The organism is Micromonospora sp. NPDC048839 (genome assembly GCF_040649915.1).
Lineage (GTDB): Bacteria > Actinomycetota > Actinomycetes > Mycobacteriales > Micromonosporaceae > Micromonospora.
Map to the genome: position 1 here is coordinate 113768 of NZ_JBEZGL010000012.1, position 115343 is coordinate 229110.

The window sequence follows — 115343 nt, forward strand, 5'->3', positions numbered from 1 at the left end:
GATCACCACGTCGTACGTCTCGTCGTCGGGCAGCCCGGCCGGGCCGCCCACCACCAGGTGGGCGGCTCGCTGGGCGAGCGCGACCGCGTCCGGGTGGCTGCGCAGCAGGACTGTCACCTCGGCGTGGCCGAGCTGGTCGAGCAGGGCCGGGTCGTGCGGGCCGGCCACCAGCACCCGGGCGGCGGGTGGCACGAGCCGGGCGGCCAGCGCGGCGAGGGGTCCACCGTCGGCCAGGCGCTGCTGCGGCAGGTCGGACCAGGCCAGCATCTCGCCGCCGGGCAGGGTGATCCGGCCGGCGGGTGCCGTCGCAGAGGCTGTCGGGGAACCTCGCAGCGGCTGCGACGGGCCCAGCCGACGACCGGCGGCGTTGGAGGGTGGTCCGGATACAACACCGGTATCCGGACCACCCTCCGCCTTGCCGGATCGCCGCCTGGACTCCGCCTCGCTCGCCCCGGGGTTCCCCGACAGCCTCTCAGTCGTCACTGTGGTCCTCTTCCTCCTGGAGGTTCGCCCAACCGAGCAGCTCGCGCAGCTCTGCCGGCGCGCAGCGGTGGTCGGTGCCCAGTTCGGCGCGGGCGATCTCGACCGCGGTGGGCAGGTCGACCTCGGTGCCGTGCAGCTGCGGCCACTGCCGTCGGATGCGGGCCGTCCCGCCGAAAGTCGGGTCCTCGTTGGACAGGATCATCGGGTCGCCGTAGACCGCCGGTTCGCAGCCGGCCGCGATGCCGTAGAAGATCGCGCTGGTCAGCCGGTTGGATGCTACCCGCCGGTGTCGACGCAGCTCGGTCAACTGTTTGTCGAGGAACTCCGGGTCGGTGTCCTTCCACCAGTGTCCCCGGTAGCCGTGGCAGATCACCCGGAAGCCGGCGCGCTCGTAGAGTCGGCGGACGCTGCGCATCCGGTGCTCGTGCCAGTAGAGGCAGACGGTGACCGGGCCGGGCTCGGTGTCCTGGATGAGCGCGATCAACTTCCGGTGGTCACCCTTGACGTGCTGGCCCTCCCAGCCGTGGAACGGGTACCAGATGGTGCCCTCCCGCTCCTCGGCCGCCGGTTGCTCGGGGCGCAGGGCCAGCAGGTAGGCGAACGGCGCGCCGATGACCACCACGTTGCGCCGCCCCACCGACCAGGCCCGCCGGCGGGTCTGCTCGGACCAGAGCAGGCTGGGGGAGCGCTCGGCGTACGGGTGACCGGGGGCGAGGCCGTCGCCGATGTTCCAGCCGTGCTGCACGTACCCGTTGATCCGCGGTGGGTGCCGGTCGCCGAGACCGGCGTAGCGGGCCAGGACGTGCGCGTGGCCGTAGAAGTGGTTGGCGTGGTGCATCAGGTTCCCATCAGGCGGCGGAACGCACCGAGCCGAACCGCAGGGCCGTGGTCAGCGCGTCGATGACGCGATCCTGGTCGGTGTCGCTGAGTCCCGGGTAGAGCGGCAGGGACAGCTGCTGGGAGTAGAACGACTCGGCCACCGGGCAGGACCCGCGCCGGTAGCCGAGGTCGGCGAAGGCCGGGTGCCAGTGCACCGGGATGTAGTTGACCTGGACGCCGATGCCGGCGGCGCGCATCCGGTCGTACACCTCGCGGCGGCGCCCGTCGAGCACCCGGATCGGGTAGAGGTGCCAGGCCGGGTCGGCCCACGACCTGCGGTTCGGCCGGAGTACGCCGTCGAGGTCGGCCAGTGCCTCGTCGTAGCGGGCGGCCAGGGCGGCCCGTCGCGCCGTGAAGTCGGCGAGCCGGCGCAGTTGACTGCGGCCCAGGGCGCAGAGCACATCGGGCAGGCGGTAGTTCAGCCCGAACTCGTGCACCTCCTGGTGCCAGCCGCCCTCGTCGGCGAAGCGGAACTCGTCGCGTTCGCGGACCATCCCGACACCACGGAAGCGGCGGGCCCGCGTGAGGACCCGCGGATCGAGTGCCGCGACGGCGCCGCCCTCGGCGGTGGTCAGGTTCTTGGTGGGGAAGAACGAGAACGTGGTCAGGTCGGCGAGCGAGCCGACCGGCCGACCGTGGTACGTCCCACCGATCGAGTGTGCCGCGTCGGCGAGCAGCAGCGCGTCGCTGCCGTCGACGGACTTGCGGAGAGCGTCGTAGTCGGCGGGGTGGCCGGCGTAGTCGACCGCGGCGACGACCTTCGTCCGCGCGGTGACGGCGGCGGCGGCCGCGGCCGGATCGAGGCAGAACGTCTCGTCGTCGACGTCGGCGAACACGATCTTCGCGCCGAGGGCGACCGCGCTGCTGGCGGTCGCCACGAAGGTCATCGGGGGGACGACCACCTCGTCGCCCGGTCCCACGCCGGCCGCCGCGTACGCCACGTGCAGCGCGGCGGTGCCGTTGGAGACGGCGGCGACGCCGACCCCGCCGGTCCAGGCCGCGAGGTCGGCCTCGAAGGCGTCGACCTGCGGGCCGGTGGTGAGCCAGTCGCCGCGCAGCACGTCGGCGACTGCGGCGATGTCGTCCTCGGTGATCGAATGCCGGCCGTACGGGAGCATCCCCGTCATGCGGTGAGGCCGAGCATGTCGCGCAGCTGCTCGACGGTGAGCCACTCGTCGTTGGTGTCCGACTGGTAGGCGAAGCCGTCCGGCACCGGGTCGCAGTCGACCGGCGGCTGGTAGCCCCAGGTGGCGATTGTCGGTTGGACGATGAACCGGCCGTCGGCGCGCAGCGTCCGGCGGCTGTCGTCGGGCGCGATCATCTCCTCGTGCAGCTTCTCGCCCGGGCGGATGCCGATCTCGTGGGTGGTGGCGTCCGGGGCCACGGCCTCGACCAGGTCGAGGATGCGCATGCTCGGGATGCGGGGCACGAACAACTCGCCGCCCTGCATCTGGTCGAACGAGTCCATGACGAACTGCACGGCCTGGTCGAGCGTGATCCAGAAGCGGGTCATCCGCTTGTCGGTGATCGGCAGGCTCTTGCCCTCGGCGGCCAGCCGGCGGAACAGCGGGACGACCGAGCCGCGGCTGCCCACCACATTGCCGTAGCGCACCACGGAGAACCGGGTCGGGTGCTGGGCGGCGTAGTGGTTGGCCGAGACGAACAGCTTGTCGCCGACCAGCTTCGTCGCGCCGTACAGGTTGATCGGGCTGGACGCCTTGTCGGTGGAGAGCGCGATGACCTTCTTGACGCCGGCCTCGATCGCGGCGTCGACGACGTGCTGGGAGCCGGTGATGTTCGTGGCGATGTACTCGGAGGGGTTGTACTCCGCGGTGTCCACCTGCTTGAGCGCGGCGGCGTGCACCACGTGGTCCACCCCGTGCATGGCCCGGGTGAGGCGGTGGCGGTCCCGGATGTCGCCGATGAACCAGCGCAGCCGGGGGTCGTCGCCGAGTTGCTGGCGCAGCTCGTACTGCTTGAGCTCGTCGCGGGAGAACACGACCACGCGGGCGGGGTCGGCCGCGGTGAGGATGTGCCGGAGGAACGTCCTGCCGAAGGAACCCGTTCCCCCGGTGATCAGAATGGACGATCCATTCAACTCACTCAATTTGGTGCTCCCGTGATCGTGGATGAACGGGCGGCCCTCGGCCGGCCGACCGGGGTGAGACGCTAGCCAGGGCGGGTTAACTCCCCGACGCTCGCGGGTTAACCGCGCCCGGTGCTCCTGTGAATGCCGAGCACCGCGTAGGCGAACACTTCCCTGCGGCCCGTAACCGGCCTGACCTGGCCACATTGGGCCGTTACAGTGACCGCGCGAGTGACCCGCCAGCCCTGCGCGCGGCCGGTTCCGCGTTCACCCGACATCCGCATCGGCTCGGTGCGAGCGGGTCACCCCACGTGTCACCAGCGCGGGCCGACGGCCCCGGCCGGTCCACGCGGGGACCGGTCCGGCCGGCAGTTCTGGAGGCGTTGATGGCATCCGGTAGCGACGTGATCGAACGGCCGGAGGTGGTGGCGGCGACGACCGACGCCGCACCGGCGCGGCGCTGGCTGGTGCCGGTGCTGCTCGTCATCGGTTGGGTGCTCAGCGTCGCCTGGCGGATGTGGCTGTCCCGGCACGTCGTGCTGCCGATCGCGCACACCGACGAGGACAGCTACCTGAACACCGCCCGGGCGCTGGCCGGCGGGCCGGGCGGGTTCAGCAGTGAGAACGACCTGCTGCGCCGGGTCGGCTACCCGATGCTGATCTCGCCGGCGTTCCTCGGGGACCGGGACTTCGGCGACAGTTACCGGATCGTCCAGCTGATCAACGCGATGGCGAACTCGACGCTGTTGCCGTTGGCGTACCTGCTCGGTCGCCGCCTGCTCGGGCTGCGCCGGTCGTACGCGCTGCTCGGCGCGGTCGCGGCGGCGACCCTGCCGGCCACCGCCTTCTACGCGGGCATCGCCATGATCGACACGGTGATGGCCCCGCTGGTCGTCGCCTGGCTGCTCGCCGTGCACCGCTGGATCTCCCGGCCCGGCCCGCTCGCCGCCGCCACCGTCGGCCTCCTGGTCGGCGGGTTCCACCTGCTGCACTCGCGTGGCCTGGTGATCGTGGCGGTGCACGCCGGGTTGGTCCTGCTGCTGCTGGTCCGTCGCCGGATCGGCCCGCCCGCGGTGCTCGCGGCGCTGCTGCCGGTGCTCGCCATGGCGCTGCTCAACGCCGCCGTCATCCACCACCTCGGCGACAAGGTCTACCTGCTGGGCAGCACCCCCGGCGGCGGCACGGTCGAGGCGGTCGCCTCCGTGCAGGGTGTGGTCCGCGTGGGCGCGGGCGTGGCCACCCAGCTCTGGTACCTCGTGGTGATCACCTTCGGGATGGCGGGAGTGGCCTGGGCCGCCGCCGTGCGCGAACTGTGGCGTCCCCGGCACGGCGACGCCGCCCGCTGGACGATGGGCGTGGCCCTTGTGGTGACCGTCGGGGTGGCCGGCGGGGCGTCGGTGATCCTGGCCGGCATCACCGGCAAGCCGCTGGACGCGATCTACGGCCGCTACGTGCAGATGCTGGCGCCGTTCTGGCTGCTGGTCGGGCTCGGGGTGCTGCTCACCGCCGGCCACCGCGTGGTGCTGCGCCGGGCGGCCGTCGCGGTGGCCCTGCTGGTCGGCGGCGGAGCGCTGATCGCCGCCCGCCTCGCGTACGTGGCCAGCCAGGGCCACCGGTTGCGCTACGGCGGTTTCAGCGCGCCGGACCTGGTGGCGATGACCGGGGGTTGGCGGGAGATGCGCCCGGTGCTCGGGTCACTTGTCGGGATCGGCGGCTGCCTGCTGCTGGTGGCCGCCGCGCTGGTGCCCCGACTGCGGTTGCCGATGTTCGGCGTGCTCGTCGCGGCCAACCTGGTCACCATGCAGGTCATCGAGCACCGCATCGTCCGGCCGGCCGTCGCGAGGACCGCGCCGACGCCCTGGGTGGCCGACGTCGGCGTACGCCCCGGCGAGCGGGTCTGGGCCTCGACCGGCGTGGACTACGTCCTGCGGTTCAACCTGAGCCACCAGGTGACCTGGACCGACGTCCGGTGGTTCGGCGAGCAGCCGCCGGCGGCGGCGCAGGTGGTGTTCGCCCGCTGGGCGCCCGGTCAGCCGGACGACTGGGACGGCACCGCGTACGGCTTCGTCCGGCTCGGCGGCAACCCGGTGCAGCACTGGGCGGCCTGGCGGCGGGGCTGACCCCGGCCGGAAACCGCTATTCGTGAACGGCGGATGTCCACCGGCAACACCATCGGTTAATGATTCGGGTCCATTACCCGAATGGGTTCGACAATCAGCGCTGGCGGCGGTCGGCCCGAGCCAGGGAAATCGGGATGACGGTGATTTCCCGACCGTCGGACAGCTCCTGTCTCGGGGTGCCCTCGACGAATCGGAAACGCCGGTTCATCTGTCGTACGACGGAATTGTGACCGAGCACCTCGCCGTCGAGTCGGTCCAGGTGCAGCCCGTCGAACGCGTACTCGACGGCCTCCCGCATGACCCCCAGCCAGGCGGGCAGCGTCTCGTCCCGCCCGGCCAGCCCGTCGGCGTCCAGATAGAAGCCCCACGCCCCGGTGCGAGGGCCGTCGAACCGCAGGTCGAAGAAGGTGACCACGCCACAGGGCCGGTCGTCGCGGACGTACACCAGCACCCGCCGGGACCTGTCGTCGCGGACCGCCGACCACCACCGGGCGTGCTCGTCGGCGGTGATCTCGTGGCTGGTCTTGCTGACCTGTCGGTTGGTTTCCTGGTTACGCCAGGACAACATCAGGTGAACGTCGTCCGCCGTCGCTTCGCGCAGCACGTGCGTCTCGCTTTCTTAGCTGTTCACATCCGGTCGGAGCACCTTACCCGGGCACACCGGGAAAGCGGATATGCATTCGATGGGTTGTAGACTGCGCCGCATGAACGAATTGAGTCGCGCGCAGATCCGCGACCTCATGGCTCAGGTGCTGAAGAACCAGGACAAGGAGCTGCCCGCGGACGACGCGGCGCAGTTGCGGGAGATCGGTTTCCGGTCGCTCGACTTCTCCGAGTTGGCCCTGCGGGTCGAGGACGAGACGGGGGAGGAGCTCAACTTCGACGCCCCCGGCCTGCGCCGCATCGCCACCGTCGGAGACGTCCTCGACTTCCTCGTCGAGCTTCAACACCAGTGACAGTCGCGACGGCGCGCGACCGCGCAACCGCGCCCCGGGAGCCGGCGGGCGTCGACAACCGGATCGTCGTCGGTGGCGCCGCGCTGACCTGGCGGGCACTGCCGACGCCGACGCTGCCCGATCCGGCGGCGGTGCTCGCCCACCGTGGCGTACACGCGCTCGCCGCCGCTCGGCAGCACGCCGGGCACGGCACCGAGCTGCTGCTCAGCACGCCGAGTCGAGTCGACGCGGCGATGCGGACGGAGTTGCTGGAGGCCGGGTTCACCGTCGGCGTCCTCGACGACGACGGCGTGCAGCCGAGCGTGCCGGCCCGGCCCCGAGCCGCCGAGCCCGGCCGGCTGTGGCTGCTGACCTCGGGCTCGACGGGGCGTCCCAAACGGGTCGGGCACACCCTCGACACACTGACCACGGTGCGGGCCCAGCAGCCCGACCGGACCTGGCTCTGCCCGTACGCGCCCGGCACGTACGCCTGGTGGCAGGTGGTCACCCTGTCACTGACCCAGCCCGGCCAGCACCTCGTGGTGGTCGAGCCCGACGAACTGGACGACTGGCCCACCGTCGCGGCCGCGCACGGGGTGGACGCCGCCTCCGGCACCCCGACCTTCTGGCGTCGCACCCTCTACCGCGACGCCGCCGCCCTGGCCCGGGTGCCGCTGCGTCAGCTCACCCTCGGCGGCGAGCCGGTGGACCAGGCGATCCTGGACCAGCTCCGGGAGGTGTTCCCCACCGCCCGGATCTCCTGGATCTACGCCTCGTCCGAGGTGGGGGCGTCCATCGTGGTGCACGACGGGCGGGCCGGCTTCCCGGTCGACTGGCTGGACCGAAAGACCCCGGGCCGGCCGACGCTCTCAGTTGTGGACGACGAGCTGGTGGTCACCTCCCCGCACCACGGGGTCGGACTGTCCGGCCCGATCCGCACCGGGGACCGGGTGCAGGTCCTCGACGACCGGGTGCTGATCACCGGCCGCCTCGACTCGGACGAGATCAACGTCGGCGGCAGCAAGGTCTCCGCCGGGGTGGTCCGCGGTGTGCTCGCCGGGCATCCGGCGGTGGCCTGGGCCCGGGTGACCGGACGCCGTGCCCCGGTGCTCGGCCGGATGGTGGTCGCCGAGGTGGTCCTCAACCCCACCGACACCGCCGGCCCGACTTCGGTCGCCACCGGGGTGCCCGACGAGGCCGCGCTGGTCCGCTGGTGCGCGGACCGGCTTCCCGAGTACGCGGTGCCCCGCCGGATCCGCGTGCTCACCGAGATTCCCGTCAAGGAGACGCTGAAGAGCGATGTCTGATCCCGTCGTCACCCCACTCGTTCCGCCCAGCACCGTGGTCCTCGTCTCCGGCGGCTCCCGTGGGCTGGGCCTGGCCATCGTCACCGACCTGCTCGACGCGGGCGTACGGGTGGCGGCGTTCGCCCGTACCGTCACGCCGGAGCTGGCGAAGCTCGCCGCCGAGCATCCCGACCGGGTGCACGTCGGCTCGGTGGACGTCACCGACCTGCGGGCCGCGCAGAGCTTCGTCCGCGAGGTGGAGCAACGCCTCGGCCCGATCGACGGCATCGTCAACAACGCCGCCGTCGGGCAGGACTCGCTGCACGTGCACACCGCCACCGACGACATCGCCCGGATCATCGAGACCAACCTGACCGCCCCGTTGCAGCTGACGCGGCTGGTGGTCCGCCGGATGCTCGGCAAGGGCATGCGCGGGCGGATCGTCAACATCACCTCGATCTGCGGGCAGCGCGGTTTCCCGGGTCTGGTCGCGTACTCGGCCACCAAGGGCGGCATGGACGCCGCCACCCGCTCGCTGGCCCGGGAGTTGGGCGGGCGGATGCTCGTCAACTCGGTCGCTCCCGGCTTCTTCGCCTCGGAGATGTCCGCGGTGCTCGGCCCGACCCAGCTCGACCAGATCGTGCGCCGCACGCCGACCGGTCACCTGACCGAGCCGGCGGAGGTCACGCCTGTGGTGCGGATGCTGCTGCGGGAGCAGACCAACATCAACGGCCAGGTGATCGTGGTGGACGGTGCCGCCGCCATCTGACCTGGACCGGCTGCTCCGGCCCCGTCCGGTGCCGGGGCTGCTGGCCGTCGCCGAACGACACCTGCGCATCGGTGCTCCCGCCGCCCTGACCGATGCGGTGACCCGCAGTCACCTGGACGACGGACGCTGCGTCGGCTGGTACGGCCCGCGGACGCCGGGGTGGCGGGTGGCCATCGACGCGGAACGGGCCGACGCCCCGGTGCCCCCGGCGCTGGCCCGCCGGTTCGGCGTGGAGGACTTCTGGGCGCGGTGGACCCGCGCCGAGTGCTGCTGCAAGCTGACAAACGTGCCGGTGGCGGCGTGGTGGCGTCGCCACGGACTGAGTACGCCGGCCGACGGGTCCGCGGTCTGGCGGACGCTCTGGTTGGCCGACCTGGTGGTCACCGTCGGCTTCGTGCCCGACGGTCGGGCGGCGGCTGCTGCTGCTGGCTGCGTCCTGTAGAGCTGCCCCACGTGTGGGGCAATGCCCGCCGTGGAGTCCTCGAACGGATGGGTGCTGTTGGTGGTGGCTGCGTCCTGTAGAGCTGCCCCACGTGTGGGGCAGCGCCTGCCGTCGCATCCCTGGGACGGGTGCGTGCGGTGGCCGGCTGCCCGTGCCCCAGATCTGGGGCAGCTCTACAGGGCGCTCAGGGGAGTGCACCGGGCCGGGCCGCACCCACTCGGCGACCCGGCCTCGGACGACGGTCAGACGACGGTCAGACGACGGTCAGATCAGATCCCAGCTCAGGGGAGTGCCGCGGGAGACGTCGGTGGTGAAGGTGCGGCCCAGCACCCGGTCGATCTCCACGGGGGGCAGGCCGCCGGCCGGCCGGATCGACCGCACGTTCTGCGCGGACACCTGATCACCGGCACGGACGTCCTCGACCACGAACAGGGAACGGCGGAACCGTAGCCCCTCCCGCTCGGCCGGGGTCGGGCCGATCGCGGTGCCACCCAGCGCCTCGTACGCCCGGCCGGACTCGGCGACGAGCGCCGTCAGCTCCGCCGGGTTCAGCGAGAAGTCCGAGTCCACGCCGCCGTCGGCCCGGTCCAGCGTGACGTGCTTCTCGATGAAGCAGGCGCCGAGCGCCACCGAGGCGACCGCCACCCCGATGCCGGGCGTGTGGTCGGAGAGTCCGACCGGCACGTCGAAGGCGCCGGCCAGCACCGGCAGCCGGCGCAGGTTGCTGTCGGCCGGCGGCGCCGGGTAGGACGCGGTACAGGCCAACAGGACGATGCCCGCCGCGCCGCCGGCACGGGCGGTGCGCACCGCGGCGTCGATCTCGGCGACCGTCGCCATCCCCGTGGAGATCACCATCGGCTTGCCGGTGCTGGCCACGAGCCGGATCAGCGGCAGGTCGACCAGCTCCGAAGAAGCGATCTTGTACGCCGGCGCGTCCAGCGACTCCAGCAGTCGCACGGCGGTCGCGTCGAACGGTGACGAGAAGACGGTCAGCCCGCGCTCCCGCGCCCGCTCGAAGATCGGGGCGTGCCACTCGTACGGGGTGTGCGCCCGCTCGTAGAGGCGGTACAGGTTCTCCCCGCCCCACAACTCGTGCCCGCCGGAGATCCGGAACGCCGGGGTGTCGACGTCGATCGTGATCGTGTCCGGCCGGTACGTCTGGAGCTTCAGCGCGTGCGCCCCGCTCTCGGCCACCGCGTCGACGATGGACAGCGCCCGGTTCAGGTCACCGTTGTGGTTGCCGGACATCTCGGCCACCACGAACGGTCGCTCCCCGGCACCGACCAGGTGCGGTCCGATCTTGATTGTCGCCGTCATTCCGACCTCTGCTCAGGTATGCCCGCACCCGCGTGCGGTGGTGCTGCTGTCGTCGTCCACCCGGCGGGCGAACGACCTGGACAACCACTGCGCCGGGAGTCGATCCGGCCCCCGGCGTGGTGTGCGCTGGTCGCGGTCACGGCAGTCGGCCACCGGCCAGCGCGTCCCGCCGCTCCGTCGCGATCCCGCCGCCCCGCGTCGTCGCGACGTCCGCCCCTCGACCCGGGTCCTCGTCGGCGGTGACCGGGCCGGCTCCGGGGGCGACCCCACCGGCCGGGCCGCTGCGGCGCAGGCGACCGGCGATCCGGTGCGCCTGGCGCAGCGCCGAGTACGCCAGCCAGTCGCCGCGCCCGACGAGGCGGTGCTTGAGCCCGCTCGCCCCGGCGGGCAGCGGATAGCCGCCGATGGGCAGGTACCGGCGGTAGTGCTCGGCGGCCCGGTGGAAGAAGTCCCGCCGCAGGTGCGGGTGCAGCCGGTCGTAGTTGCCCACCACCACCAGGTAGTGGCTGATCATCAGCTGGAACAGCTCGGCCTGCAACCGCTCGTCCGGGTGCCTGCGGGCGACCCAGTCCAGCAGGCGCTCGTACTGGGCGAACGCGTCGAAGTGCCGGCCACTGCGGGTGGAGGTGATCGCGCCCTGCCGGCCCTGCCGGTACAGGTAGCAGACCCGGTTCAGCACGGAGATCTTCTCCGCGCCGATCAGTAGCGGATGGCTGAACGGGATGTCCTCGTACCAGCCGGGGAAGAACCGCAGCTCCAACCGGTCCAGGAAGTCCCGGCGGACCACCTTGTTCCAGGCGGTGTGCTGCACCCGCAGCAGCTGCGGCTGGTCGTCCAGGCGGGTCACGCCAGCGATCCCGTGCAGCAGGTGACTGCTCGCGTCGATCTCCCGCCGGCCGTCCTCGTGCACCCGCAGGTGGTCGAGCATCAGCACGTCGGGCTGGTGCTGGCGCAGCCGGTCCAGCACGGCCGCGATCGTGCCCGTCGGCACCCAGTCGTCGCTGTCGATGAACCAGACGTACCGGCCGGTGGCCACGTCGAGCCCGGCGTTGCGGGCCAGCCCCAGACCCACGTTGCTGCTCAGGTGCACGACGCGGACGCGGTCGTGGCCGGCGGCGTACGAGCGGAGCATGTCGCCGCAACCGTCCGGGGAGGCGTCGTCGACGGCGATCAACTCGACCGCGTCCGACTCGCCGGCCGGGATGTCGGCCCGGATCGACTCGAGGCACTGGTACAGGTACGCCTCGACGCCGTACACGGGCACGACGATGCTCAGCAGCGGTGCGTGCGTCGGCTCATTGACCACGCCCGCCACCTTCGACGACCCGGATGGCCGGCCCCGGAACCGCGCGTGACCGCGGATGGTGGAGTCGTTGAACTCCCGCCCAGCAAAAGGTTAACGCCGGCCGGCGGGACCAGGCCCGCGACGGGCGGGACACGTCCGGTTCACCCGGGAGTGACCCGGTAGGGTGCCCCGGTGCGGCCCCGCCGGGCCGTCGCGGGCGTCACCGTCGTGCCGTCCACGCCGCGTCGAGGAGGATACGAACGTGCTGGTGACCCTGCCAAGCCTCGGTATCCGCCCATGACGAGCGCCGCCGCGGCGTCGACCGCCCGGCCCGTCTCCGCGCCGCCCCGGCTGCCCTCGCTGACCGGGCTGCGCTGGATCGCCGCGCTGCTGGTCTTCGGGTTCCACGCGGGCACCATGCGGATCATCGCCGAGCCGGACGTCAAGGCCGTTGTCGACAAGGTCTTCAGCCTCGGCCTGTCCGGGGTGCAGTTCTTCTTCATCCTCAGCGGGTTCGTGCTGGTCTGGTCGGCCCGCCCGGGCGACTCCCGGCGCACCTTCTGGCGGCGACGAGTTGCCAAGATCTACCCCAACCACCTGGTGCTGTTCGGGGCGACGGTGCTTGTCGCCTGGTGGTTCGCCGACCCGGTCCTGCCTGCCGCCGCGTTGGAGAACCTGCTGCTGTTGCAGGCCTGGGACCCCCGGCCGGGCTGGTTCTACAGCATCAACACGGTGAGCTGGTCGCTCTCCTGCGAGTTCTTCTTCTACCTCTGTCTACCGCTGGTGCTGCCGCTGCTGCGCCGGGCCCGACCGAAGCTGCTCTGGGCGCTGATCGTCGCGTTGCCACTGCTGATCCTCGCGCTCTGGCCGGCCCAACACCTGGTGCCGGAGGTGAGCCGGTGGTGGTTCACCCAGATCTTCCCGCCGGTGCGGTCGCTGGAGTTCTGGTTGGGCGCCGTGGCGGCCGAGCTGATGCGCCGGGGTCTCTGGCGTGGCCCCGGGCTGACCTGGGCCAGCCTCATCTTCGTGGGCGTCTGGGCGGCGGCCGCGCAGTGGATTCCCGCGGAGCTGTGGACCACGCTGCTCGCGGTCGCGTACCTGCTGGTGATCACCGCCGCCGCGGACGCGGACGTGCGGGACCGGCGGTCGCCGTGGCGGTCGCGCCCGCTGGTCTGGCTCGGCGAGGTCTCCTTCGCCTTCTACCTGGTGCACGTGCTGGTGATGACCAGCGTGCTGCGCTTCACCGGCGACTGGGGGACCGGCTTCAGGGGATGGCGCGGCCCGGCCGTGGTGCTCGGTTTCCTGCTGGTGACCCTGCTCCTCGCCGGGCTGCTGCATCGCTACGTCGAAACCCCGATGATGCGCCGGCTCGCGCCGCGCCGCCCGGCCCGATCGGCGTCCGTCCCCGGACAACGCACGGCCGGAACCCGGGCCCCCGGCGACGCCGCCCCCGAAACCGGCGGACCCGACCAGACCGACAGTCGATCAACGTACGCGGACACCCGCTGACACCGTCCACCCTGGTCAGAGGGCTCGGCGCGGCGCGCGTCGACACGCCAGCGGTCGATGCGCCCGGGTCGGCACGACGGTAGCGTGAGGACGTAGCTTCCGGTCGCGCTCACCGTGGCCAGGTGGCCGACGGGGCTCCCCATCGCTCTGCTTGCCCAGCGAGGTGCCGACCATGGAGACCACCGTCTTCTACCAGTTCGTAACCGAGGTACCGCAGGCCGCTGCCATCTGGTCGGCCCTGTTCCTGCTGGCGCTGGGCGTGCTCGCCGTGCTTGTCGCCCGGCCCGAACGGGACCGGCCCACCGGCGACCCGTCTCCCGCCGTGCCGACCGCGCGTGAGGTGGCCGCGGCCGCGATCGTCGACAGGCGTCGGTACGCCGAGGAGGTGGCCGTCGCGGCGGCCGGCGCGACCCGGACGGCCCACCGGCGACGCGATGCCTGGCTGGCCGGTCAGGAGCAGGCCGAACGCGCCTGGGCGCGCTACGACGAGGCGGACACCGCCGCGCGCCGCTTCGCGGGGTCCGGGGCGCTGCCCACCCCGGCCACGCCCCGCACCCCCGCCGAGTACGCCGCCCGGGAGCGCTACCTGCACCGCGCGGCGACGGCGGCGTACTGGCGGGGCGACCTGAACATGGCGCAGCTCAGCGACGTGTTCGGGCACCGGCACGGCTGGGATCCCCGGCGGCACCCGGTCGAGCAGGAAGCGCTGCTCAGCCGGTCGATCCGGGACGCGAGACGGGCCGAGCACCAGGCCGCCGCCAGCGCGGAGCAGGCCGCCTGGCGGGCTGCGGAACTGGCCGCCGAGTCGGCGCGCACCCTTGCCGAGGAGGCGTGCGCGGCAGCGGCCCGGCTGCGGCCGAGTCGGGCACCCGCCCGCCGGCTGGTGCGCGGGGCGGCCCGTCCCGCCGTCGTGGCACGCTGGCGCCCGGCCCGTGCGGGTTGAGTCCGATCCGTTGTGTGAGCCCGGTCACGGGATTGCGAAATCGGGCGTCCGGCACGTCCGGCGCGATTCTTCCCGGGATTCTGACCGCAGTTTCGGCGACCTGTCCGGTTGTCGCCCATAGGCGTCACCGTAACCGCTTGTCCCATCGAGTCACGTCAGCGGCAGAACGCGCAGAAATTGCCGCGCCGATTCGGGTTTACGCAGGTGAACCTGGCTTGGCATGGTGTGAACGGGCCAGTAGTGTCGTCCCGTCCGGTGCGGTAACCGATCGCAACAGGCGACGCCGCGCCGACCCGCTCAATCGTGATGAACGAACCGGGGACCCATCAGTAAGTCCGGGGTGAATCCGCGAGCCACGGCCCGCGGTAGGGCGATCTTCCCGCCCGAATCCGTCAGCTAACCCGGTAGGCGGTGTCGGAAGGAGTTCCATCCTCGTGCAGCACCTCTCCACCCCTCGGCTGTTCCCACGCCTCCACGGCGCAGCGGTGCCCCCGCTCATCCGTCACGAGACGGTGAGCTGACCCCCCGGGTCATCGCCTCACCGCCCGGCCCCGCCGGGCGTTTCCCCTGAGCGGTTCACCACCCGCGGACCATCGTCCGCGCGCTGGCGCCTGCCCGGATACCGGTCCGGCCCCGGTGTGCCGCTCTCCCCCCGACCGTGGAGGACCCCGTGAAGCACACCATGCAGCGTCAGCTCCGCCGCATCGCGACCGAGCGCCCGTACCAGATCGTCGCCGCCTCCGCCGCGGCCCTCGTGCTCGCCGCCACCACCGGCACCCTGCTCGCCACCGCCGACGACGCGCCCGCCGGCCAGCGCACCGCGACCACTGTCGCCGAGATGCGCACCGACGTCGCCGCCTCCCGGGGCGAGGTGCGGGACGCGTCACCGTCGGCGAGCGCCGCGCCGAGCAGCGCCGCCCCGGCCACCAGCGCCGCCGCGCCCGCCGCCAAGGCCAGCAGCAACCCGGACCTGACCCGGAAGCCGGAGCGGCCGAAGCCGCCCGCGACAAAGGTGCTCGACTACGAGTACGAGGCGCAGAACACGTACTACAACTGCGGCCCGGCGGCCACCCGCAACGCGCTCAGCGCCACCGGGATCGACCGTACCCAGGAGGAGCTCGGCGCCGAACTGGGCACCACCGAGATGGGCACCAACTCGGCCGAGGACACCACCCGGGTGCTCAACGCCGAGGTGAAGGGCTCCCCGTACCGGACCCGGATGTTCGCTGGCGCGCCCAGCCCGGCGCAGATGGACCGCCTCCAGGCCGACGTCGTCAAGGCCATCACCGACGGCCGTGGCGTGGTCGCCAACGTCGTCGGGGACGCCACCGACACCGACGGCGGCTGGCACTCCTACGGCGGCGGGCACTACATCGCCGTCGTGGGTTACAAGGACAACGGCCGCACGGTACGCATCGCCGACTCGGCGAACCCGGCCGACCCGTCGTACTGGGTCACCACCATCGACCTGGCCAACTGGATCGCCAGCCGGGGCTACTCCGCCTGACCCGGCACGCTGACCGCCACGGGCGCCGTCCCTCACGAGGGGCCGGCGCCCGTCGCGTCGTCCACGGCGGTACGCCCCCGTCGACGACTCTCGTCCCTGGCGCTGAACCGTGGGAGACTGCGGCCGTGGTGGATGAATCGGGTGGTCACGCCGGTCGACGGCCGGTCCTGCTGCTGTTGCACGGCATGGGGGCCACCGGCGACGTGTGGTTGCCCTGGGCGCCGTACCTGGAGCAACACTGGCCCGGCCGGTGGCTGGCACCGGACCTCGCGGGCCACGGCTGGGCGTCGCCGCTGCCGTCGTACTCCTTCGCCGGCTTCGCCGAGCGGATCGCGCCGACCCTCGCCCCCGACGACCGGCTCGTCGTGCTCGGGCACTCGCTGGGTGGCGTGGTGGGCCTCGCGTTGGCCGCGCGCGACGCCGGGATGCCGGTGGACGCGGTGGTCGGCTTGGGGATCAAGGCGCTCTGGTCACCCGGCGAACTGGAACGGGCCGCCGAGTTGGCCGCCCGCCCGGTGAGCTGGTTCGCCAGCCGTACCGAGGCGGCCCGCCGCTACCTGCGCGTCTCCGGGTTGGCCGGCCTGCTCCCGCCGGACCACCCGGTGGTGGACGCCGGCCTTCGTCAGGTCGACGGCCGGTGGCGGCTCGCCATGGATCCGAACGCCTTCGCCGTCGGCGAGCCCGACCTGACCGGGTTGCTGACGGCGACCGACGTGCCGGTGCTGCTGGCGCGCGGCGAGCACGACCCGATGGTCACCGACGCGCAGCTCAAGGAGTACGGCGTGCCGGTCGCCACGCTGCCCGGTCTCGGGCACAACGCGCACGTGGAGAATCCGGCGGCCGTGCTGGCGCTGCTGGACGCGTACCGCTGAGGTTCTGGGCGGACAGTCCGGGTCAGGCGAGGGGGGAGAGCTGCGGCGAGCGTTCGGCCGCGGGGTCCTCCGTCGCCGTCAGCTCCCGGCGCGCGGCGGTCAGGAACGCCTCGGCGTACGACGTGGCGGGGAAGTCACCCAGGTAACGCCGGCGGGTGGCCCAGCGCTCCGCGGCCAGCGGATCGGTGTCCAGCATTGCGGTCAACACCTCGTCCACGTTGGACAGGTCCCGACGCAGCACGTAACCCGACGCGGCCAGCGGGAACCGCTCGGCGAACCGGTCGCCCTCGTCGCCCATGTCGGTGACCGCGTACGGCTTGCTGGAGTAGAGGTAGTCCGAGATCACCCCGGACACGTCGGAGATCAACGCGTCGGACCGGTTCACGCACTCGGTCAGGCTCAGCTCGCGGGCCGCCGCGCCGACGACGTGCTGGCGTCCGCTGCGGGCACGATCGGCGACGAGCACCTCGGTCAGCCGACCCAACTGCCGTGCCGAGGCCGGGTTCTGCGCCGTGTACGGGTGGGCCCGCAGGATCACCGTCGCGCCGCGCTCCAGCAGCCGCCGCAGCAGCCCCTCGGCGACCGGGAGCGAGCAGTAGTCGGCGTCGGCGTGGTGCCCGGTCCAGGTCGGGGTGTAGAGCACGGTCGGCGTCGCCAACCCCCGGGCCGGCTCGGGGCGTACCTCGATCGACTCCACCTGCGGGCGGCCCACCACCACGAACTTGTCCGCCGGGATCCGCACCCCGGCGCGGGCGTACCTGTCGATCGCCGCCGGGCCGGCCACGAAGATCCGGTCGAAGATCCCGGACACCGGGTTGGCACTCGGCGCCTTGTCGCTGTCGCCGTGGTGCAACTGGACGTGGGTGAGCTGGGTGAAGCGGATGCAGTGGCTGTTCTTCGCGCCGTGGTTGACGTAGAACGCCGCCCGCAGGCTCGGCACCAGCGCCTCGTCCATGGCCCGCAGGGTGGGGCAGTAGACCACCGGCGCGTCGGTGGCCGCGGCGATCGGGGCCAGGAACTCCGGCTCGCGCAGCACGACCAGGAACGGCCGGCCGATTCGCTCCAGGTACGGCAGCCACATGGTGACCTGGTATTCCGAGCCGGGCGGCGCCGAGAAGTAGAGCAGGAACTCCGGTTGGTGCCGGCGCAGTGCCCGGGCCACCGGCCCGCCGCCGGCTCCCGGCCGGAACCGCCGCCGGGCCAGGTCCAGGGCGACCACTCCGGTGCCCGCGGCGACCAGCAGGCTCGCGGCCAGCGCCACGCCGGCCGGCAGGATGAGCGCGCCGGCGAGCGCAAGGACGGCGAGCAGCCCGAGCAGGGCGGTGCCGAGCCGGTCGGCGATCAGTGGCGTCCAGGCCCGGACCGGCAGGTTGGCCGTGCGGATCTCCAGGCTGCCGGCGGTACGCAGGGGCCCCACCAGCAGCACCAGTCCCAGCAGGACCAGGGCGGTGGCGACGAGCGTCAGGTTGAGCCCGTCGTCCAACCGCCGGGAGTAACCGACCAGGATCGCGGCCGCGATCAGCGTCGTCTCCGCGACGAGGTCGGCGTTGGGCCGGATCCGCTGCTCGGCGGCCGAGGCGGCCAGCGCGGCGACGGCCAGCGCCAGCCCCCAGCCGGTGGCGCCGGTGAGCGCCAGCACGACAAAGGCCAGCACGGCCAATCCGGTGCTCAGGCACCGGGCGGCCAGCTTTCGGACCAGGTCGCCGCGCATGTCGCTCCGTTCGTGGTTCCGCCGCCGGTCGGTGTCAGTTCGTCGACGCCGCGCCGACCGGCGCGTCGACCTGACCGCTCTGGGCCGGCACGCTCGGCGTGGGACCGTCGCCAGGCGCCCGGCGTACGTCGATGACCTGGCCGGTCAGGTCGGAGATCAGCACGTCGAGGGACGACTGGGCGACGGCCTCGGCGGCGAGCAGGGTGTGCTCCGGCTCCTCGCCGAAGGCCCGCGTGCGCATCGGCGTGGCGGTGCGCTCCGGGTTGATGCAGTTGACGCGGACGCCGACGTCGGCCCACTCGTCGGCGAGCGCCTGGGTGAGGTTGACCAGAGCCGCCTTGGTAGCCGAGTACAGCGCGTAGCGGGCCCGCCCCCGGGTGTAGGAGCTGGACGTGTAGAGCAGCAGTTGGCCCTTGGTCTGCTGGAGGTAGGGCAGCGCCTGCCGGGCGATGGTCACCGGGCCGACGAAGTTGACCTGGAGCACCCGGTCCATCGTCTCCTCGTCCATCTCGGCGAGGGCGCCCTTCTCCAGCACCCCGGCGGTGACCACCACATGGTCGATCCGGCCGGTGGCCTCGAAGGCGGTCGTCAGCGCGGCCTCGACGTCGGCGGCCCGCTCCACGTGGGTGCCGGTGCTGGAACGGCTGAACGGGAAGACCTGCGCGCCGTAGCGTCGGGCCAGCTCGGCCAGCTCGTGGCCGATGCCGTAGCTGCCGCCGAACACGACGATGGTGCGGCCGGTCAGCTCCTCCGAGTAGCTGCGGTGGTCGGTCAGCCGGGGCGCCTGCGCCGCGGCGAGCTGGAAGAGCTTGTCCGCCAGGTGCACGTCGACCGGGTGGGTGACCTTGATGTTCTCGTCCGAGCCGTCGATCACCTTGATCGGGGTGCCCGGCAGGTAGCGCAGCACCACGCCGCAGTCGTCGGTGGCGGCGAAGTCCTGGTCGTTCTCGGCGATCCGGTACGCCTCCCGGATGGTGGGGGAGCGGAACGCCTGCGGGGTCTGCCCGCGGCGCAGCCGGGAGCGCACCGGGATGTCGGTGATGCAGTCGTTGTCGTCCACCTGGATGATCGTGTCGGCGGACGGGATGGCCACGTCCACGGCGTCGTACGTCCAGAGCGCGTTGACGCACTCGCGCACGATCCGCCCGCTGAGCAGTGGGCGTACCGCGTCGTGGAAGAGGATGTTGCAGTCCTCCGGGCCGACCGCGTCCAGCGCGATCCGGGTGGTGGCGTTGCGGGTGTCACCGCCCTCGATCACCTTGGTGACCTTGCGCAGGCCGGCCTTCTCGACGATCTGCCGGGCGTCGTCGACGTGGCCGGTCGCCATCAGCACGATGATCTCGTCGATCTCCGGTGCCGCCTCGAAGACCGCCAGGGTGTGCTCGATGATCGGCTTGCCGGCGATCTTGAGCAGCTGCTTGGGGATGCCGAGGCCCAGCCGGGTCCCGGTGCCGCCGGCCAGAACCACGGCCACCGTCCGCGAGGGCCGCCACGGCGTCGGTGTCTCCGCTGCGGCGTCCGGGCCAGTGGTCTGGTCCTGCGTCATTGCCGGATCCTCACTCTCAGGGATGCGTTAACGGAAGGTTCCGCCCGAGCGGCGACGGAATGAACCTTAACGCGCGGACCGCGCCGCCCCAACGCGGGCGACGCGGTCCAGGGCGCCGTGTCGATGCCGGGTGTTCGCCGGCGGTCTACTTGCTGTTCGCGAACGCCTCGTAGGCCCGGATGACCTCGTCGGTGGGTCCGTCCATCCGCAGGACACCCGATTCCAGCCAGATCGTTCGTTCGCAGGTGTCCCGGACGGAGGAGAGCTGGTGGCTGACGAGGAACACCGTGCCCGCGCCCTCCCGCAACTCCCGTACCCGCTGCTCGCTGCGCTTGCGGAAGCCCTTGTCACCGGTGGCGAGCGCCTCGTCGATGAGCAGCACGTCGTGCTTCTTCGCGGCGGCGATGGAGAACCGCAGCCGGGCCGCCATCCCCGAGGAGTACGTCCGCATCGGCAGGCTGGCGAAGTCGCCCCGGTCGTTGATCCCGGAGAACTCGATGATCCCGGCGGCCTGCTGGGCCACGTCGTCCGGGTGCATGCCCATGGCCAGGCAACCGAGGGTGACGTTGCGCTCGCCGGAGAGGTCGTTGAGCAGGGCGGCGTTCACACCCAGCAGCGACGGTTGCCCCTGGGTGTGGATCGCGCCCCGGTTGACCGGCAGCAGGCCGGCGATGGCCCGCAGGATGGTGGACTTGCCGGAGCCGTTGCTGCCGATCAGCCCGATCGCCTCGCCCCGGTACGCGGTGAAGGAGACACCCTTGACCGCGTGCACCTCCCGGATGTTCGGGGCGTGGGTGCGCTTGACCAGCCGGCGCAGCGCGGCCACCGGGGTGGTGCCACCGCCGGCGCCCTGGTGCACCCGGTAGATGATGTGCGCGTCGTCGACCACCACGGTCGGGATGCGCTCCTGCGTCGACGTCATCGTCGCGGTCGCCTCGGTGGGGGCCTCGAAGTGCTCAACCACGGCCGTACTCCTGTTCGCCGCGCCAGAAGTAGATGAAACCGCCCAAGCCGGCGAGCAGTGCCCACCCGCCGCCGACCAGCCAGAGCTGGGCCAGCGACTCGTTGAGCAGCGGTGCTTCCTCCAGCAGCGTGTACCGCGCGAGCTCGATGTAGACGAGCAGCGGGTTGTACTGCACGAGCGTCGTCGCCCAGCTCGGCAGCTGCTCGAAGAGGCTGACGCTGTAGAGGACGCCGGAGCCGTACATCCAGGTGCGCATGATGAACGGCATGACCTGCTTCAGGTCGCTCGACTTGCTGCCCAACCGCGCTGCCACGAGGACGACGCCGGCGTTGAACACCGCCTGCAGGAACAGGGCCGGCACCAGCAGCAGCCACTCCAGCGTGATCGGTTCCCCGGTGACCAGCACGATGCCGATCAGCACCACCATCGACGCCAGCAGTTGCTGGAACTGGGTCATCGTCGTGGACAGCGGCAGGCTGGCCCGGGGAAAGTGCAGCGCCCGGATCAGCCCCAGGTTGCTGCTGATCGACTGGGTGCCGGCCAGGACCGCGCTCTGGGTGAAGTTGAAGATGAACAACCCGGTGGTCAGGTAGGCGATGTAGTTCGGAATCTCGTTCTGACTCAGCACCACCCCGAAGATCAGGTAGTAGACCGCCGCGTTGGTCAGCGGGGTGAGCACCTGCCAGAGCTGGCCCAGCTTGGCGTTGCTGTACGAGGCGACCAGCTTGGCGTTGGCGTACGCGGCGATGAAGTGCCGGTAGGCCCACAATTGGCGGCTGTACTCGACGAGGGTCGGTCGCTCACCGGCGACCCGTAGCCCGTGCCGAGCGGCCAGCTGCGCCTGGGTCAGGCCCGTGTCGGGGTCGACCAGCGCGGTGGTGGCCATGGAAATGGCACTCCGATCTTTCGTGCAGACGGGTGGCTCACGACGATGGAATCCTAGTGGGAGATGTGCGCGGGGCGCCGCCTCGTCGCTGCGAGGACAGTAGTCCGAAACACGTCGGGACGCAACCGTATCGTCGTTGCGCTACCCTGGGCACCGTGACCTGCAATAAGAGTCCCTGGTGACGACCGAGAAGAGGCGCGCCCCGGCCGGTGCGGCAGTGCTCCGTGGGGAGATCACCACGGCCATCCGGCGTGCGCTGACGCAGGAGCTCGCCGAGGTCGGCTACGGCCGGCTCTCCATCGAGGCGGTGGCGCGTCGCGCCGGTGTCAGCAAGACCGCGATCTACCGGCGGTGGAACTCCAAGCTCGACCTGGTGCTGGAGATCGTCGCCGCGGCGGCCCACGGCAAGCTGCCGGCCCTGGACACCGGCACCCTGCGCGGCGACCTCGCCCTGCTGTTCCAGGCGGTGGCACACGCGCTGCGCCACCCGCTGGCGTCGCAGATCATCCCGGACCTGCTGGCCGAGGCGGCGCGTAACCCCAGCATCGACACGACCCTGCGTCAGGTGCTGCACGCCCGTCAGCAGGAGATCGGCGGTCGCCTGGTCACCCGCGCCGTGCAGCGCGGCGAGCTGCCCGCCGACACCGACCCGGACGCGGCGATCGACCTCATCGTCGGCCCGCTCTACTGGCGGCTGGCCATCGCCCGTCTCCCGCTCACCGACAGCTACCTCGACAACCTGGTCGAATCCGTGGCCGCCGGGCTCGGCGCCGACACCGCCCTGCCCCGTCCCCGGGCCACCCCGATATCGGGGTGACCAGCCTCCGACACTCCGTCGCCCGCAGCGGCGGTCGCCCGGTCCGATTCCGCTACGCTGCCCCCGGGCACCCGGCCGGGCACCGTGCCGAAAGCCTTCATCCGTCTGACGAGTAAGGACGACCGTGGCCAACGTCGACAGCATCGCCGTAGCGCCCGCCGACCCGGACCCGACCCGGCCCGCGCCCCGTCCGGTCGACCGCGGCGCGGCGACGTCCCGGGTGCGCAGGCTGGTGGCCGTCGCCCCGGCGGTGCTCACCGATGGTGCCGTGCTCGCGTTCGCGCTCTTCACCGTGATCTACCACCTGGCCTTCCTGGGTGACCTGCGTCCGTCGGTGACCTTCCGGATCTGGCTGGTGGCCTGCGTGGTGCTCGCGGGCGTGGTCCTGCTGCGCGCCCGCCGCCGGTTCGCCGACTCCCCGGCCGGCACCGAGCGGGCGGCGCCTGTCGACAGCGCACCGGCCGAGCCGGACGGCGCGCGGCCCGCCGTCGACCGCCGCCTGCTGACCGGGGTGCTGGTCGCCGCCGGGGTGGCCGCCGTCTCCGCCGGTGTCACCGCCGGGACCCGGGTCAGCGTGGGGTGGTGGATCCCGGCGGTGGCCGGCCTGCTCGCGGCGATCGGCGGAATGCTGCTGGTACGCCAGATCTGGCTGCGCGGTCCGGTGTCCACCACCGTCGCCCCGGCACCCACCGCGGCCCAGTCGGCGTACGCGCTCGTGGTCTCGGGGCTGGTCGGCATCTCCTCGTTCTTCATGGCCCGCAACACCCCGGACGACGTCTACTACGTCGGCAAGTCGGTCTGGATCGCCGAGCGTGACCTGATCCCGATCAACGACTTCCTGTTCTCCGAGAACGTGCTGCCGGCCATGGGCTCGCAGCCGCCGATCCCGTCGATCGAGGTCTTCGACGGCGCGTTCGCCAACGTCGTCGGCATCCACGCCAGCTCGGCCCTCTGGTACGTGCTGCTGCCGATCATGGCGGTCCTCGCCGCGCTGGCGCTCTGGCGGCTGACGCACCGGTGGGCTCCGCGCCGTCCCGTGCTCGCCTTCGCCGTGGCGCTCGCGTACCTGTACCTCGTCGCCGGCGGGGACGCCGCGCTGGGCACGTTCCACCTCCTGCGGCTGCACGAGGGCAAGGGCATGTTCGTCTCGGCGGTCATTCCCCTGATGTGGCTCTACCTGACCGAATGGTTCGACACCCGGTCGCGGCGCAGCCTGGTGCTCATCGTGGCGCTCTCGATCACCGCGATCGGCCTCACCAACACCGCGGCGATCATCCTGCCGATGCTTGTCGGCGCGGCCGGCTTCGCCATGCTGCTCGTCGGCCGGTGGAAGGACGCCGCCATCGCGGCCGTCGCCGCCCTGGCGTACCCGATCGGTTCGCTCGTGGTCTCCCGTCTGCTGCTCGGCGGGATGACCGCCGAGGGCGCGGACGACGCCTTCTTCGACGCGGCGTACACCTACCGGCGGACCCTGCTGTTCGGGGTGGTGGGGGTGATCAGCGGCCTGGCGTTGTGGTGCGGCCCACTGCTGGCCCGCCGACGTACGCCCGCGCTGCTCGCCGCAGGCGCCACGCTGGCGCTGAGCGTGATGTTCGTGCCCGGCGTGCTCGAGGTGATGAGCGCGTTGAGCGGGATCTCGGTGGTGCTCTGGCGCGTACCGTGGCTGCTCGCCCTGCCGACGCTCATCGGTCTGCTCGCCACCGTGCGCGTGCCGACGCCGCGACCGGTCCGGTACCGCGCGGCGGCCGGCGGGATCGCGGTGCTGCTGGTCGCCTCGTTCGCGCTGTTCGCCACCCCGATGTGGTCGCCGAAGAGCTGGGTCGACGTGCACGAGCGCCCCACCTGGAAGATTCCGCAGCAGCGTCAGGCGATCTCCTTCTGGATCAAGGGCCTGGACCGTCCGCAGGGCATGCTGCTCGCGCCGAAGACGATCATGCGGACGGTGCCGATCGTCACCAGCGAGGTCCGGGTCGTCCTACCCCGTGACTTCTACCTCGTCGAGTACGACCTCACCTCCCAGTTCGCCAAGGACCGGCTGCTACTGGCCGACTTCGCCGACGGCACGGCCAGCCCATCGCCGGCCGAGTTGACGCCGGCACTGGACCGCCTGGACGTCGGCACCATCTGCGTCTACAACGGCAACCACTACGCCCGCGACACCGCGCCGCAGCTCGGCTACCAGGAGTTCGCCAAGCGCAAGGCGCCCGGGGCGATGACCTGCTTCGGGCGGGCCGACTGAGCGCTGCGCCCGTTGCCGAGCACCCGACGCGGGGCGGGGGCGGGTGCGCCAGGCACGCACCTTTGCCCGAAATGGTGCGGGATACCCGAGCGACACCGAGCTGTCCCTTCGCGTTAGGGTCGCAGTCATGCGCGGCCGGCTGCGGTTGACCCGCCGCGCCACGGGGGAGTGACATCGGCCCAGCACGGGCGCAGCCCGCACCGGAATCGTAGGGAGCGAACTCGTTTTGTTCGGCACGTTGACAGGACGCCTCGGAGTAGCCGCCCACAGTGCGCTACTGGTACTGGCCTACCTGGTCATGCTCATCGGTGGCGTGTTCGGCTGGGTCGGCCTGTTCGCCGTCGCCGGGCTCGCCGCCATCCTCGGCGAGTTCGCCGTCGCCCGCTGGTCACCCCCGTCGCAGCTGCTGCTGGAGAAGGTGGGCCTGCACTGGTCGTACCGGCAGCTGACCCGGGACCTCGCCGCCGTGTTGCTCGTCGCCGCCGAGGTACGGCTCAGCGGCGGTGAGCTGACCCTGCTGCTGGCGCTGCCCGCCGCGGTGTGGGTCGTCTCGGTCTTCGCCGGGGCGCTCTCCGTCATGATCGAGCGTCGTAACCCACTCTCCGCCATGGTGCGCAACATCGAGCTGGGTGAGCTGCGCACCGCTCCGCAACTGCCGGGCTGGGTGGCGACGGTGGCCGGTGACCGGATGCCGCTGCTCAACCTGCTGCTGGTCCCGGCCGCCGTGGCCGCGGCGGTGCGGCACGACCTGACGCCGTTCTTCGCCGCCGCCGCGGTGGCGGTCGTGGCGACCGGTGTGGTGGGCGCCATCACCGCGCTGACCTGGCTGCGCGGTCGGGGCCGGAGCACGGGGGAGGGCCCGCTGCTGCCCGCCGTGCAGCGGTGGCTGGACAACTACCGGCCCGAGGTGGCGCTCTACTTCGCCGGGCCGGCCAAGGACGTCTACCAGGCCAACATGTGGCTCGCCCCGACCGAGGCGCTCCAGCAGCGCGCGGTGGTGCTGCTGCGCAGCCGGGACGCGTTCCTCGAGTTGGCCGACACCCGGCTGCCGGTGATCTGCGTACCGACAGGTGTCGACTTCATGAACCTCGATCTGCGCAACATCCGTGCGGCGCTCTACGCCGCGAACGTCGGCGCGAACATCCACATGCTGCGGGAGCCGAGCACCAAGCACGTCTTCGTGGGGCACGGCGACAGCGACAAACAGGCGAGCGTCAACCCGTACAGCAAGGTGTACGACGAGGTCTGGGTCGCCGGCCTGGCCGGCCGGGAGCGTTACGCCCGAGCCGGTGTGGGTGTCCTCGACTCGGACATCGTCGAGATCGGCCGCCCGCAGCTCGCCGGGGTGCACACCTTCGGCGCCGAGTCGGTGGACCGGCCGTTCACCGTGCTCTACGCCCCCACCTGGGAGGGCTGGCTCGACGACGACCCGTACCACACCTCGCTGGTGCTGATGGGCGAGCGGATCGTCAAGGGACTGCTCGCCACGACGCCCCGGCTGCGCCTGATCTACAAGCCGCACCCGCTCACCGGGTCGCGGTCCCGGGCGGCCAGGGCGGTGCACGACCGGGTCGTGGCGGCCATCCGCGCCGCCGGCGGCAACCCGGACGCGTCCTCCCTGGACGGCACCGCGCACCTGGTGGTCACCGGTCGCACCCCGGCGCTGTTCGACTGCTTCAACCAGACCGACCTGCTGATCAGCGACGTGTCCTCTGTGGTCTCCGACTTCGTGCAGAGCCAGCGGCCGTACGTGGTGGCCAACCCGTCCGGCCTGTCGGAGGACGACTTCCGCCGGGAGTACCCGACGGCTCGGGCCGCGTACCTGCTCTCCAAGGACTGTGGTGAGCTGGAGAAGATCGTGGCACTGACCCGGGCCGGCGACGACCCGATGACCGAGGCCCGCCGGGAGTTGAAGACCTACCTGCTCGGTCCGGCCGAGGCGAACCCGATGGACCGGTTCCAGGAGGAGATCTCCCGGCTCTGCCGCTGAGCGGCACGTAGCGGCTCTGCCGCTGAGCGGCGTAGCGCGTTGCGCCCGGTCCGACACCGCTCGGGCCGGGCGCGACCGGGTCAGCCCAGCAGGGCGGCCACCGCGTCGGCGGCCGGAGTGTCCGCCGGCAACGCCTGCGCCGCGACGACCGCCGCGACCGGCAACGGACCGTACACGTGCGGAAAGAGTTGCCCGCCGCGCGACGGTTCCCACCGCAGCGCGTCACCCAGTCGCTCCTCCTCGACGCTGAGCAGGGTCAACCCGGTGGCCCCGGCGAAGTGCCGCCGCGCCGTCTCCACCACCTGGTCACCGCCGGAGAGGTGGATGAAGCCGTCCTGCCGGTCGACGGCGGATCCGGCGAAGGCGCCGGTGGCGAGGGCGTCGTCCCATTCCGTGGTCGACAACAGTTTGTAGATCACCACCGCAGCCTACGGGGACGCCGGCGGCACGCTCGCCCGGTTTTCGCCGGTACCGCCGCGCCCGTCGCCCCGGGCCGGGCATGCTCAGGTCACGGGCCGTGGAGGGATGGGCGATGCAGAGCTACGACGACGACTGGACCGACAGTCAGCGCGCGCTGTACGACGAGTGCTACCGGGCTGGCGGCGAGTGGGCCGAGGACCCGGACACTCCGTCCGATGACGTACAGCACGTGATCAACCTGGCCGAGGCGGACGACGACGCCTTCAACGACGCCGAGATCGACTACCCGCCTCTGGTCGACGCGGTCACCCAGGCCAGCGGGGTCACCGTCACCAGCGTGCCGGCCAGCCACGAGGACCCGGGTTTCCGCGGCTTCACCGACGGTGTCCGGGACGCCACCGCCGACGACGTCTTCGGCTTGTAGGTCCGACCCGACACGCGGCTTCCCGCCGGGCGTGCGCTTCTGCCACCATTCGCAGAACAGCGCTGCGACGAACGGGGGCACGGGTGCGGATCCTGCTGGTGGAGGACGACCGCCGGGTGGCCGCCGCGCTCTCCTCCGCCCTCACCCGCCGGGGCTACGAGGTCGAGCACGCCGCCACCGTCGCGGCCGCGCTCTCCGCCGCCCCGTGTGACCTGGTGCTGCTCGACCTGACCCTGCCCGACGGCGACGGCACCGACCTGTGCCGGGAGCTGCGCCGGCGGAGCAGCCAGCTCGGCATCATCGCGGTGACCGCCCGCGGTGAGGAACGCGACCGGGTGCTGGGCCTGCGTCTCGGCGCCGACGACTACGTCGTCAAGCCGTTCTCGATGGTGGAGTTGCAGGCCCGGATCGAGGCGGTGCTGCGCCGGGCCGCGAACGCCGCACCGGAGCGGCACGTCATCCAGGCCGGTTCGGTGCGCATCGACGTGACCGCGCGGACGGTGACCGTGGACGACCGCACCGTCACGTTGACCCGTAAGGAGTTCGACGTGCTGCTCTCGTTGGCCCGCCAACCGGGGGTGGCGGTGCCCCGCGACCGCATCCTGCTGGACGCCTGGGGCACCACCTGGGCCGACCGGCACACCGTCGAGGTGCACGTCGGGTCCCTGCGCGGCAAACTCGGCGACGCCCGCCTGGTGGAGACCGTCCGTGGCGTCGGCTACCGGCTGCGCGACGCGTGAGGGGCTGACGTGCGTCGTCGACTGGTGATCAGCTATCTGCTGCTGATGGTGCTCGTCCTCATCGCCCTGGAGACGCCGCTGGCGGTCACCATGGCCAGTCGCGAAACCGAACAGGTCCGGGCCGACCGGCTCGCCGACGCGACCCGGTTCGCCTCGCTGGCCGGGCCCGCGCTGCGCGACGGTGGGCCGGGTCCGATCGAGTCGGAGCTGACCAGCTACGACGACCTGTACGGGATCGGCGCCGCGATCGTCGACCGGGACCGGAGCACCCTGGTCACGTCGCCCCGGTACCAACCCGGCCCGGGGACCGCGGCGACACTGGACATGGCGCTGGCCGGGCAGCAGACGAGCGCCCCGGAGTCGGTCTGGCCGTGGAGGACCGGCCCGGTGGTGGTGGCGGTGCCGATCAACGACGGTGGTGAGGTGCTCGGCGCGGTGGTGATCGTGACCCCGGCCGACCCGATCCGCCGGGAGGTCGCCGTGTGGTGGTCACTGCTCGCCCTGGCCGGCCTGCTCGCCGTGCTGGCCTGCGTGCTCACCGCGTTCGGGCTGGCGGGTTGGGTGCTGCGCCCGGTCACCGAGCTGGACGCGGTCACCCACGAGATCGCCGAGGGCGACCGGGGCGCCCGGGTGCAGCACCGCCTGGGTCCGCCGGAGCTGCGTCGCCTCGCGGCCAGCTTCAACCACATGGCCGACGTGGTCTCCGACGTGATGGACCGGCAGCGCGCCTTCGTCGCGCACGCCAGCCACCAACTGCGCAACCCGCTCACCGCGCTGCGGCTGCGGGTGGAGGAACTGGGTCCCAGCCTCACCGACCCGGAGGGCCGCGCGGAGCACCGGCTGGCCCTGGAGGAGACCGATCGGCTGGCGCTGGTGCTCGACGCGCTGCTGACCCTCGCCCGCGCCGAACGGGAGGAGAACGAGAGGGTGACCGTGGACGCCGCCGCGGTGGCCGCGTCCCGGGTGTCGGCGTGGGCGCCGCTGGCCCGGCACCGTTCGGTCGCGTTGCGGCTGACCAGCACCGACGCCCCGGCGTACGCGCAGACCGTGCCGACCGCCGTCGACCAGGCGTTGGACGCGCTCATCGACAACGCGGTGAAGTTCAGCGGGGCGGGCGGGGCGGTGACGGTGACCGTGGCCCGCCGCGACAACGGGGTGGCCCTGGAGGTGCGCGACTCCGGTCCGGGCATGACGGGCAGTCAGCTCGGCCAGGCGACCGAGCGGTTCTGGCGGGCGCCGGACGCGCAGAACGTGGAGGGCGCGGGGCTCGGCCTGACCATCGCCGCGGTGCTGGTGGACGCGTCCGACGGGCGGCTCACCATGCGTCCGGGGGAGACGCGCGGGCTGGTCGCGGCCCTGTGGTTCCCCGCCCCGGACCAGGACCCGGCAACGGAGCCGGTGGAAGACGAGCCGGTGGAAGACGAGCCGGTGGAAGACGAGCCGGTGGACGGCGAGCCGGTGGACGGCGAGCCGGTGGACGGCGAGCCGGCCACCGACCGCCGGCCCACCCTGACGCGGTAGCACCCGCCGTCAGGGTTTGTCCTCCCGGTACCAGGCGGCGGCGCCGGGGTGCAACGTCAGCGGCGCGGTGGCGATCGCCGAGCGGGGGCTCATCCGCCCCGCCGCGGGATGCGCGGCGGCCAGCTCGGCCCGCCCGTCCATCAGCAGGCGGGTCACCTCCCGGACCAACGGCTCCGGCAGGCTGGCGCTGACGATCAGATAGTTCGGGTCGGCCACCGTGGTCACCGCGTCCACCCCGTACACCGAGCTGGGGATGTCGCGGGAGACGTACACCTGGCCGTAGCGCGAGCGCAGCCGCTCGGTCCAGTCGCTGAGGTCCACGATCCGGGTGGCACGCTGCCGGGCCAGGTTCTCGATGCCCCCCACCGGCAGCCCACCGGAGAAGAAGAACGCGTCGATCTGCCCGGAGCGCAGCGCCGCCACCGAGTCGTCCAGCCCGAGCCGCGTACGGCGTACCGCGTCGCCGCCGAGGTCGGCCACGTCCAGCAGTCTCGTCGTGGTGATCTCGGTGCCCGATCGGGGTGCGCCGACGGAAACCCGTCGGCCCCGCAGGTCGTCGAGTGTGCGCACCGGCCCTCCACTCGTGGTGACCAGGTGGAGCTGGTCGTCGTACACCCGGGCGATCGCCTTGACCGAGCTGCTCTCCTCGGCGTTCGCCGGCAGCACGTCGGCCTGGGTGAAGCCCAGCTCCGCGCTGCCGGACCGGACCAGTTGGACGTTCTCCGCGGAGGCGGCGGTGACCACCACGCGGGCGTCGACGTCGGGCAGTTCCCGGTTGAGGATGGCCGCCAGCGACTGCCCGAACGCGTAGTAGACGGCGGTGGGACTGCCGGTGGCGATCCGGATCAGCACCTGCTCGGTGGGGGCGTCCTGGCAACCGGCGGTGCTCGCGGTCGTGGTCAGCAGCACCGTCAACAGGGCCGCCAGCCCCGCAGCGGGACGCCGGGGCCGGCGGGATGAGGTACGTCTCACGCGGTGCACTGTGCGCCGTCGGACCGGTGCGCGCAAGCTCCGTGCCGACAGGTGTGCCGAGTGGGTGTGGCCCGACGCCGATCAGCAGGCCGGGCGCGCCGGCTCCACCGCCGCGTTGCGCAGGATCCGCGCCCGGTCCGGGCCGTCGGCCACGCTGACCAGAAAACAGCCCGTGCCCGCTCGTAGCCGGGCCGGGACGTCGAGCACGGCGGCGCTGCGAATCAGCACGGCGGCCAACTCCCGGTCGGCGAGCCGCACGCCGAGGATGTGCCGGCGGACGTGTCGGCCGGCGGCCAGCAGCGCCGATCGCCAGGCCGCCGCCGCGAGTCGGGTCACCAACTGCCGGCGGGCCGGCGAGGTGCCGGGGGGCGGGCCACCGAGCAGCGCGCGCCGCCCCTGCCACCAGCCCGCCTCCAACAGCCGGGCGTACGTGTCCTGCTGCTCCTGGGGCACCCAGAGCCGGTGTAGTTCGTAGCGGCGGCGCAGGCCCCCGACGGCGACCTCGTGCGTGACCGGAATATCCAGGCGGGCGAGCAACTGCCGCATCCGCTGCGCGGCGTCCTCCCGGTTGAACTCCACCCCCGGCGCGTGCGCCGGGTGCGGCCGGGCGGCGGTCGGCGGCGGCGTGCAGCGCAGCAGGCAGGCGGCCTCGAACGCGTCGCCGAGCGTCAGCCAGTCCAGCGGGGGCGGCGGCGCCGACGAGCGCGGCCGGTCGAGCAGGGCGGGTTCGCGGGTCAACGAAGGCTCCCTCGTCGGAGTCTGGGTGCCCCTACCGTGGCCCCTGCTCCGCCGTTCCGGAACTCTTCCGGCCCAGCCTTGAGCAAATCTTGCGGCTGCTCCCGCCGCTACAGGTCGGTGACCACCAGGTCCACCTGCCGCACCCGGCCGGGCGCGGTGGCCTGTTCCTCGACCGTGTGCTTCAACTCCCGCAGCGTGCCGAGCAGCTCCGCCGCCGAGCGCGGCCGGGCGCCGGCGACGAGGAGATCACGGACCAGCCGGCCCTTGGTCGCCTTGTTGAAGTGGCTGACCACCGAGCGGACCGGCACGCCGTCGACCTCCCGTTCGTGCAGCACCCGCACGCTGACGGTCCGTTCGGCCAGCTCTCCCCGCGGCGTCCAGGTGGCCGCGTACGCGCTGGAGCGCAGGTCCAGCACCGGACCCCGGCCGGCGGCGGCGTCCAACGCCGGCGTCAGCTCCCCACGCCAGTACGCCGACAACGCCCCGACGCCCGGCAGGCGGGCGCCGATCGGGCAGCGGTACGGGGGGATCCGGTCCGCGAGCCGGACCGCGCCCCACAACCCGGAGCTGATCAGGATCGACCGACGGGCCGCCCGCTGCGCCGCGACCGGCAACGAGGTCAGCTCCAGCGCCTCGTAGAGCACCCCGGTGTAGAGCCGTTCCGCCGGCGCGGTGGCCGCCTCCCGCAGCCGGGCGTTGCGGCGCAGCTCGTCCCGCTGGCCCGCGCTGAGGCCGAGCGCCGCCCGCGCCGTCGCCTCGTCCGGCCCGGCGCTCAGCGCGACGAGCGCCTCCACCACCCGTTCCCGGGCCGGGTTCAGCTCGGGCAGCGAGAGCCGGTCCGGGGCCCAGCGCCGCCCGGTGCCGGCGTCGGCCTTGCCCTCCGAGGGCGGCAGCAGGATGAGCATCGGGTCTCCTCGACGGGCGGGACGGCGGCCCGGCCAGCGTACGACCCGCCCTCAGCGCCAGGGCCGCACCGGGGTCTCGGGGTGGTACACGCGATAGCCGCCCACCTCGCGCACCGGTGTGGCGTCGGCCCGGTCGGCGAGCAGTCGGCGCAGCCGCCGGTCCATCGGAGAGTCGACCTCCACCACATAGCCCGGCCGTGGTGCCCGCCCGACCTGCCGCCAGTACGGCCGGTAGCGGTTCTGGCCGGGGGACAGGTCCGCGTCGAGCACCCCGCAGACCACCGTCTCGTCCGTGTTGAAGATCAGTCGGTTGCAGGTCCAGTAGTCCCCGTACACCTCGTGGGGTCCGTCGGCGCGCAGCGCGGCGGCCAACTCCCGGGCCTGGCGTTCCTCGGTCCGCGAGGCGGCGGTGCCGGTGGCCGCGAAGAGCACGGTGACCACGAGCGTGGTGGCGGTCAGGGCGACCAGCACGGCGGCGGACAGCGCGCCGGTGAACCGCCCCAGCACGCTGCTGGTGCCCCGCCAGGCGGTCAGCGCCGCCACCCAGAGCGGCCAGAGCACCGCCGGCAGCGACAGTTGCAGCACCGACAGGTAGCGGGCGTTGTCCAGTGGGCTGGTCGCGGCGAGCGGACTGCGGACGTACGACAAGAGGGTCAACGCGGCACCGGCGACCAGCGCGAGTTGCACGACCGGCCCGACCCGCTCCCCGCGCGGGGTCGCGGCGGCCCGGCGGTACGCGAGCACCGCGAGCACCGCGCCGACCACCAGCAGCAGCGGGTACACCACCCCGAACCACTGTTGCCAGCGTCCGCAGCCGTCCACCGGGCAGAGCCCGTGGGCCAGCGGCACTCCCTCCAGCAGGCCGCCCCGGAGCCGCTGCGACCACGGCGGCGACGGCCCCGCCTTGGTGCTGACCTCCCGGAACACGCTCCAGGAGTCCTCACCCGGTCCGGCGCGCAGGTTGTCCAGGACCATCGGCGCGATCCCGACCACGACGCCCGCCACCAGCAGCAGGCCGGACCAGCCGAGAAGTTCGCGCCGCAGCGCCCACACCAGCGCCAGCCCGGCCACCGCCAGGTACGGCAGGATCAGCCAGTCCGACCAGGCGGCCAGCCCGACGAGCAGGCCGAACAGCGCGACGGCGAGCCGCCGACGGCGGACGGTGCCGGTCGTCAGCCCCACCGTGATCAGCAGCATCAGCAGCACCGCCGGCTTCACCTCCGGCCGTCCCCCGACGACGGTGAGCTGGTCGCGGACCACCCGCTCGCCACCGAGCGCGAGCAGGCCCACCACGAAGGTGGCGAACCAGGGCGCGCAGAGCCGGCGGGTCAGCCGGTGGATCAGGTAGAGGAACAGCGCGTACAGCGCGAGCATCGGCAGCCGCAGCACCGGCCAGCTCGGCCCGGCCACCGCCACCAGGGGCGCGGCCAGGTACGACTCCAGCATCCCCATGTAGTGCTGGCCGTACAGGAAGACCGGACGTTCCCGGCCCTGCCCGATGTGCAGCGCGGCGAGGCCGAAGGTGGCCTCGTCGCTGTTCGACACCGGCACCGTGTACAGCGTCAGGACCAGCCGGTAGACGACCCCGGCCAGCCCGAACAGCAGCGCGATGAGCGCCGGCCGGTCGAGTCGCGGGCGCCATCGCCCACGGTGCTGCTCTGGATGCGACACGACCAACGCCCCCGTCGTCGTCCCGACCGGAGTGTTTCACGACCGGCCGGGCCGCCGAGGTGGATCGGCGCAGCCGGGGGTGGGCCGGGTCGGCTCCGCGCTGGCCGGGCCGCAGCGGCGCGGCCGGGGTCGGCTCGCGTGGCCGTGTCTGTCAACGTGTGGCAGGGTTGGCGCGTGCCACCCACTCCCGCCGGTCAACTGGCCGTTCCGAACCTGCACCGGGCTGCGCGGATCGAGGACGCCGTGCACCAGCTCGTCCAGCGCCGGCTGCGGCGCACCGGCTGGCGGGTCAACATCGTCGCGTACACCGGTTATGGCGCGCCGGGCTGGGTGCGGGTGATGTGTCGGGTGCTGCTGGGCCGACCGGACACCCGCCAGCGGGGCCGCCTCGACAAGGTCCGCGGCTGGCGCAGCTTCACCACCCTGCCCAACAAGCACGTCACGGTGACCATCGAGGCCGGCGGGGTACGGCACGAGACGCAGGCCGACCGCAGCGGCTTCGTCGACACACTCGTCGAGGCCGACCTGCCACCCGGCTGGGGCACGGTCCGGCTCAGCGTCCCGGACGCCGAGCCGGTCGACGCGCCGGTGCGCATCCTCGACCCGGAGGTCAAGTTCGGCATCATCTCCGACATCGACGACACGGTGATGGTGACCGCGCTACCCCGACCGCTGCTCGCCGCGTGGAACACGTTCGTGCTCGACGAGCACGCCCGCAACGCCGTGCCGGGCATGGCCGTGCTCTACGAGCGGCTGGTCACCGCGCACCCCGGCGCGCCGGTCTTCTACCTCTCCACCGGCGCGTGGAACGTGGCGCCCACCCTGACCCGCTTCCTGTCCCGGCACCTCTACCCGGCCGGGCCGCTGCTGCTCACCGACTGGGGGCCGACCGCCGACCGCTGGTTCCGCAGCGGAATGGAACACAAGCGGGTCACCCTGGCCCGGCTGGCCCGGGAGTTCCCCGACGTGCGCTGGCTGCTGGTCGGCGACGACGGCCAACACGACCAGGAGATCTACCGGGAGTTCGCCGCCGCCCACCCGGAGAACGTCGCCGGGGTGGCGATCCGCCGGCTCTCCCCGACGCAGTCCGTGCTGGCCGGCACCCTGCCCGCCCCGGCCGGCCGCCCGTCGTCCGGGCCGGTGGGGCAGAAGTGGCTGTCCGCGCCGGACGGCGCCGGCCTGTGGCAACTGCTGCGCGACGCCAACCTGGTCTGACCGCCCAGCACGGTCACGGGTTGTCGGTGTCCCGGGGTGCGGTGCCGAGGGAGCGGCGGAGCATGCCGACCAGTTCCTCGGCCGCGGAGCGGCTGTCGAAGTCGGGGTCGGCGAGGCGCTCCGACACGATCGCGTCGATGGCTCCGTTCACGATGACGGCGGTGGTCTGCGGGTCGACGCCGGGCCGGTAGTCGCCGGCCGCCCGGGCCGCGTCGATCAGACCGGCGACCGCCTCCCGTCGGCTGGGCGCGTTGGGCGTGTCACCGATGCCGGTCTCCTCGCGCAACGCCTCGACGATCATCCGCGTGTGGTCCGGGTGGTCCCGCAGGTACGCCACCAGGGACCGGACGTAGGCCTCCACCGCAGGCGCACCGGATCGCGCCGCAACCTCGGCGCCGACGTACTCGGTGAGGGACTCCAGGACCGAGGCGTAGGCGGTCCGCACGACCGCGTCCTTGGACGGGAAGTGGTAGAGGACCGCCGCCTTGGAGATGCCGGCCGCCTCCGCGATCCGCGCGAGTGAGGTGCCCGGATAGCCGTGTCGGGCAACCAGGTCGATTGTCACGCCGATGAGTTGCGCCCGTCGCGCCCGCTCGGTGATCGTGAGCGGCTTGGTGGGGCGGACCTGCGCTGTTGAGGCGTCGTTCGGCTGCACCCGCTTACCGTACCGGCCGGTTCGCCACCCGTTCTCTGACCCGACGGTTGTATTTTCTACCGCACGGTTAGTAATCTGACCGCATGGTGATGAAGCTCGCGCGGAAGGTCGGCAACTCACTGCGGGCGCATCGGCGCGCTCTCCTCCGGGCCGCCGCGGTGCTCACGGTGCTCACGGTCGCGATCGCGTACGCGCTGCGCGATCCGGCGCCCGTCGGCTACTTCACGTCGACGGAGTCCCACGAGCGTTTCGTCGGTGCCTACCGGGCGGCGATGGCGGAGTTGCCGGCGCCCGATCGCACTCTCGACGTCCGGACCGGGTACGGCGTCGTCCGGCTCTACCACTTCAGCGGCGGCACCGACCCGGCAGCCGCGCCCCTGCTCCTTCTGCCCGGTCGGGCGTCGGCGTCGCCGGTCTGGGCGGACAACCTGCCGTCGCTGCTGCGGCTGCGCGACGTCTACACCGTCGACCTGCTCGGCGAGCCGGGCATGAGCATCCAGCAGCGCCCCATCACGGACCCGACAGCCCACGCGCAGTGGTTGCACGAGGTGCTGCTGGCGCTCCCCGAGCCGACCGTCCACCTGGTCGGCGTGTCGTTCGGCGGCTGGACGGCGATGAACCTCGCGGTGCACCGGCCGCAGAAGGTCGCGAGCGTCGTGCTGCTCGATCCGATCCTGGTCTTCGCCGGCCTGTCCGCGCAGGTGGTGCTGCGGTCCATCCCGGTGAGCGTTCGCTGGGCGCCCCGATCCTGGCGGGACAGCTTCGCCAGTTGGACGGCGAACGGCGCCCCGGTGGAGGACGTTCCGGTCGCCCGGATGATCGAGGCCGGCATGCAGGCGTACGTGGTGAAGCTGTCCGCCCCGACCCAGTTGTCCGAGGACCAGCTCGCGGCGGTTGGCGTCCCGGTGCTCGTCCTGATGGCGGGCAAGTCCCGGCTGCACGACGCGGGCGAGGCCGCGACGCTGGCGGAGCGGTCCCTGACCCGGGGCACCGTGAAGACCTACCCGGACGCGTCGCACGCCATCAACGGCGAGCACCCGGACGAGATAGCCGCTGACATCGACGCGTTCCTCCGAGCGGAGCAGCCCTGACGCCCCGGTCGGGCGGACCGTCGCTGCGCTGACCGCTGATCCGGCCGGGTTGCCGTGCTGGGCTACGGTCCCATCCGACCCGCCTGGGCGGGAGGTGGGAAGTGACGATGGATGGTGTGGCAGGCACGGCCGAGCCGAACGTCGGCGACATGGACGAGACCGCGCGCCTGCAGGGCGAGCAGATCGCCGCGTACGAGCGGCGCGGGCCGTTCTGGGGGCGGCTGACCCAGTTGGCGGCGGTGGTTGCCCTCGCGGCGGGGCTCGTCGTCTCGACGCTCGTGCTGGACACCGTGCAGAGCTTCTACCCGGGCGTGGGAGTGTTCAAGTCCACCCCGGCCCAACGGCCGGCGGAGGCGACGGTCCACGAGTGCCGCCGGGTCGGTCCGGTGAGCGGCGACGGGTTCGGCTTCTGGTGGCACTGCGCCGTGACGATCCAGACCCGCGACGGCCGCGAGGTGCGCACCGTGGTCCGGCACTCGACAGTCACCCCTGCCGACCGGGGCGGGCCGGTCGAGTTCCGCGAGGTCTGCCACGGCAAGGGCAACACCGACTGCAGGTACGGTCGCCCGGCGTGGCGCATCTGGGCCTTCGCCCTGGCGTTGCTGGGCATCCTGCGGACCGGCCTGGTTCTCGTGCTGCTCATGGGCATCGGGGTCTATCTGCTGAGAACCGTGCTGGGTGTCCCGAGGTACGTCGCCTGGGTCAACCGCCGGGGCAGCGGCCGTCGCTCCGCGTACCGCCGAGGGACCGGCTGAGCATGCTGTGCGCTACCGTCCCACCCGAGCCGCCGCCGCGGGCGGCCGGAGCGGGGGTCGATGGTGCGATACGTGCAGCCACAGTTGGCACCCGACGAACCGGTCCTGTTCACCCAGCGGGGATACTTTCCCTTTGGTGGAACGGTGTTCAGCGTCTACGGCGCCCTCCTCCTGCTCACCACCAGGCGCCTGCTCTTCGCGCCTGCTCGGATCTGGAAAATCCACCACCCTGGGGAGGCCTGGGTTCGCGCCAAGTCGATGAGCCTTACGGACGTGACGGCCGCCGAACCCGCGTCCGGCGCGCGGTTGACGATCAGTTCCCGGTACGGCGACACCGTCTCGTTCTGCGCCATCCTCCCCACGGGTCTGGGCTTCGTCTGGCAGGCGCGCGACGCTGTTCCCTATCGGGACGAGACAGTTCGGCGCATCAGGCAGGCTGTTCGCGAACGACTCTGATGCCGATGAGGAGTTGGGGCGCGTGGTTAGGCGGCCTGCTGCTGTGGGCCTTCTTCGGCTTCATGATGGTGATGTCCAGCAGGAATCCGGCGAACGGTTGGGGCGAGTTGTTGCTGGTCGCCGCGTTCTTCGTCGGCCTCTGTCACGTCGTCACGCTCGCCGCCATGTTCTCCTCCGTGCAGGTGACTCCGGCCGCGCTTCTGGTGGTCAACCCGGGACTGTCGACAGCGATACCGTGGAGCCGCATCCAGGAGGTGGTCGCGGAGCATGGTCTCGTCGTCCGGGTCAGCGGCGCCGAGGACGTCCACTGCTACGCGTTCCAGCCCTCCGTCGTTGGCCGCCTGATGGGCTATCCGGGAGCCCATCGAGCGGTCAAGAAGATCGAAAGTTACAGGCGGTGCGTGGCCCTCGCCGACGAGGGCGACCCGGAGAGCGGAGCCACCTGGCGGCGTCACCTGCTGTGGTTGGTGGGCGGCTGGTCGGTCTTCGCGTTACTCATACCCGCGTTGGTCCGTGTCCCTTGAGGAGCAGCCAGATGCCCCACGATCAGGTGATCGCGACCAGGCGTCGTACGTCGTACCGTCTGCACGTGTTGTCCTGGCGTCTGGCGTTCCTGACTGGTGCCCTCGCCGCGCTGACCCAGTTCCTGCGCGCACAGCACGTCATCGGCCACCCGGCTTCAGTGGTCGTGGTCGTGCCACTTGTTGCGGTCTTCTGTGGGTCCTTGTTCCTGATGCTCGTGACCGGGGCGATGCAGGCAGCTCACTTCTCGGTCAACCCCCTCGGCAGAGGGGTGGTGCAGCGGCAGGTCCGGTTCAGTCGGATGCTTCTGGTGGATCTGGTGACCCTGCCGTGGAGCCCCAACGCCCGCCGGTAGTTACCTGCGGCCCGGCCATCGAAGTGGGTTGACGATGGAACTCGCTGACGTGTTGAGGTGTCTCCTCCTGGCTGTTGTCATGCTGTCACTGTTGGGTGCTCTGTTCCTGCTGGGTTATCCGTCGCGCTTCGGGCCGGGGATCGCCGAGCGAAGCGAGGCGGAGTGCAAGGAGATGGTCGAGACTGATCGGCGTCATCATCACCTGGCCAATCGAGGCATGACGACTATTGTCTCCGTGATCGCCGGAGTGCTCGCGGTGGCCATGCTTGCCGACTCGAAGGAAGACCGATTGAGCGGGCTCGCCATGGCGGCGATCTCGGTGACCAGCGCCATGGTCTTGGTGCTGCTCATTCGTCGGAGTCGGCGACGTGCTGGTCGGATCGACCAGGGCCCTGATCAACGGCTTTGAGACTCCGCGCGGGCGGGGGTCTTCCGGATCCGCGCCCTCGCTCAGCGGACAGGGCTGCCCGGCGATCCCGTGCCGCAGGCCGTCGTCCGTGGCCTGCGGCTTGATTACCTGACGCTGAAGGGGCTTGGTGGAACTGCTCAGCTCTGGCGGAGCCAGACGGCACCCAGCGGCGGCACCTGGAGGGCCGCGGAGGCGACCATTCCGTGCCACGGCACGTCCTCGGCGCGCACCGCGCCCAGGTTGCCCACCCCGGAGCCGCCGTAGTGGTGCGCGTCGGTGTTGAGCACCTCGGTCCACGTACCACCGGCCGGCAGACCGATCCGGTAGTCGTGCAGCGGCTGGGCGGAGAAGTTCGCCACGCACACCAGGGTCGAGCCGTCCGGGGCGATCCGGACGAACGACACGGTGTTGTTGGCGACGTCGTCGCCGGCGATCCAGCGGAACCCGGCCGGTTCGGTGTCCTGCGCCCACAGCGCCGGGGTGTCCCGGTAGACCCGGTTCAGGTCGGCGACGAGACGCTGCACGCCGGCGCGGGCCGGGTCGTGCAGCAGGTACCAGTCCAGGCCGCGCTCCTCGCTCCACTCCCGGTCGTCGGCCAACTCGGAACCCATGAACAGCAGTTGCTTGCCGGGGTGCGCCCACATGTACGCCAGCAGCGCCCGCACGTTGGCCAGCCGCTGCCAGGTGTCGCCGGGCATCTTGCCGGCCAGCGAGCCCTTCCCGTGCACCACCTCGTCGTGGCTGATCGGCAGCACGTAGTTCTCGCTCCACGCGTACGCCAGGGAGAAGGTGAGCTGGTGGTGGTGGTGCTGGCGGTAGATCGGGTCCTTCGAGGTGTAGAGCAGGGTGTCGTGCATCCAGCCCATGTTCCACTTGAACCCGAAGCCCAGCCCGCCCTCGGTGGTGGAGCTGGTGACACCCGGCCAGGCGGTGGACTCCTCGGCGATCATCACGACCCCGGCGTGGTGCTTGTAGACGGTCGCGTTCACCTCCTGCATGAGCGCGATGGCCTCCAGGTTCTCCCGGCCGCCGTACTGGTTCGGGGTCCACTGCCCGTGCTCCCGGGAGTAGTCCAGGTAGAGCATCGAGGCGACCGCGTCCACCCGCAGCCCGTCGACGTGGAACTGGTCGCACCAGTAGAGCGCGTTGGCGACCAGGAAGTTGCGGACCTCGTTGCGGCCGAAGTCGAAGACGTACGTGCCCCAGTCCGGGTGCTCGCCCCGGCGCGGGTCGGGGTGCTCGTAGAGCGGGGTGCCGTCGAAGCGGCCGAGGGCCCACTCGTCCTTGGGGAAGTGCGCGGGCACCCAGTCGAGGAGCACGCCGATGCCGGCGGCGTGCAGCCGGTCGACCAGGTGCCGGAAGTCGTCCGGGTCACCGAAGCGGGAGGTCGGCGCGTAGTAGCCGGTCACCTGGTAGCCCCAGGAACCGCCGAACGGGTGCTCCATCACCGGCAGGAACTCCACGTGCGTGAAGCCCATCTCGGTGACGTACGCGGTGAGCTGGTCGGCCAGCTCGCGGTAGCCCAACCCGGGTCGCCACGAACCGAGGTGCACCTCGTAGACGCTCATCGGCTCCTGGTGCGGCTGCCGCTCGGCCCGTCGGGCCAGCCAGTCCTCGTCGTTCCACCGGTACGTCGAGTGGTGCACCACCGAGGCGGTCGCCGGCGGCACCTCCGCGTACGCGGCCAGGGGGTCGGCCTTGTCCCGCCACTGCCCGTCGGCGCCCAGCACCCGGTACTTGTAGCGCGCCCCGACGCGGGCGTCGGGGACGAACAGCTCCCACACGCCGCTGGAGCCGAGCGAGCGCATCGGCCAGCCGTCGTCCGGGGACCAGCCGGTGAAGTCGCCGATCACCCGCACGCCGCGGGCGTTGGGCGCCCACACGCTGAACGCGACGCCCTCGTCGAAGACCCGCGCGCCCAGCGCGTCCCACAGCCGCTCGTGCCGGCCCTCCCGGATCAGGTGCAGGTCCAGCTCACCGAGAGTCGGTGGATAGCGGTACGGGTCGTCGTGTGCGGTGCCGTCGACCTCCACCCGGTAGTCGAGCACGGCGCCGTCGACCTGGGTCTCGAAGACGCCCGCGTCGTGCACCCGCTTCATGGGGTGCCGTTCGTCGCCGACGAGCAGCACCACGTCACCGGCGCCCCGGCGCATCGTGCGGATCGTCGTCGAGGAGTCGGCGGGGTGCGCGCCGAGCAGGGCGTGCGGGTCGTGCGTCGCGCCGGTGATCAGCTGGTCCATCGGTCGTCCTTCGGGGCGGGGGCGGTCGGCGCGGTACCGCCGGAGAGTTCGGTGGGCACGTCGGTGACGGTGAGGTCGGCCGGTTCGACGCCGGCGGGTTCCGGCGCGGAGGGCGCGGCCGGACGGCGGACCGTCAGCACGTGCGCCGGTTGCAGGTACGGGTCGAGCCGCACCGCGTTGCGCTGCCCCCAGTCGTAGCTGGTGCCGGTCAGCTCGTCGTACACGGTGAACCGCTCGTGCCAGTCGAACCCCAGCTCCGGCATGTCCAGGGTCGTGTTACCCCACTGCACCACACGTGAGTCGAACGAGCAGATCACGATGACGGTGTTGCCGGTGTCCGGGTCGTGCTTCGACCAGCAGAGCAGCGCCGGGTTGTCGATCTCGTGGAAGCGCAGGTTGCGGAGCTGGTGCAGGGCCGGGTTGTCGCGGCGTACCCGGTTGAGAGTGGCCAGGAACGGCGCCAGCGAGCGGCCCTGTGCCTCGGCGCCGGCCCAGTCGCGGGGGCGTAGCTCGTACTTCTCGTTGTCCAGGTATTCCTCGGCGCCCGGTCGGGCCACGTGCTCGAACAGCTCGAAACCGGCGTACATGCCCCAGGAGGGGGAGAGCAGCGCGGCCAGCACCGCCCGGATCTTGAACATCGGTGGGCCGCCGTGCTGCAACGACTCGTGCAGGATGTCCGGGGTGTTCGGCCAGAAGTTCGGCCGCATGTGGTCGGCCGAGGCGACCAGCTCCTCGCAGTACTCCCGCATCTGCGCGGCCGTCGTGCGCCAGGTGAAATAGGTGTACGACTGCGTGAAGCCGATCTTGCCCAGGCCGTGCATGATGGCCGGCCGGGTGAACGCCTCGGCCAGGAACAGCACGTCCGGGTCGACGGTCTTCACCTCGGCGATCAGCCAGTGCCAGAAGTCGAACGGCTTGGTGTGCGGGTTGTCCACCCGGAAGATCCGGATGCCCTCGCCCACCCAGTGCAGCACGACCCGCAGCACCTCGGCCCGGATGCCCTCCGGGTCGTTGTCGAAGTTGACCGGGTAGATGTCCTGGTACTTCTTCGGCGGGTTCTCCGCGTACGCGATGCTGCCGTCGGCCCGGGTGGTGAACCACTCCGGGTGCTCGGTGACCCACGGGTGGTCCGGCGCGCACTGCAACGCCATGTCCATCGCCACCTCCAGGCCCTGCGCGGCAGCCGCCTGGATGAAGGCGCGGAAGTCCGCCGGCGTACCCAGGTCGGGGTGGATCGTGTCGTGGCCGCCCTCGGCGGCGCCGATCGCCCACGGCGAGCCCACGTCGGTCGGCCCGGCGGTGAGCGCGTTGTTGCGGCCCTTGCGGTTGACCCGGCCGATCGGGTGGATCGGCGGCAGGTAGAGCACGTCGAAGCCCATCGCGGCCACCCCCGGCAGCCGGTCGGTGGCGGTCGCGAACGTGCCGGACCGGCCACCCGCCGCCCCCTCGGAGCGGGGGAAGAACTCGTACCAGGCCGAGTAGAGCGCCCGCTTGCGGTCCACCCAGATCGAGTACGTGTCGCCGGAGGTGACCAACTCCCGCACCGGGTGCTCCCAGAGCAGGTCGGCCAGCGCCAGGGCCGGGCCGACCCGCTGCGGCAGCGGCAGGTCGGTCTCGACAAGCGCGGTGAGCGCGTCGGCGACCCGGGGCCGCTCGGCGGTCGGGACCAGGTCCCGGGCGGCGGCGAGCACCCGCGCGCCCTCGGCCAGGTCGTTGGCCAGGTCCTCCGGCCCCTGCCCGGCGGCGATCTTCTTCGTCACCGCGTTCTGCCAGGTCAGGTACGGGTCCTGGAACGCCTCCACGGCGAAGGCCCAGGAGCCGACGGTGTCCGGTGCGATGGTGGCGTGCCACCGGTCCTGGCCGGGCTCGCCGGGGCGCATCCGGGTGAACGGCCTGGTGACGCCGTCCGGACCCATCCAGACCACGTTGCAGCCGAGCGCGTCGTGCCCCTCCCGGTAGGCGCGGGCCGACACCGGGACCGGTTCGTCGACCACCGCCTTGGCCGGGTACCGCCCGCACGAGACGACAGGGGAGACGTCTTCGATCGGGAACCGTCCAGTCACCCCGCCAACCTACTGCGCGAGATCCGTTCGCGCGCGGCCAAGCCCGCCGGTCCGCCTCCCCCCGGAGTCGCCCGTCAAGATCCGCGCACGTTTGGGGGACCTGCTGCCGCGGGTCAGCACCGTCCCCGACGTTGTGCGGATCTTCGCGGTGGTGGTGCGGGCCACATCACCTGTGGTGCCCAAGGGCGGGCGGCGGCCCCGCGCCCGCGCTGGTGTTCGTCGCCCGCCAGGACGGCCAACCGTGTGGCCAGGTGTCGGGCCAGTTGTCGACTCGGCCGGCCGGCACGGTCCCGGTGAGGCTCAGCACGCCCCGGGAGATCCGTTCGGCGACATCGTTCACCTCCGCCGCCGTCAGTGGCACCCAATGGTCGTATCGACCGCCGACAGCGTCGTTGACCAGCGCCTGCGCCTGATCTGGCGGTTTGCCGGCGGCCGTGAGAAACCACTGCAGGGTGTTCTCGCACCATCCCAGCCAGCCGTCGTTGTCGACGACGGGGGCGACGGCGAACATCATCAGCTGTACGACGGCGGCTTCCCAGGCGGCGACGACTTCTACCGCATCGCCGGCCCGCGCCGGATCGAGCGACGGCAGAATGTGGTCGAGACGTTCAGCCAGGCTCTCCAACCAGCGCCGCCAGGCCAGCAGCGAGTCGGCGACGAACGTCTGCGCGTCAGTCGGCGTCGGGATGCGGTCGGTCACGAAACCCAACTGCGCGTTCTCGCGGGGCGCCCAATACCAGTAGTAGGCCCATGGGCCGTACCGGTCGGAAAGGAGCACGCCGACGGACGCGACCCAGGCGGAGGCTTCTGGATACCCGACCCACCCATCGTCGCGGGTCGGCTGGGGAGGCGGCGGAGGGAGCAACGCCCGGACCGCCACCGACATCTCGACCGGGTCGAACGGGTACCGCGCCGGGTCGAGCTCCGCCCACGTCGCGAGCCGCGGTGGGCTGCTCGACCCGTCGTCCGCCATGACTCGGCATCCTGGCAGCCGCCCATCCCGACGTCGACCCCATACCCGCCCCGGGGCGCGCTGCCGGCCGTGGCCCGGCCGTGGCCCGGCCGCCGTCAAGATCCACACGCGTTCCTTGAAAGCGCGGTATCGAGGCGACCCGGACGCGACGGTTTCCGGAAACCCGAGTGGATCGAGGGTGGGCGAGGGTCCGAACGGAGTCAGGCGGGCGGGTTCGGCATGGCGGGGGCCACCTCTCCTCAGCAGCGGAGTGCCTCACCGGGTCAGGGTGGGCGATACCCCCCCCCGTGTCACCCACCCTGACCTGCCTCCACCCACCGCGCTACGTCCGTCCCGCACTGCGCCCAGTCCGTCCCGCACTGCGCCCAGTCCGTCCCGCACTGCGCCCAGTCCGTCCCGCACTGCGCCCAGCACCCACCCACTTCCATCACCCACGATGTCGTTGCGCCGCGAGGAGGCACAGTTGGACGAGCGTTTGCCGGATGGGCCGCTGCCGCCCGCGTACCCGATCGCCGGTGGTCGAGGCCGCCCGGGTGGTGGCCGAGGCGGCCCTTGGCGACGTCACCACGGCCACGGCTCGGCACGAGCGGCTGGTCGCAGACGAGGAGTGGCGGTGGCTGCCGCCCGAGCACCGGGCCGCGTACCTCCTCGATGTGGCCCGCGCGTACGCCCTGACCGGCGACCTGCTTCGGGCTGGCCGGGCGCTGCTCGACGCGGAACGCACCGCGCACAGCGAGGTGCACGACCGCCCGGCGGTACGAAAGCTCGCAACCGTCCTGTGGCGGTCCGCCGACGCGCCCGCCGGCATCGTCCAGCTCGCCACCACCCTCGGCGTCGCCTGACGGCCGCCTCGTGGTTCCCGGGAGTCAGTCAGCGCGGTGGACCTGTGGGGAGCCCGGACTGACCGAGCACGGAGCCGACAAGCGCGTTCAGTCCGGCGTGCCACCGAGCTTCGGGCCAGTCGCGCAGGTGTTCGACCAGGTCGCTGCGGACGGCGGCGAGCAGGGCATGGGCCAGGTAGTCCGCCGCCTGCGGGCCGCGTGCCTCCGCGACGAGGCCGGCCAGCAGGGCGTGCCAGTGGTCGTACGCCTCATTGCGGTACGGACTGCCGCCCCCGGCGCTCTCGAGCGCCAGCGTGAGCACCCGGTTGTCGAGCTTGAAGCGCAGCATGGCCCGCAGCAGTTCGACGGCCTGCTCCGCCGCCGGCCGGTTGGGTGACACCGCGAGCGCAGCCTGCAACCGCAGTCCCCGTTGCTCGTAGAGGGCGCGGATGAGCCCGATGCGGTCGCCGAAGCGCCGGAACAGGGTGCCCTTGCCGACGCCGGCTGCGGTGGCGATGTCGTCCATCGACACCTGATCGGGGTCGGCTGCGGCGTCGAAGAGACGCCCGGCGGCGGCCAGCACCGACTCCCTGTTGCGTAGCGCATCGGCCCGCACCGGGCCCCCTCTCGCCAAACGGACTAGCGGTCCGTATAGTTTAAGCGGACCGGCGGTCCGAATCTTATCGCGACCGTCCCGGACGACGAAAGGACGATCATGTCGGACCACCCCAGCGCCGTCTTCCATCGCGGCATGGAGCTGCTGCTCGCCAAGGACATGGCCGGGTTCATCGCGCTGTTTGCCGAGGATGCGGTGCTGGAGCTCCCGTTCGCACCGCCCGGCCAGCCGCGTCGGGTAGCCGGGCGCGCCGAGCTGCACGAGTACCTGATCAATTACCCCGCACTGCTCGACGTCCGCGAGATCCGCGATCGCACCGTGCACGAGACCAGGGACCCCGAGGTCATCGTCGTCGAGTTCGTCGCCTCCGGCTTCGTCGTCGCGACGGGTCGACCGTACGAGGTGCGCTACATCGCCGTCCTGACCATCCGTCACGGGCAGCTTGTGCACTATCGCGACTACTGGGATCCGATCGCCGCACAGGAGCTGCTCGGCGGCGGCCTGGTGCGCTCATGATCCTGGTCATCGGTGGCACCGGGACCACCGGCCGCATCGTCGCCGCCAAGCTTGCCGAGCGCGGTCACCCCACCCGCATCGCCAGCCGACGCCCCGCCACCGGAGGGATCCGCTTCGACTGGCGCGACCCGACCAGCCACCCGGACGCTCTGGGTGGCGTGCGCGCGATCTACGTCATCCCCCCGGTCGGCGAGGTCGACCCGGCACCGATCATGCTGCCCTTCCTTGAGCGGGCACGCGACGCCGGTGTCCGCCGGGTGGTTCTGCTCAGCTCCTCTGCCGTCCCGCCCGCCGAGCACGGGCTGGGCCTGGTGCACGCACGCCTCGGTGAGCTGTTCGCGGAATGGGCGGTACTGCGGCCGTCCTGGTTCATGGAGAACTTCGTGGGTGAGCAGCCGTACGCCGTGAGCGCCCGCGACCATGGCGAGATCGTCAGCGCCACCGGCACCGCCCGGGTCGGCTTCGTCGATCCTGCCGACATTGCCGAGGTGGCGGTGCGGGCCCTCACGGACCCGACACCGCACAACACCGACCACATCATCACCGGACCAGAGGCGCTGAGCTATGACGCCGTCGCCGCCGTCCTCACCGAGGTCGGTGGCCGGCCGGTCCGGCACCGTGCGATCGACGCGGCGGAACTGGCCGAACGCCACAGCGCGAACGGCATCCCGCCGGACTTCGCCCGCTTCCTCGCGAGCCTGGACACGGCGATCGCGGCAGGCGCGGAGGACCGGACGACGTCGACCGTCGCAGAGGTGACCGGTCGTACGCCACGATCCTTCCGGGACTTCTGCCGGGACCGCCTGTGCGCCGACCGCGCTGGCTGACACTCGGCCGGCTGTCCAGCTAGTTGCGTCGGTGGTAGTGGTTGCGACGGGGGATCTGGTCGGGGTCGAGCCAGGCGGGTGGGATGAACTCGGGGTGCCCGTTGTCGCCGAGCCGGACGGCCCAGTCGCTGTGGTGCACGTGGCGGTGGTGGTGGCCGCAGAGCAGGACGGCGTTGTCGAGGTTGGTGGTGCCGCCGTCGGCCCAGTGGTGGATGTGGTGGGCGTCGCACCAACGGGGTGGTCGGTCGCAGCCGGGGAACGCGCAGCCCCGGTCGCGCAGCACCAGGGCGCGGCGGAGTGGGCCGGTGATGAGGCGGCGTTGTCGGCCGACGTCGAGTGGTTGGCCGGTGCCGCCGAGGACGGCGGGCAGGATTGCCGCGTCGCAGGCGAGCCGGCGCACGGCCTCGGGTGTGAGGTGTAGGCCGGTGTCGAGAGCGCCGCTGGTCAGCTGTCGGGTCAACTCGTCGTAGGTGGTGGTGACGACGACCTGAGCGAGGTCACCGCCGTTTTGGGGGATGTCGCCGGTGCGTAGGGCGAGTCGGCAGATGTCGGCGAGGGCGTCGTGGCGGCGTTGACCTGGGGTGCGGGCGTCGTCGGGGCCGGTGGGTGTGGTGAGGGGGTCGATGGCGGCGCGCAGCGCGGCGGCGGCTTCGGTGTCGAGGATGCCGGTGAGGCGGATTCGGCCGTCGGTCTGCTCGCTGATCGTGACGTGCCGGTCCCGCATGGCCCGCGACTCCTGGGCCCGCAGCACCGCCTCGGCGGCGGCGTCGGCGACCTCCGGGGCGACGTGGTCGAGGATCCGGGTGCCGAGCTTGCGCAGCAGGGCGGCGTCGAACTGCGCCGCCCACTCGACGAGGACACCGACGGCCTTGTCGGCAGCCTCCGTGCCGGCGGCGGCGTGGACGGTCTCGACCGTCGCGGCGATGACCCGGGCCTGCTCCACGTCGACCGAACCGCCGGCCAACGCGTCCCGCACCCCGGGCGGGGCGGCGTCAAGCGTCGCGGCCAGCTCGACCAGACGGCGGGCGGCGCCGACCCCGAGGCGCAGCCGGTCCCGCAGCCACACCGCCGTCGAGGACGCGCCCTGAGCCGTCGCGGTGCCGCGGCCGTCCAACTCCCGCACGAGGGCCAGCTTGACCGCCGCCAGGCGTTGCTCGACGCGGTGCACCGCGTCCAGCGCCGCGACGAGATCGCGCTCGCCGGCGGCCCAGACGGGCGTGTCGAAGCAGGCCACCACCGCGGCCTCGGCCTGCTCCAACTCATCGATCACCACCAGAGACTAGAACACGTGTACGACACTCTCCGGCGCTGCCGACGGCTTGGGCCGGGCGGATCACCGCACTTCCGCGAAGAGCTACCCGGACGCGGCGGTGTGGTGGGTCGGTCGGCGTCGCCGCGTGCCACCACCAGCGGTGAGCGCTCCGGGTGGGGTGCGCGCGGGGGCTACCGGACGACGGAGCGCCCCTCGGGCGAGGGCCTCCGCGCGCCCCGAGGTGACGTAGCCTCCGGCCATGATCGAACGGGTGAAGGTGGCGGTCGTCGGCGTCGGCAACAACACGTCGGCGTTGGTGCAGGGACTTGCTCTCCACCGCCAGAGCGGCAGCCTGGTCGGCATCCGCCGGCCGATGATCGACGGGCTCGGGGTGGGCGACATCGACGTCGTGGCGGCCTTCGCCACCTCCGCGGAGAAGATCGGTCGGGATCTGACCGAGGCGATCTTCCTACCGCCCAACAACTTCCCCCGGCTGAACTGCGACCTGCCCCGAGCAGGTGTGCCCGTCACGAAGGGCCTCGTCGACGCGACCGGGGTGCGGCGGGTCGCGGCGGCGTTGGCCGGTGCGGAGGTGCTGCTCTACTCGGCGCCGAGTGGCCGTCCGGAGACCGCGCGGGCGTACGCCGAGGCGGCGCACACCGCCGGCGTCGCCTTCATCAACACCACGTCCGACCCGGTCGCCCGCGATCCGCACCTGCTGGACAGGTTCGCGGCGGCCGGACTGCCGCTGTTCGGCGACGACCTGGCCAGCCAGTTCGGCACCTCCGTGCTGCACAAGGCGCTGCTGCGGCTGATGGAGGAGCGGGGCCTCACGCTGGTCAGCTCGTACCAGGTCAACCTGGGCGGCACCGAGGACTTCCGCAACCTGGTCGCCAACCCCAACACCAAGAGGCAGTCCAAGCTCAACGCCCTGACGGAAGTCCAGCCCGCCGACCGGCCCGCTGCCGACCGGCCCGCTGCCGACCGGCCCGCCGCCGGGAGAGTCGAGGTGGCTCCGCTCGGCTACCTGCCGCACCTGCGCTCGCAGAAGGTGGCTCACCTCAACATCGAGGCGCAGGGTTGGGGCGAGACAGCGGTGAGCCTCGACGTGAAGCTGACGGTGCATGACCCCAGCGGTGCCGCCGGGGTCAACATCGACCTCATCCGCATCGCGGCCAGCGCGCTCCGCGACGGGCGTGGTGGTCATTCCGCCGAGGTGGCGTCGTTGCTCAAGTCCCCTCCGGGTACGGCGGTCTGAGGCGGCGCGCGTAGCTCCGTCGCGTCGACCGTCCGGGTTCTCGTGGGCAACGGCGAGCGCCGCCCACCGTCCTCAGCCGGCGCCGAGACCCGCGACACCGGCCGCGCCGAGGCCCGCGTCCTCAGCCCGCGCCGAGACCCGCGACACCGCCCGCGCCGAGACCCGCGTCCTCAGCCCGCGCCGAGACCCGCGACACCGGCCGCGCCGAGGCCCGCGTCCTCAGCCCGCGCCGAGACCCGCGACACCGGCCGCGCCGAGACCCGCGACGCCGGCCGCGCCGAGGCCCGCGTCCTCAGCCCGCGCCGAGGCCCGCGACACCGGCCGCGCCGAGACCCGCGACGCCGGCCGCGCCGAGGCCCGCGTCCTCAGCCCGCGCCGAGACCCGCGACACCGGCCGCGCCGAGGCCCGCGACACCGCCCGCGACACCGCCCGCGCCGAGGCCCGCGTCCTCAGCCCGCGCCGAGTGCCGCCGTCAGCCTGCGTCGGACCCCGCGTCGCGGCCCGCGCCGACGGAGCGGTACACGTCGAGGGTCTGGCCGGCGATGGCATCCCAGGAGAAGTTCTCCACCGCCCGTCGCCGGCCGGCCAGGCCGAACCGCCCGGTACGCGCCGGATCGGCGAGCAGCGCGTTGATCGCCGACGCCAGGTCGGCGACGAACTTCCCCGGTTCCAACGGGGTCCCCGACCCGTCGCTGACCTGCTCGATCGGCACCAGCAGACCCGTCTCACCGTCGGCCACCACCTCGGGGATGCCGCCGGTCGCGGTCGCCACCACGGCCGTCTCGCAGGCCATCGCCTCCAGGTTGACGATGCCCATCGGCTCATAGATCGACGGGCAGACGAAGACGGTGGCGTGGGTGAGCACCTGGATCACCTCGGGCTTGGGCAGCATCTCGGCGACCCAGACCACGCCGGAGCGGTTGGCCCGCAACTCGGCGACCAGGCCCGCCACCTCGGCGGCGATCTCGGCGGTGTCCGGTGCGCCGGCGAGCAGTACGAGCTGGGTGTCCGCCGGCAACTCCCGCGCGGCCCGCAACAGGTAGGGCAGACCCTTCTGTCGAGTGATCCTTCCCACGTAGACGACGCTGGGTCGAGACGGGTCGATGCCGAGCCGGTCGAGCACGTCGGTCGCCTGATCCGGCGCGTACTGGACGGTGTCGATGCCGTTGTAGACCACCCGGACCCGGTCCGGGTCGATCTGCGGGTAGGCGGTGAGCACGTCGTTGCGCATCCCGCCACTGACCGCGATCACCGCGTCGGCGGTCTCCATCGCGGTGCGCTCGATCCAGGAGGAGAGCGCGTAACCGCCGCCGAGCTGCTCGGCCTTCCACGGCCGCAGCGGCTCCAGGCTGTGCGCGGTCACCACGTGCGGCACCCCGTGCAGCAGTTTCGCGGTGTGGCCGGCCAGGTTCGCGTACCAGGTGTGGCTGTGCACCACGTCGGCGCCGGCCGCGCCCGCGGCCATCTCCAGGTCCACGCCCATCGTGCGCAGCGCGGCGTTCGCGCCGGTCAGGCCGGGCGGTTCGGGGTACGCGGTGACGCCCGGCTCGGTGCGCGGCAGACCGAAGCAGTGCACCCGGACGTCGGCGCGGCGGCGCAACTCCCGGGCCAGGTACTCGACGTGCACCCCGGCGCCGCCGTAGACCTCCGGCGGGTACTCGCGGGTGAGCAGATCGACGCGCAGCGGGGTGGGTTCCGTCATGACCCCGCACCCTAATGCAGAAGAGTCCCCGTACGAGTGGTGAAGTCCGACGCGGGTGGATAGCGTCGGGGCATGGCTGCCAAGGTGCTCGCGATCGTCCTGGCGGGTGGTGAGGGCAAGCGCCTGATGCCACTCACCACGGACCGGGCCAAGCCGGCCGTCCCGTTCGGCGGGATGTACCGCATGGTCGACTTCGTCCTCTCCAACCTGGCAAACGCCGGCTATCTCAAGATTGTCGTGCTGACCCAGTACAAGTCCCATTCCCTCGACCGGCACATCACCAAGACCTGGCGGATGTCCACGCTGCTCGGCAACTACGTCACCCCGGTGCCCGCGCAGCAGCGTCGTGGCCCGTGGTGGTTCGCCGGCTCGGCCGACGCCATCTACCAGAGCTTCAACCTGATCAACGACGAGCAGCCCGACTACGTGATCGTCTTCGGCGCCGACCACATCTACCGGATGGACCCGCGGCAGATGGTGGAGGACCACATCGCCTCCGGCGCCGCGGTCACCGTCGCCGGCATCCGCCAGCCGCTGTCGATGGCCGACCAGTTCGGCGTCATCGAGGTCGGCGAGGACGGCCGGAAGATCCGGGCGTTCCGCGAGAAGCCCACCGACGCGGTGGGCCTGCCGGACGCGCCGGACGAGATCTACGCCTCGATGGGCAACTACGTCTTCACGACCCGGGCGCTCTGCGAGGCGGTCGAGCGCGATGCGGCCGACAAGTCCAGCAAGCACGACATGGGCGGCAGCATCATCCCGATGCTCGTCGAGCGGGGAGAGGCGAACGTCTACGACTTCCGCGACAACGAGGTGCCGGGCAGCAACGACCGGGACCGCGGCTACTGGCGTGACGTGGGGACGCTCGACTCGTTCTACGACGCGCACATGGACCTGATCAACGTGCACCCCGTCTTCAACCTCTACAACTTCGAGTGGCCGATCTACACCGAGCAGCCGCCGTGGCCGCCGGCGAAGTTCGTCCACCAGTGGGGTGAGCGGGTCGGCCGGGCCGTCGGCTCGATGGTCTCCCCGGGTGTGGTGATCTCCGGCTCGCTGGTGGAGAACTCGATCGTCTCGCCGAAGGTGCGGGTGCACTCCTGGGCGCACGTCGAGGGCTCGGTGCTGATGGAGGGTGTGGAGATCGGCCGGCACGCGGTGGTCCGGCGGGCCATCCTGGACAAGAACGTGTTCGTCCCGGAGGGCGTCGAGATCGGCGTCGACCTGGAAAAGGACCGGCAGCGCTACACCGTCTCCGACAATGGCATCGTGGTGATCGGCAAGGGCCAGAAGGTCGAGCCGTGAGCGACAGGCACTCCCCGAGGAGGATCCCGCAGTGACCCACCCCCGTGCCGGCCAGCCCGCCGAGCCCGCCGACCTGGTCGACGTGCCGCGCCTGGTGACCGCCTACTACGCCGAGCATCCGGACCCCGCGGACCCGGCCCAGCAGGTCTCCTTCGGCACCTCCGGCCACCGCGGCTCCAGCCTGCGCAACGCGTTCAACTCCGACCACATCCTGGCGGTCACCCAGGCGCTCTGCGACTACCGGCGGGAGCAGGGGCTGGACGGGCCGCTCTTCCTCGCCCGGGACACCCACGCGCTGTCCGCGCCGGCCGCCGTGGACGCCCTGGAGGTGCTCGCCGCCAACGGGGTCACCGTGCTCGTCGACAGCCGTGACGGCTACACCCCCACCCCGGCGCTGTCGCACGCGATCCTCACCCACAACCGGGGACGCACCAGCGGGCTCGCCGACGGGATCGTCATCACCCCGTCGCACAACCCGCCGGACGACGGCGGATTCAAGTACAACCCGACGAACGGCGGACCGGCCGACACCGACGTGACCCGGTGGATCCAGGACCGCGCCAACGCGATCCTGGCCGCCGGGCTCAAGGAGGTCCGCCGGATCACCCACGCGCGGGCGCGGGCCGCCGACACCACCGGGGAGTACGACTTCCTCGCCCACTACGTCGACGACCTGCCCTCGGCGATCGACATCGACGCCATCCGCGACGCCGGGATCCGGATCGGCGCGGACCCGCTGGGCGGGGCGAGCGTGGCGTACTGGGGTGAGATCGCCGAGCGGCACCGGCTGGACCTGACCGTGGTCAACCCGACGGTCGACCCGACCTGGCGTTTCATGACCCTGGACGGCGACGGCAAGATCCGGATGGACTGCTCCTCGCCCAACGCCATGGCGTCGCTGATCGCCGCCCGCGCCGACTACCAGATCTCCACCGGAAACGACGCCGACGCCGACCGGCACGGCATCGTCACCCCGGACGCGGGCCTGATGAACCCCAACCACTACCTGGCGGTGGCGATCGATCACCTGTTCCGGACCCGTACCGAATGGGGCCCGGACGCCGCGGTGGGCAAGACGCTCGTCTCCTCGTCGATGATCGACCGGGTCGCCGCGGACCTGGGTCGGCCGCTGCTGGAGGTGCCGGTCGGCTTCAAGTGGTTCGTGCCCGGGCTGCTCGACGGCGCGGTCGGCTTCGGCGGTGAGGAGAGCGCCGGGGCGTCGTTCCTGCGCCGCGACGGTTCCACCTGGACCACCGACAAGGACGGCATCCTGCTCTGCCTGCTCGCCGCCGAGATCCTGGCCACCACCGGGCGCAGCCCGAGCGAGCACTGGGCGGAGCTGGCCGAGCGGTTCGGCGCGCCCTCGTACGCCCGGATCGACGCCCCGGCCACCCGGGAGCAGAAGGCCGTGCTCGGAAAGCTCTCCCCGGAGCAGGTGACCGCGACCGAACTCGCCGGTGAGCCGATCACCGCGACGTTGACGACCGCCCCCGGCAACAACGCCCCGATCGGCGGCCTCAAGGTCAGCACGAAGTCTGGCTGGTTCGCCGCACGCCCGTCCGGCACCGAGGACGTCTACAAGATCTACGCCGAGTCCTTCCAGGGCCCCGACCACCTCAAGCAGATCCAAGAAGAAGCCAAAAACCTGGTAGACCAGGCCCTGACCGGCTGAGTTAGCAGGGTGGGGGGATTTGTTGTTGGGCTCGTCGTCGGAGTTCTTCGGGGAGGAGCTCGCGGAGCTGCTCCGGCAGGAACGGCAGGTCGAGCAGGGTCATCTTCAACTGGTTGCGCTCCTGGTAGCGCAGCGGGTCGAAGCGGACCACCAGGCCGGCGTTGCGGCGGTACGTGATGTCCACGGTCCCCTCCGTCGCCGCGTCGCGGAACACCAGCCCGTCCATCTCCACCACGACCGGCGACGAGTCGGGCCGGAGCTCCAACCGGATCTTCTCGTCCGGCGAGAGCACCACCGACCGGGAGATGCCGGCCATCGGCGCCGACGGCGTGATCACCACCGAGTCCGCGGCGGGGGAGATCAGTGGGCCACCGGCCGCGTAGCTGTACGCCGTCGAGCCGATCGGGGTGCTCACCACCACGGCGTCGCTGCGGTAGTAGCCGTACTGCTGGCCGTCGATGCCGAGGGTGACGCTGACGAAACCGGAGCCGGGCTGGCGGACCAACGCGATGTCGTTGAACGCCACGGCGTCGTCACCGCAGACGTCGCAGGCGAGGCAGGCGTGCGACTCGACGGTGAAGTCCTTCGACAGCAGCCGGCTCAGCGCGTCGGGCAGCTCCGGCGGCTCGATCTCCACGAGGAACCCCAGATGACCCAGGTGTACGCCGAGCACCGGCTTCGGGTCACGGATGGCGGAACGCAGCGCACCCAGCATGGTGCCGTCGCCGCCGATGCTGATCAACGCGTTGGAGCGGGTGGCGACCTCCTCGGCCGGCACCGGTTCGACGCAGGACGGCACCCGGTGCTGGTCCTCCTCGCGCACCATCAGCGTCTTGTGGTGGCGCGTCGCCCACCGTTCGATGATCCCGACCACCTCGGTGACATCCCGGGTGGGGTGCAGCACAAGTCCCAGCCCCGACACCCGTACAGCTCACCACATTCGCGGTGGCCGCACCCGGCGTACCGCGAAGGTGCGCCGACGGTCCGGGAGACCGTCGGCGCACCTCGCCACCGTCAGGGTCGGGGTTGACCGCTGAGGTGCCTCAGCGAGCGGGCGACCAGGTCGTCGCGGGCCGCCGGGGGCAGCCCCTCCAGCCCGAAGCCCAGGTAGACCGTGTCGGCGGTGGCCACCACCGAGCCCTCCTCGAATGCCCGCTGGCTGCGCGACCAGTCGGTGGCGTTGCCACCGGATCCGGCCGGCGGACCGGCGACCGTCCAGCCGCCCAGGTCGGCCGACTCGAACGAGGTCTCCGCCACGGTCGCCCCGTCGACGAGCACCCGGGTGTCGTCCACGAAGACGCCCAGCCCCTGGGTGGCCCAGTCCGAGGCGTACGTGATCGACACCTCGACCTGCTTGCCGGCGTAACCGGACAGGTCCGTCACGAACTCCTTCCAGCCGCCGGAGGCGCCGGACGCGGCGTTCCAGCTGCCGGTGCTCCCGGTGGGCGAGCAGTCCGCACCCTGGTAGTGGGTGAGGAACGGGTGTAGCTCGTCCCAGTCGCTGGCACAGCTCTCCCCGGTGGACGTGCTGGTCTTGCCGTTGACGTCCGGCAGGGTCGTCCAGTTGTCGGTGCCCACCTCGTGCGCCTCGACGAAGAGGAAGTCCCAGTCCTGCTCGATGTCGTACGAGGTGAAGAAGCGCAACTCGGCACTGCTCGCCCCGGTCAGGTCCACCGTGCGGGTGAGCCGCTTGTACGACTCGTCGCTCTGCCCACTGTGCAGATACCACTCACCGGTACGCGGATCGAACGGCGCGCCGCCCGGCCGGGTCCAGCCCATCGGCGCGGAGCTGGCGAACTGGGGGAACTCGTCCGGCGGCAGGAAGCCCGACGTGGTCAGGAACGACGCGCCGTGCTCCTGGTTCTGCGCCGACCCGGGTGCGTTGAGCTGCCCGCTGAAGCCGGTGAACGCGCCGTCGGTGCCGGCGACCGGGTACGGTCCCCCCTCCGGTGAGGTGCCGCCGTCGCTGACGTAGTTGTACGCGCCCAGCCAGTACTGCTGGAAGTCGTTCAACAACGGCAGGCAGGCGGCGGACTCGGCGTCGGTGCACTCGGGCGGCGCGTCCGGGTGGTAGACGTACGACCCGTTGGCGCCCTGGGCGTACAGCGCGTACTGGCCGCTGATCAGGAGCTTGCCACCCTCGTTGAGGTAGTCCCGGACGGCCAGCTCGGTGTTCAGCGCCGCCTTGGCCGTGGTGCCGGGCACCTGGTCGGGGGAGCGCAGGATGATGTCGTCGCCGGTCTCCCAGACCACCGTCTTGTAGTGCGACAGCACGCCCAGCGGGTGTGGCGCCTTGCGGCCCATCGTGTCGAAGTCGTACACGTCGCTGCTGCGCCCGGCGGCGGTCAGCGACGCCGCGACCTCGTCGGCGTACTTCGCGGTGGTGCCGGTCTGCGCCGGGCTGAGGCCGGTGACGTCCTCCATTGCGAGGACCAGCACCTCACCGCCGACATCGCTGTGCACCTGGTAGGTGAAGTGTTGACTGGCGACCACTCCGGCACGGGGTTTGTTGCCGGTGAACCAGACCTCCACCCGGTCACCCGGCTTCGCGCCGGTGACCGTGCCGCGCAGCTCGGCGTAGTAGTCGTCGTGCGTGTCGCCGTACCGCTCGCCGCCGCGCCACTCGCGGACCGCGACCGTCTTCGGTCGCCCGCCGTTGACCGTGTAGTGCATCCGGACGTTCTTCAGCGCCCGGCGGGTGATCGAGGCGACCTGCTGGGTGCGCCCGTACGAGGTGTCGAAGGTGTCCACCACGAAGTCCGGGGTACTGCGGCCGACCACCGACACCGGGTCGTCCGGGTCCGCCGCCGACTTTGCCACGGCCAGCGCGAACGGCAGGTTCTTGCTGACCTCACCGGCGATGAGTGCCTCGTCGTCCGGGAAGATGAAGCCGCTCACGCAGTCCTCCGGGCGCCACTGGTCGTCCGGGTCGACCGCCGAGGCGGCCTCGCAGGTGGACATCTCCGGCGTGAAGCCCAACGTGCCGTACTTGACGGTGGCGTGGCTGTCGGTGTCACCGTTCGTGGTGTACAGCTCGGCGGAGATGTCCGGGTCGTAGCCGGGCACCGCCGGGTGCGCGTCGTCACCGGCCATCGTCTCGTAGATCACGTCGTCCGGGGTGGGGGTGCTCACCTGCCAGCCGACGCCGTAGAGCAGCAACTCGGCCGCCGAGTGGTAGTTGACGAAGAACTCGAACCCGACCCGCTTGAAGAGCCGGTCCAGGGCCTTGGTCTCCGGCTCCGAGTTGGGGCTCGGACCTCGGTAGGTCTCGCTGTTCGGCTCCGGTGAGGAGCCCTCGTTGTCGTACCCCCACTTGTAGCTGAAGTTGCGGTTGAGGTCGACGCCGTCGCCCGAGCTGATCTGCCCGTCGCCGTTGTTGTCCCGCAGGTTCTTGCGCCACAGCCGGTTGCCGGGGGTGAAGGTGAAGTCGTAGCCGTCCGGGTTGGCGACCGGAAGGAACCACAGCTCGGTCGTATCCAGGAGTCGGGTGATCTCCCGGTCGGTGCCGTAGCTGGTCAGCACGTGGTGCATCAGCCGGCGGTTCATCTCCGGCGTGATCCACTCGCGGGCGTGCTGCGCACCGGCGTAGAGCACCGCCGGTCGCTTACCGTCCTCGACGGTCCGTGCGTTCTTGGTGACCTTGACGGCGAGGATCGGCTGGCCCTGCTGGCTGCGGCCGATCGTCTCCACCTTGGCCAGCTTGGGATAGCGGGCCGCGGTGGCGTTCAGCTCGTCCCGGAGGCCGCCCGGCTCACCGTAGGGGCGGAATGCCGTCCAGCCGGCCGCGGCCTGCTCCCGCAGCGCCTGCGAGGCGTCCTTGCCGCGAACCTTCTTCACCGACAGGGGGACGCCCTGGTCGGTGAGCCGCTTGGCCTGCCGGCGGCTGAGCACCGTCTCGACAGTGGTCTTTCCGGCCGAGTCGGTCGTCGCGTCGTGGCCGAGGTCGACCCCCGCCGCGCGCAGTTGGTCCCGCTGTTTCGCGTCGACCGTGCCGACGTACACCTCCAAGCCGTCGCGCGCGACCGGGTCGGACGGTGGCTTCGCGCTGGCCGGCGGGGTCAACGCCAGTGCGCCGAGCAGGGTGAGCACGCCGGCGATCGCCAGTCGTCTCGGTCTCATTCGCGCCTCCTTGGGTGAAGGTCCTGTAGGCGCGAGCCTTCGGTGCGGCATGAACGATGTCAATAGTTCGATGGGCGCGAGGTGGCTGCCCGTGTTGGTGTGGGTGCCGGTTGTGATCGTGTGGTGGACTGGCTAGCGGAGTGTCGCCGAGATGATGTCCGCGATGCGGTCACCCGCCGCGCCATCCCACATCGGTGGGGTGGGCCAACTGGCGGGTCGGGGCGCGGCCACCGTGCTCGCCACGGTCTCGGCGAGCGTCGACCGGGTGACGAGGCGGTTGGTGCCGTGTGTGATCGTGATCGGGCGTTCGGTGTTGGGGCGCAGCGTCAGGCAGGGCACGCCGAGCATCGTCGTCTCCTCCTGCACCCCGCCGGAGTCGGTGACGACGACGGCCGCGCCGCGTACCAGGCTGACGAACTCGAGGTAACCCAGCGGGGCGACGACCCGCAGCGCGCGGTGCGAGAGCAGGCCCGCGCTTTCCAGGTGCTGCCGGCCGCGCGGGTGCAGCGGCAGGATGACGGGCAGTTGGTCGGCGACCGCGTGCATCGCCTTGACCAGGTCGACGACGTCCGTCGGATCGTCGACATTGCCCGGTCGGTGCAGCGTGGCCACCACGTAGCGGTCGGGCAGCGCGAGCGTCGCCCGGATGCCGGCGACGTCGAAGCGGTCGAGATTGGCCAGCAGGGTGTCGATCATCGGGTTGCCGACCAGATGGATCTTCTCCGCCGGGACGCCCTCGGTCCCGAGGTGCGACACGGCGTCGGGGCTGGTCGCGAACAACAGGTCGGACACGTGGTCGACGACGATCCGGTTGATCTCTTCGGGCATGGACCGATCGAAGCTGCGCAGCCCTGCCTCGACGTGCGCGACCGGGATGCCCAGCTTCGACGCGACGAGGGCGGCGGCGAGTGCGGAGTTGACGTCGCCGTAGACGACGGTGAGGGCCGGGCGGTCAGCGATCATCAACTCTTCCAGGCCGGTCATGACGCTCGCGGTCTGGCTCGCGTGGCTTCCCGAACCGACCCCCAGGTTGAGGTCCGGCTCGGGCAGGCCCAGTTGCCGGAAGAACACCTCGGACATCCGCTCGTCGTAGTGCTGTCCGGTGTGGACGAGGCGCTGCGTCACGCCGTGCCGCTCCAGCGCGCGGATCACCGGTGCTGCCTTGGGGAAGTTGGGACGTGCACCCGCGACGTGCAGAACGGCGTCGGCTGGCATGGCTCTCCTCGGAAATTCGGTGCGAATCAACGGCGGCGCGCCAATAGTACAAGTTATCCAGTTTAAGGCATCTAATCGTCATAGAATGCCGAATGATGGATGCATTGCGGTGTGCGTCGCCCGGACCGGTGACCTGCCGTGAATGATGTTCTTAATTCCCGAAGGCAGGCAGAGCCCCGTGAAGCAGATCGTCCAATCGGTGTCCGGCGGAGAATTGCGAATCGTCGACGTTCCCCAACCGGAGCCTGGTGCCACCGAGGTGCTCGTCGCCACGCGCAGGTCCCTGCTCTCCGCGGGAACCGAGCGCGCCGTGCGTGAGCTGGCGTCGGCGAGCCTGCTGCGCAAGGCGCGGGCCCGGCCGGATCTGGTCCGCCAGGTCGTCAACCGGGCCCGCACCGGGGGAGTCCGCTCGACGCTCGCCGCGGTGCGCAGCCGGCTCGACGAGGACATGCCGCTCGGCTACAGCGCCGCGGGTGTCGTCGTCACGGCCGGCGCCGCGACGGACGGCATCCGACCCGGGATGCGGGTGGCCACCGCGTCGGTGGGGCACGCCGAGTACCAGGCGGTGCCGGGTCTGCTCGCGGTGCCCGTGCCGGAGTCGGTGTCCGACCAGGCGGCCGCCTTCGGCGCGGTGGCGGCGATCGCCATGCAGGGCCTGCGGCAGGCCGAGGTGGGTCTCGGTGGCTCGGTCGCGGTCGTCGGTCTCGGACTGGTGGGGCAACTGACGGTACGACTGGCGCTCGCCTCGGGGCTGCACGTCATCGGCATCGACCTGCGCGACTGGACCGCTCAGTTGGCCGGCGAGTGCGGTGCCGTCGGCCTGGTCGAGGCGGGTGCGGCGACCACCGAGCAGATCATGGAACTGACCCGTGGCCGAGGCGTCGACGCGGTCCTGATCACGGCGGCGACACCCTCGTCGGAGCCGGTGGCGCGCAGCACCGAGATCGCCCGCGACCGCGCCCGACTGGTCGTGGTCGGCGACGTCGGTCTGGACCTCGACCGTCGACGCTTCTACGAGCGTGAGCTGGATCTCCGCTTCGCGCGCAGCTACGGTCCCGGCCGCCACGACCGGGCCTACGAGGAGTGGGGCATCGACTATCCGATCGGCCACGTGCGCTGGACGGCACGGCGCAACATCGAGGCGTACCTCGACCTGGTGGCCAGCGGTCGGGTCGCGGTGGACGACCTGGTGACGCACGTCTTCGAGGTGGAGCGCGCGACGGCGGCCTACGAGGTGCTGGCCTCCGACCCGCGCTCCCTCGCGGTGCAGCTCAGCTACTCGGCTCCCGCGCGGCCGTCCCGGCAGACGATCACCCTCCGGCCGCGCCGCACCTCGACGTCACCCCGGGGCGGCCTGATCGGGGCCGGCACCTACGCCAAGGCGACGTTCCTGCCCGCGCTCAAGGCGGCGGGCTGGGGAGACGACCTGGTCGCCATCACGTCGGCCCGGGGCCTGTCCGCGCGGCACGCGGCCGAGCGCAACGGCATCGCCGTGGTCGCACCGACAGTCGAGGACCTGCTGGTGCGCGACGACGTCGACGTGGTGTTCATCCTCAGTCGCCACGACTCGCACGCCCGCCTGGTGGCGCAGGCGCTCGATGCTGGCAAACACGTCTTCGTGGAAAAGCCGCTCGCGCTGACCCAGGACGAACTCGACGAGGTCAAAGCCGCCTACGACCGCAACTCCGGCCACCTGTTCGTCGGGTTCAACCGTCGACACGCGCCGATGGTCGTGCACGCCAAGCTGGCCCTGGCGGCCGGGTCCGGGCCGATCACCGTCGCCTACCGGATCAACGCCGGGCAACTGCCCGCCGCCCACTGGTACCACGACCGACGCCAGGGCGGCCGCATCCGGGGCGAGGTGTGCCACTTCATGGACCTCGCGTCGTGGCTGGTGGGCGAACAGCCGCGGGTCGTGCACGCGTACGGCAGCGGGCGTGGCGAGCCGGGTCTGGAGGAGGACGTGAGTGTCCTGCTCGGATACCCGGACGGGTCCACGGCGACGATCACGTACTCCACCCGGGGGCACCGGCGGACGCCGAAGGAGCGTCTGGAGGTCCTCGGTCGCGGGCACACGGTGGTGATCGACGACTTCCGGCGCCTGGAGATCGACGGCCGGGAGGTGAAGCGGGTGCCCGGCGGCAAGGGGCACCAGGAGCTGCTCGCCCGCACCCGAGCGGTGATCGCCGGGAACGTGCCCGACGACCGGGACCTCGACGCCTCCTTCGGCACGACGAGGGCCGCGCTGTCCGCGATCGCCGCTCTGGCGGGCATTCAGGAACACCCGTCGCGGCTGCCCACCCAGGTCGACCTGGAAAGCGTGCGGGCCGGCTCGACCTCGTGACACACCGCGCCCGGCGGCCGGGCGCGCGGGGCGCGACGGGCGGCAGCGCGACGGGCGGCAGCGCGACGGGCGTGCGAAACGCGCTGGGCGGCCCGGGTCAGCGCGGCGCGTCGCCCTCGACGAGCGGCGCGAGCAGCCGGCCGAGGGCGTGGGCCATCGCGGTACGCGACTGGTTCGCCCGGATCCAACTCCGGCCGGCGGCGCCCATCTTGGCCAACTCGTCCGGGCTCGCCTGAGTGATCTGGGCGAGGCCGTGGGCGAGGTGGCCCGGCGGGGTCACGTATCCGGAGTCCGCGCCCAGCACGAGGTCGCCGACGGTCCCCGGGCTGTTGGTGACGATCGGCAGCCCGGCGGCCATGTAGTCGAACACCTTGTTGGGGCTGACCCCGGCCCGGAACAACTCGACGTCGGCGAGGACGTGCACGCCGACGTCCGCGGCGTGCAGGAGGTCGGGAATCTCCGACTTCGGCACCGGGTCGAGGAAGCGGACGTTGGGGATGGCGCGGGCCAACGCCTGGAGGCGTGCCTTCTCCACCCCCGCGCCCACCAGCACCACGTCGATCTCGGGCACCGCCTCGGCGGCGGCCAGCAGTAGGTCGAGCCCGTTGGCCGGGCCGTGCGCGCCGGCGTAGACGGCGGTTCGGCGGGTGAACCCGTATCGCCCCCGCAACTCGGCGCGGGGCCGGCTGGGTACGAAGTCCTCGGGGTCCGCCGCGTTGGGGATGAAGGCGATCTTGTCGGGCGCCACGCCCTTGCCCTCGATCGCCGCCCGGACACCGGGCGCCATGATCACCACGCGGTCGGCGCGCCGGTACAGGAACCGTTCGAGGCGCTCCAACGTCCGGTACGCCACCGACGTCTCCGACAGCGTGCCCATCTCGACGAGCACACGCGGCCACAGGTCCCGGACCTCCAGGACGAACGGCGTGCGCCGGAGTGTCGCCACGACGCAGCCGGAGAGGCCGGCCAGGAGGTGCGGCGACGAGGCGTAGACCACGTCGGGTCGAGGTTGGCGCAGGCTGGCCACCGTGGCCGTCACCGCGTAGCTGGCCCAGTTGACCACCCGGCCCAGACCGTTGCCCCGGTACGGCGTCACGGCGACCAGGTGAAATCCCGGCTCCGCGCGTTGCGGCTGGCCGGTGATCATGTTGCGGCGGCTCGCGATGATCACGTGCGTCCAGCCGGGCAGCCGGCTGAACAGCTCGACGTGCCGGGTGCCGCCGGGATGGCCCGGGGGCACGGCGAAGTGGTTGAGGACGAGGACTCTGCGGGGGTTCATCGTGGTGCTCGCACGTGGTGGACATCCCCTGATTCGAGGTGGGTGACGGTGAGGGAGGCGCCCTCGTCGCTCCAGGCCACCCGGTAGCGGAAGCCGTCGAGCGCGTCCGGTTCGGGTGGCGGCCCGGGTACCGCGCCGAGCCCCCACAGCGCGGTGTCGGCCCGGCTCCGGGCCGTGAGCCACGTCGCCGGCTCCCAGCGTCCGTACGTTCGGCTGTGCCAGCCCGCGAAGGGCGTCGACCGCCCGCGTACCGCCTGGTGCCCGTCGAGTCCGAAGAGGCCGAGCTTGGTCCCGCCGAGGATGAGCGTGTCGTCGTCCACGACGACGTCGGGGTGCAGCGGAACGGTGAGCGACCAGGACCGGGCGGTCGCCGGCGGGTCGGCGAACTCGACGATCGCCACGTACTGCTCGGCCACCACGACCGCCCGGCCGACGCGCACCGGGTGCTCGCCGCGCGCGTACGCGTCGTGCCAGCCGAAGAGGATCGTGCGGTCCGCCAGGACGAGCGGTGTGCCGAGGTGGCCATGGCCGGTGGTGAGCCAGCGGAACGCCCGGTGTGGGACGAGCTGGTCCTGCCCGTCCGGCCGGCGTACCGGGTGGGCGGCGGAGGTACGCAACCCGTTGCGGATCTCCAGCGGGCCGTTGTAGGTGCCCGTGCCCGGGTCGGCGATCAGCCACCTGTCGTCGTGCGTGATCCAGACCGAGGTCAGGTCGGCGTGGCCGTGCGAGGGGCCGCCGTCCACCTTGAACCACACGCGCCACGGCCCCCGGTCGACACGCGCGATGCCTCCGGAGGTCGTCGCGGTCGACCGCTGGCGCGTCGTCGCGCCGACCTCCTCCGAGGTGGCCTCCGGGCCGGGCGGGGGCGCGTACCACGCCAGTTCGTCGAAGTCGGCGTACCACCGCGCGGGCAGCCGTTCGCCGCACAGCGCGAGCCCGAGCGCGGCGGAGCCGGCCACGTCGAGCGGGTCGCCGGAGGACGCGAGCACCCGTCCCTCGTCCCAGTCGCCGTACTGCGGGACGTCTCCGTCGAACACGCCGAGCCGGGCGAGGTGCAGGCTGGCGGCGTGCAGATCCCGGCGGACGCTGGACGGCGCGCCGCCGAGCAGCACCCGCACGATGAGCATTTCGAGGACGAACCGGTGGTACGACAGCGAGTCCTCGATCATCCGGCCGTCGGCGCCGAAGTGCCGGCGTTGCTGGGCGGCGAACATCTTCTCGCCGGTACGCGCCCACCAGCGGGCGCGCCGTGCCGTGGGGAACATCCGGGCGAGCAGCATCAGCCCGAGCGCGTCGCCGAGCAGGTGGTTGTTGCGCATGCTGCTCAACGTGTAGGGCAGCTCGACCATCAGGTGCCGGGCGCTGGACAGCAGCAGCCGTTCCATGGCGGTCCCGACGTCGCCGGGTAGTCGGTCGCCGACGAGCGCGAGGATCTGGTTCCAGGCGATGGCGCGCAGGGCGAGTTCGAGGCTGGAGTACCAGTTGACGCCGCGCTCGGGCGGGGACTGCGTACACCAGGCTCGCAGCAGTTCGTCGAGGCCGCCCTGCCACGGGCCGGTCGGGTCGAGGCGGGCCGCGCGGGCCAGGACCACCAGGTCGCGGTGGCGTGCCGCCTCCCAGGTGTGCTTCACGTCGGACAGCCGGGCCTCGGAGCGGATGTCGATGCGCCACCACGGGTCGTCCGCCGGCCACTGCCGCCCGGTCAGCGGGTCGGTGCCCCACGGTGCCGACACACCCGTCGCCACGCGGGCGCCGAAGACCCGGAGCCCGTCGTTCAGCACCTGGCCGGCGTCGTCCAGGCAGCGCTGCCGCGCGCCGTCGCCGATCGGCCGCACGCCGGTCAGCGGCACCGACGCGGCCGGGTGGTGCCGGTGCGCCTCCCCGCGGAACAGGACCGCGTGGAATCCGGTGCGCTTGGATGCCTCGTACGACGCGCGCAGCGGTGCCGACAGGCCCAGCGCGCGCATGTCCACGGCGATCGCGCGGAGATCGGGTTTCACTTTCGACGTCCCCTTGGGCAATGGCGATTCCGTCGTTTCGTCCCGACCGGGACCGCGGGTGTAGGAAGCTGCAAGCGCAGATTAAATCGGGCATTTAGGACGTTGTTCGCTGGTGCCCGGGTCGTGGTGGCGCGCGCCGGTCGGGGCGGATCGTCGGACTGTCGTCTGTCCAACGCCGCCGGTGCCGCATCAGTGACGACACCGCAGGTGACGAGGTCCGCGGATGCCGCCACAGAGACGAGAAGGAGTGGTCGTGACAGCGCAAACCCGGGCGCCGCTCGGACCCCGTACGCCGATGCCGCCTCCGGCCGGTGCCGGATCGCACCTCGGAGGCCGGGCCGTGGCCGTGGCCGGACCGGGTGGGCGGCGGACGAGGATGACGACTCTCGCCGTCGCGCTGCTGTGTGTCGCGGCCTTCCAGGCGTCGTCGGCGAACGCCTGGCTGACCGTCCTGCAGGCCTCCACCGCGGCGATCCTGCTCAGTGGCCGCCTTCCGCGCCCCCGACTGCCCGACGCGCTGGCGGTCGCGGTCGCGGCCTGGGCGCAGCTCACCGTCGTCTGGTCCAGCGACGTCGCGCAGACGCGGAGCGTGGCCTTCGCGTACACCTCGGCCGCTCTGCTGTTCGTCGCGGTCCGCCACGTCGCCACGACGCCGACGCACCTGCTCGCGGTCGGGGGTTCCTACATCGTCGGATGCGCCATCGCCGCGTGGCACCTGATCATCGAGGCGCGCGGGGCCGGGGGACAGGCCAGCGCGATGGACATGGCGGTGCGCTTCGGCATCGAGGGCACGAACATCAACTTCACGGCCTACTCCAGCGTCACCGCGTTCGTCCTGGCGCTGGGCCTGTTGAAGATCCGCGGTCAACGGCGGCTCGTCACCATCGCTCTGATCACCGCGTTGCCGGTGCTGGCGTCCGGGATCTTCCTGAACCGGACCAAGGGTGCCCTGGTCGCCCTGCTGCTAGTGGTGGTGTACGCGCTGCTCAGCGAACTCAACCCCCGGGTGACCTGGGTGGCCGCGGTCGCCGTGGTGCCGACGCTGCTGGTGACGGTGCCGCTCGGTCTGGGGCAGAGCGCGTTGACGTGGGCCGACGGTCTCATCGGCTCGGCGGCGACCGGCGACGTGCTGAGTCGAGTCGAGTTGTGGCGGTACGCGTCCTCCTACTGGTGGGAGGCCCTCTGGGTGGGCGGCGGCGCGGGCACCTTCGAGCTCTGGAATCCGTTGGGCATCCGCCCGCACAACGCCGTGCTCGCCGTCGCCGTGGACCTGGGTCTGCTGGGCTTGCTGGGCGTCGCGGCCCTGTTCGGGGTGGTGCTCGCCCGGCGGGCGGCGCAGTGCCCGGTCGGGCTGCGGGTCGCCGGGCTCTTCCTGGTGGGGGGATTTCCGCTCTGGCTTACCGGAGTGTGGGAGTTCGAGCGGGGGCCGTGGCTGGCACTCGCCCTGCTGTCGATGCTGCCGGTCCAGGTCGCCGGCCGTCGCCGGGCGGACGACCCCGGGCGGCGAGCGACAGGCCGGCCGGCTCCGGTGGGGGTCCGCGCCGCCGTACGCCCGGCCGGGGCGACCGTTCTGAACTGGCCGGGGCGACCGTTCTGAACTGGCCGGGGGCCATCACCCGGTGACTACCCGATCGTTGGCTCGTTCAGTGACTTCTGGCAGCCAGCGATTGGACCGCGACGTCGCGGAGCGACCGTCCGCGCCGCCGAAACCTGGCCTGGCACGACGGCGCGTACGGGCGTCGGGTGCTCAACAGTGTGGAGGGTCGGCGAGTGCAACCTCGGAATCCTGGCCGGGTCGGCTCGCGACCGTTCGGGGCTGGCCGCCCGGCCGGGAGTGGTCCTCGGTGACCACCGTCGACGGAATCAGTCGTGGTCGGCACCGCTCGCCGGTCGGCGACCTGCAACTCCTGGCCGCGCCGCGACCTGAGCACCGGGTATCCCCGACCGGGGCGGCGCTCCGCGCGGCACCGGCCGGTCGCACGGTCACCTGGCTGCCGCTGGTGCTGGCGCTGTCGTGGATGCTCGGCACGTTCGCCGTGTTCTGGTTGACGAGACTGGCCCGCGATGTCACGAACCCCTACCAACTCTCCGCCTTCGTGCTCATGGCGACGGCGCTGTTCGCCGGTGGATACGTGGCGCAGATGGCCCGCCGTCCGCCCTCGCTGGCCGCCGCGACACACTCCATCGGCCGCGTCCGGCTGGTGCGTCAACTGGTCCTGGCCAGCGCCGTCTACTACGTCGTCGTGAGCCTGACGCGGCTGACCCAGTTCGGCGCCACCGGCCCCAGTAGCGTGTGGGCGAACATCCAGGCCCCCGCCACCGGCTACGTCAACAAGTTCGACGTCTATCAGCAGGGGTTCGGCAGCACGAGCCCGTGGATGACCGTGCTCTTCCCGCTCGGCGTGCTCAGCGTGGCCCTCGTACCGCTGCTTGTCGTGCACTGGCGCAGTCTGCCCGGCTGGCTGCGACTCGCCGGCGTGGCCGCCACGACGACGCACATCGCGTTCTACCTCTTCATCGGCACGATGAAGGGCCTCGGCGACGTCGTCATCATGCTCGCGGCCGGAATGTTGATCGCGTGGGCGTCGGTCCGGCACCGGCCGCGGACCTACTCGCGCCGGCGTCGGGCACTCCTGCTCGTCGTCGCGGCGTTCGTGCTCCTGGCCACCTACATGATCCACAATCACGCGACGCGGGCGGCCGAGTTCGGCACCACGGGCGACGTGGTGCGCGTCAACCCGTCGGTGGAACGGGTCGTGGGTAGACCGATGGCCGAGGGCATCGCCGCGATGATCGGTTACCCGACGCACGGCTACCTCGGGTTGTCCTACAACCTGCAGGTGCCCTTCGAGTGGTCCCGTGGCCTCGGCAGCGCACCGTCCGCGGCGATCTTCGCCGAGCAGACCCTCGACGTGGACCTCACCGACCATCCGAGCTTCCCCGACCGGACGGAGAACGAGATGGGGTGGCCGGCGCGCATGTACTGGGCCACCATCTATCCCTGGCTCGCCTCGGACCTCACCTTCCCTGGTGCGGCGCTGTTCATGGGGTTGGTCGGGTGGCTCTTCGCCGGCTCGTGGCGTGCGGCGGTGTCGTCCCGCCGGGTGGTCCCGTCGCTGATCTTCGCGCAGCTCTGCATTCTCGTCTTCTACGTGCCGGCGAACAACCAGCTCGGGATGGCGCCGGAATCCATCGTCGGGATGGCCACGCTCCTGGCCCTGCACGTGCTTCGGTCGATCTTCGGCGAGCACCGGCCGCCCGCAGCGGGTCCGACCTTCGCCGCACGGGCTGCCGGCAGGTAGCCGCCACGCCCCCGGGCCGGGCTGAGCGGCACCCCTGCGCCGTCAGCCCCACCGCCGGAAGAACCTGCCGAGCGGCTCCGCGTACGCCCGGTAGTCGAACGATTCGAGCGCCTGGCTGCGCGCGGCCTGGCGCATCACGCTGCGCTGCGCGGAACTCAACGCCGCCGCCGCACGGAACGCCCCGGTGACCTCGGCGACCGAGTGGTCCCGGCAGACCAGGCCCTCCCGGTGGGGGTGCAGGTATCTGCCCATGTCACTGGTGAGGTTGGCGATCACCGGTGTGCCGCTGGCGAGGCTTTCGCAGAACTTCGTCGAGAAGCCCGCGTCCGCCGCCCGCTCGGGCCGGCGGACGAGCACCGTGAAATCCGCTCCCTGCAGGGCGTTCGACACCTCGACCTGCGGTAGCCGCCCCAGGCACCGCACCCCGTCCGGCAGCGACCGACCGCCGAAGAGGCGGCGCACCTCGTCCAGCGTCGGACCGTAGACGCGCAGCTCGACACTCGTGCCGTCGCGCTGGACGTTGCCCACCGCCTCGATGACGGTGCCCAGGAGATCCTTCCTGTTCCCGTGCGGATTTCCCGCGTAGGCGAGTGTGAGCGGAGGTGCGTCGCCCGCGGTCTGCCGTGCCTCCAGCGTCAGGCCCTTGACGTCGAGAGTGGGTGGCACCCGCAGGACGGGTCGACCGCTGCCGCGGTAGTGGTCTTCCAGGTAGGAGCTGATCGCGATGATGCCGTCACACCGCGGGTAGTAGTGGCGCAGGGCCAGCTTCATGCTGACGTGCAGCGGGCCGAGGTAGCCGCCCCGCACGTGGCGTCCGTTGAACCAGTCGACGACGTCGACGATCAGCGGCACCCGGTGCCGGCGACACCAGCGCTGGAGGTGGAACATGTACTGCGCCTGACCGCCGTGCACCAGCACGTGGGACGGCTTGGTCGGCTGGGCGTCGAGCCACCGGACCGTCCGCTGACCCCAGCGCACAAGCGTCTGCACCGAACTGCCGAGCGGCCCCGCCTCCGGCGACGGCCGCTCCGCGAGACCGAGGTGGGCGACCGAGCCCGGTCCGTCGACGCCGGGCAGCGCCGTGCTGGTGAGCGGCTCCGGTCCGCCGCCGGCGACCACCACGTCGTAGCCGGCGGCGGCCAGCGACGCCACCAGGCCGTAGACCCGTCGGGACCCCGCCTCCCCCCACGGGAAGAGGAACGGACCCACACAGGCAACCCATCCGGTACGTCTCATCGCAGCACCCATCTAGGTCAGTTGCCGGCCGGCGGCCCCGGCGGTGGTGGAACCGGATCGTGCCGCCGAGCCCAGCGTGGCGGCGAACCGCGCGGCCACGTTCTCCTTGGCGTGCTCCTGTCGTGCGAACGCGGTCCCGTTGCGGGCCAGCCGTTCCCGCAGGGCCGCGTCCCGGCAGAGGTCGGTCAGGCCGCGGACGAGCGCCGCCGTGTCGTCGGTGCCGACGATGACGCCCGCGTCGGCCTCCTGGATGTGGTGCATCGACGCCACCTCGGCCGGCCCGTAGCCGAGGATCGGCCGGCCCGAGGCGAGGTACTGGGGGATCTTCGTCGAGACCGAGTAGCGGGTGTAGCGGCGGATCTCCTCGTCGAAGGACTCGATATGGACGAGCACGTCCGCGCCGTGCAGCGCGGCGGGCACCTCGTCGCTGGTCAGCGACGGCCCCAGCCGTACCCGCGCCAGGGACGCGAAGTGTGGCGCGTACCGGGTGAGGTCCTGCTCCGGAGCGTGGATGGTCAGCCGGACGGGCAGACCGGCCGCGGCCAGGTCGTCCAGTGCGGCGCCGATGTCGCGCAGCGACTCCCAGCGGTTGAGGTGCAGGGCGCCGACGTAGACCAGCTCCGTCGTCCCCCGCTGTTCAGCCGTGCCCCGGGGCGCGGCGAAGAAGGTCTCGTCGACGCAGTTCGCGAACGGGCTGAACGGGACGCCGTACCGCCGGGCGTACTCCTGGGCCATCGGCGCACTGATGACCATGCCGAGCGGCACCCGGCGGATGAGTCGCGCGACCGTCTCCTGGACGGACCGGTCGGCCCGGCCGAAGAGCTCACCGTTGTCGTACAGGGTCGCCGGCCAGTCGTCGGTGAAGTGCGGCACGACCGGGACGCCGCAGGTACGCGCCGCGAGCGCCGTGATCCTCGTCAGCCGCACACTGCCGAGCATCGAGTAGACGACGTCCGGCCGGAAGCCACGCATCCACTCGATCAGCGCCGGGGGTACCCGGATCGGGCTGAGATCGGCGGTCGCGCGCAGTTGCGCGTAGATCTTGGCCAGGGCGGGCCGGTTCTCCGCCGCGGCGTGCACGGCGGCGATCGGCCGGCTCTGTTGCAGCGGCGTGCGACCGTTCCAGCCCGACATCCGCATGGCGTAGTACTGGATCGGCAGGTAGTGGTCGCGTGGCGGAAAGTGGAAGAAGTTCTCGCACACGTCCGTGGTCGGCGTGATGTTTCCGGTGTGCACCTGGGCGAGGCGGTCCCTGGGCCAGCCGGAGAAGAGGTTCGACAGGGTCAGGGCGGTGCCGCTGACGCGGCTGAAGGGCGTGTGGCTCACCACCAGTACCCGTGGATATTCCTCGTCGAACACCATCGGTGCCTCCACCTCTCTCATGTGGTCCGTATTCTCAGCGCCCGCCGGTAGCCGAAGACGGCCGCCGGGACAACAGTCACGGTGTAGATGACAACGGCGGCGTACGGTGCCGCGGCCACTCCCCACCAGTGCACTCCGAGCAGTTTTCCGACAATGGACAGCGGTAGGTACAGCAGATAGCCGCACAACTGGGGGCGGACGACTCCCGCCGCGTTCTGCACCATGAACCGTGGTGAGATCGCGGCCAGCACGATCCACCAGCAGGCGAGGCCCAGCAGCAGTGACCGGTCACCTATCGAAATGGGAAGCCAGGCGGCGAGGATCTGCTCGCCGAACAGCACCAGGATGGTCGACGGTAGGAGGGCGATAAGTGTCGAGACGATCGTCATCCGGCGTACGGTGCGGCGAATCCAGTCGAGGTCGCCGCGCGCCAGGGCCTCACCGTGCATCGGCCACAGTGGTTGGTTGACGAGTGTCACGAGCGCGCCGAGCTGGTTGAACAATCTGGCCGGCACCGCGTACGCGGTGACGCTGGCGAGGCCCAGCAGGTGCGCGATGATCAATGGGTCGGCATTGTCCGCCAGGACCATGATCAGGGTGACCAGGAAGAACATGCCGCCCAGGCCGAACAGCTCCCGGACCCCCCGACCGTCGACGAATCTCGGTCGGGGCGCCAGGTGCGGCAGTCGCCAGCCGAACGTCCAGACCGTGTTGGCGATGTTGACGAGCAACGGGGCGACGGCGATGCTGGCGATCACCGCGATCGGGGGCAGTTTCGCGTACACCGCGCCGAGCGCCAGGGGTAACGAGAGCGCGCTCGCCGTCGCCTGCCAGACATTGCTGGCCGCCACCTGCTGATACGCGTACTGGACGCGGGCGACAAGCGACAGCGGAATGTTGAGCAGGAACGCGGTCAGGCACACCAGGGCGACGAGGTGGGCGTCCCGCGCCGCCGTCCCGGTCGCGTTGAAGAGCAGCGGCCAGGGGACGAACCCACCGAGCAGCCAGAGCAGGCCACACGTGGGGAGCGCCACCCCGCACACCGCCGCGTAGGCGCTGGAGACGTACCGCCGGGCCGTGTCCGAGTCGCCGTCCACCCGACACGGCGCGAGCCTCGTCATGAGCCCGAGGCCGACACCCAGGTCCGCGAAGGCGACCATCCCGGTGACGGCGAGCACCGCGGCCCAGAGCCCGTACAGGTCGGTGCCCAGGTAGGACAGGGTCACGGGGAGGAGGACGAGTGGTACGAGAGCGCTGACCGCCCGGCTCAGCGCCGCGGTGGCGATCCAGGACAGCAGTCGACGAGCGCGACTCGGGCCGGGGGGAGCGGCGTCGACCGCAGCGGGTGGCTCCAACGTCTGGACGGTCCGCCGCGACCTGGGCGATGCGGCGTGCAGCGGCTCGTACCGCTGAGACCTGCCGTCCCGGGTCCGCATCTGTCGGTCCTATCGCTTTGCGGCGAACGCCGGAGGGACGCGGCTGCCGCGTCGCGGCCTCGCGCTGGGGTTCCCTACGGTCATAACTGGCGGTGCGGGGATTTGGGTGCGGCTTCGGCCTCCGTCCGCCGCGGCGGTCACCGGGACTGCAGGGGTACGCCCACCGGACCGCCCACCGTCGGGTCGATCGGCTGGCCGCAGAGCATCGCCAGGTGCTCGGTGAGCTTCGCCGCGTCGTCGTACGGGTCCAGCCCGCTCACCTCCATCGGGTCGAGCGCCGGCACGGCCACGTGGGACACCAGCGGGTGGAACGGTCGGGTGTCCACCTCGCCGGTGCCGAACAGGTCCTCGTGCAGCTTCTCGCCGGGACGAAGGCCGGTGTAGACGATCGGCACCCTGCTGGACGCCTGCTCGGCCATCTGCCGGGCCAGGTCGGCGATGCGGACGGGCTCACCCATGTCCAGCACCAGCGCCTCCCCGTCCCGGCCGATCTCGGCGGCCTGGAGCACCAGGTGCACCGCCTCCTGGACGGTCATCAGGTAGCGGGTGACGTCCGGGTGGGTGACGGTCAGCGGCCGGGCGTCCTCGATCTGGCGCTGGAAGGCCGTCACCACCGAGCCGCGACTGCTGAGCACGTTGCCGAACCGGACGCTGAGGAAGGTCCCCGGAAATCGGGACGCGGCGTGCGCGGTCAGTCGCTCGGTGATCCGCTTGGAGTACCCGAGCACACTGATCGGGTCGGCCGCCTTGTCGGTGGAGATGTTGACGAATTTGGCCACGTCCTGGCAGGCGTCCAGCACCGACAGGGTGCCCCAGACGTTCGTCTTGACCGCCTCGCCGGGGTACCGCTGCAACAGGGTCAGGTGCTTGAGCGCCGCCGCGTGCAGGATGACCTCCGGACGGCGTTCCCGGATGATCCGGCGGAGGCCCTCGTCGTCGCGCAGGTCGGCGAGGATCAGTTCCGGGCTGTCCAGCATGGCGCGGCCGGAGAGCGACATCTGCAGGCCGTGCAGGGCCGACTCGTCCCGGTCCAGCATCATCAGCTCACCCGGATCGGCCTTCATCACCTGGCGGCAGAGCTCCGAGCCGATCGAACCGCCGGCACCGGTGACCAGGACCCGCCGCCCGGTCAGGCTGTTCGTCTTGAGCGGCAGGTCACCGATCACCTGGTGGCGGCCGAGCAGGTCGCTGATCTGCACGTCCCGGACGTCGGTGACGGTGATCCGGTGGTCGACCAGGTCCCGCACGGGGGGCAGCACCTTGAACACCGCCCCCGCGGTGAGCGTGGCCTCGCGGATCTGGCGGATCAGCGCCGCGTCGGCGTTGGCCACCGAGAAGATGACCGCCTTCGCGCCGGTACGGCGGATCACGGCGTCGATGTCGCGCCGCCCGCCGAGCACCCGCACCCGCCGGATGCGCAGGTCACGCTTGTCGGGATCGTCGTCGAGGGCGCCCACCGGCAGGTACCGGCCGCGCGGGTCGCCGAGCATCGCCCGCAGCAACTCCTGGCCGGCGTTGCCCATCCCGAACAGCAGCACAGGTGTCGACGACCGGACGTCGGGACGCATGGAGAGGTCGCGCCGGTGCCGGTACGCGAACCGGGCGCCGAGCATCAGGAGCAGGGCGAGTGCGCCGCCGACCAACGGGGTGCTCGCCGGTACCGGCCGTTCACCTGACGACAGCAGGCCGAGCAGCACGATGGTCGCCGTCAGGATGGCGGTGCCGGCGACACCCTGGACCTCCTGCAGGCTGCCCAGCGGATGTCGTCCGGAGTAGAGCCGGCGTACCGCCGCCACGGCCACGTGCGCGCCTGCCGCGAGCAGGCCGATCGCCGCGGCCCGGCCCAGTTGGCCAGCGGGGAGGTCGAACTCGAACCGGGTCCACACGGCCGCGGCGAAGCCGCTGACCCAGGCGGTGGTGTCGGTGGCGAGGAAGCCCGCGGTGCGGCGGCGGGCCCGGGCCCGCCGTGTCGAGCGGTCCGCGTGTTCCGTGTGCTCAGTCTCCTGCGACATGTGCTGGCTCCCTGACCCGTCTCCGACCTCAACCGCCACGTACGGCGGAAGGGACTAAACGCCCTTTGTCCTTGTTACAGGCAGTCTCGTGTTTTTGCGTGGTTTCGGGTGAATAGCGCACCGGCGTCTCTCCCGCGCCGTCCGGTCGTCAGACCGGGCGGGCTCCCGTCCGGAGGCTCAGGAACTCCTCGATCGCGACGGACACCCGGGCGATCTGCGGCTCGGTGAGGGCGCTTCCGCTGGGCAGCGTGAGCCCATCGGTGAACAGTCGCTCCGCCGCGCCGGTGAGCAGGCTCTCCGCGCCGTCGTGCATGGGCTGCAGGTGCATGGGCTTCCACACCGGCCGGGTCTCGATGTCCCGCTCGGCCAGGTGGGCCGCCAGGTCGTCGGCCCGCCAGCCGCACCGCTCCGGATCGACGGTGATGACGGTGAGCCAACAGTTGGACTCGCCGTCCTCCGCCCCGAGCAGGCCGACGCCCGGCACCGGGGCGAAGAGCTTGGCGTAGTGGTCGCGCAGGTGCCGGCGGCGGGCGATCATCGCGTCCAGCCGAAGCAACTGGGCTCGACCGAGCGCCGCGAGCAGGTTGCTGAGCCGGTAGTTGTACCCCGTCTCGCGGTGCTCGTAGTGCCGCGCCGGTTCGCGCGCCTGGCTGGCGAGGTGGCGGGCCCGGGTGAGCAGCGCGGCGTCGTCGGACACCAGCATCCCGCCGCCGGAGGTGGTCATGATCTTGTTGCCGTTGAAGGAGAGCACGCCGACGCGTCCGAAGGAGCCGGCGGCCTGCCCCCGGTGGCGGGCGCCCAGGGCCTCCGCGGCGTCCTCCACCACCGGGACGTCGGCGTCGGCGCAGACCGGGATCAGGGCCCGGTAGTCGGCGCAGCTGCCGAACATGTCGACGGGAACGACCGCGCCGACCCGCTCACCGCGCGACCGCAGCCGTCGCAGCGCCTCGTCGACGAGGGCGACGTCCACGTTTCCGGTCCGGGGGTCGCAGTCGACGAAGACCGGCCGCGCCCCGATGTAGCGGGCCGCGTTGGCGGTGGCGACGAAGGTGAGCGTGGGCACGATGACCACGTCGCCGGGGCCGACACCGACACCGAGCAGGGCGAGGTGCAGAGCCGCCGTCCCGGAGTTGACGGCCACGGCGCCGGCGGCGCCGACCCGCGCGGCGACGTCCTGCTCGAACGCCTGCAGGTCCGGGCCGACCGGGGCGACCCAGCCCGAACGCAGGGCGGCGACCAGGTACGACTCCTCGAGTGGCCCGATGTCGGGGGGCGACAGGTACACGGTGCCGCTCATCGGGCACCGTCGATCACGAGACCATCAGGCATCGGCACGATCCCACCTCCAGCGGCGTCGGGGTAACGCTCGGTACGCGTCCTGACCGGGTAGAAACCGGATGACCACGCTGATAGGCGACAGTCGGCCAGCATTCCCCCGATCAACCCCGAAACTCGCAGACGGACACGGCCGGCTTGGCAGCCTTCTGCGGTCCGGTGATCCACCGCACGAGCGGTGAGCGTCGCAACGGCCGGTCGGGCGAGGGGAAAACTGGCCGGTCGGGCGGGGGAGGGGCGGACCCTTCGGCGGGGGGATCGTGCCGCTGCTCAGGTCGCCGGCGGGGCGCGCTCGACGTCAGTACGGCGAGGGCCGCGAGGTGGCCGACCGCGCCGGCTGCGCCGGCAGTGCCGGCACGGGGCGTCGAAGATGGCCGAGGATCGCCTCGCAGAACACCGCCTCGATGTCGCACTCCTCTTCGATGTGCTGCCACGCCTGGTCCGCCCGGACGTGGTAGCCGCTCGACCTCTCCGCGGTGACGGTGCCGAAGTGCAGGCACTGGAACTCGATCAGGTGGAAGCGGTCGCCGTCGTGGCCGATGTCGAGCGACGCGAGCGGGGTGCCGAGGATGTCGGCGACCTGCTCCGCGTAGCTGAGCAGCGCGCCACGGTCGACGCCCGCCAGGTCCTGGAAGTCGAAGTCGCCGCTGCCACTGGCCCGGAAGTCACCGGGGCGGTTACGCCGGTAGAGGGTGTAGTAGCGCTCACCCATCCGGAGCACCTTGAAGTCACCGCTCAGCCCCGGAATCAACGCCTGCACCAGGAACTTCTGTCGGTGCGTCGAGCGCGGGTGGTGGTCTCGGCGGAGCAGTCGCCGGCCATGCTCGCGGACGGTCTCCGCGTGGTCGTGGGTGCGGCTGAGAGTGCGGGCGGTGCGCAACAGTTCCTGTCGGTTGGCCGCGCGGGCCACGAACTGGGAACCGGCGCCGTAGGCGGACTTGAGCACCTTCGGCCACGGCCCGTCCAGCGCCGCGTCGGCGAGTTCCTCGTACGTGCCGAAGGTGCGGGTGCCCAGCCGTTGGGCGTCGCGCGGGAAGAGTTGGGCGCGCAGCGCCTCCATCATCACCTTGTTGTGGTGCGCGCGCAGGTAGCGGTAGCCCGGAATGACCCGGGCGCCGGCGGTCTCCAACGCCAGCACCAGGTCCTCGATCCAGCTCTTGTAGTGCAGCCCGCGATCCTCCGAGGAGGTGTAGAGCACCGGGACCCCGCGCAGATCGTCGCTCAGGTCCAGGTCGGCGAAGCCGATGACCTCCGGTTCGAGGCCGGCGCGGGTGAGCTGCCCGGTGATCCGGTCGAGGTCCATCGTGCACAGCCCGTGTTGGGTACGGGCGGTGGAGTAGAACGTGCCGCGGTAGTCGCTCAGGATCAGGACTCTGGTCATCTCGGACTCTCTGCACGGACGGAGACTTCGAGGGATATGCACCTATTATGGAGTTTGGCGAGGCTACCATCGGCCCCTGGATCGACCTGGACGACTGGCGGAGATGCGGGAGGCGACATGCGCGTGGTGCCCGATCGGGCCGGCGTCGGGACGGGAGTCTGATGCGCGTCCGCCTCGACCAACCTGGAAAGCTGCTCGGCCCGGTGATCGGGGCGCTCGACCGTCTCCTGCGCGCGGGGGCACGGGTCCGACGGGCGGTCCGGGGCCTTGCCCTCGCCGACCGGTTCGCCGCCCGGGGAGACAACTTCACGTTCGACCCGGACGGTGTGTACACCTGCGGGTCGATCGAGGTCGGCCACAACGTTGATCTCGGGCACCGACCGATCCTGATGGCGGCCCGGAGTCGGATCCGCATCGGTGACAACGTGATGTTCGGCCCCGAGGTGACGATCCGGGGTGGCAACCACCGCATCGACCAGGTCGGCGTACCGATGATCGCGGTCGACAAGGAGGCTGGCGACGACACCCACGACCGGGGTGTGACCATCGGCGACGACGTGTGGGTGGGCACCCGGGCGGTGATCCTGCACGGGGTGACGATCGGCCGGGGCGCGGTGATCGGGGCCGGCGCGGTGGTCACCCGGTCGGTGCCGCCGTACGCGGTGGCCGCCGGCAACCCGGCCCGGGTGATCCGCCTGCGGTGGCCGGTGGAGACCATCCGGGACCACGAGCGGCAGCTCTATCCGGCCGCGCGGCGGCTGACCGCCGCCGAGTTGGCCGGTCTCGCCGAGCTGCCGGTGCCCGAGCCGCGTCCGACCCCCGTGACGAAGTCGCTGACCACCGGCCTCCAGGCGCGATAGTCGAAGCAGTGGGACCGCTCGCGGGCGGCGCGACTCATCGCCCGCCAGGCCGGGTCGTCGAGCCGCAGCGCGCGCTCGATCCCGAGCCGGACGTCCTCCGGCGCCGCGCCGTCGAGGACGATGCCCTCGCGGCCGTCCACGAGGTACCGCCGGAGATCACTTGTCAGGTTGAGCAGCACCGGGCACCCGGCGGCGAGACTCTCCGGCACCTTGGAGGGGAAGCCCGCCTCGGCGTATCCGAGCGGCGGGCGGACCAGCACGGAGAAGTGCGCCCGGCGCAGCTCGGCGAACACCCGGTCGCGGGAGACCCGGCCCAGGAAACTCACCTGGTCGTCGAGGTCGGCCAGCCCGGCCTCGTCCAGGTCGGAGAGCTGGCCCACCCGCTCCCGGGTGATCCCGGCGATCACCAGGTGCACCCGGGCCCGATCGGCGGGCGGGAGGAGACGGATGCCCTCCAGGACCACGGCCAACTGGTCCTTCGCACCTGCCGACCCGGCGTAGAGCAGCCGGAGCCCGTCGCCGAGTGCGGGTGGTGCGGGGTCGGCGTAGTCGGCGCGGTCCACCTGGGGCGGCACCACAAGGGTCGGCCGGCCCTGGCGTACGAAGTGCCTTTCCAGCAGTTCGGAGATGACGATGACCTGGTCGGCGAGTCGTCCGGCCCAGAAGGACGCCCAGCGGTGCCGGAGGAAGTACGGCGTCCGCCAGCCGTGGGGGAACTGGGCCCGGTCGTGCTGCTCCAGCACGTCCACTGTCACCGGGCACCGCACCGCCACTCGCAGCACCGCCCAGGTCGCCAGGTCCCACAGCCCGAGCGGCAGGTGCACGCCGGCCAGGTCACCCGGACGGACGCCCGCGCGGCGCAGCGCGGCCAGCACCCGCAGCGGGCGGAGTCGCCGGTGCGACCAGCGGCCGAGCGCCCCACCGCCCCCGCGGCGACGGGGCAGTGTGATCAGGCGTACGTCGGGTGGCAGGTCCACGGGGGAGGGTGGGCGCGACCCGTCGTCGGGCCAGTCGTTGACCACCAGGGCCACACCCCCCGGCGGGGTGGCGGACCGGACCAGTTGCAGGAGTCGGTTGGACATCGCGTCGCCGTGCGGAAACCGGTACGCGGCCAGCGCCAGCACCGACGGCGTCGCGGTGGGCCGCAGGGCGGGGATCAGATCCGTGCTGGTGGTGGGCTCGCCCACGCTCCACCCCCTCAGGAGGTTCAAGTGATTTGTGCCATTATGACTGCTTAGTCTAGGTGGGCCGTCGAAATGAGGAGACATGCAGCGTGCAGCCGTGCGCGACGTCCGGCACCGCTTGGCGTCGGCCGGAGCGCCGTCGTGAGCCGACCGGTGGTGGTGCAGCACTCGGCTGGCGCCCCCGGTGCCAACGGCCCGCTGACCGCCGTGCGGCGGGTGCTCGCCTCGCCCCTGGCCGACCGGTACGAGTTCGTCCGGATGCACCAGCACGCCGGCAACGGCAGCCTGAACCTGCCACTGCTGCGGGAGTGGGTGCGGCTGCTGCGACGGGTCCGCCCGGACCTGGTGCACGTGCGGGGATTGCAGAACGAGGGCTTCCACGGAGTGCTCGCCGCCCGCCTCGCCGGCTGCCCACGGGTCCTGGTCACCGTGCACGGCACCGTACGGGACCTGCGTCAGCCGGGTCGCCCCTGGCGGCGACGGCTGCTCGTGCACGGGGCCGAGCCCCTGACGCTGCGGCTGGCCACCCACGTCGGCACCGTCTGCGCGTACGCCGCCGGCCGGGACTTCCTGTCCGACCTGGGCGCGAAGTTCGTCGGGGTGATCCCCAACGGGGTACCGCTGCCGACCCGTCCACACGCCGCCCGGGACCGGGTCCGCGCCGAGCTGGGCCTGCGCCCCGACGATGTCGCGATGATCGCGGTGTCCCGGCTGACCTGGGAGAAGGGGTACGGCGTCCTCGCCGACGCGGTGCGCCGGCTGCCACCGTCGGCCACCCGCCGGGTGCTGCTGGTCGCCGGCGACGGGCCGGACCGCGACGGCATCGCGGCGGCGCTGGCCGACGCCGGCCAGGTCGAGGTGCGCCTGCTCGGCAACCGTCTCGACGTACCGGACCTGCTCGCTGCGGCGGACCTCTTCGTCTTCCCGACCCTGCACGAGAACCTCTCCAACGCGCTGCTCGAAGCGATGGCGTACGGACTGCCGGTGGTCGCCTCGGCGGTGGGCGGCAACGTCGAGGTGCTGCGCTCCGGCGGTGGCCGGCTGGTGCCGGCCGGTGACCCGGATGCCCTGGCCGCGGCACTGACGCCGCTGCTGGACGACGCCGCCGAGCGGCGCCACGTGGGGGAGTTGGGTCGCAAGGTGGTGGCCGAGGACTACGGCCTCGACGTCATGCTCGGTCGCCTCGATCGGGTCTATCAGCAGATCCTCGGGGAGGGACGGTGACGCAGCGACGCGCCCCCCGGGTCACCCTGCTGGGCTTCACCGTGCCGGACGACCTGCTCGCCGAGATCATCGCCCGGGACACCACCATGCCCACCCAGACGCACACCTTCGCCTGGGGCCTGGTGCGGAGCCTGCGGGCCGCCGACTGTCCGGTGCACCTGCTCTCCGCCGCGCCGGTGTCCACCTGGCCGGGCAACGGTCAGGTCCGCTTCCGGGCGGGTCGGTTCCGGCAGGACGACGTGGACGGGCAGCTGCTGGCGTTCGTCAACCTGCTCGGCCTCAAGCACCTCACCCGGTTCGTGGCCGCCTGGCGTACCGGCGGTCGGGCGCTGCGCGAGCGGGACGCCGACGTCCTGCTGGTGCACGGCGTGCACTCGCCGTTCCTCTGGTTCGGTGTGCTGCGGGCCCGCCGCCGGGGCGTCCACGTGGTGCCGGTGCTCACCGACCCGCCGGGTGTCGCCCTGCCCGGCGACGGTCGGCTGGTCCGGTTGCTGCGCGGGCTCGACGTCGCGCTGGTCCGGGCCGCCCTCGCCCGCTGCTCGGGGGTGATCGCGCTGACCACGGCGCTCGCCGAGGACTTCGCGCCCGGCCGGCCCCGGCTGGTGCTGGAGGGCATCTGTTCCGCTGGTGCGCCGGAGCTGCGCGAGGGCGCCCGGGCGGTGCCGCCCGGTGCGACCAGGGACATCGTGTACGCGGGGGGCCTGAGCCGTGCCTACGGCGTCGACCGGCTGGTCGAGGCGTTCCGCGGTCTGCCCGGGGACGACCTGCGGCTGTGCGTGTACGGCCGGGGAGAGCTGGCGGGTTGGCTGCGCGACCAGGCCGCCGTGGATCGGCGCATCGTGCCTCCGGAGTTGCTGCCCCGGCCGGAGTTGCTGCCCCGGCTGGCCCGGGCGGCCGTGCTGGTGAACCCGCGTCCGGTGGACCAGGAGTTCGTCCGCTGGTCGTTCCCGTCGAAGATCATCGAGTACCTCGCCGCCGGGGTGCCGGTGGTGAGCACCCGACTGCCCGGCATTCCCGGGGAGTACGCGCCGTGGCTGTCCTTCGCCGAGCCGGACACCGCCGACGGGCTGCGGACAGCCGTCGCACGGGTGTTGGCGCTGCCGGCGGACGAGGCCCGAGCGCTGGGCACCGGCGGGGCCCGCTTCGTGCGGGAGACGCGTAACCCGGTCGCACAGGGTCGCCGCGTGCGCGACTTCCTCGCCGGCCTGGCCGGGCTGCCCGACGGGCGTGCCACTCAGCCCCGGCCGCGCGCCGCCGCCTTGCTGAGCAGGTCCTCGATCTGGTCGACGCCGACCCGCAACGACATCCGGTCCAGGTAGAGCTGGCGACCCCGCCGGCCCATCGCGATCCGCTCCTCGGCCGGCACCCGGGCCGCGGCCGCGAACTGGTCGGCCAACGCCCGCCAGTCGTCCGGCGGGCAGACCAGACCCGCCCCGCCCGCGCTGACCAGCGCGGCGGCGTCGCCGTCGGCCGACATCAGCACCGGAGCGCCGCAGGCCAGCGCGGCCTGCAACTTCGAGGGCACCGTCCCGCGCAGCCAGGGCAGGTCGCGCAGCATGACCAACTGGTAGTCGGCGGCGGCGTACAGCTCGGCCATCTCGGCGGCCGGACGGCGACCGACGAACCGCACGTTGTCCGCGTCCAACTCGTCGGCGAGTCGCCGGGCCTGTTCCGCGCCCAGCCCGGTGCCGACGAAGACCAGGTCCACCGCGTCCGGTGCCGCCGCGGCCGCGCGGATGGCAACGTCGACGCCCTGCAACACACCCAGGTTGCCGGCGAACATCACCGTCACCCGCCCCCGGTGCCCGATCGTCGCTCGGGCCGAATCCGTGCCGGCCACCGGCCGGAACAGCGCCTCGTCGGTCCAGTTGAAGACGGTGCGCACCGCGCCGGGGTCGACACCCCGCTCGATCACCTGTTCCGCCATGGCGGGCGCGATCACCGCGATGCCGGCGCAGGCGCGGTAGATGCGGCGCATCATGCCGGTCAGCACCCGGTCCATGGCCCGCCCGGCCAGCCCCGGTGGGGCCATCCCGGACGCGGTCACCGACTCCGGCCACAGGTCCTGCACGTGCAGCACCGCCGGGACGCCACGCAGCAACCGCAGCAGACCGGCGGCGGCGTACGCGGTGGGTGGCGGATGGTAGACGTAGAGCGCGTCGACGCCGTGCAGGTGGCGGGGGGCCGCCAGGGTGCTGGTGGCGGCGAAGGAGAGATAGCTCGCCGCCCGGCGCAGCCCGGATCGGTCGTGACTCGGGTACGCGGGCACCCGTCGAACGGTCACCCCGCGATCGGCGGCCCGGTGGTTCCAGCGCTGCCGCCAACCCGGGTAGGTCCGCCCGAGCGGCAGGCTCGGGAAGGTGGTCAGCACCCGCACCTCGTGGCCGCGTCGGGCCAACTCCGTGGCCAGTTGACCCGGCACGAAGGCGCTCTCCGGGGGGTACCACTGACTGATCAGTCCGATTCGCATGTGCCCGGCACTCCCGTCGACGTCAACTCGTCCACCTGGGCAGACAACTGACGGAGGGGAATGAAGGACACGCAGGTCGGTGTCCGCTTCGCGTGACTTGCGCCAACAGCGCTCGTTGTCACACTAGTGGCCCCAGCGGCGCTGCCACGGCCCCACCGAGCGGGCACCCAGCGCCCGCCGCCCGAGGCCGAGCCGAACGGGGAGACGCGTTGAAGGTAGTCGTGACCGGCGGCGCCGGGTTCATCGGCGCCAACCTGGTACGGGCGCTCGACGAGGCACCCCAGGTGACCGACGTCGTGGTGGTCGACGACCTCTCCACCGGCCTGCTGGACAACCTGCACGACCAGCCCGTCCGGCTGCACCGGGGCTCGGTGCTCGACCCGGACCTGCTGGACGAGGCGTTCGCCGGGGCGGCCACGGTGGTGCACCTGGCCGCTCTCGGCTCCGTGCCGCGCTCGATCGACCGGCCGCTGCCCAGCCACCACGCCAACGCCACCGGGACGTTGATGGTGCTGGAGGCGGCTCGCCGGCACCACGTCCAACAGGTGATCCTCGCGTCCTCGTCGTCGGTCTACGGCGCCAACCCGGTGCTGCCCCGCCAGGAGGAGCTGCGCCCGATCCCGGTGTCCCCGTACGCGGTCTCCAAGTTGGCCGCCGAGGCGTACGCGGTCGCCTACGCCGCCTGCTACGACCTGGGTGTGCTGCCGTTCCGCTTCTTCAACGTCTACGGTCCCCGGCAGGCGGCGCACCACGCGTACGCCGCGGTGCTGCCCCGCTTCGTCACCGCCGCGCTCGCCGGCGAGCCGCTGCGCGTGCACGGCGACGGTCGGCAGGCCCGCGACTTCACGTTCGTCGGCAGTGTCACCTCGGTGATCGTCGACGCCGTCGTCCGTCGGGTGTCCACCACCGACGTGGTGAACCTGGCCTTCGGCGCGCGAGTCTCCCTGCTCGATCTGATCGCCGAGCTGGAGGACATCATGGGCCGGCCGCTGCCGGTCGTGCACGAGGCGCCGCGCCCGGGCGACGTACGGGACTCGCAGGCCGACAGCACCCGGCTGGGGGAGCTGTTCCCCGGGGTGCGGCCGGTGCCGCTGCGCACCGGCCTGGAGCGCACGGTGTCCTGGATGGCGGGTCACGTGCTCGCGAGTCAGTAGGGCCGTCGATGTCGTCCGGGGTCGTCGAGCGGACCCGGCGCGCCCGCCGACCGGGCACGCACCGTCGGCTTCCCGACCGTGGTCGCCGGCTCGTCTCCGGGGTGGCGACGGCGCTGCTCAGCCGTGCGGCGGGGCTCATCGTGCCGATCGTCCTGGTGCCGGTGACGCTGCCCTACTTCGGCAACGACCTGTACGGCCTGTGGATGGCGGTGGCCGCGCTGGCCGGCATGGCGGCCTTCGCCGACCTGGGGTTGGGCAGCGGACTGATGACGAAGCTGGCCCCCTGCTACGCCCACGGAGACACCGCGCAGGCCCGTCGCTACATCTCCAGCGCGTATCTGACCCTGTCGGGGCTCGCGCTCGCCCTCACCGGCCTGCTCTGGGGCTTCGCCGGTGCCGTGCCCTGGTCGGCGCTGTTCAACGTGACAGGTCAGGTCAGCCCGGAGCAGACCCGGATGATCTCGTTGATCTGTCTCACCGCGTTCGCGCTCAACATCCCACTCAGCCTGATCGCCCGCGTCCAGTACGCCTACCAGCAGGTCGGCCGGAGCAACGTCTGGCAGACCGCGGGCAGTCTGGCCGCCCTCGGCGCGGTGCTCGGCGTGGTCTGGGCCGGCTGGTCGCCGCTGCTGGTGGTCGCCCTGTCGGTGGCCGCGCCGCTGCTGGTCAACCTGCTCAACACGCTGTGGTTCTTCGGCCGGCAGGAGCCGCGGATCCGGCCCACGCCGAGGGCCGTACAGGCGCACGCCGCCCTAGAGCTGACCCGGCTGAGTGGGCTGTTCTTCGTGCTGACCGTGGTCATCTCGTTCGCCACCAACGCCGACACGCTGATCATCGCGCACGCGCTCGGCCTGTCCGCCGTCGCCGGGTACGTGGTGCCCGCGAAGCTGCTGTCCCAACTCGGCCAGCTCGTCGTCCTGGTCAACGTGCCACTGTGGCCGGCCAACGGCGAGGCGTTGGCCCAGGGCCAGGTGGACTGGGTACGCCGTACCACCCGACGGATGACCGTGTTGTCCGTGCTGGCCGCCGGTCTGCCGGCCGCCGTACTCGTCGCCTTCGGTGAGTGGCTGTTCGCGGCCTGGCTGCCGGTGCCGATGGGCGGTGACCGGTGGCTGCTGGCCGGGCTGGGCGTCTGGTGGCTGCTCCAGTCGGCGCTCTCGCCCCGTTTCATGGTGCAGAACGCCGGCGGCGTCCTCGTCCCGCAGTTGTGCGGCTGGGGGGCGTTCCTGGTGTTGTCGGTGCTCGGCAAGTGGTACGCCGCCGACCGCATCGCCGTCGCCGCCGTGCCCTGGGTCGGCGCGGTCGGTTACGCGCTGACCGTCGTGCCGGCGGCGCTGTACGGATATCGCCGGACGCTGCGGCTGCACCGTGGCCCGACCATCGAGCGGAGATTGGTGTCCGACCATGCGCGCTGACGAGTATCCCCGCGTGCTGGTGGTGAGCGCGGCCGTGTTCGATCGCTCCACCGGCACCGGCATCACCCTGTCGAACCTGTTCACCGGCTGGCCGGGGGACCGACTCGCCCAGCTCTACGCCGAGGACCGCGCCCCGGGTCCGGACGCCGTCGGCACGTTCGCCCGGTTCGCGCCGCGCAACGCCCCGGTCGAGTACCACCTGTTCCGGCAGTGGGAACGCGTCCGCCGACCGGTCCGGGCCGTGGTGCTCGGCGCGACCGGTTCGCCAGGCGCGAGCGGTCCGACCGGTTCGGCGCGCGATCCCGGGCCCGGCCCGGTGCGTGCCCGGCTGCGCACCCAACTCCGTGCCTTCGTCGACCTCAGCCCGGTCCGCGTTCCCGACGACGTCCGTCGGTGGCTGCGGGAGCAGCGGCCGGACGTCATCTACACCACGCTGGGCAGCATCCGGATGATGCGCCTCGCCGTCGCCGCCGCGCAGGAGTGCCGGGTGCCCCTGGTGCCGCACTTCATGGACGACTGGCCCACCACGCTGTACACCGGCGGTCAGGTGCTGGGGCTGCCCCGGCTCGCGGTCCGTGCCGGCTTCCGGGACGTCCTGCGGCACGCCTCGTACGGAATGGGGATCAGCGTGGCGATGGCGCGGGAGTTCGAACGCCGCTACGGGTTGCCCTTCGCCGCCTTCGGCAACTGCGTGGATGCCGCGGACTTCGCCGACCCGGAGCGGCCCCCGCCGGACCGCCCGGTCGGGGCGCCTGTCGAGTTGGTCTACGTGGGCGGGTTGCACCTGGACCGGTGGCGGTCACTGCGCCGCGTCGGCGAGGCCGTCGTTCGCCTGGCGGCCCAGGGGACACCGGCCCGGCTGACCGTGCACGCCCCGGCGACCGACCTCGCGCGGTACGCCGGCGCGTTCACCGGGCTGTCCGCGGTGCGCCTGGGCCGATCGTTGACCAGCGACGAGGTCGCCGGTGCGCTGCGCCGCTCCGACGTGTTGGTGCACGTCGAGTCGTTCGCCGCCGAGCACCGCCGCTACACCCGCTACTCGCTGTCCACCAAGATCCCGCAGTACCTGGCATCCGGCCGTCCCGTCGTCGGATTCGGCCCGGCCGAACTGGCCTCGATGGCGCACCTGGCGGCGGCCGACGCCGGCGCGGTGGTCGGAACCGACGACCCGGGGGCACTCGTGGGGGCGCTCACCCCGCTCTGCACCGACGCCGGACTACGGGCTCGGCTCGGCGGGCGGGCGCTGGCGTACGCGGTGCGGCACCACCGCACCGACCAGGTGGCGGCCCGCTTCGCCGAGGTGCTGCGGGAGGCGGCGGCCCGTCCGGTCGACCGGCCACCGGTGCCCCGATCCGGGCGGGCCGGGGCGCTGGCGGACGCCGACTGACGCGCCGACCGCCGCGCCGACCGCCGTGCCTGCCGGCCCGTCAGCGGTGGAGGCCAGCCTGGACCGTCCGGCCGTCGCCGCTGCCGACGAGCGCGGCCGGGACCGGGCGGGGGCGGCGGGCGCGGGAGTGCCGGGGTGCCACCGGCGGACCCCAGATTCCCGGCAGTACGGTGACCAGCGCCAGCACCAGCCAGAAGGCGAGGGACGTCTCCCACTGGCCGGTCAACCAGATCGGCAGCATGACGCCGGTGAACGCGCAGGCCAGCAGCAGTCCGGCTCGGCCGGTGCGGGCCGCGACGACGAGCGCCGCGGTCATCGCGCCGAAGTAGAGCAGCACGCCGACCAGCCCCAGGTCGTTGCCGACGGTGAGGAGCAGGTTGTGTGGCCCGATCTCGTACGGGTTGGTGCTGATGAAGACTCCCGCGCCGGATCCGTTCAGCGGTGACTCCGACCAGGTCGACACCGCGTAGGGCCAGATCCAGAGACGTCCGGAGATGTCGCCGGTGGGTCGTCCGTACAGGCCGTCGAGCCAGAGCAGCTCGGCCCTCGGCGTCAGCCCGAACGGCACCAGGGCGATGAGCGTGGCGGCGAGCCCGGCGACGGTGACCCCGGTCAGTCGGGGCACCACGCGGGTGGCCAGCGCGGCGGCGAGACCGGCCACGATGCCGATGGCCGCGCCACGCGAGCCGGTGAGCAGCACGCCGTACCCCAGCAGTACGGCCAGGGCCAGCGGCGCTAGACGCAGGACCGGCCGGTGCGCGCCGGCCGCGGCGAGCACCAGGGCCAGCACCACGCCGGCGGCCAGGGTGTACGCCGTGCCGTTCACCTCCCGGCCGTCGATGCCGTAGCGCTCGGCGAAGAGGACCACCTGCCCCTGGGCTCGGGCGCCGGTCGCCACCTCGACGGCGACCACCGCGCAGCCGAGCAGGAACGTCCAGCCGACCAGCAGCAGGTCCCGGCGGCCCCGGACGACGTGTCGGCAGGCCACGAAGAGCAGGCTGACCGAGACGTACCGGTAGGCGGCGGGTCCGGTGATGTCGGGGTGGCTGGTCCAGAGCAGGCTGGCCCCGGCCCAGCCGGCGGTGAGCAGCGCGACGGTGTCGACCGGCCGCAGCCGGGGCAGCCGGCCGGTCAGCACGACGGCCAGCACGGCGAGGATCGCCACGTAGTTGAACGACCACCACGGTGGACGGGCCACCAGGTAGGCGGCGACACACAGGACCAGCACGGCGGGCAGGCTGCCGGTGGGCGCGACCGGCGAGGGGCCGGGCTGTGCCGCGGGCCGCCGTGCGGGTGGGGCCAACGGGGCGGGCACCAGTTGTGCACCGGCGATGTGGTGGTGCCGCAGGGCGTGGGTCGGGTGGTGTCGCGGTGGCGCGTCGGCCAGCGTGTGCGCCCCGCGCCCGTCTGGACAGGCTCGGCGAGGCACGGAACCGTTTCTACCAGGTGCGACGGTGCGAAGTGACCAAATCACTGCATACACCGACATGTTTTCTGAGTGCCGTATAGCTCGTTTGGCCCGTTTGCCGCCCAAACACGTATCTGCTGCTGAGGCCCCTCGTTGACCCGGGTGCCGCATCCGGCGGGGCTTCCGCCTGACCGCCGGAGACCGGCGCCCGTGCCACAGCGCGCAGCGGCTGTGCGCGCCGGGTCGACGGGTGAGAACCGCCCGTCGGGTGACGAACGGGAGAACCAATGAGCGTGATGACCGCGGGCCGCCGGGTGCTGATCACCGGTGGGACCGGATCCTTTGGACAGACCATGGCGCGGCGACTGCTCGACCGCGACGTCGCCGAGGTGCGGATCCTCAGCCGGGACGAGGCCAAGCAGGACGCCATGCGGCGTTCCATCGGCGACGAGCGGATGCGCTACCACGTCGGCGACGTCCGCGACATCGACACGGTGCTGCGGGCCACGCGCGGCGTCGACTTCGTCTTCCACGCGGCGGCGCTCAAGCAGGTGCCGTCCTGCGAGTTCTTCCCCCTGGAGGCGGTGCGCACCAACATCCTCGGCAGCGGCAACGTGGTCGAGGCCGCCGCGCACAACGGCGTCAGCTCGGTCGTCGTGCTCAGCACCGACAAGGCCGTCTACCCGGTCAACGCCATGGGCATGAGCAAGGCGCTGATGGAGAAGGTCGCCCAGGCGTACGCCCGCAACAACCCCAACAGCGCCACCACCGTGTCCTGCGTCCGGTACGGCAACGTGATGTACTCGCGCGGCTCGGTGATCCCGCTCTTCATCGAGCAGATCAAGGCCGGCCGCGCGCCCACCGTCACCGACCCCGCCATGACCCGCTTCCTGATGTCGCTCGCCGACTCGGTCGACCTGGTCGAGCACGCCTTCCACCACGCCCGCCCCGGCGACGTGTTCATCCGCAAGGCCGCCGCCTGCACGATCAGCGACCTCGCCGAGGCCGTCTGCCAGTTGTTCGACGTGCCGTTCAAGCTGGACATCATCGGCGTACGGCACAGCGAGAAGTCGCACGAGACCCTCGCGAGCCGCGAGGAGTTGGCCCAGGCCGACGACTTCGGGGACTTCTACCGGGTGCCGCTGGACGCGCGCGACCTCAACTACGCGCTCTACGTCTCCGAAGGCGAGTTGAGCGAGCGGCCCGGCGAGGACTTCAACTCGGCGAACGCCACCCGGCTCGGCGTACCCGATGTGGTGCGGCTGCTCAAGTCGCTGCCGGAGATCCGGGCGGAGCTGGCGCTGCGGGACCCGGTGCTGGCGTGCTGAGCCTCGCCGTCACCGGCGCCGGCGGTTTCCTCGGCTGGCACGTGCGGGTCCTGCTGCGCGCGCTCGGCTGGCCCGAGCCGGCCGTGCTGACCCGTAGCGATCTGGCCGACCCGGCGGTGGTCGCCCGCAAGATCGCCGGGGTGGACCGGGTGCTGCACCTGGCCGGGGTCAACCGGGGGGAGCCCGCCGACGTGGCGGCCGGCAACGTCCAGCTCGCCGCCCAGCTCGCCAACGGCCTGCGCGCCTGCCCGGACCCGCCCATCGGTGTGGTCTTCGCCAACTCCGTGCAGGCCGGCAACGGCACCCCCTACGGCGACGCCAAGGCCACCGCCGCCGGCATCCTCGCCGAGACCGGCGTGCCCCTGGACGACGTGCTGCTGCCCAACCTGTACGGCGAGCACGGCCGACCCTGGTACAACTCGGCAGTCGCCACCTTCTGCCGGGTCCTCGCCGAGGGCGGCCAGCCGGAGGTGCACGCCGACCGGCAGCTGGACCTGGTGCACGTCACCGACGCCGCCGCCCGGCTGGCCGGCGTCGCGGCGGCCGGCTCCTGGGACCCGGCGCTGCCGGCCCTGCGGATCGGGGTCCGCGACCTCGCCGACCAGCTCACCTCGTACGCCCGCGTCTACCGCACCGGCGAGATCCCGCCGCTGCGCGACAGGCACGACGTGCGGCTGTTCAACACCTACCGGTCGCACTGCTTCCCGGCGCACTACCCGTTGGCCCTGCCCACCCGGGCCGACGCCCGGGGGGCGCTCGTCGAGACGGTCAAGGCGCACGGGGGAGCGGGTCAGACCTTCTGCTCCACGACCCGGCCCGGGATCACCAGGGGTGAGCACTTCCACCTGGCCAAGGTGGAGCGGTTCGTGGTGTTGCGCGGCACCGCCGAGATCAGCCTGCGCCGCGTCGGCGACACCGACGTCGTCCGGTTTCCGGTCAGCGGCGACCAGCCCGTGGTCGTCGACATGCCGACCATGTGGGCGCACAACATCACCAACACCGGCCCGGACGAGCTGCTCACGCTCTTCTGGACCAACGAGCTGTTCGACCCGGAACGGCCCGACACGTGGCCGGAGCCGGTCGGTGACGAACATCTGGTGCCGGTGGGCGCCCGGTGAGTGACAGGCGGAGGGAGACCACATGACCAGGGTGATGACCGTTGTCGGCACCCGTCCCGAGATCATCCGACTGTCCCGGGTGCTCAGCCGGTTGGACGACACCGTCGACCACGTGCTCGTGCACACCGGGCAGAACTGGGACACCACCCTCTCCGACGTGTTCTTCAGCGAGCTGCGACTCCGCGAACCGGACCGGTTCCTGCGCGTCGATACCACCTCGCTGGGCCGGGTGCTCGGCGGCGTCCTGGTCGGTATGGAGGCGGCGATCGCAGAGCTGCGACCGGACGCGCTGCTCGTGCTCGGCGACACCAACAGCTGCATCGCGGCCCTGATGGCCCGGCGGATGCGGGTGCCGGTCTACCACATGGAGGCCGGCAACCGCTGCTTCGACCTCAACGTGCCGGAGGAGACGAACCGGCGACTCGTCGACCACGTCGCCGACTTCAACCTGGTCTACACCGAACACGCCAGGCGCAACCTGCTCGCCGAGGGCCTGCACCCGCGCCGGATCCTGCACACCGGCTCACCGATGCGGGAGGTGCTGGAGCACTACCGGGCGCCGATCGCCAGCTCGACCATCCTCCGGCAACTGGAGCTGGACGAAGGCCGGTACTTCCTGGTCAGCGCCCACCGGGAGGAGAACGTGGACCGGCCCGACCGGCTGCGGCGGCTGCTGGACTGCCTGGTCGCGGTCCGCGACCGCTGGGGCTACCCGGTGCTGGTCTCCACCCACCCGCGTACCCGCAAGCGGCTGGAGGCCCTCGCCCCGGACGCCACCGCGCTGGACGGCATCGCCTTCCACGACCCGTTCGGTCTGCTCGACTACGTGCACCTGCAGACGAAGGCGTTCTGCACCCTGTCCGACAGCGGGACGATAAGTGAGGAGGCCGCCATCCTCGGCTTCCCCGCGGTGACCCTGCGGGAGTCCATCGAACGCCCCGAGGCGCTCGACGCGGGCGGGATCATCATGACCGGTCTCGACCCACAGGGGGTGGTCGAGGCCGTCGAGGTGACGGTGGCGCAGGTCGCCGCGGACGGCGTGCCCTGCCCGGCCGACTACCAGGTGCCGGACACCTCGCGGCGGGTGGTCGACTTCATCCTCTCCACCGTGCGCCGGCACCACGACTGGGCCGGCATCCGGCACTGAGCCGCCACCACGGGCGGTCGGTGGTCCGGCGGGACCGGCCACCGGCCGCCCGGCGGTGTGCTCAACGCCGCCGGCCGGCCACGTCCTCGACGATGTCCGCCACCTCGGCCGCCGCCCGCAGGTCGTCGAAGGACGTCAGGACGTGGCGGCGGGCCAACCGGCCGCACAGGCTGAGCCGGCCCGCGACCCATCCCTGGTACGCCGAGTCGAGCGCCGCCACCAGAGCCGGCGAATCACCCGGCGGGACGACCCAGCCGGACCGCTCGGTCACCGCCTCGGGCAGACCACCGGCCGCGCTGACGATGCTCGGCACACCCATCGCGCCGGCCTGCACCGCCGCGCCGGGGCCGTCGCCGAGGGACGGGGACACGCTGACATCCGCGGCGGCGTAACAGGGCCGTACGTCCGGGACCGACTCCACCCAGGTGATCCCGGGGTCACCGGCGACGCCGAAGCGTTCGTCGAGCTGCCGCCGGTAGTCCTCACCGGCAGCCGTCCAGCCGCCACCGACCAGCAGCAGGTGCGCGTCCGTGTGCCGGCGGCGAAACGTCCGCCAGGCGTCCAGCAGCACGTCGTGCCCCTTGACCCCCCGACCCGAGTGGATGAACCACCTCGGTGGGTAGACGTGGGCGACCATCACCACCAGGAACGCGCCCTGGTCGATGCCCAGCTCGGCGCGGAGCTTCGCCCGCTGGTCGGGGCCGGTGGCGTCCGGGCTGAAGGCGTCGGTGTCCACCCCGTACACCGCCACCGGGCGACGCTGCGGCGGACACCCCAACTCGCCGTACCGGGCGGAGGCGTAGCGGCAGCCGCAGATCAGCACGTCGTCCAGCCGCCACAGCAACCGCTCCGCCGAGCGGACCAACCGGGATTCCAGGTACGCCGGGTTGGCCACCATGTGCACCCGGTGGACCGGCAGGCCCAGCGTGGCCAGTCGCACCGCGTACGCCGAGGCGATCAGGTGGTACTGCACCACGTCCGGGCGCAACCGGCGCAGCAGCGCGCGCAGCAGCAACAGCCCGATGGGCGCGTACCGGCCCCTGGTGAAGTCGTACGGGGAGCTGAGCACGTCGACACCGCGGCGCTCCAACTCGTCGGTGAGCCGGCCGGCCCCGCGCGGCAGCACGACTGTCACCTCGTGCCCCCGGTGCCGCAACTCCTCCACCTGCGGCAGCAGCCACATCCCGCCGGTACTGGTCTTGACCAGCACCGCGATCCGGAGTTGGCGGACGCCGAGCGGCCGGCTCGCGCGGGGACCGACGCTCACCGGGCCGGGACTCCCTTGACCACCGCGCCGGCGGGTACGTCGCGGACCACGCAGGCCCCGGCGCCGACCGTGGCGCCCGCGCCGACCCGCAGCCTCTGCAACACCACGGCACCGGCGCCGATCAGCACCCCGTCGCCCAGGTGGCAGTCGCCGGAGACCGCCGCCAACGGGTTGACCGACACGTGGTCGCCCAGCGCGCAGTCGTGCGCCACCGCGCTGTTCTGGTTGAGGTGCACGTGCCGTCCGAGCGTGACGTTCGTGGTGACCCGGGCGCCCGGAAACACGACCAGGCCTTCGCCGTACACGGTGTCCGGCCCGACGGTGGCGTCCGGGTGCACCAGCACCGCCGTCGGAAGCCGGTACGCGCTCAGCCGCTGATCCACCGACCGCCGCGCGGCCGGATCCCCGATGCCCAGCGCCAGGTGTGTGCCGGCGGGCTGCTCGCCCAGGCGGGCACTGCCGCCGAGGTAGGGCACCTCCAGCCGCTGCACCCGCTTCAGGTTGACCTCGCTGGGCTGGTCGTCGACGAAGCCCCGCACCCGCCACACCGGGCCACCGCGGGCGGCGGCGTTGACGGCCCGGACGATGCCGAGCACCTCGCGGCCGTGCCCGCCGCAGCCGACGATGACGATGTCCAGGCTCACCGGCGGCCCTCTGCGTGCCCGCGACCGCCGGCGGTGGCCAGCTCGGCCGGGCCGAGGAACTCGTGGGCGGTGGCCGCGCCGGCCGCGGTGATCCCCTCCCGGAGCAGGACCGTTCGTACCGTGCGCAGCAGGATCCGCACGTCCAGCACGAGCGAGCGGTGCCGCACGTAGTGCACGTCGAGAGCGAAACGCTCGTCCCAGCTCAGCGCGTTGCGCCCGTACGCCTGCTGGAGACCGGTGATGCCCGGACGCACCTCGTGCCGGCGGAGCTGCTCCGGGCTGTAGCGGCTCAGGTACGCCGGCAGCAGGGGGCGCGGCCCGACCAGGCTCATCTCGCCGCGCAGCACGTTCCACAGTTGGGGCAACTCGTCGAGACTCGTGGTCCGCAGCCAGCGGCCGAAGGTGGTGAGTCGGACGGCGTCGTTGGCCGGTGCCGCGTCCGCACCGCCAACGGTCATCGAACGGAACTTGACCAGGCGGAACAGTCGACCGCCACGACCCGGTCGGGCCTGCCGGAACAGCACGGGCCGACCCATGGTGACCAGCACGGCCAGCGCCACCGCGGCGAGCACCGGCGTCGCGAGCAGCAGGCCGCTGGCGGCCAGGACCACGTCCAGCATCCGTTTGACGGTGTCGTAGGGCCGGTTCATCGGTGTCCGTCCAGAAACTCGGTGGTGGCGGCGAGCACGCGCTCGATCTGGTCGTCGGCGAGGGCGGAGCCGCTGGGCAGGGACAGGCTGGTGGCGAACAGGCGGTCGGCGGCACCGGTCTGGGCGACCTGCCGGTGGGCGTACACCGGTTGGCGGTGCATCGGTTTCCACATCGGGCGGCACTCCACGCCGTGGCCGGCCAGGTGCTCGGCGAGTTGGCCGGGCTGCCAGCCGGTGCGCTCCGGTTCGACCACGACGGAGGTCAACCAACAGTTCGAGCCGGGGTCACCAGCGCCGAGGATCCGGGTGCCGGGCACGCCGCTGAACAGCCGGGCGTACCTGTCGCGCAGCGCCCGCCGTCGGGCGACCATGGCGTCCAGTCGGGTGAGCTGGGCGCGGCCGAGCGCGGCCAGCAACGTGCTGAGCCGGTAGTTGTAGCCCACGTCGCGGTGCTCGTAGTGCGACACCGGCTCGCGGGCCTGGGTGGCCAGGTGTCGGGCTCGGGCGACCAGCGCGGGGTCGTCGGAGACCAGCATCCCGCCGCCCGTGGTGGTCATCACCTTGTTGTGGCTGAACGAGTAGATCCCGACCCGGCCGAACGTGCCGGCACACCGCCCCCGGTAGGTCGAGCCGAGCGCCTGCGCCGCGTCCTCCACCACTGGAACACCGACGGCCGCGCAGAGCGGCAACAACCTGTCGTAGTCGGCGCACCGGCCGTTGATGTCCACGGTCAGTACGGCGGCGACCCGTCGGCCCGCGTCGACGAGACGACCGAGCAGGTCGGCGAGCAGGTCGACGTCGAGATTGCCGGTGGCGGCGTCACAGTCCACGAAGACCGGTTCGGCTCCGGTGTAGGTGACCGCGTTGGCGGTGGCGGCGAAGGTGAGCGTGGGCACGACCACCACCGTCTCCGGTCCCGCGCCGACGGCGAGCAGTGCCAGGTGCAGAGCGGCGGTGCCGGAGGAGAGCCCCAGTGCGTAGCCGACACCGACCCGGGCGGCGAGTTCCCGTTCGAACGCGCCCAGCTCCGGCCCGTCCGGGTCGAAGCGCCCGGCCCGGATGGCCCGCAGCAGGTAGGACTCCTCCAACTCGCCCACGTCGGGTGGGGACAGGAAGACCGGGTCGGCCACGCCTGGACCGCCGCTGCGCGCCACGGGCGGACGGTGGTGGATCAGCTCCACGGATGGCGCCTCCGATCGGACGAGAGGGAAGACCCACATGGTTGTAGCAGCCGGTATGTGGCCTGCTGAGTGCTTTCGCCATTTGTACGACGAATCCACCCGATCGGTCTTCGCGTTCGGGTGGCCACTGGAGGTGGCCGGTAGAGTGCTGCCGGCCGCGCTGGCGATACGTCCACACCAGGGAGAACGAGTGCTGCACCTGAGGGTGATTGCCCCGGCCGACCGGTCGACCGAGGTCGTCGATCTGCTCACCGCCCAGGCGGGGGTGACGCACCTGGCCGTGCTGCCCGGTGCGGCCCTTCAGCCGAAAGGTGATCTCATCCTCTGCGACGTGGTGCGGGAGAGCGCCGACCAGGTGTTGCAGGGTTTGCAGCGGATCGGCGTGGACACCAGCGGCGGCATCGCGGCCGACGACGTGGAGCTGACCCTGTCGAGCGCGGCCGACCGGGCCGCCCGGCGGGCACCCGGCAGCGGCGCGGACGCGGTGGTCTGGGACGAGATCGCCGCGAAGACCGGCGAGCAGACCGAACTGTCCGGCACCTACCTCGTGCTGATCGTGGTGGCGACCATGATCGCTGGCATCGGTGTGCTGCTGGACCAGCCGATCCTCATCGTCGGGGCGATGGTGGTCGGCCCGGAGTTCGGCCCCCTCGCCGCGCTCTGCGTCGCGCTGCTACGCCGCCGGTTCGGGGTGATCGGCCGCTCGGTGCAGGCGCTCTCGGTCGGCTTCCTGGCGGCCATGGTGGCGACCGTGCTGAGCACCTGGGCGCTGACCGCCGCCGGCCTGGTCAGCGAGGAGATGCTGGTCGCCAAGCGACCTCTCACCGACTTCATCTGGCGACCGGACGCGTTGTCCTGGGTGGTCGGTCTGCTCGCCGGTGTGGCCGGCATGCTGTCGTTGACCTCGAAGAAGTCCGGCAGCCTGGTCGGGGTGCTGATCTCGGTGACCACCGTGCCGGCCGCGGCGAACGTGGCGGTGGCCGCCGCCTACGGGGTGTGGGACGAGGCGGGCGGCTCGGCACTCCAACTGGTGATCAACATCTGTGCGATCGTCCTGGCCGGACTGCTCACCCTCGTGGTGCAGCAGGCCTGGTGGTGGAACCTGGCCCGCCGGTCCCGTCGTCCAGCAGCCGGGTGAGTAGCGTCCGCAACGGGATCGACTCGCCGTCGCGGCCTCCCGCGCCGACCACCAACGGCGCCGGGCTGGGCTGCGGGTCGACCCCGAACAGCCGGGCGCGCACGCCGCCGGGCACCGTCAACAGGTGGAACCGGCCGGCCACGTCCACCGCCCGGGTGCCGGCCCGGTCGACGTACCAACCGGTCAGCCTGGTCCGGTAGCGCCCGCGCCCGTCGTAGCCCCGGGCGACCAGCCGGGTGGTGGGCAGCCCTCGACGGGTCGCCTCGGCCACGAACCAGGCCACCAACTCCGCCGCCTCCGCCTGCTCGGCGGCCCGCCGCCGGGCGTCCGCGTCGGCGTGTGCCCGCACCGCCTGCCGCTGCCGCTCCCGCCACTCGCGGTCGTCGTCCTCACCCACGAGCCGACGGTACGCGACCCGACTCAGGCGAGTACGGCCAGCAGCGTGTGCCGGGCGATGCCGGCCATCACCGGGTTGGTCTCGACGTAGTACGGCAGCGCGTTGATCGCCTGCGCCAGGGCCCAGCCGCGTCCCCGCTCCCAGGTGGCGTCGTCCACGCCCAACGCCCGCCGGTACGTCTCCCGCGACCCGGGGTCCAACAGGTTCCACGCCGGCATCAGATCCACCGCGGGATCGCCGAGCTTGACCGCCTCCAGGTCGATGACCGCTGCCAGCCGCCCGTCGCGGACCAGCAGGTTGACCGGCATCAGGTCGGCATGGATCCACACGTCGGCCGGATCGTCCCGGCGCGCGTCCCGGCACCTGTCCCACACCTCGGCGAGCGCGGCGATGTCGATGAGTTCACCGCTGACCGCGAGGGCGGCCCGCACGTCGGCGTCCTCGCCCGCCAGTGGCCCGCCCCGGCCGTACCCCGGCCACGACCGCCCGCCGGTGTCGATGCCGCGCAGGGCGACCACGACGGCGGCCAGGTCACGGGCGAAGACGTCCGGATCCTCGATCCGGTCGGGCTGCGCCGTCTCGCCGGGGATGAACCGGTACGCCGTCCACGACCCGGGGTACCCCTCGCCGGGCGTACCGAGGGCGAGCGGTTCGGGTACCGCGACCGGCAGATGCGGCGCGAGCAGCACGGCGTGTTCCTGCTCCCGCCGCAGCTCGGCGCGCAGGTCGGGATCGGCGAAGGGCCGCAGCGGAAACCGCAGCACGATCTCCGGGCCGAGCCGGAACAGCGCGTTCACCGTGCCGGCCGAACGGAGGGGGCGCACCGGCAGCTCCCGCCAGCGCGGAAACTGTTCGGCCACCAGCGCGGCAACGACGTCCGCGCTCACGTCCACCTGGTCGGCATGCATCCGCACCGCGAGATCATCGCCCACGCCCCGCAGGCACGCGACCCGATTTCCCGCCGCCCGCCGCGCCGGACCCGCCGCCCGCCGCGCGCCGCGCCGGACCCGCCGCCCCGCGCGCCCGCCCCGCGGCCCTGCGCGCCTGCTCCGCGGCCCTGCGCGCCCGCCGCCCGCCCGCCGCTGGCTGACCCGGTCCCGGATGGCCGCGCTCGGACCCCGACCTTCGAATGCGCCCTGTCGAGCTGCCCCAGATCTGGGGCGTGCTCGCCTGGAATCGCCGGCAACTCCAGATCTTGGACACTTTCCGTCCGCGCCGGACGGAAAGTGTCCAAGATCTACACCGAAACCGGGTCCTTACGGGCGCGTGGGTGGGTCAGGCGGCGGAGCGGGTGTGGACACCGGGCGGACCACGGCGGGAAACGCTTCGGTCACCGCGCGTCCCGCCTCGCCCCACTGATGGGGCAGGTCGACAGCGTCCGCCGATGGCCCGACGAGTCGGTCATCCCGCGTCCGGCCCCGCCAGGCGCCGAAGATGACCGCCCCCGCCGGGCGTCCCGGTCGCTTCCTCGCGCCGGCTCAGGGATCAGGCCAACCCGGCGCGGCGTAGAGCCTCCGCCATCGCGTCGTTGGCCGGCGCCGGTGCGCCCTGCCGCTGCTGACCGCCCCGTGCGCCCTGCCCGCCGCGACCGCCGGACCCGCCCTGCCCGCCGCGACCGCCGGACCCGCCTTGTCCGCCAGACCTGCCGCCACCGCCGGACCCGCCTTGTCCGCCAGACCTGCCGCCACCGCCGGACCCGCCTTGGCCGCCGGACCTGCCGCCACCGCCGGACCCGCCCTGGCCGCCAGCGGCGCCGCCGCGACCGTCCGGCCCGCCGCGTCCACCCTGCGGTCCGCGCTGCGCCGGGCCGCCGCGCCCCTCCTGACTCGTCCGACCACCGCCACCGGTGGCGGCCGGCTCGTCCTCCAGGCGCAGGGTCAGCGAGATGCGCTTACGGGGTACGTCCACGTCGAGCACCCGGACCTTGACCACGTCGCCGGACTTGACCACCTCGCGGGGGTCCTTCACGAAGGTCCGGGACATCGCCGAGACGTGTACCAGCCCGTCCTGGTGCACCCCGACGTCCACGAACGCGCCGAACGCGGCCACGTTGGTGACCACGCCCTCCAGCACCATGCCCGGCGTCAGATCGCTGATCTTCTCCACCCCCTCGACGAAGGTGGCGGTGCGGAACTCCGGCCGGGGATCCCGGCCGGGCTTCTCCAACTCGGCGAGGATGTCGGTGACGGTGGGCAGACCGAAGCGGTCGTCGACGAAGTCGGTTGCCCGCAGCCCGCGCAGGATCCCACTCTTGCCGATCACCGAGCGCAGGTCCTGCCCGGTGCTGGAGAGGATCCGGCGCACCACCGGGTACGCCTCGGGGTGCACGCTGGAGGAGTCCAGCGGGTCGGTGCCGTCCGGGATGCGCAGGAAGCCGGCGCACTGCTCGAACGCCTTCGGCCCGAGCCGCGCCACCTTCTTCAGATCGGTACGCGAGCGGAACGGCCCGTTGGCGTCCCGGTGCAGCACGATGTTCTCGGCCAGGCCGGCGCCGATCCCGGAGACCCGGGTCAGCAGCGGCGCGGAGGCGGTGTTGACGTCCACCCCGACCGCGTTGACGCAGTCCTCGACGACCGCGTCCAGCGACCGGGACAGCTTCACCTCGGACAGGTCGTGCTGGTACTGGCCGACGCCGATCGACCGTGGATCGATCTTGACCAGCTCGGCGAGCGGGTCCTGGAGGCGGCGGGCGATGGACACCGCGCCGCGCAGTGACACGTCCATCCCCGGCAGCTCCTGCGAGGCGTACGCGGAGGCGGAGTAGACCGACGCGCCAGCCTCGGAGACCATCACCTTGGTCAGGTTGAGCTGCGGGTGCCGCGCGATCAGGTCGCCGGCCAGCTTGTCGGTCTCCCGCGAGGCGGTGCCGTTGCCGATCGCGATCAGCTCCACCCCGTGCGCCCCGGCCAACCGGGCGAGCGTCTCGACGGACGCGTCCCACTGCCGGCGCGGCTCGTGCGGGTAGATGGTGTCGGTGGCGAGCACCTTGCCGGTGGCGTCCACCACGGCCACCTTCACCCCGGTCCGCAGGCCGGGGTCCAGGCCCATCGTCGGGCGGGTGCCGGCCGGGGCGGCCAGCAGCAGGTCACGGAGATTGGTGGCGAAGACGCGGACCGCCTCCTCCTCGGCCGCCTGCCACAGCCGCATCCGCAGGTCCGCGCCGAGGTGGATGAGGATCCGGGTACGCCACGCCCAGCGGACCGTGTCGGCCAGCCAGCGGTCGGCCGGGCGGCCCGCGTCGGAGACCCCGAACCGGCCGGCGATCGCCGCCTCGTACCGGGTCGGGCCGGTCGGTACGGCGTCCGCCTCGCCCGCCTCCTCCGACTCCATGGTCAGGTCGAGCACGCCCTCCTTCTCACCCCGGAACATCGCCAGGATCCGGTGCGAGGGCAATTTCGGGTACGGCTCGGAGAAGTCGAAGTAGTCGGCGAACTTCGCGCCGGCGGCCTCCTGCCCGTCGCGTACCCGGGAGACCAGACGGCCTCGCGACCACATCTGCTCGCGCAGCGTGCCGATCAGGTCGGCGTCCTCGGCGAACGTCTCGATCAGGATGGCGCGGGCGCCCTCCAGCGCGGCGGCGGCGTCGGCGACGCCCTTCTCCGGATCGACGAACCCGGCGGCGGTGGCCCGTGGGTCCTGGGTGGGGTCGGCCAGCAGCGACTCGGCCAGCGGCGCGAGCCCGGCCTCCCGGGCGATCTGCGCCCGGGTCCGCCGCTTCGGCTTGTACGGCAGGTAGATGTCCTCCAGCCGGGACTTCGAGTCGGCCGCCATGATCTGCGCTTCCAGCGCCTCGTCCAGTTTGCCCTGGCCGCGGATCGACTCCAGCACCGCCGCCCGCCGCTCGTCCAGCTCGCGCAGATAGCGCAGCCGCTCCTCCAGGGTGCGCAGCTGGGTGTCGTCGAGCAGGCCGGTGGCCTCCTTGCGGTAGCGGGCGATGAACGGCACGGTGGCACCGCCGTCGAGCAGCTCCACGGCCGCCCGCACCTGACGCTCGGCCACGCCGAGCTCGTCGGCGATCCGCTGATGAACAGACTGGGTCACGATCTCGATCCGCCTTCGGGAGTGGGTACGCCTGCATTCTGCCGGGCCGGCCGGGGCGCTGTCGCCGCGCCCGGCCGGGGCGGAGGACCGCGAACCACCCCGCCCCGGCCGGGCGACCCCCGGACGGCCCCGCCGGGCCTGCGCTAGCGTTGCGATCATGGAAACACCTGCGGAGCCGCGCGCCCGTCGGCTCTTCGGCGGCAGTGCCCGCGCCCTCGGCGACCTCGCCGCCGACCCGTTCCGCGCCGACCGGGACCGGATCGTGGGCTCGCCGTTCTTCGCCCGCCTCGGCGGCGTCACCCAGGTCATCAGCCCGGTCGGTTCCGGCCTGCTGGTGCACAACCGGCTCACCCACAGCCTGAAGGTCGCCCAGGTGGGCCGGTCCATCGCCGAGCGGCTGACGGCCGACGAGCACACGCGTGACCTGCTGGACAAGCTTGGTGGCTGTTCACCCGACGTGGTGGAGGCCGCCGCGCTCGCCCACGACCTCGGCCACCCGCCGTTCGGGCATCTGGGGGAGCGGGTGCTGGACCGGTTGGCCCGTCAGCGCCTCGGCCTCACCGACGGGTTCGAGGGCAACGCGCAGTCGTACCGGATCGTCACCAGCACCGAGATCCGGGGCGCCGCCACCACCGGGTTGGACCTGACCGCGGCGGTCCGCGCCGCGATGTTGAAGTACCCGTGGACCCGCCTGGACCACCCCGACCCGCACCCCCGCACGATGGACCCGCCGCCGCGTGGCGCCACCCCGCCGCCGGACGACCCGGAGAGCGGCTCGTCGAAGTTCGGCGCGTACCGCACCGAGCTGGACGACCTGCGGCAGGCGCGGGAGCCGTTCGCCGGGCGCATCCCGGACTGGCAGCAGACCGTGGAGGCGTCGGTCATGGACACCGCCGACGACATCGCGTACGCCATCCACGACGTGGAGGACTTCTACCGGGTCGGCGTGCTCCAGCAGGGGTCGGTCTCCGCGGAGCTGATGGCCTGGCAGCGGGAGAGCGGGCAACTCCGGGCGATCACCGACTCGGCGCTGGCCACCGCGGCGCGACGACCCGGTGCGGCGATCGAGCGGCTCCGTCGGCAGTTGCACCGTAAGGACGCCTGGATCGCCGACGACGACGCCTTCGCCGCCGCCGTCGAGCACGTCCGCGAGGAGTTGGTCGACGGGCTGCTGGCGATGCCGTTCGACGGCTCGATCGAGGCCGAGCAGTACGTGGCGCGGTTCTCCGCCCGCTGGTCCACCCGCTTCGTCGAGGCGATCACGGTGACCGACCAGCCGTCGGTGCGCTCCGGGTACGTGCTGCTGGGCTGCGCGCAGTGGCACGAGGTGCAGGTGCTCAAGTTCGTCCACCACCGGTTCGTGCTGGCCCGGCCGGATCTCGCCCTGCACCAGCGCGGCCAGGCCCGGCTGCTGGGCACCCTGGTCGAGGCGCTCTGGGAGTGGCTGCTCGACCCGGAGGAGGAGTCCCGGTTGCCCCGCCGGCTGCACGACCTGGTCGAGTTGGCCGAGGCGGAGCTGCACCCGCGTACCCCGGACCGGATCGGACGGGCCCGGGGCCGGGCCATCGTGGATTTCGTCGCGCAGCTCACCGACGGTCAGGCGGTGGCCATGCTGGACGCGCTCTCCGGCCGCTCCGGTGCGCTCTGGACCGACGCGTTCGTGCTCTGACCACCGATTCCTTTCGGGTACGCCTGCGGTCGATACCCACATGAACGCGATGAGAGCGATGTACGCCCGCTGGGCCGCAGGGGACATGGGCGAGGACGACCAGTGGGGAGACGTGACGGCCGAGCCGCGCGGCCTGGACTACGCGGAGGTCTCGGCGGGCGGCGTGCCGGCGATGTGGCTCGTCCCGCACGGCGTCGGCCCGGAGCGGGCGATCGTCGCGCTGCACGGCGGCGGTTTCGTGAACGGGTCGATCTACAGCCACCGCAAGATGTACGGGCACCTCGCGAAGGCGGCCGGCGTACGGGTGCTGCTCGCCACCTACCGATACGCGCCCGAGTTCCGCTTCCCGGCGCAGATCGAGGACGCGGTCACCGCGTACCGGTGGGCGGCGGCGCGGACACCGGTGGTGGCGCTGGCGGGCGACTCTTCCGGTGGTGGCCTGGCCGTGCAGGTCGCACTCCGCGAGCCCGGTGCGACCGCGCTGCTGTTGCTGTCGCCGTGGATCGACATGGACCCGGCGCAGACCGCGACGTCGTACGAGGAGAACGCCGCCACCGACCTCTTCTTCACCCGGCCGATGGTGCAGGGTCTCATTGAGCAGTACCTGCCGGAGGGAGAAAGTGGCCTGGCACCGGAGGTCAACGCCTTCCACGCCGACCTGTCCGCGCTGCCCCCGGTCTACGTGCAGTGTGGTGGCGAGGAGAGCGGTCGGGGTGACAGCGAGCGCTTGGCGAAGCTGACCGGCGCTCGGCTGGACGTCTTCGACGGGCAACTGCACACGTTCCAGATGGCGGCCGGGCGCTCCACGGTTGCCGACGAGGCGATCGGAGGGTTGGCCGCATGGGTGCGCCCGAAGCTGGGACTCTGACCGAGGCGTTCGAGGGGGAACGTCGGGGGTTGTTCGCCCACGCGTACCGGATGCTCGGCGCCTATCACGAGGCCGAGGACGTCGTGCAGGACACGTACGTGCGGGCGTTGCGTGGTTGGGAGAACTTCGAGCGGCGTTCGTCGGTGCGCACCTGGCTCTACCGGATCGCCACGAACGTCTGCCTGACCCTTATCGAGGGCCGCGGGCGCCGAACGTTCTCGTCCGGTCTCGACTCGGACGATCTGGGTCCGTGGCTTGAGCCGTTTCCGACCGATCCGCTTGATCTGGTGACCGCGCGGGAGAGTGTGCGGCTCGCCTTCGTCGCCGGGTTGCAACATCTCGCTCCCCGGCAGCGTGCCGTTCTGCTGTTGCGGGAGGTGCTGGCCTTCTCCGCGGCCGAGACAGGCGAGGTGCTGGGCATGTCGGTGCCGGACGTGAAGAGTGCCCTGCAGCGGGCCAGGGCCCGGCTCGCCGAGGCGGCTCCGGCCCGCGACGACGTGCTGGACGCCTCCTCGCCCCGGGCCCGGGCGCTACTCGCCAGGTACATGGCCGCGTGGGAGGCGTCCGACGCCGACGCCTTTCGCGAGGTGCTGCGCGCGGACGCGTCAATCGAACCGGTCGGCTCGCCGGCCTCCTACACCGGTCGTGCGGCCTGCCTGGCCTTCGCGACACCGGCGATGGGCGCCGCGGGGGACTGGCGGATGGTGGCGACCGAGGCGAACGGCCAGCCCGCCGCGGTGGCGTGGTTGGGCGGCGAGCCATACGGCGTGGCGGTGCTGATGATCGCCGAGGACGGGATCATGGCGATCACGCTCTTCGGAGACCCGGAGCTGGCGAAGATCTTCGTGCCAACGGGGTGAGGTCCGAACGGCCTGCCCGTTCAGGCGATGCCTGCCTTGGCCTTTTTCAGGCGACGGCCTGCCACCACCCGGCGACGGCGGGCGGCTCGTCGACCACGACCCGCTCACCCGGGCGGGGCACGGCGAGCCGCACGTCGCGGGCCTTCGCCTCGGCCCACAGCCGGTCGACCGGCTCGGACCAGTCGTGCAGGGCCAGGTTGAACGTCGCCCAGTGCACCGGGACGAGCAGGCCACCGCGCAGGTCGAGGTGGGCGGCGACGGCCTCCTCGGGGAACATGTGGATCGTCGGCCAGGCGCTGTCGTACGCGCCGATCTGCATCAGCGTCACGTCGAACGGGCCGTGCTCGGCGCCGATCTCCGCGTACCCGTCGAAGTAGCCGGAGTCGCCGGTGTAGAAGACCGTGCGGCGCGCCCCGGCCACCACCCACGAACTCCAGAGCGTGCCGTCGCGGCGCAGCCCGCGTCCGGAGAAGTGCTGGGCGGCGGTGGCGGTGATCTCCAGCCCGGCGACCTGGTGCGACTCGGACCAGTCCAGTTCGATGATCCGCTCGGCGGGTACGCCCCAGCGGTCCAGGTGCGCGCCCACGCCGAGCGGCACCAGGAACGGCGCGGACTGCCCGGCCAGCAGCGCTCGCACGGTGGCCATGTCGAGGTGGTCGTAGTGGTCGTGCGAGATGAGGATGGCGTCCAGCGGGGGCAGCTCGTCGATGCCCACCGGTGGCTCGTGTAGCCGCCGCGGGCCGACCAGGCCCGACGGTGAGCAGCGGTCGCTCCAGATGGGGTCGAGCAGCACCCGCCGGCCCTCGATCTCGATGAGCGTCGAGGCATGGCCGTACCAGACGATGTTGAGCTCGTCGGCGGTGTCGGCGGCCTCCGGCCCGCCGGTGGGGCGCAGCAGCGGCACGGGCGCGGTGGGACGCCGCTTCTGCTTGCCGAAGATCAGCTCGCGGAGCAGGTTGCGCCCCGGCTCGGTGACCATCGTGCGGGTGCCGGCCCGGTTGTGGAAGGTGCCCTCGCGGAACTGGGGCGAGCGGGCCGCCCGTTCGGCCCGGGCTCCGCTGAGCCGGCCACCGAGGGCCGCCGGCACATCCCGGGCGACCCAGGCCAGGCCGGCCAGCGCGGCCAGTCCCGCCGCGCCCCGCATTCGCCGACCGAGCGACCGTTCGACGTCCGTGCTCCGCGCTCGTGCCATTGCCGTCCCTCCGCCGTGTCCGCCCTACACGGTAGTCACCCGTGCCGGGGCGTGCCTCGGCGGTCGCCACGCCGGGCCGGCCGCCGGCAGCGGCGACCGACCCGGACCGGTGCGGTGGGTTCCCTAGCCGCCGTTGCTGGGGCGGCGGGCGGTGATCCGGAACGTCTTGCCGACGCCTGCGATCCGGTCCACCGCGGCCAGGAACTTCGGACCCATGGCGGCGCGGGCCTGCACCGCCGGGTGGGTGGCGCCGAAGTTGTCCGGGTCGGCCTGCCCGTCGGCGAAGAGCGCGTAGGTGAGCACCGCCGCGCCGGAGCGGTCGAAGATCACGCCGGCCTCGTGCCGGGCGTCGCCGTACCAGCCGGCCTTGGTGGCGATCCGCGCCCGATCGTCCGAGGACATCGTGCGGCGGATGCCGTCGGTGAACGCCACCGGGGAACGCAGGATGCCCAGCAGGTACGTCGTCGAGGCGGGGGAGAGCAGCGTGCCGCCGACCAGGGCGCGCAGCAGGTCGTGCGTCTCCCGGGGGGTGCTGGTGCCGAGGAAGAACCGGTTCGGGTTGGCCACCGGCTCGACCTGGGTGTTCGGGAAGCCCTTGGCGACCAGGATGGAATTGATCTCGGCGGCCGGGGCGACCAGCCCGCACAGTCGCACCGCGGTGTCGTCCGAGACGGTCAGCAGGTTGGCCAGCACGTGCCCGATGGTCACCTTGCTGGGGTACGCGCCGTCCAGGCTGAAGATGCCGTCACCGCCGGGCACGACGATCGCCGCGGTCACCTCGACCTGCTGGTCCAGGGTGAGCAGCCCCCGGTCGACCTTGTCGAGCACCGCGGTGGCAACCGCGATCTTGTTGACGCTGTACGCCTCGATCCGCCGGTCCGCGTCGGCCGTCACCGCGACCACCGGCGCGCCGGCCGGGTCGGCGACGCTGATGTACGCCTGCCAGTTGCCACCGACCTCGGTGCTGTACCTGGTGAACACGGAGGCGACCCGCCGGGCGGCCCGGGCGGGCGTGGTCGGTGTGGCCTCGTTGGTGCTCGCCGGCGTCGCGGCGCTCGCGGGCGACGCGGCACCCAACACCGTCCCGGCGGTAGCCATCGTCCCCAAGCCGAGTGCCGTTCTGCGATTGAGTCGCATGGTCGATCGTCTCCCCCATAGTGGAGCGCCAGAGCGCTTGCTGGCCCACCACCCTAGGCGAGTTGGTCGATGCACGCCGACTCCAGACCGTCTCAAACAGTCCCGAACAGATCAGCCGAGTCGTCGGCGCAGCGCGGCACCGACCGCGCTCGCCGGCCCGGACACGAGTTGCCGCAGGTCGGGCAGGTGACCGCCGCGCACCGACTCACCGGCCGGGTTCGCGGCGAAGACGCTGCCGTCGGTCGCGGCCACCGGCCGTCCACTCAGGCCGGCCAACCGCATCAGCGGCCCGACCAGGATGTCGTAGACGCCCGGCAGTACGGTGAACCCGGCTCGCAGCACCACGTTGAGCCGGCCGACCGAGACCTCGCGGCGCGGCCGGTCCACACAGTCCACGATGGCGCGGGCCACCCGTTGCGGACTGGTGACCGGCGGTGGGGGCCGACCGACCCGGCCCAGATAGTTGGCCGCCTGCTGGTACACGGGTGTGTCCACACTGCCCGGGTTGATCAGACACAGCTGGATCTCCGGGCTGTCGCGCAGCTCCTGCTGCACCGTGCGGACCAGACCCTGCAAACCCCACTTGCTCGCCACGTACGCGCTCATGTACGGCGCGGTGATGTGCCCGAGCACCGAACCGGTGAGGATGACCGTGCCGGTCCCGACGGCCCGGAAGTGCCGCAGCGCCACCCGTACCGAGCCGGCGGCGCCGAGCAGGTCGGTCCGTACCACCTGGTCGAAGACCCGCTCGGGCAACTCGTCGAAGCGCCCGTACGCCATCACGGCCGCCGTGTGCACCCAGACGTCGATCCGGCCGAACCGGTCGATGGCCGCGTCCGCGAGCGCCTCCAACGCGCCCGGCTCGGTGACGTCGGTCGACACGGTCAGCACGCCGACGTCGGCGCACTCCGCGCGTACCTCGGCCAGGGTGGTGGTGGCCCGGGCGGCGAGGACGAGGCGGTCACCGCGCTCGGCGAACGCCCTGGCTGTCGCCCGGCCGATCCCGCTGCTCGCGCCGACGACCACCACCACCCGACTCACGGTTGGAGCACGACCTTGATGCAGCCGTCCTCCTTCTTCTGGAACATCTCGTACGCCTGCGGCGCGCGGGCCAGCGGCACCCGGTGGGTACGCAGGTCCTCCACGCCCAGCGGGTCGTCGTCACCGGCGAGCAGCGGCAGGATCTCGTCGGTCCACCGGCGCACGTGGCACTGCCCCATCCGCAGTTGGATGCCCCGGTCGAACATCTCCATCAGCGGCATCGGATCCACCTCACCGCCGTACACCCCGGAGATCGACACGGTGCCACCGCGGCGGACCGCCTTGAGCGCGGCGTGCAGGACGGACAGCCGGTCCATGGCGGCCTTGTCGGTCATCACCTGGGCCAGCTTGTCCGGCAGCAGCCCGACGGCCGCGTGGGCCAGCTTGCCGCCCGGCGAGCCGTGCGCCTCCATGCCGACGGCGTCGATCACCGCGTCCGGACCGCGCCCGTCGACCAGGTCGATGAGCGCGCCCGGCACGTCGGACAGTTCACGGACGTCGAGCACCTCGATGCCGTGCCGGCGGGCCAGCTCCAGCCGCTCCGGCACCAGGTCCAGCCCGATCACCCGGCCGGCGCCGAGGTGGCGGCCGATCCGGGCACAGAACTGCCCGACCGGACCCAACCCGAAGACGGCCAGGGTGCCACCGGGCGGGGTGTCCGCGTACTTCACCGCCTGCCATGCGGTGGGCAGGATGTCGGACAGGTAGAGGTACCGCTCGTCGGCACCGGTCGGCGGGACGACGATCGGGCCGAAGTGGGCCTGCGGGACGCGCAGGTACTCGGCCTGCCCACCGGGCACCGAACCGTAGAGCGAGGTGTAACCGAACAGCGAGGCGCCCTTGCCCTCGCTGGTCACCTGGGTGGTCTCGCACTGGGCGTAGAGCTGGCGTTGGCACATCCAGCAACTCCCGCAGGAGATGTTGAACGGCACCACCACCCGGTCGCCCGGCTTCAGCCCGGTCACCTCCGACCCGACCTCCTGGACGATGCCCATCGGTTCGTGGCCCAGGACGTCACCGGGCTTCAGGTACGGCCCGAGAACCTCGTACAGGTGCAGGTCGGAGCCGCAGATCGCAGTCGAAGTGATCTTGACGATCGCGTCGGTGGGCTCCTCGATCCGAGGGTCCGGCACCTCCTCGACCCGTACGTCCCGCTTGCCCTGCCAGGTGAGCGCCTTCATGTCCCTCATCCCTTCTCACTGCCGCCTCCGAAGACTGCTACCCGGGCTCGGGCACTTGAACCAGCGCGGTTCCGACGTCCGGGTTGTCGGCTCGGTCTGTCGGTGGTTGCGGTCGGGGCTGGGGACGGCGTCTTGGTCGGTGGTTGCGGTCAGGGCTGGGGGCGACCGCCCCCGGCTCCGGGCGGTCAGGCTTGATCCCTCCGCCGGGAACGGTCGCCCCCAGCCCCGTGGGTGGCCGCTGTCCGTCGGCTCGGGTGCGCCGGTCGGTTCGCCGAACACCACGCGTCAATCTGCCCGTCTTGCTCCATTGATCGTGCTGTCGAGGAGCTTCCGCGGGCCGATCTCGGGTTGATCGACTCGTGTTCCTTGAAGTCGCGGTATCCGAGGTGTGGTGACAGCCCGACTTCAAGAAATCCGAGTGGATCAAGCAGTCGGGGGCGATGCCGCCGGGCGGGGCGGCGCCGGAGGGGCAGCAGGGCGGGAAGCGGTGGCGACAGGGGCCGCTCGGGCGGTGCTGCGTGGGGCACGGGGCGCAGGGTGCGGGTCAGGACGGCGAGGCAGATCGGGTTGCGTGGGGTGTGGCAGTGCAGGCCGATGTTCGTCGACCTGCCGACGATCGGAGCTGCCCACGTACCCCAAGGGGCCGCAACTCACGAACGAGCCGTGACCAGGGTCAGGGCTGGGGCGACCGTGCCCGGCGGAGGGATCAAGCCTGACCGCCCGGAGCCGGGGACGGTCGCCCCAGCCCTCCACCGCAACCAAGGACCGCACGCCGAGCCAACAGGCGCACTCCGCCGCCAGGGACAAACGCCAAACCGCCGTACCCCTGGAAAAGCGGGATACGGCGGTCGAGGTGGCGGCGCCTCAGGAACCGGGGGTGTTGCCGGCCCCCTTGGCGGTGGCCGCGAGGTAGTCGCGGTTGAGGCGGCCGATGGTGTTCAGCGGGATGCCCTTCGGGCAGGCCGGGGTGCATTCGCCGGCGTTGGTGCAGCCGCCGAAGCCGGCCTCGTCGTGCGCGTCGACCATGCCGATGACCCGGGTGTAGCGCTCCGGCTGGCCCTGCGGCAGCAGGGAGAGCTGGGTGAGCTTGGCGGCGGTGAAGAGCATGCCGGAGCCGTTCGGGCAGGCCGCCACGCACGCGCCGCAGCCGATGCAGGCCGCCGACTCGAAGGCGGCGTCCGCGTTGGCCTTGGCGACCGGGGTGGAGTGCGCCTCGGGCGCGCTGCCGGTCGGGGCGGTGATGTAACCGCCGGCGGCGATGATCTTGTCGAAGGCGCCCCGGTTGACCACCAGGTCCTTGATGACCGGGAAGGCGCTGGCCCGCCACGGCTCGATGTCGATCGTCTCGCCGTCGGTGAACTGTCGCATGTGCAGCTGGCACGCGGTGGTGCCGCGCTGCGGCCCGTGCGCGTCACCGTTGATCATCAGGCCGCACATGCCGCAGATGCCCTCGCGGCAGTCGTGGTCGAAGGCGACCGGGTCCTCGCCCGCGAGGATCAGCCGCTCGTTGAGCACGTCGAGCATCTCCAGGAACGACATGTCCGGGGACACGTCGTCGACCGGGTAGGTCACCATCCGACCCTTGTCCTCAGGGCCCTTCTGGCGCCAGATGCGCAGGGTCAGGTTCACTTGTAGCTCCGCTGCGTGGGGTGGACGTATTCGAACTTCAGGTCTTCCTTGTGCAGCACGGAGGGCTCACCGGTGGCGGTGAACTCCCAGGCCGCCACGTACGCGAACCGGTCGTCGTCGCGCTGCGCCTCACCGTCGGGGGTCTGGTGCTCGGCCCGGAAGTGGCCGCCGCAGGACTCCTCGCGGTGCAGGGCGTCGATGCACATCAGCTCGGCCAGTTCGAAGAAGTCGGCGACGCGGCCGGCCTTCTCCAGCGACTGGTTGAGTTCCTCGCCGGTGCCGGACACCTTGACGCGCTGCCAGAACTGCTCGCGCAGGGCACGGATCTCGTCGATCGCCTTGCGCAGACCGGCCTCGCTGCGCTCCATGCCGCAGTGTTCCCACATGATCTGGCCCAGCTCCCGGTGGAACGAGTCCACGGTCCGGTCGCCGTTGACCGCGAGCAGCCGCTGGACACGGTTCTCGACGTCGGTACGCGCCTCGACGGCCGCCGGGTGGCTGGCGTCGACCTTCTCCAGACCGCCCGACGCCAGGTAGTTGGCGATCGTGGTGGGCAGGACGAAGTAGCCGTCGGCGAGGCCCTGCATCAGCGCCGAGGCGCCGAGTCGGTTCGCGCCGTGGTCGGAGAAGTTCGCCTCGCCGATCACGAACAGGCCGGGGATGTTCGACTGGAGGTCGTAGTCGACCCACAGGCCGCCCATCGTGTAGTGCACGGCGGGGTAGATCCGCATCGGCACCTCGTACGGGTCCTCGCCGGTGATCCGCTCGTACATCTCGAAGAGGTTGCCGTACTTGGCCTCGATGGCCTTGCGGCCCAGCCGGCCGATCGCGTCGGCGAAGTCGAGGTAGACGCCGAGCTTCGTCGGGCCGACGCCCCGGCCCTCGTCGCAGACGTTCTTGGCGGCGCGGGAGGCGATGTCGCGGGGGACCAGGTTGCCGAAGGAGGGGTAGATCCGCTCCAGGTAGTAGTCCCGCTCGTCCTCGGGAATGTCCTTTGGGCTGCGGTCGTCGCCCTTGGTCTTCGGCACCCAGACCCGGCCGTCGTTGCGCAGCGACTCGCTCATCAGGGTCAGCTTCGACTGGTGGTCGCCGGAGACCGGGATGCAGGTCGGGTGGATCTGCGTGTAGCAGGGGTTGGCGAAGTACGCGCCCTTGCGGTGCGCCCGCCAGGTGGCGGTGACGTTGCAGCCCTTGGCGTTCGTGGAGAGGTAGAAGACGTTGCCGTACCCGCCGGAGGCGAGCACGACGGCGTCGGCCATCTCGGTGCTGATCTCGCCGGTGACCAGGTCCCGGACGACGATGCCGCGGGCCTTGCCGTCGACGAGGACCAGTTCCAGCATCTCGTGCCGGGCGTTCATCTCGACGTTGCCGAGGCCGATCTGCCGCTCCAGGGCCTGGTACGCGCCGAGCAGGAGCTGCTGGCCCGTCTGACCCCGGGCGTAGAAGGTGCGCTGCACCTGGGCCCCACCGAAGGAGCGGGTGTCGAGCAGGCCGCCGTACTCGCGGGCGAACGGCACCCCCTGGGCGACGCACTGGTCGATGATGTTGACCGACACCTCGGCGAGCCGGTGCACGTTCGACTCGCGGGAGCGGAAGTCGCCGCCCTTGACGGTGTCGTAGAACAGCCGGTGCACGGAGTCGCCATCGTTGCGGTAGTTCTTCGCCGCGTTGATGCCGCCCTGTGCCGCGATGGAGTGCGCCCGGCGCGGGCTGTCCTGATAGCAGTAGGACTTGACGTGGTAGCCCTGCTCGGCCAGGGTCGCGGCGGCGGAGCCGCCGGCCAGGCCGGTGCCGACCACGATCACGGTCATCTTGCGGCGGTTGGCGGGGTTGACCAGCTTGGCCTCGAAGCGCCGGGTCTCCCAACGCTTCTCGACCGGGCCGCCGGGAGCCCTGGTGTCGGCGATCGGGTCGCCCTCGGTGAAGAGTTCCATGTCAGGACACCAATCCGGTGAGTACGGCGAACGGGACCACCAGGTATCCGGCGCAGAGCAGCACGGCGAAGACCAGCGCGGCGGTGCGCGCCCGGCGCTCGCCGCGCGGTGTCTGCTGGCCGAGGCTGCGGAATGCGCTGAACGCGCCGTGGCGCAGGTGGAAGCCGACCGCGAGGATGGCGAGGGTGTAGAAGAGCGTGACGTACCAGCGCTCCGGCGCGAAGTCGGCGACCACGTTGCCGTACGGCTTGCTGGCGTCGCCGACCGGGTTCAGCGTGCCGGTGGTCAGGTCCAGCAGGTGGTAGATCACGAAGAGCAGGATGATCACGCCACCCCAGCGCATGGTGCGGGCGGCGTAGCTGCCGTTGACCTTCTTGCGGTGGGCGTACTTGACCGGGCGGGCCGCGCGGGCGCGCCGGGCCAGCACGGTGGCGGCCACGATGTGGGCGACGACCGCCACCACCAGCACGGTGCGCAGGATCCACAGGAACCAGACGCCGGGCAGCAGTGGCTTGCCGATGTCGCGCAGCCAGTGCGCGTAGTGGTCGAACGAGGTCTCCCCCGTGAACACCTTCAGGTTTCCGAGCATGTGCGCGATGAGGAACAGCGCCAGCAGGATGCCCGTCACCGCCATGACGGCCTTGAGGCCGACGTTCGAGCGGATGGGCGACCGAGTTTTCGTGACTACCACAGGACCGACGCTAGGAGCACTTCGATCAGTCGTCCAATGCATCAAACTCGCAGCGTTGATAGCCGTAGGCTATGTAGATGCAGCTCCATCAGCTCCGGTACTTCGTCGCGGTGGCCGAAGTACGACATTTCACCCAAGCCGCCGACCTGGTGGGCATCACTCAGCCTTCTCTCAGTAAGCAAATTCACGCTCTGGAGGCCGACCTCGGGGCGCCGTTGTTCGAGCGGGTAAGGGGCAACATCGCGCTCACCGCGGCGGGTGAGGTGCTGCTGCCGTTGGCCACCCGGATCCTCGCCGACGTGGAGACCGCGACCCGGGAGGTGCAGGAGCTGGTCGGGCTGCGCCGGGGCCGCGTCCGGCTCGGAGCCACCCCGAGCCTGGCCACCTCACTCGCCCCGCCGGTGCTGCGCCGGTTCCGTGACGCCCACCCCACCATCGACCTGCGCGTCGAGGAAAGTGGCTCCCAGGACCTTGTCCGCGACCTGCTGCGCGGCGACCTCGACCTGGCGCTGATCATCATGCCGGCCCAGGGCGCCGACCCGGGCCTACGCGTCGACCCGATCCTGCGGGAGAGCCTGGTGGTGGCCTCGGTGGGAGAGGTGCCGACCGCCTCGGTGACCGGCGACCTGCACATCACCGACCTGCGCGACCAGCCGATGGTGATGTTCCGGGAGGGGTACGACCTGCGCGACGCCACCATCCAGGCATGCCGCGACGCGGGCTTCGAGCCGACCTTCGCGGTGGACGGCGGGGAGATGGACGCGGTGCTGAGCTTCGTCGAGGCGGGACTCGGCATCGCGTTGGTGCCGGGCATCGTGCTGGCGCGTCGCCCGGCCGTGCGGGCCACTCCGCTAGCTCCGCCCGGGGTGCGGCGGACGATCGCGGTCGCCCGCCGTCGCGACGTCGTGCCGACCCACGCCGGCCGGGAACTCCGGCGGATCCTGCTCGACTACATCCAGTCGGCGATCGACGGTGACGACCTCCCGCCGGGGGTGGATCCGCTCTGATCGGGTCCGGTAATCGACCCGATGGGTTAATTAATGCTTAAGGCGTAGATATCAGCGTTGGTGCCGACACTGGTCCCCTAAGGTGGGTCCTTGCGGGCAAACGCCCCATTCGTCTCAGCGCGCCGACGGCCTATCTCGCCGGCAGGGAGGCCATCCATGAGGATCCTGGTTACCGGCGGTGCTGGCTTCATCGGATCGCATTTCGCGCGGAGTCTGCTCGGCGGGCGCTACACCGGGTTCGAGCACTGCGACGTGACCGTCCTCGACAAGCTGACCTACGCCAGTGACCGGGCCAACCTGCCGGCAGCGCACCCCCGCCTGACATTCGTCCGCGGGGACATCTGCGACCGGCAACTGCTCGCCGACGTGGTGCCGGGGCATGACGCCGTGGTGCACTTCGCTGCCGAATCCCACGTCGA

The 115343-nt window shown here is 72.0% G+C and carries 96 protein-coding genes, 1 pseudogene and 1 riboswitch (2 of these 98 running past the window's edge); of the genes and pseudogenes, 46 read left to right on the top strand and 51 right to left on the bottom strand.

Annotated features, from left to right (window positions below):
* The 4 genes from AB0C25_RS22880 to pseB all read right to left on the bottom strand — a co-directional run.
* On the bottom strand, positions 1–267 hold the 5' portion of the coding sequence (locus AB0C25_RS22880; protein ID WP_357376206.1) for a class I SAM-dependent methyltransferase. Its footprint begins 1512 nt before the window's first position; 267 of the gene's 1779 nt are visible here — the first part of the coding sequence; the start codon lies at positions 265–267; its stop codon lies off the left edge, out of view.
* A gap of 205 nt (positions 268–472) precedes the next feature.
* Positions 473–1321: a hypothetical protein gene (locus tag AB0C25_RS22885; RefSeq protein WP_357376208.1), complete on the bottom strand. Its 849-nt coding sequence runs from the start codon at positions 1319–1321 to the stop codon at positions 473–475.
* A gap of 10 nt (positions 1322–1331) precedes the next feature.
* Positions 1332–2489, bottom strand: a complete 1158-nt coding sequence (locus tag AB0C25_RS22890; protein ID WP_357376210.1) for an aminotransferase class I/II-fold pyridoxal phosphate-dependent enzyme — start codon at positions 2487–2489, stop codon at positions 1332–1334.
* On the bottom strand, positions 2486–3469 hold the full coding sequence (gene pseB, locus AB0C25_RS22895; RefSeq protein WP_357376212.1) for a UDP-N-acetylglucosamine 4,6-dehydratase (inverting): 984 nt from the start codon (positions 3467–3469) through the stop codon (positions 2486–2488). The genes AB0C25_RS22890 and pseB overlap by 4 nt, the downstream gene beginning before the upstream one ends.
* Before the next feature lie 365 nt (positions 3470–3834).
* Between pseB and AB0C25_RS22900 the strand changes: the two genes are divergently transcribed.
* Complete coding sequence (locus AB0C25_RS22900; RefSeq protein ID WP_357376214.1) at positions 3835–5568, top strand: hypothetical protein; 1734 nt, start codon at positions 3835–3837, stop codon at positions 5566–5568.
* Positions 5569–5662: 94 nt separating this feature from the next.
* Here the strand turns inward: AB0C25_RS22900 and AB0C25_RS22905 are convergent, their stop codons facing one another.
* A complete protein-coding gene (locus AB0C25_RS22905) occupies positions 5663–6172 on the bottom strand; it encodes a GNAT family N-acetyltransferase (RefSeq protein ID WP_357376216.1) in 510 nt (169 codons plus the stop codon).
* A gap of 100 nt (positions 6173–6272) precedes the next feature.
* Between AB0C25_RS22905 and AB0C25_RS22910 the strand changes: the two genes are divergently transcribed.
* Genes AB0C25_RS22910 through AB0C25_RS22925 form a run of 4 tightly spaced genes read left to right on the top strand, consistent with a single transcriptional unit; the run spans position 6273 to position 9000 of the window.
* Positions 6273–6524 carry an acyl carrier protein gene (locus AB0C25_RS22910; RefSeq protein WP_091401397.1) on the top strand — a complete coding sequence of 84 codons (252 nt, stop codon included), beginning with the start codon at positions 6273–6275 and terminating at the stop codon, positions 6522–6524.
* Positions 6521–7810: an AMP-binding protein gene (locus tag AB0C25_RS22915; RefSeq protein WP_357376218.1), complete on the top strand. Its 1290-nt coding sequence runs from the start codon at positions 6521–6523 to the stop codon at positions 7808–7810. The genes AB0C25_RS22910 and AB0C25_RS22915 overlap by 4 nt, the downstream gene beginning before the upstream one ends.
* Positions 7803–8558 (top strand): SDR family NAD(P)-dependent oxidoreductase, encoded by a 756-nt coding sequence (locus AB0C25_RS22920; protein WP_357376220.1) that lies wholly within the window; start codon positions 7803–7805, stop codon positions 8556–8558. Before AB0C25_RS22915 ends, AB0C25_RS22920 begins: the two co-directional genes overlap by 8 nt.
* On the top strand, positions 8542–9000 hold the full coding sequence (locus AB0C25_RS22925) for a hypothetical protein (RefSeq protein ID WP_357376222.1): 459 nt from the start codon (positions 8542–8544) through the stop codon (positions 8998–9000). The genes AB0C25_RS22920 and AB0C25_RS22925 overlap by 17 nt, the downstream gene beginning before the upstream one ends.
* A 264-nt stretch (positions 9001–9264) precedes the next feature.
* Here AB0C25_RS22925 and pseI read toward each other — a convergent pair whose 3' ends face one another.
* Both pseI and AB0C25_RS22935 read right to left on the bottom strand, forming a co-directional pair.
* Positions 9265–10317, bottom strand: a complete 1053-nt coding sequence (pseI, locus tag AB0C25_RS22930; protein WP_357376224.1) for a pseudaminic acid synthase — start codon at positions 10315–10317, stop codon at positions 9265–9267.
* Positions 10318–10453: 136 nt separating this feature from the next.
* On the bottom strand, positions 10454–11623 hold the full coding sequence (locus tag AB0C25_RS22935; RefSeq protein ID WP_357376226.1) for a glycosyltransferase: 1170 nt from the start codon (positions 11621–11623) through the stop codon (positions 10454–10456).
* Between the two features lie 276 nt (positions 11624–11899).
* Between AB0C25_RS22935 and AB0C25_RS22940 the strand changes: the two genes are divergently transcribed.
* The 4 genes from AB0C25_RS22940 (at position 11900) to AB0C25_RS22955 (ending at position 16433) form a co-directional block, all read left to right on the top strand.
* Complete coding sequence (locus tag AB0C25_RS22940; protein ID WP_357376228.1) at positions 11900–13111, top strand: acyltransferase; 1212 nt, start codon at positions 11900–11902, stop codon at positions 13109–13111.
* A gap of 172 nt (positions 13112–13283) precedes the next feature.
* The gene (locus AB0C25_RS22945) at positions 13284–14054 is read left to right on the top strand and encodes a hypothetical protein (protein WP_357376230.1); all 771 of its coding nucleotides are present in this window, start codon (positions 13284–13286) and stop codon (positions 14052–14054) included.
* A 284-nt stretch (positions 14055–14338) separates the two neighbouring features.
* Positions 14339–14480: riboswitch (cyclic di-AMP (ydaO/yuaA leader) on the top strand.
* Between the two features lie 232 nt (positions 14481–14712).
* Positions 14713–15561 (top strand): C39 family peptidase, encoded by an 849-nt coding sequence (locus AB0C25_RS22950; RefSeq protein ID WP_357376232.1) that lies wholly within the window; start codon positions 14713–14715, stop codon positions 15559–15561.
* Between the two features lie 125 nt (positions 15562–15686).
* Positions 15687–16433 carry an alpha/beta hydrolase gene (locus tag AB0C25_RS22955; protein ID WP_357376234.1) on the top strand — a complete coding sequence of 249 codons (747 nt, stop codon included), beginning with the start codon at positions 15687–15689 and terminating at the stop codon, positions 16431–16433.
* Positions 16434–16455: 22 nt separating this feature from the next.
* On the opposite strand, the gene AB0C25_RS22960 is transcribed toward AB0C25_RS22955, so the two are convergent.
* The 4 genes from AB0C25_RS22960 to AB0C25_RS22975 all read right to left on the bottom strand — a co-directional run bounded on the left by AB0C25_RS22960 (position 16456) and on the right by AB0C25_RS22975 (position 21540).
* Positions 16456–18144, bottom strand: coding sequence for a CDP-glycerol glycerophosphotransferase family protein (locus AB0C25_RS22960; protein ID WP_357376236.1), 1689 nt, complete (start codon positions 18142–18144; stop codon positions 16456–16458).
* Positions 18145–18178: 34 nt separating this feature from the next.
* Entirely contained in the window at positions 18179–19690 is a 1512-nt protein-coding gene (locus tag AB0C25_RS22965) for a bifunctional cytidylyltransferase/SDR family oxidoreductase (RefSeq protein ID WP_357376238.1), read from the bottom strand.
* Between the two features lie 145 nt (positions 19691–19835).
* Positions 19836–20612 carry an ABC transporter ATP-binding protein gene (locus AB0C25_RS22970; protein ID WP_357376373.1) on the bottom strand — a complete coding sequence of 259 codons (777 nt, stop codon included), beginning with the start codon at positions 20610–20612 and terminating at the stop codon, positions 19836–19838.
* A 34-nt stretch (positions 20613–20646) separates the two neighbouring features.
* Positions 20647–21540, bottom strand: coding sequence for an ABC transporter permease (locus AB0C25_RS22975; protein ID WP_357376240.1), 894 nt, complete (start codon positions 21538–21540; stop codon positions 20647–20649).
* Positions 21541–21718: 178 nt separating this feature from the next.
* On the opposite strand from AB0C25_RS22975, the gene AB0C25_RS22980 reads away from it, so the two are divergent.
* The 3 genes from AB0C25_RS22980 (at position 21719) to AB0C25_RS22990 (ending at position 26586) form a co-directional block, all read left to right on the top strand.
* A complete protein-coding gene (locus AB0C25_RS22980; protein WP_357376242.1) occupies positions 21719–22357 on the top strand; it encodes a TetR/AcrR family transcriptional regulator in 639 nt (212 codons plus the stop codon).
* A 124-nt stretch (positions 22358–22481) separates the two neighbouring features.
* Positions 22482–24596: a DUF6077 domain-containing protein gene (locus AB0C25_RS22985; RefSeq protein ID WP_357376244.1), complete on the top strand. Its 2115-nt coding sequence runs from the start codon at positions 22482–22484 to the stop codon at positions 24594–24596.
* 226 nt (positions 24597–24822) lie between these two features.
* Entirely contained in the window at positions 24823–26586 is a 1764-nt protein-coding gene (locus tag AB0C25_RS22990; RefSeq protein ID WP_357376246.1) for a CDP-glycerol glycerophosphotransferase family protein, read from the top strand.
* Between the two features lie 80 nt (positions 26587–26666).
* Here the strand turns inward: AB0C25_RS22990 and AB0C25_RS22995 are convergent, their stop codons facing one another.
* Complete coding sequence (locus tag AB0C25_RS22995; RefSeq protein ID WP_357376248.1) at positions 26667–27005, bottom strand: DUF952 domain-containing protein; 339 nt, start codon at positions 27003–27005, stop codon at positions 26667–26669.
* 113 nt (positions 27006–27118) lie between these two features.
* On the opposite strand from AB0C25_RS22995, the gene AB0C25_RS23000 reads away from it, so the two are divergent.
* From AB0C25_RS23000 to AB0C25_RS23010, 3 genes are all read left to right on the top strand, one after another.
* The gene (locus tag AB0C25_RS23000) at positions 27119–27430 is read left to right on the top strand and encodes a hypothetical protein (protein WP_355031047.1); all 312 of its coding nucleotides are present in this window, start codon (positions 27119–27121) and stop codon (positions 27428–27430) included.
* Positions 27431–27513: 83 nt separating this feature from the next.
* On the top strand, positions 27514–28170 hold the full coding sequence (locus tag AB0C25_RS23005) for a response regulator transcription factor (RefSeq protein ID WP_357376250.1): 657 nt from the start codon (positions 27514–27516) through the stop codon (positions 28168–28170).
* Positions 28171–28179: 9 nt separating this feature from the next.
* A complete protein-coding gene (locus AB0C25_RS23010; protein ID WP_357376252.1) occupies positions 28180–29691 on the top strand; it encodes a sensor histidine kinase in 1512 nt (503 codons plus the stop codon).
* A gap of 9 nt (positions 29692–29700) precedes the next feature.
* Here AB0C25_RS23010 and AB0C25_RS23015 read toward each other — a convergent pair whose 3' ends face one another.
* The 4 genes from AB0C25_RS23015 to AB0C25_RS23030 all read right to left on the bottom strand — a co-directional run bounded on the left by AB0C25_RS23015 (position 29701) and on the right by AB0C25_RS23030 (position 33977).
* A complete protein-coding gene (locus AB0C25_RS23015; RefSeq protein WP_357376374.1) occupies positions 29701–30618 on the bottom strand; it encodes a TAXI family TRAP transporter solute-binding subunit in 918 nt (305 codons plus the stop codon).
* Positions 30619–30744: 126 nt separating this feature from the next.
* Positions 30745–31401 (bottom strand): hypothetical protein, encoded by a 657-nt coding sequence (locus tag AB0C25_RS23020; protein ID WP_357376254.1) that lies wholly within the window; start codon positions 31399–31401, stop codon positions 30745–30747.
* A 107-nt stretch (positions 31402–31508) separates the two neighbouring features.
* A complete protein-coding gene (gene yaaA, locus AB0C25_RS23025) occupies positions 31509–32306 on the bottom strand; it encodes a peroxide stress protein YaaA (protein WP_357376256.1) in 798 nt (265 codons plus the stop codon).
* 51 nt (positions 32307–32357) lie between these two features.
* Entirely contained in the window at positions 32358–33977 is a 1620-nt protein-coding gene (locus AB0C25_RS23030) for a hypothetical protein (protein WP_357376258.1), read from the bottom strand.
* A 174-nt stretch (positions 33978–34151) separates the two neighbouring features.
* Here AB0C25_RS23030 and AB0C25_RS23035 point away from each other — a divergent pair, with 174 nt between their 5' ends.
* Complete coding sequence (locus tag AB0C25_RS23035) at positions 34152–35192, top strand: phosphatase domain-containing protein (RefSeq protein ID WP_357065533.1); 1041 nt, start codon at positions 34152–34154, stop codon at positions 35190–35192.
* A 13-nt stretch (positions 35193–35205) separates the two neighbouring features.
* Here AB0C25_RS23035 and AB0C25_RS23040 read toward each other — a convergent pair whose 3' ends face one another.
* The gene (locus tag AB0C25_RS23040) at positions 35206–35847 is read right to left on the bottom strand and encodes a TetR/AcrR family transcriptional regulator (RefSeq protein WP_357376260.1); all 642 of its coding nucleotides are present in this window, start codon (positions 35845–35847) and stop codon (positions 35206–35208) included.
* An 83-nt stretch (positions 35848–35930) separates the two neighbouring features.
* Here AB0C25_RS23040 and AB0C25_RS23045 point away from each other — a divergent pair, with 83 nt between their 5' ends.
* The 6 genes from AB0C25_RS23045 (at position 35931) to AB0C25_RS23070 (ending at position 39435) form a co-directional block, all read left to right on the top strand.
* Positions 35931–36938, top strand: a complete 1008-nt coding sequence (locus AB0C25_RS23045) for an alpha/beta hydrolase (RefSeq protein WP_357376262.1) — start codon at positions 35931–35933, stop codon at positions 36936–36938.
* A gap of 107 nt (positions 36939–37045) precedes the next feature.
* Positions 37046–37693, top strand: coding sequence for a DUF6346 domain-containing protein (locus AB0C25_RS23050; RefSeq protein WP_357376265.1), 648 nt, complete (start codon positions 37046–37048; stop codon positions 37691–37693).
* A gap of 72 nt (positions 37694–37765) precedes the next feature.
* Positions 37766–38149, top strand: coding sequence for a hypothetical protein (locus AB0C25_RS23055; RefSeq protein WP_357376267.1), 384 nt, complete (start codon positions 37766–37768; stop codon positions 38147–38149).
* Between the two features lie 5 nt (positions 38150–38154).
* Positions 38155–38673 carry a hypothetical protein gene (locus AB0C25_RS23060; RefSeq protein WP_357376269.1) on the top strand — a complete coding sequence of 173 codons (519 nt, stop codon included), beginning with the start codon at positions 38155–38157 and terminating at the stop codon, positions 38671–38673.
* Positions 38674–38684: 11 nt separating this feature from the next.
* Positions 38685–39026, top strand: a complete 342-nt coding sequence (locus AB0C25_RS23065; protein WP_357376271.1) for a hypothetical protein — start codon at positions 38685–38687, stop codon at positions 39024–39026.
* A gap of 79 nt (positions 39027–39105) precedes the next feature.
* Positions 39106–39435 carry a hypothetical protein gene (locus AB0C25_RS23070; protein WP_357376273.1) on the top strand — a complete coding sequence of 110 codons (330 nt, stop codon included), beginning with the start codon at positions 39106–39108 and terminating at the stop codon, positions 39433–39435.
* 137 nt (positions 39436–39572) lie between these two features.
* On the opposite strand, the gene glgB is transcribed toward AB0C25_RS23070, so the two are convergent.
* The 3 genes from glgB to AB0C25_RS23085 form a co-directional block, all read right to left on the bottom strand.
* Positions 39573–41675, bottom strand: coding sequence for a 1,4-alpha-glucan branching protein GlgB (glgB, locus tag AB0C25_RS23075; protein ID WP_357376275.1), 2103 nt, complete (start codon positions 41673–41675; stop codon positions 39573–39575).
* Positions 41663–43738 carry a maltotransferase domain-containing protein gene (locus AB0C25_RS23080; protein ID WP_357376277.1) on the bottom strand — a complete coding sequence of 692 codons (2076 nt, stop codon included), beginning with the start codon at positions 43736–43738 and terminating at the stop codon, positions 41663–41665. Before AB0C25_RS23080 ends, glgB begins: the two co-directional genes overlap by 13 nt.
* A gap of 166 nt (positions 43739–43904) precedes the next feature.
* A complete protein-coding gene (locus AB0C25_RS23085; protein WP_357376279.1) occupies positions 43905–44711 on the bottom strand; it encodes a hypothetical protein in 807 nt (268 codons plus the stop codon).
* 482 nt (positions 44712–45193) lie between these two features.
* Between AB0C25_RS23085 and AB0C25_RS23090 the strand changes: the two genes are divergently transcribed.
* Positions 45194–45553: a hypothetical protein gene (locus tag AB0C25_RS23090; RefSeq protein ID WP_357376281.1), complete on the top strand. Its 360-nt coding sequence runs from the start codon at positions 45194–45196 to the stop codon at positions 45551–45553.
* A gap of 28 nt (positions 45554–45581) precedes the next feature.
* Here the strand turns inward: AB0C25_RS23090 and AB0C25_RS23095 are convergent, their stop codons facing one another.
* Positions 45582–46148, bottom strand: a complete 567-nt coding sequence (locus tag AB0C25_RS23095) for a TetR/AcrR family transcriptional regulator (protein ID WP_357376283.1) — start codon at positions 46146–46148, stop codon at positions 45582–45584.
* 135 nt (positions 46149–46283) lie between these two features.
* Here AB0C25_RS23095 and AB0C25_RS23100 point away from each other — a divergent pair, with 135 nt between their 5' ends.
* Entirely contained in the window at positions 46284–46664 is a 381-nt protein-coding gene (locus AB0C25_RS23100) for a nuclear transport factor 2 family protein (RefSeq protein ID WP_357376285.1), read from the top strand.
* Complete coding sequence (locus AB0C25_RS23105; protein ID WP_357376287.1) at positions 46661–47491, top strand: NAD-dependent epimerase/dehydratase family protein; 831 nt, start codon at positions 46661–46663, stop codon at positions 47489–47491. The genes AB0C25_RS23100 and AB0C25_RS23105 overlap by 4 nt, the downstream gene beginning before the upstream one ends.
* Before the next feature lie 19 nt (positions 47492–47510).
* Here the strand turns inward: AB0C25_RS23105 and AB0C25_RS23110 are convergent, their stop codons facing one another.
* Positions 47511–48761 (bottom strand): DUF222 domain-containing protein, encoded by a 1251-nt coding sequence (locus AB0C25_RS23110; protein WP_357376289.1) that lies wholly within the window; start codon positions 48759–48761, stop codon positions 47511–47513.
* 241 nt (positions 48762–49002) lie between these two features.
* Between AB0C25_RS23110 and AB0C25_RS23115 the strand changes: the two genes are divergently transcribed.
* Complete coding sequence (locus AB0C25_RS23115) at positions 49003–50001, top strand: inositol-3-phosphate synthase (RefSeq protein WP_357376291.1); 999 nt, start codon at positions 49003–49005, stop codon at positions 49999–50001.
* A gap of 473 nt (positions 50002–50474) precedes the next feature.
* Here AB0C25_RS23115 and glgA read toward each other — a convergent pair whose 3' ends face one another.
* A complete protein-coding gene (glgA, locus tag AB0C25_RS23120; protein WP_357376293.1) occupies positions 50475–51704 on the bottom strand; it encodes a glycogen synthase in 1230 nt (409 codons plus the stop codon).
* 72 nt (positions 51705–51776) lie between these two features.
* Between glgA and glgC the strand changes: the two genes are divergently transcribed.
* Positions 51777–53009: a glucose-1-phosphate adenylyltransferase gene (glgC, locus tag AB0C25_RS23125; protein WP_357376295.1), complete on the top strand. Its 1233-nt coding sequence runs from the start codon at positions 51777–51779 to the stop codon at positions 53007–53009.
* 31 nt (positions 53010–53040) lie between these two features.
* Positions 53041–54681 (top strand): phosphoglucomutase (alpha-D-glucose-1,6-bisphosphate-dependent), encoded by a 1641-nt coding sequence (gene pgm, locus AB0C25_RS23130; protein WP_357376297.1) that lies wholly within the window; start codon positions 53041–53043, stop codon positions 54679–54681.
* A gap of 1 nt (position 54682) precedes the next feature.
* Here pgm and AB0C25_RS23135 read toward each other — a convergent pair whose 3' ends face one another.
* The 3 genes from AB0C25_RS23135 to wecB (AB0C25_RS23145) all read right to left on the bottom strand — a co-directional run bounded on the left by AB0C25_RS23135 (position 54683) and on the right by wecB (AB0C25_RS23145) (position 60015).
* On the bottom strand, positions 54683–55603 hold the full coding sequence (locus tag AB0C25_RS23135) for an NAD(+)/NADH kinase (RefSeq protein WP_357376299.1): 921 nt from the start codon (positions 55601–55603) through the stop codon (positions 54683–54685).
* Between the two features lie 92 nt (positions 55604–55695).
* Positions 55696–58800, bottom strand: a complete 3105-nt coding sequence (locus AB0C25_RS23140; protein ID WP_357376301.1) for a M14 family zinc carboxypeptidase — start codon at positions 58798–58800, stop codon at positions 55696–55698.
* A 132-nt stretch (positions 58801–58932) separates the two neighbouring features.
* Entirely contained in the window at positions 58933–60015 is a 1083-nt protein-coding gene (gene wecB, locus AB0C25_RS23145) for a UDP-N-acetylglucosamine 2-epimerase (non-hydrolyzing) (protein WP_357376303.1), read from the bottom strand.
* A 178-nt stretch (positions 60016–60193) separates the two neighbouring features.
* On the opposite strand from wecB (AB0C25_RS23145), the gene AB0C25_RS23150 reads away from it, so the two are divergent.
* Positions 60194–62359 carry a bi-domain-containing oxidoreductase gene (locus tag AB0C25_RS23150; RefSeq protein ID WP_357376305.1) on the top strand — a complete coding sequence of 722 codons (2166 nt, stop codon included), beginning with the start codon at positions 60194–60196 and terminating at the stop codon, positions 62357–62359.
* Between the two features lie 97 nt (positions 62360–62456).
* On the opposite strand, the gene AB0C25_RS23155 is transcribed toward AB0C25_RS23150, so the two are convergent.
* Entirely contained in the window at positions 62457–63638 is a 1182-nt protein-coding gene (locus AB0C25_RS23155; protein ID WP_357376307.1) for a glycosyltransferase family 4 protein, read from the bottom strand.
* Positions 63635–65638 (bottom strand): heparinase II/III family protein, encoded by a 2004-nt coding sequence (locus tag AB0C25_RS23160; RefSeq protein ID WP_357376309.1) that lies wholly within the window; start codon positions 65636–65638, stop codon positions 63635–63637. The genes AB0C25_RS23155 and AB0C25_RS23160 overlap by 4 nt, the downstream gene beginning before the upstream one ends.
* Positions 65639–65891: 253 nt before the next feature.
* Here AB0C25_RS23160 and AB0C25_RS23165 point away from each other — a divergent pair, with 253 nt between their 5' ends.
* Together AB0C25_RS23165 and AB0C25_RS23170 are read left to right on the top strand one after the other, a co-directional pair.
* Positions 65892–67235 (top strand): O-antigen ligase family protein, encoded by a 1344-nt coding sequence (locus tag AB0C25_RS23165; protein WP_357376311.1) that lies wholly within the window; start codon positions 65892–65894, stop codon positions 67233–67235.
* Positions 67236–67482: 247 nt separating this feature from the next.
* Positions 67483–68940, top strand: a complete 1458-nt coding sequence (locus AB0C25_RS23170; RefSeq protein WP_357376313.1) for a hypothetical protein — start codon at positions 67483–67485, stop codon at positions 68938–68940.
* Between the two features lie 42 nt (positions 68941–68982).
* Here the strand turns inward: AB0C25_RS23170 and AB0C25_RS23175 are convergent, their stop codons facing one another.
* The 6 genes from AB0C25_RS23175 to AB0C25_RS23200 all read right to left on the bottom strand — a co-directional run bounded on the left by AB0C25_RS23175 (position 68983) and on the right by AB0C25_RS23200 (position 77702).
* Positions 68983–70176 (bottom strand): glycosyltransferase, encoded by a 1194-nt coding sequence (locus AB0C25_RS23175; protein WP_357376316.1) that lies wholly within the window; start codon positions 70174–70176, stop codon positions 68983–68985.
* Positions 70177–70188: 12 nt separating this feature from the next.
* Positions 70189–71559 carry a glycosyl transferase family 1 gene (locus tag AB0C25_RS23180; protein ID WP_357376318.1) on the bottom strand — a complete coding sequence of 457 codons (1371 nt, stop codon included), beginning with the start codon at positions 71557–71559 and terminating at the stop codon, positions 70189–70191.
* Complete coding sequence (locus AB0C25_RS23185) at positions 71556–72974, bottom strand: oligosaccharide flippase family protein (protein WP_357376320.1); 1419 nt, start codon at positions 72972–72974, stop codon at positions 71556–71558. Before AB0C25_RS23185 ends, AB0C25_RS23180 begins: the two co-directional genes overlap by 4 nt.
* A gap of 137 nt (positions 72975–73111) precedes the next feature.
* Complete coding sequence (locus tag AB0C25_RS23190; protein WP_357376322.1) at positions 73112–74986, bottom strand: polysaccharide biosynthesis protein; 1875 nt, start codon at positions 74984–74986, stop codon at positions 73112–73114.
* A gap of 148 nt (positions 74987–75134) precedes the next feature.
* A complete protein-coding gene (locus tag AB0C25_RS23195; RefSeq protein ID WP_357376325.1) occupies positions 75135–76283 on the bottom strand; it encodes an aminotransferase class I/II-fold pyridoxal phosphate-dependent enzyme in 1149 nt (382 codons plus the stop codon).
* A 336-nt stretch (positions 76284–76619) separates the two neighbouring features.
* A complete protein-coding gene (locus tag AB0C25_RS23200; protein WP_357376327.1) occupies positions 76620–77702 on the bottom strand; it encodes a hypothetical protein in 1083 nt (360 codons plus the stop codon).
* A gap of 161 nt (positions 77703–77863) precedes the next feature.
* Between AB0C25_RS23200 and AB0C25_RS23205 the strand changes: the two genes are divergently transcribed.
* Positions 77864–78562, top strand: coding sequence for an acyltransferase (locus AB0C25_RS23205; protein WP_357376329.1), 699 nt, complete (start codon positions 77864–77866; stop codon positions 78560–78562).
* A gap of 20 nt (positions 78563–78582) precedes the next feature.
* On the opposite strand, the pseudogene AB0C25_RS23210 reads toward AB0C25_RS23205, so the two are convergent.
* Positions 78583–79830, bottom strand: a pseudogene (locus tag AB0C25_RS23210) (glycosyltransferase); the annotation flags it as partial.
* A gap of 57 nt (positions 79831–79887) precedes the next feature.
* On the opposite strand from AB0C25_RS23210, the gene AB0C25_RS23215 reads away from it, so the two are divergent.
* A complete protein-coding gene (locus tag AB0C25_RS23215) occupies positions 79888–80970 on the top strand; it encodes a glycosyltransferase (RefSeq protein WP_357376332.1) in 1083 nt (360 codons plus the stop codon).
* Positions 80967–82289 carry a glycosyltransferase gene (locus AB0C25_RS23220; RefSeq protein WP_357376334.1) on the top strand — a complete coding sequence of 441 codons (1323 nt, stop codon included), beginning with the start codon at positions 80967–80969 and terminating at the stop codon, positions 82287–82289. The genes AB0C25_RS23215 and AB0C25_RS23220 overlap by 4 nt, the downstream gene beginning before the upstream one ends.
* On the opposite strand, the gene AB0C25_RS23225 is transcribed toward AB0C25_RS23220, so the two are convergent.
* Entirely contained in the window at positions 82205–83440 is a 1236-nt protein-coding gene (locus tag AB0C25_RS23225; RefSeq protein ID WP_357376336.1) for a glycosyltransferase family 4 protein, read from the bottom strand. The genes AB0C25_RS23220 and AB0C25_RS23225 overlap by 85 nt on opposite strands.
* A 209-nt stretch (positions 83441–83649) precedes the next feature.
* On the opposite strand from AB0C25_RS23225, the gene AB0C25_RS23230 reads away from it, so the two are divergent.
* The 3 genes from AB0C25_RS23230 to AB0C25_RS23240 are packed head-to-tail and all read left to right on the top strand — an operon-like array spanning position 83650 to position 87396.
* Complete coding sequence (locus AB0C25_RS23230; RefSeq protein WP_357376338.1) at positions 83650–84594, top strand: NAD-dependent epimerase/dehydratase family protein; 945 nt, start codon at positions 83650–83652, stop codon at positions 84592–84594.
* A gap of 8 nt (positions 84595–84602) precedes the next feature.
* Complete coding sequence (locus AB0C25_RS23235; protein WP_357376340.1) at positions 84603–86009, top strand: oligosaccharide flippase family protein; 1407 nt, start codon at positions 84603–84605, stop codon at positions 86007–86009.
* Positions 85999–87396: a glycosyl transferase family 1 gene (locus AB0C25_RS23240; RefSeq protein WP_357376342.1), complete on the top strand. Its 1398-nt coding sequence runs from the start codon at positions 85999–86001 to the stop codon at positions 87394–87396. Before AB0C25_RS23235 ends, AB0C25_RS23240 begins: the two co-directional genes overlap by 11 nt.
* A 40-nt stretch (positions 87397–87436) precedes the next feature.
* On the opposite strand, the gene AB0C25_RS23245 is transcribed toward AB0C25_RS23240, so the two are convergent.
* Positions 87437–88825 (bottom strand): O-antigen ligase family protein, encoded by a 1389-nt coding sequence (locus AB0C25_RS23245; protein ID WP_357376344.1) that lies wholly within the window; start codon positions 88823–88825, stop codon positions 87437–87439.
* Between the two features lie 266 nt (positions 88826–89091).
* On the opposite strand from AB0C25_RS23245, the gene AB0C25_RS23250 reads away from it, so the two are divergent.
* From AB0C25_RS23250 to wecB (AB0C25_RS23260), 3 genes are read left to right on the top strand one after another with little or no spacing between them, the layout of a single operon-like run.
* The gene (locus AB0C25_RS23250) at positions 89092–90132 is read left to right on the top strand and encodes a polysaccharide biosynthesis protein (protein ID WP_357376346.1); all 1041 of its coding nucleotides are present in this window, start codon (positions 89092–89094) and stop codon (positions 90130–90132) included.
* Entirely contained in the window at positions 90126–91250 is a 1125-nt protein-coding gene (locus tag AB0C25_RS23255; RefSeq protein ID WP_357376347.1) for an NAD-dependent epimerase/dehydratase family protein, read from the top strand. The genes AB0C25_RS23250 and AB0C25_RS23255 overlap by 7 nt, the downstream gene beginning before the upstream one ends.
* 22 nt (positions 91251–91272) lie before the next feature.
* Positions 91273–92397 (top strand): UDP-N-acetylglucosamine 2-epimerase (non-hydrolyzing), encoded by a 1125-nt coding sequence (gene wecB / locus AB0C25_RS23260; protein ID WP_357376348.1) that lies wholly within the window; start codon positions 91273–91275, stop codon positions 92395–92397.
* A gap of 61 nt (positions 92398–92458) precedes the next feature.
* On the opposite strand, the gene AB0C25_RS23265 is transcribed toward wecB (AB0C25_RS23260), so the two are convergent.
* The 4 genes from AB0C25_RS23265 to AB0C25_RS23280 are packed head-to-tail and all read right to left on the bottom strand — an operon-like array spanning position 92459 to position 96112.
* A complete protein-coding gene (locus AB0C25_RS23265; protein WP_357376349.1) occupies positions 92459–93664 on the bottom strand; it encodes a glycosyltransferase family 4 protein in 1206 nt (401 codons plus the stop codon).
* Positions 93661–94308 carry a NeuD/PglB/VioB family sugar acetyltransferase gene (locus AB0C25_RS23270; RefSeq protein ID WP_357376350.1) on the bottom strand — a complete coding sequence of 216 codons (648 nt, stop codon included), beginning with the start codon at positions 94306–94308 and terminating at the stop codon, positions 93661–93663. The genes AB0C25_RS23265 and AB0C25_RS23270 overlap by 4 nt, the downstream gene beginning before the upstream one ends.
* Entirely contained in the window at positions 94305–94958 is a 654-nt protein-coding gene (locus tag AB0C25_RS23275) for a sugar transferase (RefSeq protein WP_357376351.1), read from the bottom strand. Before AB0C25_RS23275 ends, AB0C25_RS23270 begins: the two co-directional genes overlap by 4 nt.
* On the bottom strand, positions 94955–96112 hold the full coding sequence (locus tag AB0C25_RS23280) for a DegT/DnrJ/EryC1/StrS family aminotransferase (RefSeq protein ID WP_357376352.1): 1158 nt from the start codon (positions 96110–96112) through the stop codon (positions 94955–94957). Before AB0C25_RS23280 ends, AB0C25_RS23275 begins: the two co-directional genes overlap by 4 nt.
* 217 nt (positions 96113–96329) lie before the next feature.
* On the opposite strand from AB0C25_RS23280, the gene AB0C25_RS23285 reads away from it, so the two are divergent.
* On the top strand, positions 96330–97277 hold the full coding sequence (locus tag AB0C25_RS23285) for a DUF389 domain-containing protein (RefSeq protein WP_357376353.1): 948 nt from the start codon (positions 96330–96332) through the stop codon (positions 97275–97277).
* On the opposite strand, the gene AB0C25_RS23290 is transcribed toward AB0C25_RS23285, so the two are convergent.
* The 3 genes from AB0C25_RS23290 to AB0C25_RS23300 all read right to left on the bottom strand — a co-directional run bounded on the left by AB0C25_RS23290 (position 97207) and on the right by AB0C25_RS23300 (position 101715).
* Positions 97207–97674: a hypothetical protein gene (locus AB0C25_RS23290; protein ID WP_357245668.1), complete on the bottom strand. Its 468-nt coding sequence runs from the start codon at positions 97672–97674 to the stop codon at positions 97207–97209. The genes AB0C25_RS23285 and AB0C25_RS23290 overlap by 71 nt on opposite strands.
* Before the next feature lie 23 nt (positions 97675–97697).
* Entirely contained in the window at positions 97698–98582 is an 885-nt protein-coding gene (locus tag AB0C25_RS23295) for an aminoglycoside phosphotransferase family protein (RefSeq protein WP_357376375.1), read from the bottom strand.
* A gap of 577 nt (positions 98583–99159) precedes the next feature.
* Positions 99160–101715 carry a Tex family protein gene (locus tag AB0C25_RS23300; RefSeq protein WP_357376354.1) on the bottom strand — a complete coding sequence of 852 codons (2556 nt, stop codon included), beginning with the start codon at positions 101713–101715 and terminating at the stop codon, positions 99160–99162.
* A gap of 157 nt (positions 101716–101872) precedes the next feature.
* Here AB0C25_RS23300 and dgt point away from each other — a divergent pair, with 157 nt between their 5' ends.
* Genes dgt through AB0C25_RS23315 form a run of 3 tightly spaced genes read left to right on the top strand, consistent with a single transcriptional unit; the run spans position 101873 to position 105112 of the window.
* A complete protein-coding gene (dgt, locus tag AB0C25_RS23305) occupies positions 101873–103384 on the top strand; it encodes a dGTP triphosphohydrolase (protein WP_357245662.1) in 1512 nt (503 codons plus the stop codon).
* 40 nt (positions 103385–103424) lie between these two features.
* Positions 103425–104252: an alpha/beta hydrolase fold domain-containing protein gene (locus AB0C25_RS23310; RefSeq protein ID WP_357376355.1), complete on the top strand. Its 828-nt coding sequence runs from the start codon at positions 103425–103427 to the stop codon at positions 104250–104252.
* A complete protein-coding gene (locus AB0C25_RS23315) occupies positions 104225–105112 on the top strand; it encodes an RNA polymerase subunit sigma-70 (protein ID WP_357376356.1) in 888 nt (295 codons plus the stop codon). Before AB0C25_RS23310 ends, AB0C25_RS23315 begins: the two co-directional genes overlap by 28 nt.
* A 46-nt stretch (positions 105113–105158) precedes the next feature.
* Here the strand turns inward: AB0C25_RS23315 and AB0C25_RS23320 are convergent, their stop codons facing one another.
* The 7 genes from AB0C25_RS23320 to AB0C25_RS23350 form a co-directional block, all read right to left on the bottom strand.
* Positions 105159–106304 (bottom strand): MBL fold metallo-hydrolase, encoded by a 1146-nt coding sequence (locus AB0C25_RS23320; RefSeq protein WP_357376357.1) that lies wholly within the window; start codon positions 106302–106304, stop codon positions 105159–105161.
* 123 nt (positions 106305–106427) lie between these two features.
* A complete protein-coding gene (locus AB0C25_RS23325) occupies positions 106428–107402 on the bottom strand; it encodes a serine hydrolase (RefSeq protein WP_357376358.1) in 975 nt (324 codons plus the stop codon).
* A 150-nt stretch (positions 107403–107552) separates the two neighbouring features.
* The gene (locus tag AB0C25_RS23330) at positions 107553–108482 is read right to left on the bottom strand and encodes an SDR family NAD(P)-dependent oxidoreductase (RefSeq protein WP_357376359.1); all 930 of its coding nucleotides are present in this window, start codon (positions 108480–108482) and stop codon (positions 107553–107555) included.
* A complete protein-coding gene (locus AB0C25_RS23335; RefSeq protein WP_357376376.1) occupies positions 108479–109663 on the bottom strand; it encodes a zinc-dependent alcohol dehydrogenase in 1185 nt (394 codons plus the stop codon). The genes AB0C25_RS23330 and AB0C25_RS23335 overlap by 4 nt, the downstream gene beginning before the upstream one ends.
* An 864-nt stretch (positions 109664–110527) precedes the next feature.
* On the bottom strand, positions 110528–111292 hold the full coding sequence (locus tag AB0C25_RS23340) for a succinate dehydrogenase/fumarate reductase iron-sulfur subunit (protein ID WP_357245649.1): 765 nt from the start codon (positions 111290–111292) through the stop codon (positions 110528–110530).
* On the bottom strand, positions 111289–113226 hold the full coding sequence (locus AB0C25_RS23345; protein ID WP_357376360.1) for a fumarate reductase/succinate dehydrogenase flavoprotein subunit: 1938 nt from the start codon (positions 113224–113226) through the stop codon (positions 111289–111291). Before AB0C25_RS23345 ends, AB0C25_RS23340 begins: the two co-directional genes overlap by 4 nt.
* 1 nt (position 113227) lies before the next feature.
* Positions 113228–113917: a succinate dehydrogenase cytochrome b subunit gene (locus AB0C25_RS23350; RefSeq protein ID WP_357376361.1), complete on the bottom strand. Its 690-nt coding sequence runs from the start codon at positions 113915–113917 to the stop codon at positions 113228–113230.
* A gap of 77 nt (positions 113918–113994) precedes the next feature.
* Here AB0C25_RS23350 and AB0C25_RS23355 point away from each other — a divergent pair, with 77 nt between their 5' ends.
* The gene (locus AB0C25_RS23355) at positions 113995–114924 is read left to right on the top strand and encodes a LysR family transcriptional regulator (RefSeq protein WP_357245640.1); all 930 of its coding nucleotides are present in this window, start codon (positions 113995–113997) and stop codon (positions 114922–114924) included.
* Positions 114925–115080: 156 nt separating this feature from the next.
* On the top strand, positions 115081–115343 hold the 5' portion of the coding sequence (rfbB, locus tag AB0C25_RS23360; protein WP_357376362.1) for a dTDP-glucose 4,6-dehydratase. Its footprint extends 778 nt past the window's final position; the window shows 263 of its 1041 coding nt (coding positions 1–263); the start codon lies at positions 115081–115083; its stop codon lies beyond the right edge, outside the window.

Coding starts and splice junctions, on each gene's coding strand:
- AB0C25_RS23345 (WP_357376360.1), bottom strand. CDS start 113,226: ATGGAACTCTTCACCGAGGGCGACCCGATCGCCGACACCAGGGCTCCC.
- AB0C25_RS22975 (WP_357376240.1), bottom strand. CDS start 21,540: ATGGCCACCACCGCGCTGGTCGACCCCGACACGGGCCTGACCCAGGCG.
- AB0C25_RS23225 (WP_357376336.1), bottom strand. CDS start 83,440: ATGCGAATCGGACTGATCAGTCAGTGGTACCCCCCGGAGAGCGCCTTC.
- AB0C25_RS23240 (WP_357376342.1), top strand. CDS start 85,999: ATGCGCGCTGACGAGTATCCCCGCGTGCTGGTGGTGAGCGCGGCCGTG.
- AB0C25_RS22890 (WP_357376210.1), bottom strand. CDS start 2,489: ATGACGGGGATGCTCCCGTACGGCCGGCATTCGATCACCGAGGACGAC.
- AB0C25_RS23155 (WP_357376307.1), bottom strand. CDS start 63,638: ATGAACCCCCGCAGAGTCCTCGTCCTCAACCACTTCGCCGTGCCCCCG.
- AB0C25_RS22900 (WP_357376214.1), top strand. CDS start 3,835: ATGGCATCCGGTAGCGACGTGATCGAACGGCCGGAGGTGGTGGCGGCG.
- AB0C25_RS23315 (WP_357376356.1), top strand. CDS start 104,225: ATGGGTGCGCCCGAAGCTGGGACTCTGACCGAGGCGTTCGAGGGGGAA.
- AB0C25_RS22920 (WP_357376220.1), top strand. CDS start 7,803: ATGTCTGATCCCGTCGTCACCCCACTCGTTCCGCCCAGCACCGTGGTC.
- glgC (WP_357376295.1), top strand. CDS start 51,777: ATGGCTGCCAAGGTGCTCGCGATCGTCCTGGCGGGTGGTGAGGGCAAG.
- AB0C25_RS23105 (WP_357376287.1), top strand. CDS start 46,661: ATGATCCTGGTCATCGGTGGCACCGGGACCACCGGCCGCATCGTCGCC.
- AB0C25_RS22910 (WP_091401397.1), top strand. CDS start 6,273: ATGAACGAATTGAGTCGCGCGCAGATCCGCGACCTCATGGCTCAGGTG.
- AB0C25_RS23190 (WP_357376322.1), bottom strand. CDS start 74,986: ATGTCGCAGGAGACTGAGCACACGGAACACGCGGACCGCTCGACACGG.
- AB0C25_RS23050 (WP_357376265.1), top strand. CDS start 37,046: ATGGATGGTGTGGCAGGCACGGCCGAGCCGAACGTCGGCGACATGGAC.
- AB0C25_RS23185 (WP_357376320.1), bottom strand. CDS start 72,974: ATGCGGACCCGGGACGGCAGGTCTCAGCGGTACGAGCCGCTGCACGCC.
- AB0C25_RS23085 (WP_357376279.1), bottom strand. CDS start 44,711: ATGGCGGACGACGGGTCGAGCAGCCCACCGCGGCTCGCGACGTGGGCG.
- glgA (WP_357376293.1), bottom strand. CDS start 51,704: ATGACGGAACCCACCCCGCTGCGCGTCGATCTGCTCACCCGCGAGTAC.
- AB0C25_RS23000 (WP_355031047.1), top strand. CDS start 27,119: ATGCAGAGCTACGACGACGACTGGACCGACAGTCAGCGCGCGCTGTAC.
- AB0C25_RS23250 (WP_357376346.1), top strand. CDS start 89,092: ATGAGCGTGATGACCGCGGGCCGCCGGGTGCTGATCACCGGTGGGACC.
- AB0C25_RS22885 (WP_357376208.1), bottom strand. CDS start 1,321: ATGCACCACGCCAACCACTTCTACGGCCACGCGCACGTCCTGGCCCGC.
- wecB (WP_357376348.1), top strand. CDS start 91,273: ATGACCAGGGTGATGACCGTTGTCGGCACCCGTCCCGAGATCATCCGA.
- AB0C25_RS23235 (WP_357376340.1), top strand. CDS start 84,603: ATGTCGTCCGGGGTCGTCGAGCGGACCCGGCGCGCCCGCCGACCGGGC.
- AB0C25_RS23320 (WP_357376357.1), bottom strand. CDS start 106,304: ATGGCACGAGCGCGGAGCACGGACGTCGAACGGTCGCTCGGTCGGCGA.
- AB0C25_RS23175 (WP_357376316.1), bottom strand. CDS start 70,176: ATGAGACGTACCGGATGGGTTGCCTGTGTGGGTCCGTTCCTCTTCCCG.
- AB0C25_RS22970 (WP_357376373.1), bottom strand. CDS start 20,612: ATGACGTCGACGCAGGAGCGCATCCCGACCGTGGTGGTCGACGACGCG.
- AB0C25_RS23335 (WP_357376376.1), bottom strand. CDS start 109,663: ATGAAGGCGCTCACCTGGCAGGGCAAGCGGGACGTACGGGTCGAGGAG.
- AB0C25_RS23115 (WP_357376291.1), top strand. CDS start 49,003: ATGATCGAACGGGTGAAGGTGGCGGTCGTCGGCGTCGGCAACAACACG.
- AB0C25_RS23045 (WP_357376262.1), top strand. CDS start 35,931: ATGGTGATGAAGCTCGCGCGGAAGGTCGGCAACTCACTGCGGGCGCAT.
- AB0C25_RS23065 (WP_357376271.1), top strand. CDS start 38,685: ATGCCCCACGATCAGGTGATCGCGACCAGGCGTCGTACGTCGTACCGT.
- AB0C25_RS23100 (WP_357376285.1), top strand. CDS start 46,284: ATGGAGCTGCTGCTCGCCAAGGACATGGCCGGGTTCATCGCGCTGTTT.
- AB0C25_RS23355 (WP_357245640.1), top strand. CDS start 113,995: ATGCAGCTCCATCAGCTCCGGTACTTCGTCGCGGTGGCCGAAGTACGA.
- glgB (WP_357376275.1), bottom strand. CDS start 41,675: ATGGACCAGCTGATCACCGGCGCGACGCACGACCCGCACGCCCTGCTC.
- AB0C25_RS23140 (WP_357376301.1), bottom strand. CDS start 58,800: ATGAGACCGAGACGACTGGCGATCGCCGGCGTGCTCACCCTGCTCGGC.
- AB0C25_RS22965 (WP_357376238.1), bottom strand. CDS start 19,690: ATGACGCAGGACCAGACCACTGGCCCGGACGCCGCAGCGGAGACACCG.
- AB0C25_RS23090 (WP_357376281.1), top strand. CDS start 45,194: ATGGGCCGCTGCCGCCCGCGTACCCGATCGCCGGTGGTCGAGGCCGCC.
- AB0C25_RS23295 (WP_357376375.1), bottom strand. CDS start 98,582: ATGCATGCCGACCAGGTGGACGTGAGCGCGGACGTCGTTGCCGCGCTG.
- wecB (WP_357376303.1), bottom strand. CDS start 60,015: ATGCCAGCCGACGCCGTTCTGCACGTCGCGGGTGCACGTCCCAACTTC.
- AB0C25_RS23195 (WP_357376325.1), bottom strand. CDS start 76,283: ATGAGCGGCACCGTGTACCTGTCGCCCCCCGACATCGGGCCACTCGAG.
- pseI (WP_357376224.1), bottom strand. CDS start 10,317: ATGACGGCGACAATCAAGATCGGACCGCACCTGGTCGGTGCCGGGGAG.
- AB0C25_RS23275 (WP_357376351.1), bottom strand. CDS start 94,958: ATGAACCGGCCCTACGACACCGTCAAACGGATGCTGGACGTGGTCCTG.
- yaaA (WP_357376256.1), bottom strand. CDS start 32,306: ATGCTCATCCTGCTGCCGCCCTCGGAGGGCAAGGCCGACGCCGGCACC.
- AB0C25_RS23200 (WP_357376327.1), bottom strand. CDS start 77,702: ATGACCAGAGTCCTGATCCTGAGCGACTACCGCGGCACGTTCTACTCC.
- AB0C25_RS22940 (WP_357376228.1), top strand. CDS start 11,900: ATGACGAGCGCCGCCGCGGCGTCGACCGCCCGGCCCGTCTCCGCGCCG.
- AB0C25_RS23205 (WP_357376329.1), top strand. CDS start 77,864: ATGCGCGTCCGCCTCGACCAACCTGGAAAGCTGCTCGGCCCGGTGATC.
- AB0C25_RS22945 (WP_357376230.1), top strand. CDS start 13,284: ATGGAGACCACCGTCTTCTACCAGTTCGTAACCGAGGTACCGCAGGCC.
- dgt (WP_357245662.1), top strand. CDS start 101,873: ATGGAAACACCTGCGGAGCCGCGCGCCCGTCGGCTCTTCGGCGGCAGT.
- AB0C25_RS23180 (WP_357376318.1), bottom strand. CDS start 71,559: ATGAGAGAGGTGGAGGCACCGATGGTGTTCGACGAGGAATATCCACGG.
- AB0C25_RS23310 (WP_357376355.1), top strand. CDS start 103,425: ATGAACGCGATGAGAGCGATGTACGCCCGCTGGGCCGCAGGGGACATG.
- AB0C25_RS22960 (WP_357376236.1), bottom strand. CDS start 18,144: ATGCGCGGCGACCTGGTCCGAAAGCTGGCCGCCCGGTGCCTGAGCACC.
- AB0C25_RS23070 (WP_357376273.1), top strand. CDS start 39,106: ATGCTGTCACTGTTGGGTGCTCTGTTCCTGCTGGGTTATCCGTCGCGC.
- AB0C25_RS23060 (WP_357376269.1), top strand. CDS start 38,155: ATGAGGAGTTGGGGCGCGTGGTTAGGCGGCCTGCTGCTGTGGGCCTTC.
- AB0C25_RS23325 (WP_357376358.1), bottom strand. CDS start 107,402: ATGGCTACCGCCGGGACGGTGTTGGGTGCCGCGTCGCCCGCGAGCGCC.